General features: G+C 71.8%; 115 protein-coding genes (2 of these 115 running past the window's edge). 29 read left to right on the forward strand and 86 right to left on the reverse strand.

The genetic code is table 11. The features are described 5' to 3' along the window. On the forward strand, window positions 1-457 hold the 3' portion of the coding sequence (locus QOL15_RS15125; RefSeq protein ID WP_071246168.1) for a MalY/PatB family protein. Its footprint begins 713 nt before the window's first position; 457 of the gene's 1,170 nt are visible here — the last part of the coding sequence; the start codon falls outside the window, past its left edge; it ends in the stop codon at window positions 455-457. A 68-nt stretch (window positions 458-525) separates the two neighbouring features. On the opposite strand, the gene nagB is transcribed toward QOL15_RS15125, so the two are convergent. After that, the gene (gene nagB, locus QOL15_RS15130) at window positions 526-1,311 is read right to left on the reverse strand and encodes a glucosamine-6-phosphate deaminase (protein WP_065964483.1); all 786 of its coding nucleotides are present in this window, start codon (window positions 1,309-1,311) and stop codon (window positions 526-528) included. A 58-nt stretch (window positions 1,312-1,369) separates the two neighbouring features. Here nagB and QOL15_RS15135 point away from each other — a divergent pair, with 58 nt between their 5' ends. Further along, a complete protein-coding gene (locus QOL15_RS15135) occupies window positions 1,370-1,849 on the forward strand; it encodes an NUDIX domain-containing protein (RefSeq protein ID WP_065964484.1) in 480 nt (159 codons plus the stop codon). A 23-nt stretch (window positions 1,850-1,872) separates the two neighbouring features. Here the strand turns inward: QOL15_RS15135 and QOL15_RS15140 are convergent, their stop codons facing one another. From QOL15_RS15140 to QOL15_RS15160, 5 genes are all read right to left on the reverse strand, one after another. Further along, on the reverse strand, window positions 1,873-2,106 hold the full coding sequence (locus QOL15_RS15140; protein ID WP_139197358.1) for a hypothetical protein: 234 nt from the start codon (window positions 2,104-2,106) through the stop codon (window positions 1,873-1,875). Between the two features lie 252 nt (window positions 2,107-2,358). After that, window positions 2,359-3,429 (reverse strand): ABC transporter ATP-binding protein, encoded by a 1,071-nt coding sequence (locus QOL15_RS15145; protein ID WP_071246164.1) that lies wholly within the window; start codon window positions 3,427-3,429, stop codon window positions 2,359-2,361. After that, window positions 3,426-4,391 (reverse strand): ABC transporter permease, encoded by a 966-nt coding sequence (locus QOL15_RS15150; RefSeq protein WP_305404753.1) that lies wholly within the window; start codon window positions 4,389-4,391, stop codon window positions 3,426-3,428. The genes QOL15_RS15145 and QOL15_RS15150 overlap by 4 nt, the downstream gene beginning before the upstream one ends. Next, window positions 4,388-5,410, reverse strand: coding sequence for an ABC transporter permease subunit (locus QOL15_RS15155; RefSeq protein ID WP_083230386.1), 1,023 nt, complete (start codon window positions 5,408-5,410; stop codon window positions 4,388-4,390). The genes QOL15_RS15150 and QOL15_RS15155 overlap by 4 nt, the downstream gene beginning before the upstream one ends. 5 nt (window positions 5,411-5,415) lie before the next feature. Then, entirely contained in the window at window positions 5,416-6,558 is a 1,143-nt protein-coding gene (locus QOL15_RS15160) for an ABC transporter substrate-binding protein (protein ID WP_071246162.1), read from the reverse strand. A gap of 384 nt (window positions 6,559-6,942) precedes the next feature. Between QOL15_RS15160 and QOL15_RS15165 the strand changes: the two genes are divergently transcribed. Continuing rightward, window positions 6,943-7,380: a YdeI/OmpD-associated family protein gene (locus QOL15_RS15165; protein WP_065965138.1), complete on the forward strand. Its 438-nt coding sequence runs from the start codon at window positions 6,943-6,945 to the stop codon at window positions 7,378-7,380. 114 nt (window positions 7,381-7,494) lie between these two features. On the opposite strand, the gene QOL15_RS15170 is transcribed toward QOL15_RS15165, so the two are convergent. The 8 genes from QOL15_RS15170 to QOL15_RS15205 form a co-directional block, all read right to left on the reverse strand. Then, window positions 7,495-8,358, reverse strand: coding sequence for an NAD(P)H-hydrate dehydratase (locus QOL15_RS15170; RefSeq protein ID WP_071246160.1), 864 nt, complete (start codon window positions 8,356-8,358; stop codon window positions 7,495-7,497). Further along, window positions 8,348-9,088 carry a histidine phosphatase family protein gene (locus QOL15_RS15175; protein ID WP_071246158.1) on the reverse strand — a complete coding sequence of 247 codons (741 nt, stop codon included), beginning with the start codon at window positions 9,086-9,088 and terminating at the stop codon, window positions 8,348-8,350. Before QOL15_RS15175 ends, QOL15_RS15170 begins: the two co-directional genes overlap by 11 nt. Before the next feature lie 47 nt (window positions 9,089-9,135). Next, entirely contained in the window at window positions 9,136-10,101 is a 966-nt protein-coding gene (locus QOL15_RS15180) for a hypothetical protein (RefSeq protein ID WP_139197356.1), read from the reverse strand. A gap of 187 nt (window positions 10,102-10,288) precedes the next feature. Then, window positions 10,289-13,309: a glycoside hydrolase family 38 C-terminal domain-containing protein gene (locus tag QOL15_RS15185; RefSeq protein WP_071246154.1), complete on the reverse strand. Its 3,021-nt coding sequence runs from the start codon at window positions 13,307-13,309 to the stop codon at window positions 10,289-10,291. Window positions 13,310-13,341: 32 nt separating this feature from the next. Beyond that, window positions 13,342-14,172, reverse strand: a complete 831-nt coding sequence (locus tag QOL15_RS15190; protein ID WP_139197367.1) for a carbohydrate ABC transporter permease — start codon at window positions 14,170-14,172, stop codon at window positions 13,342-13,344. 71 nt (window positions 14,173-14,243) lie between these two features. Beyond that, entirely contained in the window at window positions 14,244-15,194 is a 951-nt protein-coding gene (locus tag QOL15_RS15195; protein ID WP_139197354.1) for a carbohydrate ABC transporter permease, read from the reverse strand. A 110-nt stretch (window positions 15,195-15,304) separates the two neighbouring features. Next, entirely contained in the window at window positions 15,305-16,666 is a 1,362-nt protein-coding gene (locus QOL15_RS15200; protein ID WP_071246152.1) for an extracellular solute-binding protein, read from the reverse strand. 406 nt (window positions 16,667-17,072) lie between these two features. After that, complete coding sequence (locus QOL15_RS15205; protein ID WP_071246150.1) at window positions 17,073-18,443, reverse strand: ROK family transcriptional regulator; 1,371 nt, start codon at window positions 18,441-18,443, stop codon at window positions 17,073-17,075. Window positions 18,444-18,641: 198 nt separating this feature from the next. Here QOL15_RS15205 and QOL15_RS15210 point away from each other — a divergent pair, with 198 nt between their 5' ends. Both QOL15_RS15210 and QOL15_RS15215 read left to right on the forward strand, forming a co-directional pair. After that, on the forward strand, window positions 18,642-19,097 hold the full coding sequence (locus QOL15_RS15210; RefSeq protein WP_065964415.1) for a GNAT family N-acetyltransferase: 456 nt from the start codon (window positions 18,642-18,644) through the stop codon (window positions 19,095-19,097). Beyond that, window positions 19,094-19,444 carry an MGMT family protein gene (locus tag QOL15_RS15215; protein ID WP_071246148.1) on the forward strand — a complete coding sequence of 117 codons (351 nt, stop codon included), beginning with the start codon at window positions 19,094-19,096 and terminating at the stop codon, window positions 19,442-19,444. The genes QOL15_RS15210 and QOL15_RS15215 overlap by 4 nt, the downstream gene beginning before the upstream one ends. 228 nt (window positions 19,445-19,672) lie before the next feature. On the opposite strand, the gene QOL15_RS15220 is transcribed toward QOL15_RS15215, so the two are convergent. The 9 genes from QOL15_RS15220 to sucC all read right to left on the reverse strand — a co-directional run bounded on the left by QOL15_RS15220 (window position 19,673) and on the right by sucC (window position 31,930). After that, window positions 19,673-20,395: a TerD family protein gene (locus QOL15_RS15220; protein WP_071246146.1), complete on the reverse strand. Its 723-nt coding sequence runs from the start codon at window positions 20,393-20,395 to the stop codon at window positions 19,673-19,675. Between the two features lie 62 nt (window positions 20,396-20,457). After that, on the reverse strand, window positions 20,458-20,880 hold the full coding sequence (locus QOL15_RS15225) for a DUF805 domain-containing protein (protein WP_065964423.1): 423 nt from the start codon (window positions 20,878-20,880) through the stop codon (window positions 20,458-20,460). A 37-nt stretch (window positions 20,881-20,917) separates the two neighbouring features. After that, window positions 20,918-22,840, reverse strand: coding sequence for an ABC transporter ATP-binding protein (locus QOL15_RS15230; RefSeq protein WP_254780235.1), 1,923 nt, complete (start codon window positions 22,838-22,840; stop codon window positions 20,918-20,920). Beyond that, the gene (locus QOL15_RS15235; protein ID WP_065964425.1) at window positions 22,837-24,675 is read right to left on the reverse strand and encodes an ABC transporter ATP-binding protein; all 1,839 of its coding nucleotides are present in this window, start codon (window positions 24,673-24,675) and stop codon (window positions 22,837-22,839) included. Before QOL15_RS15235 ends, QOL15_RS15230 begins: the two co-directional genes overlap by 4 nt. Before the next feature lie 629 nt (window positions 24,676-25,304). Then, window positions 25,305-26,939: a bifunctional phosphoribosylaminoimidazolecarboxamide formyltransferase/IMP cyclohydrolase gene (gene purH / locus QOL15_RS15240; RefSeq protein WP_071246144.1), complete on the reverse strand. Its 1,635-nt coding sequence runs from the start codon at window positions 26,937-26,939 to the stop codon at window positions 25,305-25,307. After that, the gene (gene purN / locus QOL15_RS15245; protein ID WP_065964445.1) at window positions 26,936-27,529 is read right to left on the reverse strand and encodes a phosphoribosylglycinamide formyltransferase; all 594 of its coding nucleotides are present in this window, start codon (window positions 27,527-27,529) and stop codon (window positions 26,936-26,938) included. Before purN ends, purH begins: the two co-directional genes overlap by 4 nt. A 42-nt stretch (window positions 27,530-27,571) precedes the next feature. After that, complete coding sequence (locus QOL15_RS15250) at window positions 27,572-29,719, reverse strand: DUF6350 family protein (RefSeq protein ID WP_305404765.1); 2,148 nt, start codon at window positions 29,717-29,719, stop codon at window positions 27,572-27,574. Window positions 29,720-29,861: 142 nt separating this feature from the next. Then, the gene (sucD, locus tag QOL15_RS15255; protein ID WP_065964433.1) at window positions 29,862-30,749 is read right to left on the reverse strand and encodes a succinate--CoA ligase subunit alpha; all 888 of its coding nucleotides are present in this window, start codon (window positions 30,747-30,749) and stop codon (window positions 29,862-29,864) included. Window positions 30,750-30,760: 11 nt separating this feature from the next. Further along, window positions 30,761-31,930 carry an ADP-forming succinate--CoA ligase subunit beta gene (sucC, locus tag QOL15_RS15260; RefSeq protein ID WP_071246138.1) on the reverse strand — a complete coding sequence of 390 codons (1,170 nt, stop codon included), beginning with the start codon at window positions 31,928-31,930 and terminating at the stop codon, window positions 30,761-30,763. 365 nt (window positions 31,931-32,295) lie between these two features. Between sucC and QOL15_RS15265 the strand changes: the two genes are divergently transcribed. From QOL15_RS15265 to QOL15_RS15300, 8 genes are all read left to right on the forward strand, one after another. Beyond that, window positions 32,296-33,927 (forward strand): RecQ family ATP-dependent DNA helicase, encoded by a 1,632-nt coding sequence (locus tag QOL15_RS15265; protein WP_071246136.1) that lies wholly within the window; start codon window positions 32,296-32,298, stop codon window positions 33,925-33,927. Between the two features lie 259 nt (window positions 33,928-34,186). Further along, window positions 34,187-34,480 carry a hypothetical protein gene (locus QOL15_RS15270; RefSeq protein WP_065964814.1) on the forward strand — a complete coding sequence of 98 codons (294 nt, stop codon included), beginning with the start codon at window positions 34,187-34,189 and terminating at the stop codon, window positions 34,478-34,480. Window positions 34,481-34,499: 19 nt separating this feature from the next. Next, a complete protein-coding gene (locus QOL15_RS15275) occupies window positions 34,500-35,357 on the forward strand; it encodes an oxygenase MpaB family protein (RefSeq protein WP_071246134.1) in 858 nt (285 codons plus the stop codon). 45 nt (window positions 35,358-35,402) lie between these two features. Continuing rightward, window positions 35,403-36,239, forward strand: coding sequence for a ribose-phosphate pyrophosphokinase-like domain-containing protein (locus QOL15_RS15280; RefSeq protein WP_071246132.1), 837 nt, complete (start codon window positions 35,403-35,405; stop codon window positions 36,237-36,239). Next, window positions 36,236-37,792 carry a nicotinate phosphoribosyltransferase gene (locus QOL15_RS15285; RefSeq protein WP_071246130.1) on the forward strand — a complete coding sequence of 519 codons (1,557 nt, stop codon included), beginning with the start codon at window positions 36,236-36,238 and terminating at the stop codon, window positions 37,790-37,792. The genes QOL15_RS15280 and QOL15_RS15285 overlap by 4 nt, the downstream gene beginning before the upstream one ends. Then, entirely contained in the window at window positions 37,789-38,547 is a 759-nt protein-coding gene (locus tag QOL15_RS15290) for an NUDIX domain-containing protein (protein ID WP_071246125.1), read from the forward strand. Before QOL15_RS15285 ends, QOL15_RS15290 begins: the two co-directional genes overlap by 4 nt. 18 nt (window positions 38,548-38,565) lie before the next feature. Continuing rightward, window positions 38,566-39,201 carry a pyridoxal 5'-phosphate synthase gene (locus QOL15_RS15295; protein WP_071246122.1) on the forward strand — a complete coding sequence of 212 codons (636 nt, stop codon included), beginning with the start codon at window positions 38,566-38,568 and terminating at the stop codon, window positions 39,199-39,201. 188 nt (window positions 39,202-39,389) lie between these two features. Beyond that, complete coding sequence (locus tag QOL15_RS15300) at window positions 39,390-39,884, forward strand: GNAT family N-acetyltransferase (RefSeq protein WP_071246120.1); 495 nt, start codon at window positions 39,390-39,392, stop codon at window positions 39,882-39,884. A gap of 25 nt (window positions 39,885-39,909) precedes the next feature. Here QOL15_RS15300 and QOL15_RS15305 read toward each other — a convergent pair whose 3' ends face one another. Continuing rightward, entirely contained in the window at window positions 39,910-42,381 is a 2,472-nt protein-coding gene (locus QOL15_RS15305) for an ATP-dependent helicase (protein WP_071246115.1), read from the reverse strand. 330 nt (window positions 42,382-42,711) lie between these two features. On the opposite strand from QOL15_RS15305, the gene QOL15_RS15310 reads away from it, so the two are divergent. Then, entirely contained in the window at window positions 42,712-43,188 is a 477-nt protein-coding gene (locus tag QOL15_RS15310) for a hypothetical protein (protein ID WP_071246113.1), read from the forward strand. Window positions 43,189-43,351: 163 nt separating this feature from the next. Here QOL15_RS15310 and QOL15_RS15315 read toward each other — a convergent pair whose 3' ends face one another. Continuing rightward, window positions 43,352-44,365: a glycerophosphodiester phosphodiesterase family protein gene (locus QOL15_RS15315; RefSeq protein WP_071246111.1), complete on the reverse strand. Its 1,014-nt coding sequence runs from the start codon at window positions 44,363-44,365 to the stop codon at window positions 43,352-43,354. 241 nt (window positions 44,366-44,606) lie between these two features. Here QOL15_RS15315 and QOL15_RS15320 point away from each other — a divergent pair, with 241 nt between their 5' ends. Next, window positions 44,607-45,509 carry a Bax inhibitor-1/YccA family protein gene (locus QOL15_RS15320; protein WP_071246109.1) on the forward strand — a complete coding sequence of 301 codons (903 nt, stop codon included), beginning with the start codon at window positions 44,607-44,609 and terminating at the stop codon, window positions 45,507-45,509. A 158-nt stretch (window positions 45,510-45,667) separates the two neighbouring features. Here the strand turns inward: QOL15_RS15320 and guaA are convergent, their stop codons facing one another. The 5 genes from guaA to QOL15_RS15345 are packed head-to-tail and all read right to left on the reverse strand — an operon-like array spanning window position 45,668 to window position 50,559. Continuing rightward, window positions 45,668-47,248 carry a glutamine-hydrolyzing GMP synthase gene (gene guaA, locus QOL15_RS15325; protein WP_071246107.1) on the reverse strand — a complete coding sequence of 527 codons (1,581 nt, stop codon included), beginning with the start codon at window positions 47,246-47,248 and terminating at the stop codon, window positions 45,668-45,670. Continuing rightward, window positions 47,245-47,691, reverse strand: a complete 447-nt coding sequence (locus tag QOL15_RS15330) for a DUF3817 domain-containing protein (RefSeq protein ID WP_065964398.1) — start codon at window positions 47,689-47,691, stop codon at window positions 47,245-47,247. Before QOL15_RS15330 ends, guaA begins: the two co-directional genes overlap by 4 nt. 10 nt (window positions 47,692-47,701) lie before the next feature. Then, on the reverse strand, window positions 47,702-48,535 hold the full coding sequence (locus QOL15_RS15335) for an SURF1 family protein (protein WP_071246105.1): 834 nt from the start codon (window positions 48,533-48,535) through the stop codon (window positions 47,702-47,704). Window positions 48,536-48,540: 5 nt separating this feature from the next. After that, on the reverse strand, window positions 48,541-50,025 hold the full coding sequence (locus QOL15_RS15340; RefSeq protein WP_071246103.1) for a cation:proton antiporter: 1,485 nt from the start codon (window positions 50,023-50,025) through the stop codon (window positions 48,541-48,543). Between the two features lie 3 nt (window positions 50,026-50,028). After that, complete coding sequence (locus QOL15_RS15345; RefSeq protein WP_071246101.1) at window positions 50,029-50,559, reverse strand: cation:proton antiporter regulatory subunit; 531 nt, start codon at window positions 50,557-50,559, stop codon at window positions 50,029-50,031. Between the two features lie 73 nt (window positions 50,560-50,632). Between QOL15_RS15345 and QOL15_RS15350 the strand changes: the two genes are divergently transcribed. Then, entirely contained in the window at window positions 50,633-51,124 is a 492-nt protein-coding gene (locus tag QOL15_RS15350) for a hypothetical protein (RefSeq protein WP_175473079.1), read from the forward strand. A gap of 64 nt (window positions 51,125-51,188) precedes the next feature. Here QOL15_RS15350 and QOL15_RS15355 read toward each other — a convergent pair whose 3' ends face one another. From QOL15_RS15355 to QOL15_RS15385, 7 genes are all read right to left on the reverse strand, one after another. Continuing rightward, window positions 51,189-53,138 carry a glycerol-3-phosphate dehydrogenase/oxidase gene (locus QOL15_RS15355; protein ID WP_254784083.1) on the reverse strand — a complete coding sequence of 650 codons (1,950 nt, stop codon included), beginning with the start codon at window positions 53,136-53,138 and terminating at the stop codon, window positions 51,189-51,191. A gap of 111 nt (window positions 53,139-53,249) precedes the next feature. Further along, complete coding sequence (locus tag QOL15_RS15360) at window positions 53,250-54,371, reverse strand: GuaB3 family IMP dehydrogenase-related protein (protein ID WP_065964410.1); 1,122 nt, start codon at window positions 54,369-54,371, stop codon at window positions 53,250-53,252. Between the two features lie 73 nt (window positions 54,372-54,444). After that, window positions 54,445-54,642, reverse strand: coding sequence for a hypothetical protein (locus QOL15_RS15365; protein WP_071246097.1), 198 nt, complete (start codon window positions 54,640-54,642; stop codon window positions 54,445-54,447). Window positions 54,643-54,912: 270 nt separating this feature from the next. Continuing rightward, a complete protein-coding gene (locus QOL15_RS15370; protein WP_253181541.1) occupies window positions 54,913-55,806 on the reverse strand; it encodes an ABC transporter ATP-binding protein in 894 nt (297 codons plus the stop codon). After that, window positions 55,803-56,717 carry an ABC transporter ATP-binding protein gene (locus tag QOL15_RS15375; protein WP_071246095.1) on the reverse strand — a complete coding sequence of 305 codons (915 nt, stop codon included), beginning with the start codon at window positions 56,715-56,717 and terminating at the stop codon, window positions 55,803-55,805. The genes QOL15_RS15370 and QOL15_RS15375 overlap by 4 nt, the downstream gene beginning before the upstream one ends. Continuing rightward, window positions 56,710-57,696: a branched-chain amino acid ABC transporter permease gene (locus QOL15_RS15380; RefSeq protein ID WP_065959955.1), complete on the reverse strand. Its 987-nt coding sequence runs from the start codon at window positions 57,694-57,696 to the stop codon at window positions 56,710-56,712. The genes QOL15_RS15375 and QOL15_RS15380 overlap by 8 nt, the downstream gene beginning before the upstream one ends. A 12-nt stretch (window positions 57,697-57,708) precedes the next feature. After that, a complete protein-coding gene (locus QOL15_RS15385; protein ID WP_253181542.1) occupies window positions 57,709-59,151 on the reverse strand; it encodes a branched-chain amino acid ABC transporter permease in 1,443 nt (480 codons plus the stop codon). 335 nt (window positions 59,152-59,486) lie between these two features. Between QOL15_RS15385 and guaB the strand changes: the two genes are divergently transcribed. Further along, complete coding sequence (gene guaB, locus QOL15_RS15390; RefSeq protein ID WP_071246094.1) at window positions 59,487-60,989, forward strand: IMP dehydrogenase; 1,503 nt, start codon at window positions 59,487-59,489, stop codon at window positions 60,987-60,989. Between the two features lie 356 nt (window positions 60,990-61,345). Further along, on the forward strand, window positions 61,346-62,680 hold the full coding sequence (locus QOL15_RS15395; RefSeq protein WP_065959959.1) for an ABC transporter substrate-binding protein: 1,335 nt from the start codon (window positions 61,346-61,348) through the stop codon (window positions 62,678-62,680). A gap of 178 nt (window positions 62,681-62,858) precedes the next feature. Here the strand turns inward: QOL15_RS15395 and rarD are convergent, their stop codons facing one another. Both rarD and groES read right to left on the reverse strand, forming a co-directional pair. Next, a complete protein-coding gene (gene rarD / locus QOL15_RS15400; protein ID WP_071246092.1) occupies window positions 62,859-63,821 on the reverse strand; it encodes an EamA family transporter RarD in 963 nt (320 codons plus the stop codon). Between the two features lie 216 nt (window positions 63,822-64,037). Then, window positions 64,038-64,334, reverse strand: a complete 297-nt coding sequence (gene groES, locus QOL15_RS15405) for a co-chaperone GroES (RefSeq protein WP_065959962.1) — start codon at window positions 64,332-64,334, stop codon at window positions 64,038-64,040. 160 nt (window positions 64,335-64,494) lie between these two features. Here groES and QOL15_RS15410 point away from each other — a divergent pair, with 160 nt between their 5' ends. After that, a complete protein-coding gene (locus QOL15_RS15410) occupies window positions 64,495-65,697 on the forward strand; it encodes a class I SAM-dependent methyltransferase (protein ID WP_065959964.1) in 1,203 nt (400 codons plus the stop codon). A 223-nt stretch (window positions 65,698-65,920) separates the two neighbouring features. On the opposite strand, the gene QOL15_RS15415 is transcribed toward QOL15_RS15410, so the two are convergent. The 4 genes from QOL15_RS15415 to tsaB form a co-directional block, all read right to left on the reverse strand. Beyond that, window positions 65,921-66,808: a DUF4190 domain-containing protein gene (locus tag QOL15_RS15415; protein ID WP_305404781.1), complete on the reverse strand. Its 888-nt coding sequence runs from the start codon at window positions 66,806-66,808 to the stop codon at window positions 65,921-65,923. Between the two features lie 89 nt (window positions 66,809-66,897). Next, on the reverse strand, window positions 66,898-67,953 hold the full coding sequence (gene tsaD, locus QOL15_RS15420; RefSeq protein ID WP_065959966.1) for a tRNA (adenosine(37)-N6)-threonylcarbamoyltransferase complex transferase subunit TsaD: 1,056 nt from the start codon (window positions 67,951-67,953) through the stop codon (window positions 66,898-66,900). After that, window positions 67,940-68,488 carry a ribosomal protein S18-alanine N-acetyltransferase gene (gene rimI / locus QOL15_RS15425; protein ID WP_370692407.1) on the reverse strand — a complete coding sequence of 183 codons (549 nt, stop codon included), beginning with the start codon at window positions 68,486-68,488 and terminating at the stop codon, window positions 67,940-67,942. The genes tsaD and rimI overlap by 14 nt, the downstream gene beginning before the upstream one ends. Continuing rightward, a complete protein-coding gene (gene tsaB, locus QOL15_RS15430; protein ID WP_071246088.1) occupies window positions 68,485-69,111 on the reverse strand; it encodes a tRNA (adenosine(37)-N6)-threonylcarbamoyltransferase complex dimerization subunit type 1 TsaB in 627 nt (208 codons plus the stop codon). The genes rimI and tsaB overlap by 4 nt, the downstream gene beginning before the upstream one ends. Before the next feature lie 103 nt (window positions 69,112-69,214). Here tsaB and QOL15_RS15435 point away from each other — a divergent pair, with 103 nt between their 5' ends. From QOL15_RS15435 to QOL15_RS15455, 5 genes are all read left to right on the forward strand, one after another. Beyond that, complete coding sequence (locus tag QOL15_RS15435) at window positions 69,215-69,544, forward strand: hypothetical protein (RefSeq protein ID WP_065959969.1); 330 nt, start codon at window positions 69,215-69,217, stop codon at window positions 69,542-69,544. A gap of 81 nt (window positions 69,545-69,625) precedes the next feature. Continuing rightward, window positions 69,626-70,192, forward strand: coding sequence for a DUF5819 family protein (locus tag QOL15_RS15440; protein WP_071246086.1), 567 nt, complete (start codon window positions 69,626-69,628; stop codon window positions 70,190-70,192). Beyond that, window positions 70,189-71,157 carry an HTTM domain-containing protein gene (locus QOL15_RS15445; protein WP_071246084.1) on the forward strand — a complete coding sequence of 323 codons (969 nt, stop codon included), beginning with the start codon at window positions 70,189-70,191 and terminating at the stop codon, window positions 71,155-71,157. Before QOL15_RS15440 ends, QOL15_RS15445 begins: the two co-directional genes overlap by 4 nt. Then, window positions 71,129-72,001, forward strand: coding sequence for a serine hydrolase (locus QOL15_RS15450; protein ID WP_139197348.1), 873 nt, complete (start codon window positions 71,129-71,131; stop codon window positions 71,999-72,001). The genes QOL15_RS15445 and QOL15_RS15450 overlap by 29 nt, the downstream gene beginning before the upstream one ends. A gap of 166 nt (window positions 72,002-72,167) precedes the next feature. Beyond that, window positions 72,168-72,923, forward strand: a complete 756-nt coding sequence (locus tag QOL15_RS15455) for a glycoside hydrolase family 16 protein (RefSeq protein ID WP_071246082.1) — start codon at window positions 72,168-72,170, stop codon at window positions 72,921-72,923. 63 nt (window positions 72,924-72,986) lie between these two features. Here the strand turns inward: QOL15_RS15455 and tsaE are convergent, their stop codons facing one another. From tsaE to glmS, 5 genes are read right to left on the reverse strand one after another with little or no spacing between them, the layout of a single operon-like run. After that, a complete protein-coding gene (gene tsaE / locus QOL15_RS15460) occupies window positions 72,987-73,493 on the reverse strand; it encodes a tRNA (adenosine(37)-N6)-threonylcarbamoyltransferase complex ATPase subunit type 1 TsaE (protein WP_071246242.1) in 507 nt (168 codons plus the stop codon). A gap of 59 nt (window positions 73,494-73,552) precedes the next feature. Continuing rightward, window positions 73,553-74,716 carry an alanine racemase gene (alr, locus tag QOL15_RS15465; protein WP_071246080.1) on the reverse strand — a complete coding sequence of 388 codons (1,164 nt, stop codon included), beginning with the start codon at window positions 74,714-74,716 and terminating at the stop codon, window positions 73,553-73,555. Continuing rightward, window positions 74,713-75,816 (reverse strand): alanine racemase, encoded by a 1,104-nt coding sequence (gene alr, locus QOL15_RS15470; RefSeq protein WP_071246078.1) that lies wholly within the window; start codon window positions 75,814-75,816, stop codon window positions 74,713-74,715. Before alr (QOL15_RS15470) ends, alr (QOL15_RS15465) begins: the two co-directional genes overlap by 4 nt. After that, window positions 75,813-76,187, reverse strand: coding sequence for a holo-ACP synthase (locus QOL15_RS15475; RefSeq protein ID WP_065959981.1), 375 nt, complete (start codon window positions 76,185-76,187; stop codon window positions 75,813-75,815). The genes alr (QOL15_RS15470) and QOL15_RS15475 overlap by 4 nt, the downstream gene beginning before the upstream one ends. 5 nt (window positions 76,188-76,192) lie before the next feature. Beyond that, window positions 76,193-78,040, reverse strand: a complete 1,848-nt coding sequence (glmS, locus tag QOL15_RS15480; RefSeq protein ID WP_065959984.1) for a glutamine--fructose-6-phosphate transaminase (isomerizing) — start codon at window positions 78,038-78,040, stop codon at window positions 76,193-76,195. 70 nt (window positions 78,041-78,110) lie between these two features. Between glmS and QOL15_RS15485 the strand changes: the two genes are divergently transcribed. Continuing rightward, window positions 78,111-78,596 carry a glutathione peroxidase gene (locus QOL15_RS15485; RefSeq protein WP_065959985.1) on the forward strand — a complete coding sequence of 162 codons (486 nt, stop codon included), beginning with the start codon at window positions 78,111-78,113 and terminating at the stop codon, window positions 78,594-78,596. A 196-nt stretch (window positions 78,597-78,792) separates the two neighbouring features. Then, the gene (gene coaA / locus QOL15_RS15490) at window positions 78,793-79,737 is read left to right on the forward strand and encodes a type I pantothenate kinase (RefSeq protein WP_071246076.1); all 945 of its coding nucleotides are present in this window, start codon (window positions 78,793-78,795) and stop codon (window positions 79,735-79,737) included. Between the two features lie 210 nt (window positions 79,738-79,947). On the opposite strand, the gene glmM is transcribed toward coaA, so the two are convergent. The 6 genes from glmM to truA form a co-directional block, all read right to left on the reverse strand. Then, window positions 79,948-81,324 (reverse strand): phosphoglucosamine mutase, encoded by a 1,377-nt coding sequence (gene glmM / locus QOL15_RS15495; protein WP_071246075.1) that lies wholly within the window; start codon window positions 81,322-81,324, stop codon window positions 79,948-79,950. Window positions 81,325-81,346: 22 nt separating this feature from the next. Continuing rightward, the gene (rpsI, locus tag QOL15_RS15500) at window positions 81,347-81,832 is read right to left on the reverse strand and encodes a 30S ribosomal protein S9 (protein ID WP_065959990.1); all 486 of its coding nucleotides are present in this window, start codon (window positions 81,830-81,832) and stop codon (window positions 81,347-81,349) included. 36 nt (window positions 81,833-81,868) lie between these two features. Then, window positions 81,869-82,315: a 50S ribosomal protein L13 gene (gene rplM / locus QOL15_RS15505; RefSeq protein ID WP_065959992.1), complete on the reverse strand. Its 447-nt coding sequence runs from the start codon at window positions 82,313-82,315 to the stop codon at window positions 81,869-81,871. 238 nt (window positions 82,316-82,553) lie between these two features. Then, window positions 82,554-85,625 carry an ExeM/NucH family extracellular endonuclease gene (locus QOL15_RS15510; RefSeq protein WP_071246074.1) on the reverse strand — a complete coding sequence of 1,024 codons (3,072 nt, stop codon included), beginning with the start codon at window positions 85,623-85,625 and terminating at the stop codon, window positions 82,554-82,556. A gap of 135 nt (window positions 85,626-85,760) precedes the next feature. Beyond that, on the reverse strand, window positions 85,761-86,507 hold the full coding sequence (locus QOL15_RS15515) for an MBL fold metallo-hydrolase (protein ID WP_071246073.1): 747 nt from the start codon (window positions 86,505-86,507) through the stop codon (window positions 85,761-85,763). After that, a complete protein-coding gene (truA, locus tag QOL15_RS15520) occupies window positions 86,504-87,424 on the reverse strand; it encodes a tRNA pseudouridine(38-40) synthase TruA (protein ID WP_254780326.1) in 921 nt (306 codons plus the stop codon). The genes QOL15_RS15515 and truA overlap by 4 nt, the downstream gene beginning before the upstream one ends. A gap of 153 nt (window positions 87,425-87,577) precedes the next feature. Between truA and QOL15_RS15525 the strand changes: the two genes are divergently transcribed. Next, window positions 87,578-88,585, forward strand: coding sequence for an ATP-binding cassette domain-containing protein (locus QOL15_RS15525; RefSeq protein WP_065959997.1), 1,008 nt, complete (start codon window positions 87,578-87,580; stop codon window positions 88,583-88,585). Continuing rightward, complete coding sequence (locus QOL15_RS15530) at window positions 88,582-89,412, forward strand: ABC transporter permease (RefSeq protein ID WP_083393877.1); 831 nt, start codon at window positions 88,582-88,584, stop codon at window positions 89,410-89,412. The genes QOL15_RS15525 and QOL15_RS15530 overlap by 4 nt, the downstream gene beginning before the upstream one ends. Before the next feature lie 94 nt (window positions 89,413-89,506). On the opposite strand, the gene QOL15_RS15535 is transcribed toward QOL15_RS15530, so the two are convergent. The 8 genes from QOL15_RS15535 to infA form a co-directional block, all read right to left on the reverse strand. After that, entirely contained in the window at window positions 89,507-92,770 is a 3,264-nt protein-coding gene (locus QOL15_RS15535; RefSeq protein WP_071246072.1) for a BTAD domain-containing putative transcriptional regulator, read from the reverse strand. Between the two features lie 53 nt (window positions 92,771-92,823). Next, the gene (locus tag QOL15_RS15540) at window positions 92,824-93,936 is read right to left on the reverse strand and encodes an aromatic acid exporter family protein (RefSeq protein ID WP_071246071.1); all 1,113 of its coding nucleotides are present in this window, start codon (window positions 93,934-93,936) and stop codon (window positions 92,824-92,826) included. 220 nt (window positions 93,937-94,156) lie between these two features. Further along, a complete protein-coding gene (rplQ, locus tag QOL15_RS15545) occupies window positions 94,157-94,699 on the reverse strand; it encodes a 50S ribosomal protein L17 (protein ID WP_071246070.1) in 543 nt (180 codons plus the stop codon). 66 nt (window positions 94,700-94,765) lie between these two features. Then, the gene (locus tag QOL15_RS15550) at window positions 94,766-95,761 is read right to left on the reverse strand and encodes a DNA-directed RNA polymerase subunit alpha (RefSeq protein ID WP_065960011.1); all 996 of its coding nucleotides are present in this window, start codon (window positions 95,759-95,761) and stop codon (window positions 94,766-94,768) included. Window positions 95,762-95,984: 223 nt separating this feature from the next. After that, window positions 95,985-96,383: a 30S ribosomal protein S11 gene (gene rpsK / locus QOL15_RS15555; protein WP_017885507.1), complete on the reverse strand. Its 399-nt coding sequence runs from the start codon at window positions 96,381-96,383 to the stop codon at window positions 95,985-95,987. Between the two features lie 9 nt (window positions 96,384-96,392). Further along, the gene (gene rpsM / locus QOL15_RS15560; RefSeq protein ID WP_058728274.1) at window positions 96,393-96,767 is read right to left on the reverse strand and encodes a 30S ribosomal protein S13; all 375 of its coding nucleotides are present in this window, start codon (window positions 96,765-96,767) and stop codon (window positions 96,393-96,395) included. A 148-nt stretch (window positions 96,768-96,915) separates the two neighbouring features. Beyond that, window positions 96,916-97,032 (reverse strand): 50S ribosomal protein L36, encoded by a 117-nt coding sequence (gene rpmJ, locus QOL15_RS15565; protein WP_022903266.1) that lies wholly within the window; start codon window positions 97,030-97,032, stop codon window positions 96,916-96,918. Window positions 97,033-97,102: 70 nt separating this feature from the next. Then, a complete protein-coding gene (infA, locus tag QOL15_RS15570) occupies window positions 97,103-97,324 on the reverse strand; it encodes a translation initiation factor IF-1 (protein ID WP_017885509.1) in 222 nt (73 codons plus the stop codon). A 288-nt stretch (window positions 97,325-97,612) separates the two neighbouring features. Here infA and QOL15_RS15575 point away from each other — a divergent pair, with 288 nt between their 5' ends. Beyond that, entirely contained in the window at window positions 97,613-98,908 is a 1,296-nt protein-coding gene (locus QOL15_RS15575; protein WP_254784082.1) for an LCP family protein, read from the forward strand. A gap of 444 nt (window positions 98,909-99,352) precedes the next feature. Here QOL15_RS15575 and map read toward each other — a convergent pair whose 3' ends face one another. The 24 genes from map to QOL15_RS15695 form a co-directional block, all read right to left on the reverse strand. Beyond that, entirely contained in the window at window positions 99,353-100,132 is a 780-nt protein-coding gene (map, locus tag QOL15_RS15580) for a type I methionyl aminopeptidase (protein ID WP_065960095.1), read from the reverse strand. Window positions 100,133-100,191: 59 nt separating this feature from the next. Next, window positions 100,192-100,782 carry an adenylate kinase gene (locus tag QOL15_RS15585; RefSeq protein ID WP_071246068.1) on the reverse strand — a complete coding sequence of 197 codons (591 nt, stop codon included), beginning with the start codon at window positions 100,780-100,782 and terminating at the stop codon, window positions 100,192-100,194. Further along, the gene (gene secY / locus QOL15_RS15590; protein ID WP_065960014.1) at window positions 100,779-102,101 is read right to left on the reverse strand and encodes a preprotein translocase subunit SecY; all 1,323 of its coding nucleotides are present in this window, start codon (window positions 102,099-102,101) and stop codon (window positions 100,779-100,781) included. Before secY ends, QOL15_RS15585 begins: the two co-directional genes overlap by 4 nt. Window positions 102,102-102,244: 143 nt before the next feature. Beyond that, complete coding sequence (gene rplO, locus QOL15_RS15595) at window positions 102,245-102,709, reverse strand: 50S ribosomal protein L15 (RefSeq protein ID WP_065960017.1); 465 nt, start codon at window positions 102,707-102,709, stop codon at window positions 102,245-102,247. Beyond that, window positions 102,706-102,891: a 50S ribosomal protein L30 gene (gene rpmD / locus QOL15_RS15600; protein ID WP_022906355.1), complete on the reverse strand. Its 186-nt coding sequence runs from the start codon at window positions 102,889-102,891 to the stop codon at window positions 102,706-102,708. Before rpmD ends, rplO begins: the two co-directional genes overlap by 4 nt. Then, on the reverse strand, window positions 102,891-103,703 hold the full coding sequence (gene rpsE / locus QOL15_RS15605; protein WP_065960098.1) for a 30S ribosomal protein S5: 813 nt from the start codon (window positions 103,701-103,703) through the stop codon (window positions 102,891-102,893). The genes rpmD and rpsE overlap by 1 nt, the downstream gene beginning before the upstream one ends. A gap of 5 nt (window positions 103,704-103,708) precedes the next feature. Next, complete coding sequence (gene rplR, locus QOL15_RS15610) at window positions 103,709-104,080, reverse strand: 50S ribosomal protein L18 (RefSeq protein WP_058742351.1); 372 nt, start codon at window positions 104,078-104,080, stop codon at window positions 103,709-103,711. Window positions 104,081-104,082: 2 nt separating this feature from the next. Beyond that, the gene (rplF, locus tag QOL15_RS15615) at window positions 104,083-104,619 is read right to left on the reverse strand and encodes a 50S ribosomal protein L6 (RefSeq protein ID WP_071246067.1); all 537 of its coding nucleotides are present in this window, start codon (window positions 104,617-104,619) and stop codon (window positions 104,083-104,085) included. Window positions 104,620-104,625: 6 nt separating this feature from the next. Further along, on the reverse strand, window positions 104,626-105,024 hold the full coding sequence (rpsH, locus tag QOL15_RS15620) for a 30S ribosomal protein S8 (protein WP_065960021.1): 399 nt from the start codon (window positions 105,022-105,024) through the stop codon (window positions 104,626-104,628). Between the two features lie 154 nt (window positions 105,025-105,178). Then, window positions 105,179-105,769 carry a 50S ribosomal protein L5 gene (rplE, locus tag QOL15_RS15625; protein ID WP_065960023.1) on the reverse strand — a complete coding sequence of 197 codons (591 nt, stop codon included), beginning with the start codon at window positions 105,767-105,769 and terminating at the stop codon, window positions 105,179-105,181. Beyond that, a complete protein-coding gene (gene rplX, locus QOL15_RS15630) occupies window positions 105,769-106,128 on the reverse strand; it encodes a 50S ribosomal protein L24 (RefSeq protein WP_065960025.1) in 360 nt (119 codons plus the stop codon). Before rplX ends, rplE begins: the two co-directional genes overlap by 1 nt. Window positions 106,129-106,131: 3 nt before the next feature. Beyond that, window positions 106,132-106,500: a 50S ribosomal protein L14 gene (rplN, locus tag QOL15_RS15635; protein WP_017885523.1), complete on the reverse strand. Its 369-nt coding sequence runs from the start codon at window positions 106,498-106,500 to the stop codon at window positions 106,132-106,134. Window positions 106,501-106,531: 31 nt separating this feature from the next. Continuing rightward, a complete protein-coding gene (gene rpsQ / locus QOL15_RS15640; protein WP_065960027.1) occupies window positions 106,532-106,816 on the reverse strand; it encodes a 30S ribosomal protein S17 in 285 nt (94 codons plus the stop codon). Continuing rightward, window positions 106,816-107,136 (reverse strand): 50S ribosomal protein L29, encoded by a 321-nt coding sequence (rpmC, locus tag QOL15_RS15645; RefSeq protein WP_065960029.1) that lies wholly within the window; start codon window positions 107,134-107,136, stop codon window positions 106,816-106,818. Before rpmC ends, rpsQ begins: the two co-directional genes overlap by 1 nt. Then, window positions 107,136-107,555: a 50S ribosomal protein L16 gene (gene rplP / locus QOL15_RS15650; RefSeq protein ID WP_065960031.1), complete on the reverse strand. Its 420-nt coding sequence runs from the start codon at window positions 107,553-107,555 to the stop codon at window positions 107,136-107,138. The genes rpmC and rplP overlap by 1 nt, the downstream gene beginning before the upstream one ends. Before the next feature lie 2 nt (window positions 107,556-107,557). Continuing rightward, window positions 107,558-108,364 carry a 30S ribosomal protein S3 gene (rpsC, locus tag QOL15_RS15655; protein ID WP_065960033.1) on the reverse strand — a complete coding sequence of 269 codons (807 nt, stop codon included), beginning with the start codon at window positions 108,362-108,364 and terminating at the stop codon, window positions 107,558-107,560. Continuing rightward, window positions 108,364-108,756, reverse strand: a complete 393-nt coding sequence (gene rplV, locus QOL15_RS15660) for a 50S ribosomal protein L22 (RefSeq protein WP_017885528.1) — start codon at window positions 108,754-108,756, stop codon at window positions 108,364-108,366. Before rplV ends, rpsC begins: the two co-directional genes overlap by 1 nt. 25 nt (window positions 108,757-108,781) lie before the next feature. Beyond that, window positions 108,782-109,063 carry a 30S ribosomal protein S19 gene (gene rpsS / locus QOL15_RS15665; protein ID WP_017885529.1) on the reverse strand — a complete coding sequence of 94 codons (282 nt, stop codon included), beginning with the start codon at window positions 109,061-109,063 and terminating at the stop codon, window positions 108,782-108,784. An 11-nt stretch (window positions 109,064-109,074) separates the two neighbouring features. Then, on the reverse strand, window positions 109,075-109,914 hold the full coding sequence (gene rplB / locus QOL15_RS15670; protein WP_065960035.1) for a 50S ribosomal protein L2: 840 nt from the start codon (window positions 109,912-109,914) through the stop codon (window positions 109,075-109,077). Between the two features lie 18 nt (window positions 109,915-109,932). Next, window positions 109,933-110,232, reverse strand: coding sequence for a 50S ribosomal protein L23 (gene rplW, locus QOL15_RS15675; protein WP_065960036.1), 300 nt, complete (start codon window positions 110,230-110,232; stop codon window positions 109,933-109,935). Beyond that, window positions 110,229-110,888 carry a 50S ribosomal protein L4 gene (rplD, locus tag QOL15_RS15680; protein ID WP_065960037.1) on the reverse strand — a complete coding sequence of 220 codons (660 nt, stop codon included), beginning with the start codon at window positions 110,886-110,888 and terminating at the stop codon, window positions 110,229-110,231. Before rplD ends, rplW begins: the two co-directional genes overlap by 4 nt. 2 nt (window positions 110,889-110,890) lie before the next feature. Then, entirely contained in the window at window positions 110,891-111,544 is a 654-nt protein-coding gene (rplC, locus tag QOL15_RS15685; RefSeq protein WP_022903285.1) for a 50S ribosomal protein L3, read from the reverse strand. A 12-nt stretch (window positions 111,545-111,556) separates the two neighbouring features. Next, window positions 111,557-111,865 (reverse strand): 30S ribosomal protein S10, encoded by a 309-nt coding sequence (rpsJ, locus tag QOL15_RS15690; protein ID WP_022903286.1) that lies wholly within the window; start codon window positions 111,863-111,865, stop codon window positions 111,557-111,559. An 831-nt stretch (window positions 111,866-112,696) separates the two neighbouring features. Continuing rightward, window positions 112,697-112,818: the final stretch of a DarT ssDNA thymidine ADP-ribosyltransferase family protein gene (locus QOL15_RS15695; RefSeq protein ID WP_071246065.1), read on the reverse strand. The gene runs 694 nt beyond the window's last position; 122 of the gene's 816 nt are visible here — the last part of the coding sequence; its start codon lies beyond the right edge, outside the window; the stop codon is at window positions 112,697-112,699.

A 112,818-nucleotide genomic window follows, 5' to 3' on the forward strand; every position in this document is an offset into this window, starting at 1 on the left:
CAAGGCGTGGAACCTGGCCGGGACGAAGTGCGCGCTCATGGTGGGCGCGTCCGACCGTGCCCGGGGCTGGTTCGACGGCCTGCCCGTCGAGGTCGTCGAGCGGACGGGCATCCTCGGCTACACCGCGAGCGTGGCGGCGTTCCGCGACGGCGAGCCATGGCTGGCGTCAGTCCTGGCGGAGCTCGCGGCGAACCGACGGGTGCTCGCCGAGGAGCTCGGCACACTGCTGCCCGGCGCGGGGTACCGGCAGCCGCAGGCGTCGTACCTGGCCTGGCTCGACCTGCGGGCCCTGCCGTGGGGCGACGACCCCGCGCTGCTCCTGGTCGAGCGGGCGAAGGTCGCGCTGACGAACGGGCGGGACTTCGGGCGGCAGGGGGTCGGGCACGCCCGGCTCAACTTCGGGTGCTCCGAGGAGACCCTGCGTGAGGGGCTCGCCCGCCTGGCCGCCGCCCGCTGACACCCGACGCGCACCGCACCCTCACACGACGTCCGCAGCCCGGCCAGCACCCGCGCCGCAGCGCCCCGTCACTCGAACCGCTGCCACTCGGGCTTGTTCGCGTACGTGTACCGGTAGTAGTCGGCGAGGCGCAAGCCGGCCGCGGCCTCCTCGTCGACGACGACCGTCGCGTGCTCGTGCAGCTGCAGCGCCGACCCGGGGACGAACGACGACAGCGGCCCCTCGACCGCGGCGGCGACGGCGTCGGCCTTCGCGGATCCCTGGGCGACGAGCACGAGCTCGCGGGCCTCGAGGATCGTCCCGAGCCCCTGCGTCATGCAGTGCGTCGGCACCTGGTCGAGCGAGTCGAAGAAGCGGGCGTTGGCCTCGCGCGTCGAGGGTGCGAGCGTCTTGATGCGGGTGCGCGAGGCGAACGACGACGTCGGCTCGTTGAACCCGATGTGCCCGTTCGCCCCGATGCCGAGGATCTGCACGTCGACCCCACCAGCGGCGCGGATCGCGGCGTCGTACTCCTTGGCCGCGAACGCCAGGTCGGCGGCCCGGCCGTCCGGCACGCGGACCCGAGCGGGGTCGAACCCGAGCGGCTCCACGACGTCCCGGGCGATGACGCTCGCGTAGGACTCCGGGTGCTCGAGCGGGATGCCGACGTACTCGTCGAGCGCGAACCCGCGGGCGGCGCCGAACGACACCTCCCCCGCCTCGACCCGGCGTCGCAGGTCGGCGTAGATCCCCTGCGGACTCGACCCCGTCGCCAGGCCCACGACGGCGGACGGCTTCTCGGTCACGACGGACGCGATCTTCGCTGCGGCCACACGCCCGACCTCGGCCGGCGTCGGCAGGATGATGATCTCCACGCCGCCAGCGTACTGGTCATGACCACTTCGCGACAGGGGTGGGCGGTAGCGTGAGGGCATGCCCACCCCCGACTTCGTCCTGTCCCTCCGCGCGAAGATCGGCACGGACCTGCTCTGGCTGACCGGTGTGACCGCCGTCGTGACCCGCGGCGAGGGCGACGCCCGCGAGCTGCTCGTCGTCCGTCGCGCTGACACGGGCGCGTACACGCCGGTGACGGGCATCGTCGACCCGGGCGAGGAGCCCGCGGTCGCCGCCGAACGCGAGGTCCTCGAGGAGGCCGACGTCGTCGCGGTCGCCGAACGTCTGGCGTGGGTGCAGGTCCTGCCCGAGATGACGTACCCGAACGGGGACCGCGCGCAGTACCTCGACCTGGTGTTCGCGTGCCGCTGGGTCTCCGGCACGCCCGCGCCCGCCGACGGCGAGAACACCGAGGCGTTCTGGGCACCGCTCGACGCGCTCCCCGAGATGTCCGCGGACATGCGGGCCCGCGTCGCCGCCGCACTGGCCGACGAGCGGGAGGCGCGCTTCGAGCGCTGACCCGGCCCCGGCGGGTCACCAGCTCAGCGACGACCCCGTCGCCGGGGCCCGTCCCGCCGTCGCCGAGGGCCACGCTCCCGCAGCCGTACGAGCGCGAGGCCGGCGAGCACGGACACCACACCGATGCCGACCCTGCTCGCGATCACGACCCAGCGCACGTCCGAGCCCGTCTGGACGCCCGTGAGCACGGCGACCGCGCCGAAGCCGGCGAGCAGGACGGCGACGGCCGCCGCCGACGTCCCGGTCCTGCGATCCACCAGCACTCCCTCGGTTCCGTGCGGCGAGCCTACCGGACTGATGTTCCACATGCAGCGCGAGCGCAGGTCCGCCGAGTCGGTCGCGGTGGTGAGGAGACGCCGGACGGGAGGCACGGTGCCAGGCCGCCACGCGCCTCCCGTCCGCGGCGCGGAGCCGACGTCACGGCCGCAGCGACAGCCCACGGGCAGCGTGCCCCGCGAGGTGTCGCCCAGCGCGTGGGTCGCAGCGCAACGCGCCCGACCACGTGCGCGCTACACGAGCCGCGCGACCGCGACCGGGGCGCCGAGCAGGCGCAGCGCGACCGGGTCGCCCGGGGTGCGGCGATCACCGACCTCGTGCTGGACGGTCACGACGGTGTCGTCGTCGAGCCGGACCGTGGTGCGCCGGATCGAGCCGAGGAAGCTCGAGGCCACGACCGTGCCGGTGACGCCCTCTGCGGCGAAGGCGACGTCCTCGGGCCGGACGTGTGCGATCACCGGACCGTCGGGTGCCGAGCCGTCGAGCGCGGGCACCCGGAAGCCGTACACGAACACGTCCCCGCCGCGCAGGTCGCCCCGGAGCCGGTTCGACTGCCCGACGAAGTCCGCCGTGAACGCCGACGACGGGGTGCGGTAGAGCTCCTCGGGCGTCCCGACCTGCTCGATGCCGCCGTCGTGCATCACCGCGATCCGGTCGGAGACGGCGAGCGCCTCCTCCTGGTCGTGGGTGACGAACACGGTGGTGATGCCGAGGTCGCTCTGGATGCGTCGGATCTCGTCGCGGAGGGACACGCGCACCTTGGCGTCGAGCGCCGACAGCGGCTCGTCGAGCAGCAGGACCCGGGGGCGGGTGACGAGCGCGCGGGCGAGGGCGACGCGCTGCTGCTGGCCGCCCGAGAGCTGGTGCGGGTAGCGGTCGGCGAAGTCCCCGAGGTGCACCATGTCGAGCGCGTCGACGACCCGGGAGCGGCGCTCGACGGGCGGGACCCGTCGCATCTCGAGCCCGAACGACACGTTCTGGCGCACCGTCATGTGCGGGAACAGCGAGTACTGCTGGAACACCATGCCGATGTCCCGCCGCTCCACCGGGGTGTGCGCGACGTCGGCACCGTCGATGCGGATCGCGCCGGCGTCGATCGCCTCGAGCCCGGCGAGCGCCCGGAGCGCGGTGGTCTTGCCGCAGCCCGACGGTCCGAGCAGCGAGACGAACTCCCCCGGCTCGATGCGGAGCGACAGCCCGGCCAGGGCGCGGTGCGTGCCGTAGTGCTTCTCGACGGCCTCGAGCTCGACGGCCGCGCCCTCGGCGGCGAGGGACGCCGGTGCGGCTGGGGCGGTGACGGTCATGCGGACTCCTTGGTGCGGGACCTGCGGGACACCCCGACGCGGCCGATGAGGACGAGCAGCACGAAGCCGAACAGCAGTGCGGCGAGCGAGAACACCGCCGCGACGTACGGGTCGGTCGACTGCACGAGCAGCAGCGCGGTCTGGAACGTGGTCCGGGACAGGAACGAGGCGAGGGTGTACTCGCCGAGGACGACGGTGATGGTGAGGAAGCACGCGGCGGTGATCCCGCGGCGGAGGTTCGGCAGCAGGATGCGCCACGTCACGGTCCACCACGAGGCCCCGAGCGTGCGGGCGGCCTCGGACAGGGTCGTGACGTCGACGGCGGTCAGCGCGGTCGCGATCGGACGGAACGCGAACGGCAGCGCCACGATCCCGACGGCGAACGAGAGCGTCCACGCGTCCGACCCGAGGACCTGCGCCACCACCTGGTACACGGGGACGAACCCGACGACGAGCACGACGACCGGCACGGTGATCGGCACGAGGCAGACGAACTCGAGCACGCGCCGGAGCCGCGGGTACCGCATCGCGGTGATGACCTGCGCGGGCAGCAGCACGAGCAGCACGATCCCGACCGTGATGAGGGCGATGAGCAGGGACGCCCCGAGCCCGTCGAACACCGGCTGGTAGGTGGCCGCGTTCGCCGGGTCGACGATCGCGGCGTAGTGGTCGAGGGTCAGGCCGCCGTCGGTCCCCTGGCGGAAGGTGAACTGCACGAGGGCGACGAACGGGACGGCACTCACGAGGCCGACGACGACCAGCACGATCGCCGCGGTGACCCGTGACGGGGCGACGCCGAAGCGGCGGGGGCGGGGCGCGCCTCCAGACCGGCCCGCCCGTTCACGCGGCGGACGCGGGCCGGCGGTGCCCACCGCGCCGCCCGTCGGACGCGTGCCGACGGCGGCTGCCGTCCGACGCGGGCCGCCGGGCCCACCCGTCGGACGCGTGCCGACGGCGCTCACCGCTGCCACCGTGCTGCCCGGCGCTGCAGCAGCGCGTAGGCACCCATCACGACCGCCATCACCACGACCATGCCGAGCGCGAGCACCCCGGCGACGTTCTGCAGGCCGAGGACGGTCTCGCTCGTGAGCTGCGCGCGGATCGTCAGCGGGACGATGCCGCCCTGCGAGATGAGCGCGGCGGCCGTCGCGAAGGACGAGAACGCGTTCGCGAACAGGAGCAGGAGCGATCCCCAGAACGCCGGGGCGAGGACCGGCAGCGCGACCCGGCGCCAGTAGGTCCCGCGCGGGGCGCCGAGGGTGGCCGCAGCCTCGCCCCACTGGGTCTTCACGCCCTCGAGCGCGGGCATGAACGTGAGGACCATCAGCGGGACCTGGAACGAGACGTAGGGCAGGACGAGCCCGGGGACCGTGTACAGGAACGTGCCGTTCGCGTTGATGTCGACACCGAGGGTGGACACGAGCCACGTCGTCACGAGGCCCTGCGCGCCGATCGTCGCGATGAAGGCGAAGGCGAGCATGACGCCGCCGAACTGCGCGAGCACGCTCGCCGCGGCGTCGATCAGGGACCGGACGAGCCCGTCCGGGTCGAGCGCGGCGAGCGCCCAGCAGACGACGGCCCCGACGACGGCACCGATCACGGCCGAGACCGCCGAGAGGCCGAACGAGCCGCCGAACGCACGGAGGACGGACGGGTCGGAGAACGCGGCGAGGTTGGCGAGGGTGAACGCGCCGTCGCCCGTGGTGAACCCGCTGCCGACCGCGATCGCGGCGGGGACGGCGAGGAACAGCAGGACGTACGCGGCGAAGGGGGTGAGCCCGAGCCAGGCGAGGCCGGGGCGACGCCGGACACGGGGGGCCGCGTCGCGGCGAGCGGTCGCGGCCGGTCCGGACGTGCCGGGGCTGCCGTGCCCGGCGGTCGTGCCGGGCTGGCCGGCACCGGCGGCGGGGTCGGACGTGGGTGCGGTGCTCGTGGCGGCCGGACCCGCGGTCCGTGGCCCCGCCGCTGGTGCCGTCGTCATGCGCCTCAGGACCCCATCGTGGTGGACCACTTCGCAGCGAGGACCTTCGCGGCCTCGGTGACCTGCGCGTCGGTCAGCTCGACGGTGTCCTTCGGCATGCCACCGGCGGCCTTGAGGGCGTCGGCGTCGACCTTGCCGGACTGCTCCATCGCGGCGAGGGTCGACGGGAAGGCGCCCGCCTGCAGGTACAGGTTCTGCGCCTCCGGGCTGGCGATGTACTCCTGCCAGAGCCGCGCGGCCGCCGGGTGCGGGGCGTCCTTGTTGATGGCCTGCGAGTAGTACGAGCCGAGGGCCTTCCCCTCCGGGATGACCGTCTTCCAGTTCTTGTTCCCGCTCGCACCGGCGGCCGGACCCCACGCGAGGTTGTTGTACGACCACTGCACGACGACCGGGGTCTCGCCCGAGGCCACCGTCGCCTGCGTCGGCAGGACGTTCTGGAAGTTGCCGGCCTGCTTGAGCTTGCCGAAGTAGTCGACGCCCTTCGTGATGTCGTCGGCCGAACCGCCGTTCTCGAGCGCGGCGAGGTACACGGCGCTCGCGGCCTGGTTCGCCTGCGTCGGGTCGCCCGCGATCGAGACCTTGCCCTTGTACTCGCTGCCGAGCAGGTCGTTCAGGTCCTTCGGCGCCTTGGTGATCTTCGAGGAGTCGTAGCCGATCGACATGAGGCCCGTGTAGTCACGGGTCCACTTGCCGTCCGCGTCCTTCAGGTCCTCCGGGATGTCCGACCAGTTCGCCACCTTGTAGTCGGTGAGCAGCCCGAGGTTCTGCTGCATCACGGCGTTGCCGAGGTCGAGCACGTCGGGGGCGGTGGACTGGCCCTTCTGCGACTTCACCGCGGCGACCTCGTCGGCGCTCGACCCGTTGGGGTTCGCCGAGGTGATCGTGATGCCGGGGTACTTCTTCTCGAAGCCGGCGATGATCTTGCCGTAGTTCGCCCAGGTGGGCGGGAGGGCGATGACGTTGAGCTTGCCCTCGGCCTTCGCGGCCTGCACGAGGGCGTCCATGCCGCCGCCTGCCTGGGCGCTGGTGGCGGTCTTCCAGTCGGTGTCGCTCGACGTCGCCGCGCTGCTCGTCGCCGAGCAGCCGGCGAGGGTGACGACGGCCGCGGCGGCGAGGGCGATGCCGGCGAGGGTACGGGTGTGCTGCACGGGGTGCGCCTTTCGGGTGCGGGGGTGCCCGGATCGGGGGGCCGGGGCGGGGTCCTGGTTGCGGTTCGGTGCTGGTCGGTGCGGTCCGGGTCCGGTGGGGCCGGGTCCGGGTCTCCGGGGCCGGTGGGCCGGGTCCCGGCATCCCGGGCCCGGTGGTCCGGGTCCCGGCATCCGGGTCTTGTCGTCCGGAGCCGCGTCCGGGACGATCGTGGACGCGGCCGGTTTCCGCGTCCTGCCGCGGCGGTGAACGATGGCGGAACAGCGGGTGCGGCTGTACGGTTTCGCTTGTCCGGCGGGACGGTCCGCTGGTCCGGTGGCCCGGTCCACCTGTTCGCTCGCTCGCTGGTCCGCGCCGATGGCGCGTTCTGCGGTCTGGAGGCACGGATGCGGTTCACGACGACGGTTCTGCAGGCACGGGGGACGGCCACCGGACCGCCCGTGCCGCCGGAGGTCGTCGAGGCGCTCGGCGCCGGGGGTCGCCCGGCCGTGGTCGTCACGATCGACGGCGGCTACACCTACCGGTCCACGATCGGGGTGATGGGCGGACAGTCGCTCGTCCCGCTGTCGGCCGAGCACCGCCGCGCTGCGGGCATCGCGGCCGGGGACACCGTCGACGTCACGCTCGAGGTCGACACCCTGCCGCGGACCGTCGACGTGCCGGAGGACCTGGCGCACGCGTTCGAGGCGGCCGGGGTGCGGGCGGCGTTCGAGACGCTGTCGAACTCACGGCAGCGCGCGCTCGTCGACCCGGTGGTGCAGGCTAAGGCGCCGGAGACCCGGCAGCGGCGCATCGACAAGGCCGTGGAGGCTCTGCAGGGCTGAGCGGGGACAGCGCGCCTGGATGGCGTCGCCTGGATGGCGTGGTCGGTCGTTCCGGGCGTCCCTGGTGGTCCAGGACGACCGGGTACGCCCGTTCCGGCCGGGTGTCCGGTGCGGTCAGCCGCCGAGCTCCACCAGCACGCGCGGGATCTCGGCGAGCAGTTCGCTCGCCAGGTAGCCGAGCGGGCCGACCTGCACGGCGAGACGGTCGCCCGCCGCGGCGTGCACGGAGGACGCCCACGCCGCCGCCTGTGCCGGGTCGGCCCCACGTGCGAGCAGCCCGACGACGACACCGGAGAGGACGTCGCCGCTCCCGCTGGTCCCCAGGCCTCCGGCACCGGTGCCCTTCACCCAGACCCGGCCGTCCGGTGCGGCGACGACGTCCGACAGTGCGACGACCGCGCCGAACCGCTCGGCGATCTCCCGGGCGTCGGCGACGTCGTCCTCGCCGCAGTCCCGTCCGAGCAGCCGTTCGGCCTCGCCGCTGTTCGGGGTCATCACGAGGCGTCCGCGCAGGGGTTCGAGGCGGTCGGCCACGTCCGCCGCGACGCCGAGCGCGAAGGCGTCGAGCACGACCTTCGTCTCCGGTCCGACGACGTCCGCGATCCGTGCCACGAGGTCACGAGCACCGTCGGGATGGTCGAGTCCGGGGCCGATCAGGACCGCGTCCGCGCTGCCGGCGTCGTCCGCGGCCGCGTCGATCGCGCCGACCGCGATGTGGCCGGCGTCGTCCTCGTCGAGGGGCTGGACGCCGGACTCCGGGACGGCGACGGACACCTCCGCTGCGACGCTCGCCGCGACGGCGAGGGTGAGCCGCCCCGCGCCGACCCGGAGTGCGGCGAGCGCCGAGAGCATCGCCGCACCCGGTGTCCGTGCCGCTCCCCCGATGACGAGCACCTGCCCACGGCCGTACTTGCCCGCGCCGGGCTCCGGGAGCGGCCACTGCCGCAGGGCGTTCGGGGTGATCGGCTCAGGCGACACGGGTGTCGTCCTTCCGCCCGCTGTGCTCGGTGACCTCGTCGTCGTCGAGGTGGCCGACGGCCGAGAACTCCTCGAGCGACCACGGTGCGCCGACGGTGTCCCGTCGGAGTCGCGTGAGCGAGGCGTTCGCCACGGTGTGCTCGGCCGCGAAGGCCATCAGCTCCGGTTCGTCCAGGTCGAGGCACACGGCCACGGTGAGCATCACGACGGCGTCGTGCGCCGCGACGAGCAGCCGCTCCGGTCCGTCGAGCCGGTCGACGTCGTGCAGCAGCGACCGGAGGCGCAGCATCACGTCCGCCCAGGACTCCCCGCCCGCCGGCCGGTGGTAGTACTTGCCGAGCCACTGCCGCCGGCGTTCCTCGTCCGGGTACCGGTGCTGCACGCCCTGTCGGGTGAGCAGGTCGAGCACGCCGAGCTCACGGTCCCGGAGCCGTTCGTCCACGCGCCGGGTGGGCTCGTCGATGCCGCCCGCCTCGAGCGCGGTGCGGATCGTCTGCTGCGCCCGCAGGTACGGCGACACCCAGAGCTGCACCGGCACGTCGTCGACGCCGCGGTCCGCGAGCTCACGGCCGAGCGCCCGCGACTGCTCCCGACCCAGCGGGCTCAGCGGGACGTCGGCGTCCCGGTGTCCCGCGTCGATCACGTCTGCTCCGTCGGCCTCGGCGCGGGCAGCGGCGACGTTCGCCTCCGACTCCCCGTGGCGCACGAGCCAGATCTCCCTGACAGCCATGGCGCCACGGTAACCAGGCCCCGCTGTGCCCCTTCACCGCCTCGGGCTCACCACGTCGGTCGGCTCGGACGAGCGCTGCGCACCGGGCGGACCGGGCACGGCAGACCGGCGGCACGGAACCGACGGACGAGGAGGTCCGGGTCGAACAGGTCTCGCCACTCGAGGCGGACGATCGCTCGGACGACCGGGACGGTGAGCAGTCGCTCGTGCCGTCGTTTCTCGGCCACGAAGACCTCGGTCGGGGAACGGCCGTCGCGGTAGCGCTCCTGCGAGTACTTCGCCCGTCCGTCGATCTCGATCACGACCCCGTGGTCCGGGAACCAGAAGTCGACCGAGTACCGGTGACCGTCCACGACGAAGTCCTGCTGGAGCACCGGTGTCGGGAGTCCGAGTTCGAGGAAGACCACCCGCGCGAACGACTCCGCCGGCGAACCCGAGCGGCCGTCCGACAGCTCGAGCACCCGCTCCACGGTCCGGCGGCTCCGAGCACGCGGGTCGACCGCCGCTCGGAGCGTCGCTCGCGTCGTCCCGGTCGCGAGAACCCGGTCGGTGACGACCACGGCGGTCCGCAGGTCGGCGGCCGAGGCGATGTCCACCACGGTCCGCGGGACGGAGGTGACCGAGATGCCGTGCGCCTGCTCGCGTTCGTCGTCATCGAGCGGCCGGGTGTGGAGCACGAGATCGGCGGTCCGTCGGCGGTACATCGACTCGGGCACGGTGGCGTGCACGGGGACGCCCCACCCCTTCAGGACGGGGAGGCCGTGGATCGCTGCCGCTGACACGTGCGACGCGGAGGCCCGGGTGCCGAGCCGACCGAGCCGTCCGTGGACGCGCGTGACGTACCGCTGCCGGGGCCCGGCGGCGTCCCACAGCGCACCCTCGACGAAGGCGTTCGGCCCGACGCGGACCAGGCGGTCGGGCCCGGCGATCCTGGTCCGCCGTCGCAGGGTCGTCGCGTCGCAGGAGGTCTCCCGCGCCGGACCCGCGCGGAGGATCGGAAGAGGTCGTTGCATGCCTCGACGGTGCCCGATCGCCACGGCCGGACGGAGGCCGACGTCGAGAACTGTGGACGAGCCTCCAGGCCGTCGCCCCTGTGGAGGAGGCGACCGACCGCCGTACCGAGCACGATCGGGCGTACCTGGTCGGTCGATGCGACCAGGTACGCCCGGAACAGCCAGGTATGCCCGGAACCACCCCGCCTCAGCCCCGCCGCACCCGCAGCGTGACGATCTCGAACGGCCGCATCGTCAGCACGACCCGTTCCCCGGCGCCCCACGACCCCGACCCCAGCGGCCGCTCGAGCAGGTCCACCCGCTCGACCGCCGCGACGTCGAACCCGAGGTCCACGCCCACGTCCGCCGCACGGCCGCCGGTCGCCTCGTACAGCCGCACGACGACGTCGCCCGAGCGGTCCTCGGCGAGCTTGACCGCCTCGACGAACACCTGCGGCGACGACACCGTCACGAGCGGCTCGACCGTGGCCGAGCCCGGCACGGCGCGCACCGGCAGGTTGAGCCGGTAGCCGGAGTCCGCCGCGTCGAGCACCGAGTCGCCGACGCGCAGCACCGTGCGGAACACGTGGTGCCCCTGGTCGGCGTGCGGGTCCGGGAAGGTCGGCGCGCGCAGGAGCGACTCGCGCACGAGCGTCGTGGTCCCGCCGTCCGGACGGGTCGAGCGGGTGATGTCGTGCCCGTAGGTCGAGTCGTTCGCGACCGCGACACCGAACCCCGGCTCGGCGACGTGCACCCAGCGGTGCGCGGACGTCTCGAATCGGGCCATGTCCCACGAGGTGTTCTGGTGCGTCGGCCGGTCGATGTGCCCGAACTGGATCTCGCTCGACGCCGCGGCCGCCCGCACGTCGAGCGGGAACGCGAGCTTGAGGAGCTTCTGCCGCTCGTGCCACTCGACCTCGGTCTCGACGAGCAGCTCCGGCTGCCCGACGACCGCCGAGTACCGCGTGGTGATCGACGAGGACCCGAACGGCCGCTCGACGACGACGGTGTCGCCCTCGACCGTGACCGACGCGGCCGCGAGCACGGTCCCGTTCCGCTGGTAGGCGCGGTCGATGTCCCACGCCTCCCACTGGTTCGGGGTGTCGCGGAACACCGTGTACTGCGCGGCGACGGCCCCGGGGGCGACCGCGTCCCGACCGGACCGGTGCTCGACGAGGGAGACGACGTGGCCGTCCGCGTCGATGGTCGCGGTGACGACGCCGGTGTCGAACACCAGGTGGTCGCCGTGTCGGACGGGAGGCACGGGTCGCGCCGCGTCGGCGGGCGCACCTCCCAGCGCGGTCACCCCGTCCGCCGCCACCGGCGCGGCGTTGAAGCGCACCACCCGACCGCCGTCGGCGGTGCCGCCGCCGGTCGCGAGCACGCTCGTCGCGCTGCCGATGAGCTCCTCGAGCACGGCGGCGACCCGGGCGTACTCGGCCTCGGCGTTCTCGTAGACCCACGCGATCGACGACCCCGGCAGGATGTCGTGGAACTGCTGGAGCAGGACCGTGTGCCACACCGACTCGAGTGCGTCGTACGGGTACTCGGTGCCGTGCCGGACCGCGGCGGTCGCGGCCCAGGTCTCGGCCTCGCGGAGCAGGTGCTCGGAGCGGCGGTTGCCCTGCTTCGTGCGGATCTGCGACGTGTAGGTCCCGCGGTGGAACTCGAGGTACATCTCCCCGGACCACACCGCGGGGGTCGGCAGCGCGCGCTCGAGCTCCTCGAACACCTGCGCCGGGGTCCCGAGGTCGACCCGGGGCGACCCGTCCAGGTCGTGCTGCCGGCGGGCCGCGGCGACCATCTCACGCGTGGGGCCACCACCGCCGTCGCCGAAGCCGTACAGCAGCATCGAGGTGTTCGCGACGCCGCGCTCCTTGTTCTGCCGTTCACCGCGGTGCAGGTCGGCCGCCGAGACGTCCGAGTTGTACGTGTCGGCCGGGGGCAGGTGGGTCAGGACGCGCGAGCCGTCGATGCCCTCCCAGTGGAACGAGGTGTGCGGGATGACGTTCGTCTCGTTCCACGAGGGCTTCTGCGTCACGAACCACTTCGAGCCGGCGGCACGGACGATCTGGGGCAGGGCGCCGGTGTAGCCGAACGAGTCGGGTAGCCACGCCTCGGGGGTGTCGACGCCGAACTCCTCGAGGAAGAACCGCTTGCCCGCGACGAACTGGCGGGCAAGGGCCTCGCCGCCGGGCAGGTTCGTGTCCGACTCCACCCACATGCCGCCGACCGGGATCCAGCGTCCCTCGGCGACGCGCTGCGTGATCCGTGCCCAGATCGACGGGTAGCCGTCCCGGATCCAGGCGTACTGCTGCGCCGACGAGCACGCGAAGGTGAAGTCGGGGTCGCGGTCCATCAGGTCGAGGACGTTCGAGAACGTGCGCGCGCACTTCCGCACCGTCTCGCGCACCGGCCAGAGCCAGGCGGAGTCGATGTGGGCGTGCCCGACGGCGATCGCCCGGTGCGCGGCGGCGCTGGCGGGCACGGCGAGGGCGGGCGCGAGGACCTCCCGCGCCGCCGCGGCGGTGCCGGCGACGTCGTCGGGGTCCAGGGCGTCGGCGACCCGTTCGAGCACGCGGAGCAGGTCGGCCCCGCGGGTGCCGTCGGTCGGCAGCTCGGCCATCAGACCCCGGAGCACCCGGACGTCCTGCTGCAACTCCCACACCGTGTCGTCGCGCTCGACGAGCTCCAGGGCACGGAGCCGGTAGATCGGCTCCGTGCCGGCGGTGGCCCGCGACCCGAGCGGCGTCGCACCCTGGAAGTGGTCGCCGCCGATGTCCGGGTTCGCGGCCGCCTCGACGTAGAGCTCGAACGTGCCGCCCGCCCCGACCTCGAGCGGCACGGTGTCGTTGAGCGGCTCGATGCCCTTCACGGTCGTGCCGTCCGGACGCCAGGCGAGGCCCTCCGCCTGGAACCCGGGCTGGCGCCCCGAGAACCCGAGGTCGACCCGCAGCTCGGCGGTCGTGCCGGGGTCGGTGCCGAAGTCGGCGGGCACCGTCCCGCGCACCCGGAACCAGGTCGTCCCCCACGGTCGTCCACCCCAGGCGTCGCCGACCCGGAACGGCGTGTACTCGGCCGCGACGGCCTCGGCGAACGGGACGGGTTCGCCGGGGACCTGCCACGCGTCGATCGTGACCGGGGCCGACCGCCGCAGGACGGCGGGGTCGATCCGGTCGCGGACGAGTCGGGCGATCCGGGCTTCGACGAGCGGTTCGTCGTGGTGCATGGAGTGGTTCCTTTCCAGCAGGGAGGCGGGTGTCAGCCCTTGATGCCGCCGGCGAGGGCGTTCGCCCCGCCGAGGCCGCGCGAGACGAGGACGTAGAGGGCGATGACGGGCACGGAGTAGACGATCGAGAACGCGGCGAGCTGCCCGTACGCGACGGCTCCGTTCTGCCCGAAGAAGTTGAAGATGCTCACGGCGGCGGGCACCTTGTCGGGCGAGAGCAGCAGGACGAAGGGGACGAAGAAGTTCCCCCACGCCTGGATGAACACGAAGATGAACACGACCGCGATGCCCGGGCGCATGAGCGGGATGACGATCCGCCACAGCGTGGTGAACATCGAGGCGCCGTCGGTCCACGCGGCCTCCTCGAGCGAGATCGGCACCGAGTCCATGAAGTTCTTCGCCATCCAGATCGCCATCGGCAGGCTCGTGGCGGCGAGGAAGAAGATGCAGCCCCACACGTTGTCGATCAGGTTGAGCGACACGAACAGTGCGTACACGGGCACCATCATCGCGGTGACCGGCAGACCGGTGCCGAACAGGATGCTGTACAGGAACGGCTTGTTGACGCGCATCTTGTAGCGGGACAGCGGGTACGCGGCGAGGATCGCGACGACGACCGTGACGACCGCGGTGCCGCCGGAGAGCAGCAGGCTGTTGCCGAGCGGGATGAACGACAGTTCGGGCGTGAGCACCTTCGTGAAGTTGTCGAGCGTGAACTGCGTCGGGAGCTTCACGGACAGCGACGCCTGCGTGTCGAACGAGGCGAGCACGAGCCAGAGCAGCGGCACCGCGAAGCACACCGCGATGACGAGCAGCACGACGTTCGACACCCAGCGCATGGTGCGGCCGCGCGGCGACGTCATGTGCAGCGAGCCCGGGGCGGTGACCGAGCGCGTGACGTTCGACACGGGGCGGTCGGGGACGGTGACGGCCATCAGTCGACCTCCGGCTTCAGGGCCTTGATGTAGATGATCGAGAACACGGCACCGACCACGAGCAGGATCGTCGCGATCGCGGTCCCGAAGCCGAGCTGCGAGAACTTGAACGCCTCCTGGTACGCCAGGATCGGCAGCGTCGACGAGTTCGTGCCCGGGCCGCCGCCGGTCATCACGAAGATGAGCGTGAACACCGACAGGGTCTGCAGCGTCGTGAGCATGAGGTTCGTCGAGATGGACCGCCGGATCACCGGCAGCGTGATGTAGACGAGCCGTTGCCACCCGGCCGCACCGTCCATCTCGGCCGACTCGGTGATCTCCTCGGGGACCTCCTGCACGGCGGCGGAGTACACGAGCATCGAGAACGCGGTGCCGCGCCAGATGTTCGCCAGGACGACGGCGACCATCGGGTACGTGTACAACCAGTTCGCCCCGGTGATCCCGATCGACGACAGGACCGTGTTGAGCGTGCCGGTGTCGTTGAAGAACGCGTACGCCGCGAACGACGCCACGATCTCCGGCAGCACCCAGGCCGCGACGACGAACGTGCCGACGACCGCGCGGACGACCCGGTTCGCGCTGCGCATGAGGAGCGCCAGCCCGAGTCCGAGGACGTTCTGGCCGACGACCGCCGAGGCGAGCAGGAACACGATCGTGAGGACGACGGACTTCGGGAAGTCCGGGTCCTGGAACAGTTCGACGTAGTTCTGCAGGCCGACGAACTGCTGGTTCGCGGCGCTCGCGCCGGTCAGCGCCGAGTTGGTGAAGGACCCGTAGAAGGACGAGACGACGGGGCCGAGCAGGAAGACGACGAGCAGGACGACGGCCGGCAGCAGCGGGACCGCTCGGCTCGCCTGCCGCAGGGTGCGCCGCCGACGCGGCGTCGGCGGATCGGTGCGCTTCGGCGCACCGGGCGCCGACAGCGTCGGCGCGAGGGGGGTGGTTGACACGGTGGTTGCCTTCCGGGTGCGCCAGGGGGTCTGCGAAGGTGGGGAGGGACGGACTGGAGGCGCGGTGCACGTGGTGAGCCGCGCCTCCAGTCCGTCGACGGGTCGCGCCGCTACCCGGCGTCGACGGTGTTCTTCTCGCCGACCACCTGTTGGACCGACCGGTCGTAGGCCTTCGCGGCCTGGGCGGGTGTCTGCTGCCCGGTCATCACGGACTCCATGGCGACCTGGATCGCGTTCGAGACCTGCGAGTAGTCGCTCGTCGCGGGACGGAAGTTGGTGTGCTGCACCAGCCCCGAGAAGAACGAGAACGTCGGGTTCGCACCCGTGTACGTCGGGTCCTCGGCGACGTCCTTCCGGACCGCGATCTGGCTGTTCTCGGTGTCGTACTTCAGGGAACCGTCCTTGCTCAGGAAGGTCGAGATGAAGTCGAACGCCGCCTTCGGGTTCTTCGAGTTCTTGCCCACCGCGAGCGTCCAGCCGCCGGACATCGAGTTGTAGCCCGGCTCCTGGCCGTTCTGCGTCGGGAAGGGCGCCTGCCCCATCACGTCGTTCCACTGCTTCCACGGAGCGGTGCCGGACTCGAGCCACGAGCCCGACTGCCACGAGCCGTCGAGGTCGATCGCGAGCTTGCCCTGCGGCAGCCACGTCTGCGTGATGGTCGTGCCGACGTTCGTGTCGAGCGCCTGCTGCGGGGTCGGGCCGAGGCCGCCCTGGTAGACGTCCTCGACGAACTGCAGCGAGTCCTGGAACTGCTTCGAGCCGACGACCCACTTCTTGTCCTTGTACAGCGTGTTGCCGTCGCCCTCCGCGCCGTACAGGAGCATCTCGAATCCCTGCATGGTGGACGCTTCGCCCTGCGCCTTGCCGGAGTAGATGTTGAACGGGATGACGCCCGCGTCCTTCTCCTTGATGGTCTTCGCGGCGGCGAGCACGTCGTCCCAGGTCTTGGGCTCCCACGGGACGGGCAGGCCGACCTTGGCGAAGATGTCCTTGTTGTACCAGAGCGCCCGGGTGTCGGTGCCCATCGAGACGCCGTAGATCTTGCCGTCGTCACCCTGTCCGGCCTGCTTGGCGTTGTCGTAGAACTGGTCCCAGTCCTTCCACTTCGCCACGTAGTCGTCGAGGGGCAGCAGGTAGCCGGCCTCGGCGTCGGACTTGATGAGGAAGGTGTCCTCGTACATGACGTCCGGAGCGGTCGCGGGCGCCTTGTTCATGAGCGCGAGCTTCGTGTAGTAGTCGTTGCCCTGGGCCTGGATCGGGACGAGCGTGACCGTCTTGCCGGGGTTGGCCTTCTCGTACTCGGTCTTGACCTCCTTCATCTGGGCGTCGAGCTGCTGGAAGGCGCCGTACTTCTGGTAGGCGATCTTGATCGTGTCGCTCGAGGCGGACCCCGAGCTGGAACAGCCAGCCAGCCCGACCGCGGCGACTGCCACGGCTGCGAGGCCGGCGATGATGCGGGTGCGGCGTTTCATCGGTGCTCCTTTGCACGGGATGTCCGCGGGCTCCGTCACCCGCGCGCAGGATTAGTACAGCGTGTGGACTTAATCCGTGTCAAGGGGTGCGGGTCACGGATCGGCGTCGGATCGGTGGTCGTGCGGGGTGGGTTCGGTCGTGCGGGGTCGCGGGGTCGCACGGTCGCGGGGTCGCGGGGTTGCGGGGTTGCGGGGTTGCGCGGTTGCGGGGTTGCGCGGTTGCGAGCGACACCGCCGCTGTCGTCCGACGTCCGCGATGTCGCACGGGGCCGGCGGGTCGGCGCCGTGCGCTGGCGGGACGCATCCACGCGCTGGCGAGCGACAGCGCCGCTGTCGTCCGACGTCCGCGATGTCGCGCGGCGCTGCCGGGTCGACCCGGCGCCCGATCACCCCGCGGCGAGCGGGGTCAGTGCCGGATGAGCAGCGCGCTCGCCCGCGGGGACAGTGCGGCGTCGAGCACGAGGCACGCCGCTCCGACCGCCGCGACGTCCGCACCCCGACCACTGTCCTGCACCGCGATCGGGTGCTTCGGGACGAGGTTCCGGGAACCGATCACGGCCTCGCGGGCGGCGGGCAGCGCGACCGGGGCGATGTCGGACCAGAACGGACCCCCGAACACGACCCGGTCGACGTCGAGCAGGTTGACGATGAGCACGACCGCGTTGCCCATCACGGTGCCGGCATCGGCCGCGAGCGACACCGCCGCCGGGTCGCCCGCGCGGATCGCCTCGCCGAGGGCGGCCCAGGAGCGCTGTACCGCGGCGACGTCCTCGACACCGACGTCGAGCACACCGACGTCGAGCACACCGGCACCGGCACCGGCACCGGCACCGGGTTCGCCAGCCCCGCCGCCGAGCCCGCCGCCGTCGGCCACCGCACCGCCGTGACCACCGCGCGTCCCGTCCACCCCGAGCCGCAGCCCCCGCGCCGCCCCCACCCGCAGCAGCCGACCGGGTGCCACGGTCGCCCCGACCTCCCCGCGGGAGCCGGACCCCTCGGGCGTCCCGGCGAGGGCACCCTGCTCGACCATGATGTGCCCGGCGTCCCCGGCGTTCGACCCCACCCCGCGGACGGGCTCGTGGTCGATCGCGAGCCCCACGCCGAAGCCGGTGCCGAAGTACACGAAGGCGAAGTTCCGCGCCGAGGACTCCCCCGCCAGGAACATCTCGCCGACCACCGCCGCGGTGACGTCCTTCTCGAGCAGCACCGGGAAGCCCGTGGCCTCGGCGATCGCGTCGCGCAGCGGCACGTCGCGCCACCGGGGCAGGAACGGCGGGTCGAGCACCACGCCGGCGTCGACGTCGATCGGTCCGGGGCTCGCGATGCCGACCCCGAGCACCGCCTCGACGTCGACGCCCGCCCCGCCGACGAGCCGTCCGACCGCCGAGGCGATCGTGCGCACGACCTCGGTCGGGTCCTCGGCGGACGGGGTCGAGGTCGTGGACTCCGCGACGACGGACCCGGCCAGGTCGAGGAGCACGTACGTCACGACCGCGGGGTCGACGTGCACGCCGACCGCGAACCGGCTCGAGGCCTCGAGCCGCAGGATCGTCCGGGGCTTGCCGCGTCCGGCGACGACCGTGCCCGACTCGACGATCATCCCGGCGTCGATGAGGAAGCGGGTCACGTTCGACACGGTCTGCGCGCTGAGGCCCGTCCGTGCGGCGAGCTCCACCCGACTCAGTCCGTCGGGCGAGCGGCGGACGGCGTCGAGCACGACGGTGCGGTTGAAGCCGCCGATCGACGGCATGTTCGCGCCGCGTCGGTGCTCCGCCATGTCCGCGACCCTACCGCGACGGATCAGCCCCTCCAGGACGGACGACGCGCGCGCAGCGGCGCCGCCGCCGACACCACCCGCAGCAGCGACGGCCGAGGCGCCGGATCACCGGCCACCACGACTCTGACACCGCAACGGTGCTGCAACGGTGGCGTCACCGTCCTGGCCCCCGACCGGGTGCACCGATACCCTGACCCCATGTCCGACCTGCGCCTCGTAGAACTCTCCGCGACCACGGCAGCCGCGGCCAACTCCCTGACGCTCAAGCCGGGGCAGGAGGAGTTCGTCCAGCCGACGACCTACGGCGTCGCCGAGTCCGACGTCAAGCCGAGCTCGGCCTGGACCCGTGTCGTCCTCGACGGTGACGAGGTGGTCGGCATGATCATCGGCACCTTCGACGAGGACAACGCCGCCGAGGAGCTCCGCAGCGCGATCTGGCGCGTCAACGTCGCCGCGTCGGCACAGGGTCGTGGCGTCGGTCGCTTCGCAGTGCACGGCCTGGCGGACGAGGCCCGCAGCCGCGGCTTCGAACGGTTGACGGTCGTCTACGAGCCCGGCGGTGAGGTCGGCCCCGAGGCCTTCTTCCGCGCACTCGGCTTCTCGGTGGTCCGCGAGACCCAGTACGGCGACCACTTCGCCTCGCTGACGCTCTGACCGACGACGCGGCCGGCACGCCCGACCCCGAGGACTTCGGCGCCGCCGTCGCCGAGGTCGTCCGGTGCATCCCGGCGGGCCGGGTGATGACCTACGGCGACGTCGCGGCGGCGCTCGGCTCGCGCGCGTCCCGCGCGGTCGGCAAGGTGATGGCGCACGAGGGCTCCGACCTGCCGTGGTGGCGCGTGGTCCGGTCCGGCGGGCTGCCGCCGGTGCGGCACGAGGCCCGCGCGCTCGAGCACTACCGCGTCGAGGGGACGCCGCTCGTGCAGGGCCGGTCGGCCTGGAGGGTCGACATGCCCCGTGCGCGCTGGTCACCCACCACGGACGCCGACGACCGGTCCTGACCCGCCTCGGCGGTCCGGCCGCCGGCCCGGCGCGGTCCGGCCACGGTCGCCGCGTCCCGCGCGGCGCGACGTGCTCCCGCGCAACCAAGAGCACGTCGCACCACGGCGATCCGTGGTGCGACGTGCCTCCGGTTGTGCGCAGCGCGCGACGGCCGACCGCGTCGGACCCGCCCGCCGGGCCCGGCCCGGCCCGGCCCGGCCCGGCCCGGCCCGGCCCGGCCCGGCGCGTCACTTGTAGGCGTTCACCGACCCGGCGTCCATGCGGACGGTGCCGTCGGCCTCGACGACCGGGCGACGCTCGGACCCCGGCTTCGAGTACGCCTCGAGCTTCTCGATCCGGACGTGGTCGCCGTTCGTGATGACGGCGGGCACGCACGTGTAGACCTTGTCGTTCGCGTCGGCGTCGCGCGCGGCGATCTCGACGACGTCACCGGCACCGTTGTCGACGGCCGTGCTCACCTGGTACCGGCGGAACGACCCGGTGCCGTTCGACTGCGCGGAGTACACGACCGGCACGATCCGCGCGATCGAGGGGTTCAGCGTGATGTCGATCACCTCGTCCGCCATGGTCGTCCGACCGGCCCCGCGACGCTCGTCCCCGCGGTGCACGACGGTGCCGTCGGCGGTGCGCGGCGAGGACTTCCGGTCGTCCTTCGTCCCGAACTGCGCCACGGTCTCGACGTGTCCGTCCTGGTACTGCACGAGCGCGAACACGTCGTAGTCGGTGGCGTTCGGCCACGAGATCGTGACGGTGATCGTCGGTGTCTTCGTCAGGCTGACGACCTGCCGCTTCTCGAGGCTGATCCGCCCCTTCGCGAGCCCCAGGTCCGACGCCGGGGCCGAGGCGGCCGCCGCGGTCGTGGCCCCCGCAGCGGTCGCGTCGGGCGCTGCCACGCCGGGTGCTGCCCCCTCGGGCGTCGTCGTGGTCTTCTTCTTGCCGATGCCGAACATCTGGTCCCCCCGGGTCCGTGGTGTGGTCGACGTCCATCCTGCCCGACGACCACGCTCCGGCGTCAGTCGAACCGCACGCCCTTCGGGTTCGTGGGCAGCAGGAAGAGCACGAACAGCACGATCGAGCCGACGACCGGCAGCACGTGCAGGAACTGCCAGAAGCCGGACAGGTTCGCGTCGTGCAGCCGCCGGGCGCCGAGGGCGAGCGAGCCGACCAGCGTCGCGAGCCCCCACAGCACGAACAGGTACGAGCCGACGGGGTTCTCGAGCATCGGCGCGTCGGGGGTGAACGCCTGCGGTGCGAGCTGCAGCACGAGGCCGATCGCGAACCAGGTGATCCACCACCACCAGAACTCGGAGCGCGAGGCCCGTCCGGTGAAGACGGTGTACTTCCGCCAGAAGCGGCGCAGGGCCTCGGTGAACGGTGCCCCGTAGAAGGGGTCGCGCAGGGCGACGCCGCCGGGCTGCACGCTGTCGTTGCTCATCCCCCAAGACAACCACGTGCGCGCAGCCCGGCGCCGCTCACACGAGCGAGTCCCGCCACGCCGCGTGCAGCTGGGCGAACCGCCCGGTGCCCGCGATGAGGTCGTCGGGCGTGCCGTCCTCGACGATCCGGCCGTACTCCATCACGAGCACCCGGTGGGCGATCGCCACGGTCGACAGCCGGTGCGCGATGATCACCGCGGTGCGGTCGGCGAGCAGCGTCTCGAGGCCCTCCTGCACGAGCCGCTCGGACGGGATGTCGAGCGACGCGGTCGCCTCGTCGAGGATGAGCACCTTCGGGTCGGCGATGAACGCCCGGGCGAACGACAGGAGCTGCCGCTGCCCGGCCGACACCCGGCCACCGCGCTTGTTCACGTCGGTGTCGTACCCGTCCGGGAGCGCCGTGATGAACTCGTGCGCTCCAACGGCCCGGGCCGCCGCCTCGATCTCGGCACGGGTCGCCCCGGGCTTGCCGAGCGCGATGTTGTCCGCCACCGAGCCCGAGAACAGGTACGCCTCCTGCGTCACCATGACGATCGCACGGCGCATGTCCTTCGGGTCGAGGTCCCGCAGGTCGACGCCGTCGAGCTGCACGGAGCCCGTCGTCGGGTCGTAGAAGCGCGCCATCAGCTTGGCGAGCGTCGACTTCCCGGCACCGGTCGACCCGACGAGCGCGATGGTCTGCCCCGCCGGGATGTGGAGGTCGAACTCCGGCAGCACGACCTTGCCCGCGTTGTACGCGAACTCGACCCGCTCGAAGTCCATCTTCCCGGTGGCGTCGGGCAGGCGGACCGGCTTCACCGGATCCGGCACGCTCGGCCGTTCCTCGAGGACGCCGGAGATCTTCTCCATCGCCGCCGACGCGGACTGGTACCCGTTGTAGAACATCGCGAGTTCCTGCGCGGGGTCGAAGAACCGCTTGGCGTACAGCGCGACCGCGAGCAGCGCGCCGACCTCGAGCGAACCGCCGACGATCCGGAAGCCGCCGACGATGACGACCGCGGCGAGCGTCGCGTTGCCGATGAGCACGAGCACCGGGTCGAACGTCCCGAACAGGTTGAACACCTTCGTGTTCGCCACCCGGTACTGCTCGACGTACCCGCCGTACTCGTCACGGTTGCGGGACTCCTTGCGGAACGCCTGCACCGCCCGGATGCCCGTCATCGTCTCGACGAAGTGCACGATCACCCTCGCCGAGGTGGTGCGGGTGGCGCGGAACAGCGTCTGCGACCGGGTCTGGAACCAGCGGACCAGGAACCACAGCGGCACGAGCGACACCGCGAGCACGAGTCCGGACGTCGGGTCGAGCAGCACCAGGGCGATCGCCGTGAACACCATGTACAGCACGCCCTGGATGAGCTGGTTCAGCCCGGAGTCGAGCAGCTCGCGGATCGAGTCGAGGTCGCTCGTCTGGCGCGAGATGATCCGGCCGGACGTGTACGTCTCGTGGAACTCGAGCGAGAGCCGCTGCGTGTGCAGGAACACGCGCTTCCGCAGGTCGAACAGGATCGCCTGGCTGATCCGGGCCGCGAGCACGGTGTACCAGGCCGTGAGCACGGCGCCGAGGATCGCGACCACGACGTACGTCGCGACGACGCCGAACGCCGGCGTCCAGTCGTCGCGGTCGAGCACCGCGGGCAGGGCGTTGTCGATGCCCCACGCGATGAGCGCGGGGCCGGCGACGGTGCCGGCGGTGGAGACGACCACGACCACGCCGAGCCAGACCAGGCGCAGCTTCAGCGGTGCCGTCAGCGAGCCGAGCAGGGCGAGCGAGCGGCGCCGCAGGCGCTTGCTCTCCGCCTTCGTGTAGTCCTGCCGCTCCTCGCCGCGCACGCCGAGGGTGGTGACGGACGCGGTGATCGGTGCGGCAGTCTGCGTGTCCGCAGCCTCGGCACCGACGGGATCCGTGCCTCCCGGCCCGGCTGCCGTGTCGACGGGCGGGAACTGGTCCTGCTGGGTCATGCCATCGCCTCCTCTCGGGCGGGTGCGTCGTCCTCGTCGAGCGAGGAGATGACGTAGCGGTAGTGCTCGTTGGTGGCCATCAGCTCCGAGTGGGTGCCGACGGCGGTGATCCGGCCGCCCTCCATGAGCGCCACCCGGTCGGCGAGCGTCACGGTGGACGGGCGGTGCGCGACGATGAGCGACGTGGTGTCGGCGAGGACCCGGCGGAGCCCGGCCTCGACCCGCGCCTCGGTGTCGACGTCGAGCGCGGACAGCGGGTCGTCGAGCACGAGGACCGACGGCCGCGCGGCGATCGCGCGCGCGAGCGCCAGGCGCTGCCGCTGCCCACCGGAGAGGGACAGCCCCTCCTCGCCGACGCGGGTGTCGACGCCCTCGGGCAGGTCGTCGACGAAGGACGCCTGCGCGATGTCGAGGGCCTCGCGCATGATCCGCTCGGCCTCGTCCCCGCTGAGGTCCGGACGCCCGAGCAGCACGTTGTCACGCACGCTCGTCGAGAAGAGCGTGGCGTCCTCGAACGCGACGCCGACGTGCCGACGGAGCTCGGCGCGGGTGAGGTCACGGACGTCGACGCCGTCGATCGTGATCGAGCCGCCGGTGACGTCGTAGAGCCGCGGGACGAGCGACAGCAGCGTGGTCTTGCCGCTACCGGTCAGGCCGACGAGCGCCATGGTCTCGCCGGGCTGCAGCTGCAGCTCGACGCCGTCGACCAGGTCCGGGTACTCGTCGGTCGCGTCCTGGTACCGGAAGTGCACGTCGTTGAACGACAGCGCACCGTGCGGTTCCGCGATGGTCTTCGGCTCCGCGGGGTCCTGGATCGTGTTCTCGGAGTCCATCACCTCGAAGAACCGGTCGATCGCGGTGCGGGTGTCGAAGGTCATCGACAGGAAGAACCCGATCGACTCGATCGGGAACCGCAGCACGGTCGCGGTCGCGAAGAACGCGAAGAGCTGCCCGACCGTCATCTCGCCCTGGGACGCGAGCCAGATGCCGGCGAGCAGGCACAGCGCGAACGCGACGTCGGGGACGAGCAGCAGCCAGAGCCAGATGCCGGCGATGGCCTTCGCCTTCTCGATCTCGGTGCCGCGGAGCGCCTCGGCCTGCTCGCTGAACTCCTCGAGCTTGCTGCGGCCGCGACCGAACGCCTTGAGCACGCGGATGCCGTGCACCGACTGCTCGACGCTCGTCGCGAGGTCACCGACCTGGTCCTGGCTGCGGCGCGCGACGATCGAGTAGCGGCGCTCGAACAGCAGCGCGGTCACCCAGATCGGGATGCACGCCACCAGGAAGATCACCCCGAGCAGCCACCCGAAGGTGAACAGCACGACGAAGCCGACCGCGATGGTCACGATGTTCACCACGAGCAGGACGACGCCGAACGCCAGCCAGCGACGGATGAGCGACAGGTCGGACACCGAGCGGGACAGCAGCTGCCCGGACTCCCAGCGGTCGTGGAACGACACCGGCAGGTCCTGCAGCTTCGCGTACAGCGCGTTGCGCATGTTCGACTCGATGCGGGTCGAGGGCCGCATCACCAGTCGGCGGCGCGAGGCGATGAAGAACGCCTCGAGGGCGCCGAGTGCGAGCACGGCCAGGCCGGCCGGCCAGATCTGCCCGGCGTCGCCGGTCGACAGCGGGCCGTCGACGAGCCACTGCAGCACGTAGGGGATGGCGAGCGCGACGAGCGAGGCGCCCATCGCGGCGGCCACGCCGCCGATCAGGCGCCCGCGGTACGGGCGCACGTAGGGCATGATGCGCGCGATCGCGCGCAGCGTGGAGGGTCGGTCGGTGGAGGGTCGGACGGTGGACGGGCGCGCCTGGTCGGGCGTCTGGGACATGGGTTGCGTCCTCGTGCATCTGCCGTCCCACCCGGTCGGGTCGTCGGTCCGCCGACGGGTCGCGTCGGTGGGCGTCGGGCCGGCCGGGAGGCACGGTGGGCGTTGCGTGGTGGGCTCCGGCCGGGCGCGTGGTCGCGCCGGCACCGTCACGTGGTGTGACGGCACACGGGCCGGTCGTGCCGGGGGACGTCGGTCCCCCGGGCGTCGAGCGGGCGGTGCGCGCCCGACGACGGGGTCGTCGTGCGCGCGGGGCGTCGGGGGCGCCTGGCTAGACGGCGGCCACGGCCGGGGTCGAGCGCGGCTGGGCCGTGCGGGACCTGGGTCGCGGATCCGGGGTGTTCCCCACGAGGGACACGATCCCCGTCCGGGCAGCCGATGCCACTGTGCCGGTCGTCGTGTCCATCGTCACTCCAGTCGTCGTCTTCGTCACCGTTGTGTCCACGGGACGGCCGATCCACAGGGGATCGTCGGCGTCGGTCGCGGAGCCTTACAGACTATTGACAGTCGCTCGTGCCGCGCAACGGGTCCGGACGAAGTCGTGGTTGATCGACGCGGTGGAAGAACCTGCCGGCGCCCGGTGCCGTCGCCGGGCACAGGCACCGACGCCGCTGCCGGTGCCTGCGTCGGCGTCAGTGGAAGAAGTGCCGCTCGCCCGTGAAGTACATCGTCACGCCGGCCGCCTGCGCCGCCGCGATCACCTCGGCGTCACGCACGCTCCCGCCCGGCTGGGCGACCGCGCGGACCCCGGCGTCGAGCAGCACCTGCAAGCCGTCGGCGAACGGGAAGAACGCGTCGGAGGCGGCGACGCTCCCGGCGGCACGGTCGCCCGCGCGGGTGACGGCCAGGTGGCAGGAGTCCACCCGGTTCACCTGGCCCATGCCGACGCCGACGCTCGCGCCCCGGTCGGCGAGCAGGATCGCGTTCGACTTCACCGCACGGCTGGCCTTCCACGCGAACGCGAGGTCGGCCAGGGTGGCGTCGTCAGCGGGTGCACCGGCGACGAGGTCCCACGTGGACTGGTCGAAGGTCGTGAAGCGGTCGGCGTCCTGCACGAGGAAGCCGCCGGAGACCTGCTTGACCTCGCGGGTCGCGAGGGCGAAGTCGGCCGGCAGGGTGAGCAGCCGGATGTTCTTCTTCCGGGACAGGAGCTCGAGCGCCTCGGGGTCGAACGCCGGAGCGATGACGACCTCGGTGAAGATGTCCGCGACCGTCTCGGCCATCTGCAGCGTGACCGGGCGGTTCGCCGCGATGACGCCACCGAACGCCGAGAGCGGGTCGCACGCGTGGGCGGCGGCGTGGGCCGAGGCGATCGGGTCGACCGCGTCGGCGGGGGCGGTCGCGATGCCGCACGGGTTCGCGTGCTTGATGATCGCGACCGCGGGGGTGTCGAAGTCGTACGCGGCACGGACGGCGGCGTCGGCGTCGACGTAGTTGTTGTACGACATCTCCTTGCCGTGCAGCTGCGTCGCCTGGGCGATGCCCGCTCCCCCGACGGTCGTGTACAGCGCCGCCGCCTGGTGCGCGTTCTCGCCGTAGCGGAGGGTCGCAGCCAGGTCGGCGTCGATCCGCAGGTGCGCGTCGAACGACCCGGGCGTCGCGAGGTCACCGGCGGTCGTCGGGGCCGCGGCCTGCTCGACGACGTCGCTGGCGAAGTACGACGCGACCGCGGCGTCGTACGAGGCGGTGTGCGCGAACGCCTGCGCGGCGAGGCGCTTCCGGAGCGCGAGGCTCGTGCCACCGGCCCGCACGGCCTCGACGACCTCGGCGTAGGAGGACGGCGACACGACGATCGCGACGTTCGGGTGGTTCTTCGCCGATGCCCGGACCATCGCGGGGCCGCCGATGTCGACGTTCTCGACCACGGTCGCGGCGTCGGCACCGGAGGCCACGGTCTCGACGAAGGGGTAGAGGTTCACCACGACGAGCTCGAACGGCGCGATGCCGAGCTCGGCGAGCTGCTGCTCGTGCGACGCCAGCCGCAGGTCGGCGAGCAGCCCGGCGTGCACGGCGGGGTGCAGGGTCTTGACACGGCCGTCGAGCGACTCCGGGAACCCGGTCACGCTCGACACGTCGGTCACGGCGTACCCGGCGTCGCGGATCGTCTGCGCGGTGCTGCCCGTCGACACGAGCTCGACCCCGGCGTCGGCCAGGGCACCGGCGAGCTCCAGTAGCCCGCTCTTGTCGCTGACCGAGACGAGGGCGCGACGCACGGGGACGACGTCGCGGTGGCGGTAGAGGCTGGGGTCGGCGGCGTGCACGCTCATGCGCTCGGGGGGCCCTTCAGGTCGGTGGTGCCGGTGGCGATGTCGAGGACGGTCTGGATGAGCAGGCGACGCTCGACCGGCTTGATGCGGTCGTGCAGCGTCGACTCGGTGTCGCCCGGCAGCACCGGGACGCGTTCCTGGGCCAGGATCGGGCCGGTGTCCACACCGTCGTCGACCTGGATGACGCTCGCGCCGGTCTGCTCGACCCCGGCGGCGAGGGCGTCCCGGACGCCGTGCGCGCCGGGGAACTCGGGCAGGTACGCGGGGTGCGTGTTGATGATCGCCGGGGCGAACTCGGACACCACGGCGTGGGGCAGCAGGCGCATGAGGCCGGAGAGCACGAGCAGGTCGGGCGACCACGGGCGGATCTGGGCGGCGAGCTCGGCGCCCCACTCCTCGCGCGAGGCGTAGCGCGAGAACGGGACCGTGAAGGTCGGGATGCCGAACTCCTCGCCGAGCCCGAGGCCCTCGGCGTCGCGGTCGGCCCCGATCGCGACGACGCGGGCGGGGTACTCGGCAGCGGTGGTCGCCTGGAGCAGGGCCCGCAGGTTCGACCCGGTACCGGAGATCAGGACGACCAGTTCGAGCACGGACACCAGCCTAGCGGCGCAGGACGACGCGGCGTGGCGCGGCTACGCGTCGTGCTTCGGACGACGCCACCAGGGCAGTTCGTCCTCGGCGATCTGGTCGGTCGCGTCCCAGTTCGAGCGGCCACCGGTCGGAGCCGGACGTGCGGGGTCGCCGTGGTCGCGTCGGCCGCCCGTCTCGTCCTGCCCGTCCTGCCCACGCTGCTCGTCCGGGACGTCGACGCCGGTGTCGTCCCGCCCTCCGACGAACTCCTCGGTGCTCCACGGGAACGCGGGCTGGGGCTCGGTGCCCGGGGCGTGCGGCAGCGGCTCGGCGTCCTGCTCGGGGAGTGCGGCCCGGTCGGGTGCGCCCGCTCCGGGCACGCGGTCGCGCAGGCCACGCAGGTCGGCGGCGCGCGATCGGACCCCGTCGGCCGCACCACGGAGGCGGTCGCGCAGGTTGCTCACGGCTCCGCGCGGCGAGTGCGAGGCGCGGTCGATCGGGGCAGCGACCGGGGCGACGCGCTCGGCGGCGACCACGTCGGTGCGGGCCCAGTCCGGCAGCGGGACGTCGTCGGGCTCCGCCACGGGCGTGGACGAGGACGGCGGCGCGGGGGCGGACGCGGACGGCGACGCGGGGCGCGCTGCCACGGGCTCGTGCGGGACGGGCTCGTGCGGGACGGGCTCGTGCGGGACGGGCTCGGCGGCGACGGGCGGGGCGGTGACGGGCTCGTCGGTGATGGGCTCGGTCACCTGCCCGGCCAGGACCGGGTCGACGGCCCCGGGGTCGTCGACGGGCGCATCGGGGTGGTCGACGTGCGTGGACGAGTCGTGCGCCTCCCGGACGACGAAGCGGTGCGGCTCGCCGGCGCGACCGGCCCCGGCCTCGTCGAGGGCGGCGACGAGCGACCCGGCACGGGCGTCCTCGGCGGCCGCGTCGGCATCGGCGCCGTCCGACGCCTCGTGCCAGCGCTCCCGCCCCCAGCCGCCCTCGGGCGTCCGGAGCAGGTCGCTGCCGATCGCGAGTGCGACGACCGCGGGGACGCCGACCTCGAGCGCCGCGAACAGCCCGACGAGCAGCCCGTCCGGACCGGCCTGGGCGAGTCGCCCCGGGCCGACCGACCCCGACGCGATGCCGGTCAGGACGCCGGTGAGCACGCCCGCGACGACGCCCGTGGCGACACCGGCGAGGGCCCGCTGCACCGCCGAGTCCCGGTCGCCGAGCGCCTGCACGAGCCGGGGACGCAGGAGTCCGCCGACGACGAAGCCGGCCACCACGGGCACGAGGACCCAGAGCAGGCCGAAGGTGTGCCCGGACGCCGGCAGGGCACCGAACACGGGGATGCCCGGGATCGGGCCGAGCACGGTGCCGACCGGCGAGACGCTCGACCCGGAGCCGATCGCGAAGCCGGGGCCGACCAGCCACGCGGTGGCCCACGCGACCAGGTCGGGCAGGAACGCGAGCTGGCCGACGGTCATCGCGATGCCGCCGACGACACCCGCGTGCGAGCGCTCGTACAGGGCGATCACGTCGGCGAACGAGGTGAGCAGCAGCAGGGCGACGACGACCCCGGCGGCCGCGACCACGACGGCCGTCACGATCGTGCCGGCGCGGAGCGCGAAGGCCGCGGTGGTGCGCCATACCCCGGGGATCCGGTCGGTCAGGTCGAGCACGCGCTGCGTCAGCGGGTCGGCCGGCAGGGCGCGACGACGACGGCACACCTCGGAGGTGACGAGCGCCGGGACCGCGAACCAGAGCGCGGGCAGCACGACGGACTGCCACACCACGGGGTGGATCGCGGCGGACGAGGCCGACAGCGCGACGCCGGTGCCGAGCAGGGCGACGCCGACGGTCCCGACGAGCAGGCCGGTGGTCCGGTGGTCGGTCTCGGCGAACCGCCGTCCGGCGCGTCCACCGAGCCAGGCGGTGACGACGGCGAACCCGAGCGCCGCGAGCGTGACGTGCACGTCCCCGGCCGCGCCCTCGACCCCGGCGGCCCCGGCGGCGTCCGCACCGAGCCGGAACGTGACGTCCACACCGTGCCCGACGAGCCAGACGCTGCCCGCGGCCTTCCAGAAGACGTCCCAGTCGACCTGGAGCCCGTACTCGAAGCCCCAGAGCAGGGTCAGCGGCACGAGTGCGATGCCGAGGCCCACGCCGACCGTCACGATCGCCTCGACGGCGGCCAGCAGTGCGGTTCCCAGGCGGTTCATCCGGGCCAGGGTACGTGCCGCCCGTGGTGACGCGGGCGAGCCGCGCGGCACCGGTGGAGACTCACGACCGTCCACAGGCAGACGGGAGGCGCGGTACCGACCGGCACCGCGCCTCCCGTCCGTCCGTGTCGGACGTGCGCCGCTAGCGCGCGGCGACCACCTCGCGCAGCAGCGCGGCCGTCTCGGACGGCGTCTTGCCGACCTTGACGCCCGCGGCCTCGAGCGCCTGCTTCTTCGCCTCGGCGGTGCCGGCGGACCCGGACACGATCGCGCCCGCGTGGCCCATCGTCTTGCCCTCGGGGGCCGTGAAGCCCGCGACGTAGCCGACGACCGGCTTCGTGACGTGCGCCTTGATGTAGTCGGCGGCACGCTCCTCGGCGTCGCCGCCGATCTCGCCGATCATCACGATGGCCTCGGTCTCCGGGTCGGCCTCGAACGCGGCGAGCGCGTCGATGTGCGTCGTCCCGACGACCGGGTCGCCGCCGATGCCGATGGCGGTCGAGAAGCCCAGGTCACGCAGCTCGTACATCATCTGGTAGGTCAGGGTGCCCGACTTCGACACGAGACCGATCGGACCCTTGCCGGTGATCGTCGCCGGGGTGATGCCGACGAGCGACTCCCCCGGGGTGATGATGCCGGGGCAGTTCGGCCCGATGATGCGGGTCTTCCCGCCGAGCGCCTTCGCGTGCGCCCAGAACGCCGCGGAGTCCTGCACGGGGATGCCCTCGGTGATGACGACGACGAGGGGGACCTCGGCGTCGATGGCCTCCATCACGGCGTCCTTCGCGAACGCCGGCGGGACGAAGACGATCGAGACGTCGGCACCGGTGGTGTCGACGGCCTCGCGCACCGAGCCGAACACGGGCAGCTCGACGTCGCCGTGGGTCACGGTGGTGCCGGCCTTGCGGGCGTTGACGCCACCGACCACCTGCGTGCCCGCCCCGAGCATGAGCGCGGTGTGCTTCGTGCCCTCGCCGCCGGTGATGCCCTGGACGATGACCTTGGAGTCCTTGGTGAGGAAGATCGACATGGTCAGTCCCTTCAGGCCGCTGCAGCGGCGAGTTCGGCGGCCTTCTCGGCCGCGTCGTCCATGGTCGCGGCGACGGTGACGAGCGGGTGCGCCGCCTCCGCCAGGATCCGACGACCCTCGTCCACGTTGTTGCCGTCCAGGCGGACGACGAGCGGCTTGGTGGCCGCGTCGCCGAGGATGCCGAGCGCGGCGACGATGCCGTTCGCGACGGCGTCGCAGGCGGTGATGCCGCCGAAGACGTTCACGAACACGCTCTTCACCTGCGGGTCGCCGAGGATGACGTCGAGGCCGTTCGCCATGACCTCGGCCGACGCACCGCCGCCGATGTCGAGGAAGTTGGCGGGCTTCACGCCGCCGTGGCGCTCACCGGCGTAGGCGACGACGTCGAGCGTCGACATGACGAGCCCGGCGCCGTTGCCGATCACGCCGACCTGGCCGTCGAGCTTGACGTAGTTGAGGCCGTGCTGCTTCGCCTTGGCCTCGAGCGGGTCCTCGCTCGCGGTGTCCTCGAGCTCGGCGTGGCCCTCGTGGCGGAAGTCGGCGTTCTCGTCGAGCGAGACCTTGCCGTCGAGCGCCAGGATCTGGCCGTCACCGGTGCGGACGAGGGGGTTGACCTCGACGAGGGTGGCGTCCTCACCCGCGAAGACGTCGTAGAGCTTCACGAAGACGCCGGCCACCTGGTCGACGAGCTCGTCCGGGAACCCGGCCTGGCGCGCGATGTCCTTCGCCGCTTCCTCGTTGATCCCGGTCAGCGGGTTCACCTCGACACGGGCGAGCGCCTCGGGCTTCTCGACCGCGAGCTGCTCGATCTCCATGCCGCCCTCGACGCTGACGAGCGACAGGTAGGAGCGGTTCGCCCGGTCCAGCAGCACCGAGAAGTAGAACTCCTCGGCGATGTCGGCGCCCTGGGCGACCATCACGCGCTGCACGGTGTGGCCCTTGATGTCGAGGCCGAGGATCGCCTGCGCGTGCTCGAACGCCTCGTCGGGCGTCTTGGCGACCTTGACGCCGCCCGCCTTGCCGCGGCCGCCGACCTTCACCTGCGCCTTGACGACGACGACACCGCCGATCTGCTCGGCCGCCGCCTTCGCCTCCTCGGGGGTGTCGGCGATGATGCCCTGCAGCACAGGGACGCCGTAGGACTCGAAGAGGTCCCTGGCCTGGTACTCGAAAAGATCCACGCTGTTCTTCTTCCCGCACGGTTCGTGCGATCGGCATCGGTCGTCCGGTCGCGCTCTCAACGTCGAGGGTCGCTCGATGTCGAGACAACGGCCGCGCCCACCATACCGCCGCCGGGTGGACGGCCCGCGTCCCGCGGGTGTCGGCCGGGAGGCGCGCCCCGCCCCCGACGGCCGGCCCACGTCGTCCGGACCACCGGACAGGAGGCCCGCCCCGCCCCCGACGGCCGGCCCGCGTCGTCCGGACCGCCGGCCGGGAGGCCCGCCCCGCCCTCGACGGCCGGCCCGCATCGTGCCCGGCGCGGCCACGATGGCCGCAGCGCGCAGCGCGGGGAGGCCCTCCAGCAAGCAACGAGCACGGTCGACGGGTGGACAAGCACCTCCGTACCCGCGCCGCCGACGTCTTCGGCTGGGAACTCCGCCCCGAGCAGGAGACCGTCGTCGACGCCGTGCTCGCCGGGCGCGACGCCGTCGCCCTGATGCCGACCGGCTCCGGCAAGTCCGCGATCTACCAGGTCGCCGCCCTCGGCCTCGAGGGCGCCGTCGTGGTCGTCTCGCCGCTGGTCGCCCTGCAGGAGGACCAGGTCGTCGGCATCGAGAACCACCCGGACGCCCCGCGCGCGGTCACGATCAACGCCACGCACGGGCACCGCGAGCTCGACGAGGCCTGGGACGCGATCGACTCCGGCGAGGCCCGCTACGTGTTCCTCGCCCCCGAGCAGCTCGCGAAGGACGAGGTCGTCGACCGGCTCCGCGAGGTCGGCGTGGCGCTCGTCGCCGTCGACGAGGCGCACTGCGTCTCGAGCTGGGGCCACGACTTCCGACCCGACTACCTGGTGCTCGGCGAGGTGGTCGAGCGGCTGGGGCGGCCCCCGGTGCTCGCGATGACCGCCACGGGCTCCTCCCCGGTCCGGGCCGAGATCGTCGAGCGGCTCGGGATGCGCGACCCGCTCGTCGTCGCCACCGGCTTCGACCGGCCGAACCTGCGCTTCGAGGTCGTCCGGCACGCCGCCGACGCCGACAAGCGCGAGGCCGTCGTCGCGCAGGTCGCCGAGCTCGAGGGCGCCGGCATCGTCTACGTCGCGACCCGCGCCGACACGCTCGTGTACGCGGACGAGCTCGTCGAGAGCGGGCGCCGGGCCAAGCCGTACCACGCCGGTCTCCGCGTGCGGGACCGCGAGCGGGTGCACCACGAGTTCCTCGACGGCGAGCTCGACGTCGTCGTCGCGACGAGCGCCTTCGGCATGGGCATCGACAAGCCGGACGTCCGGTTCGTCGTGCACGCCGACGTGCCGGAGTCCGTGGACGCGTACTACCAGGAGGTCGGGCGGGCCGGTCGGGACGGCGACGTCGGCAGCACGACGCTGCACTACCGCGCCGAGGACCTGGGCCTGCGCCGGTTCTTCGCCTCGGGGTCCCCGCGGCCGGCGTCGCTGCGCGCGGTGTTCGACGCGGTCCCCGCCGACGGGTCGATCGCCCGGTCCGAGCTGGCCGAGCGGTCCGGACTCGCCGCCCGCACGGCCGGTCGGTCCGCGAACGCCCTGGTCGAGGCGGGTGCCCTCGAGGACGGCGAGGACGGACTGCGGCGCGTCGCGGGCGGGCCGACCGACGCCGCGGCCGCCGCGCGTCTCGCCAAGGGCCACGCACAGGAGCGGGCCGAGGTGGAGGAGTCCCGCATCGCGATGATGCGCCGGTACGCGGAGACCTCGGGCTGCCGCCGGCAGTTCCTGCTCGGCTACTTCGGCGACGAGCTCGCCGTGCCCTGCGGCAACTGCGACACGTGCACCTCGGGCAGCGCGACCGGTCTCGACGCCCATGGCGCGGACGGATCGCACGACGCCGAGTGGCCGCCGGACGCCCCGGTCGAGCACGGGCAGTGGGGCCGCGGCACGGTGATGAGCACCGAGGACGACCGCATCACGGTGTTCTTCGAGTCGGCGGGCTACAAGACCCTCGGCCTCGCGGACGTCGACTCGCGGCACCTGCTCGAACGCGTCTGACGACGGCCCTGGGTTCCCGAGCAGCCTGCCCGGGACAGCGGAGGAAGGCGCGGTCGCTCGACCACCCGTCGGCGACCGCGCTCCACTCCCCCGAGCACGGTGAGTGTGCCCCGCGCCCGTGTCCCGCAGGTGTCCGCCGGGTGAACGGCACGGGAAGCCGTGCGGCTCCGACCGCACGCCGGACCGTGGCTGCGCATCCCGGACGGCCCGTCAGGCGTCCGGCGTACACAGGAGTCCCCCGGAACGAGAAGGAGCACCCATGAGCGACCCCGGCATCAGCCCCGTGGACGACCTCGACGCGCAGGAGCGCCGGAACGACGACCTCGACCGCGAGCACGTCGGCCCGTACGAGGTCGACGAGTCCGAGGAGTCCCTCGAGACCGTCACGAACGACGCCGTCGCGGGCGAGACCGTCGAGCCGCAGCCCGGCGACGGCTCGGACGACGGCCCCACCGGCGGTGCACCGCGCGAGGGCTCGCCCGACCTGTGGGAGCACGACGCGGACGAGGACCGCCCCGACCTCGGTGGCGACCTCGGCACGAAGCCGCTCTGACCTGACGAGCGGTCACGACGTGAGCGACGGTCGGACGGGAGGCGCGGCGCACCACCGGCACCGCGCCTCCCGTCCGACGCACGCACACGTCGTCGACCGCGACCTGCGTCGCTGGCTCACCGACAGCACGCCCGTGGCCGCGGCCGGCCGCGCCATCCTGCTGCAGATCGCCGACCCGGTGGTCGCGGCGGGGGTCCGGCGGCACTCCGACTTCGCGCGACGACCGCAGCAGCGGCTCGCGCACACCCTGATGTTCGTGTCCGCGGTCCTGGTCGGTTCCGAGGCGGACGCCGCCCTCGCCGCGGCGTTCGTCGACCGGGCGCACCGGCCGGTTGCGGGCGCGGACGACGTCGAGCGGCAGCGGTGGGTCGCCGCGACCCTGTTCGACTCGGCCCGGCTCGCACACGACCTGTTCGGCGACCCGATCGACGCCGCCCGCGCCGAGGACGTCCTCGCGGCGTACGCACCGATCGCGACGTCGCTGCGCGTGCCCCCGGACCGGTGGTTCGACTCGGTGGCCGACTTCGACCGCTCCTGGTCGGACACCCTGGCGACCCTGCGCGTCACCGACGACGCACGCGGTGTCGTCCGCGACCTGCTCCACCCGCGGGCCGCCCCGGCGTGGGTGCGCGCGGCGATGCCGGTCGTCCGGGTCGTGACCGTCGGCATGCTGCCCGCACCGCTGCGCGGCGCGTACGGCTTCCCGTGGGGCGCGCACGAGGAACGGCGCTTCCGGCGCACCGTCGCCGGCCTCCGTCGGGTCCGCGCGGTCGTCCCGCGGTGGGTGCTGCGGCTGCCGGCGCCCCTGCTCATCCGGGCGATGCGCCGGACGGCCGCCCGGCACCGCGCTGCCCGCCCCGCCTCCGCGACGGACTGACACCAGTTCTTGTCATTCCGACAAGTACCGTGGTACGGTCGGGTCATGGCAGTCGAACTCAGCACCTGGGACGCCCAGGGCACACCGACGACCACGACGTTCTCCACCATGCGGTTCCCCGCCGGTGAAGCCCACGTCAAGGTCCAGGACGACGCCGACGCGGGGGCGACCACCGAGATCGCGACCCTGCGCGGCACCAGCGGCGACGACCTCGTCCTGCTCGGCATGTGGGCGGACGCGGTCCGCCAGCGCGGGGCACGGTCGGTCGCACTCGTCCCCTACCTCCCCGGCGCCCGACAGGACCGGGGCCTCCCCTTCGGCGCGAAGGTCTACGCTGACGTCCTCAACGGGTTCGGGATCGACCAGGTGATCGCCTTCGACCCGCACTCCCCCGTCATCGTCGGGCTGGTCGAGCGTCTCACGGTCGTCACGAGCGAGCAGGTCGTCCGCGACGCCGTGCTCGACGTCGAGGGGGACGCCTACACGGGGATCATCGCGCCGGACAAGGGCGCGGTCGCGCGGGCCACGGCGGTCGCCGAGTCGTGCGGCCTGCCCCTGTACCGGGCCGAGAAGCACCGCAACCCCGACACCGGCAAGCTCGACGGCTTCACGTGCGAGCCGCTCCCCGCGGACGGCCGGTTCCTGGTCGTCGACGACATCTGCGACGGTGGCGGCACGTTCGCGGGCCTCGCCAGCGCGACCGGCCTGCCGCGGGAGCGCCTGGGCCTCTGGGTCTCGCACGGGGTGTTCTCCGGTCGGGCCCCGCAGCTCGCCGAGCACTTCGCCGAGATCGTCACGACCGACAGCTACCCGGCACAGCAGGACGTGCCGGGCCTCCGCACCGTCCCGCTCAGCCCGTACCTCACGAAGGAGATCCGATGACCACCACGACGACGGGCCTCGAGCCCCGCACCACCGCCCCGAGCCCGATCGCGCCGCTCCTCGCGGTGGACGGCTACAAGCACTCGCACCGCCAGGTGTACCCGGCGGGCACGACCCGCATCCTCATCAACTGGACCAACCGGTCGAACGCGCACATGCCCGAGTCGACGCACGCCGTGGTGTTCGGGCTGCAGGCGTTCGTCCAGCGCCACCTGGTCGAGGCGTGGGCGCCGTTCTTCGCCGCCGACGAGGACACCGTCGCCGAGCTGTTCGAGCAGGCGCTCCAGGGCTACTTCGGCCCGAACCACATCGGCGTCGACCACGTCCGCGCCCTGCACCGCCTCGGCTACCTGCCGCTCGAGATCCGCGCGCTCCCCGAGGGCACCCTCGCCCCGATCGGCGTCGCGACCCTGACCGTCGAGAACACCGTCGACGAGTTCTTCTGGCTGCCGAACTACATCGAGACCGCGCTGTCGGCGTCGATCTGGCACCCCTCGACCGTCGCGACGAAGGCCCTCGCCTACCGCGACCTCATGGAGGAGTGGGCCGAGCGCACCGGCGCGGACCCGGCGAGCATCGACTTCGCCGCGCACGACTTCTCGTTCCGCGGGCAGTCGAGCATCGAGTCGGCGGCCGCCGGCGGCGCGGGGCACCTGCTGTCGTTCCTCGGCACCGACTCGATGCCCTCGCTCGACTTCATCGACCGCTACTACCCGGGCGACAACGGCTGGGTCGCCGCGAGCGTCCCCGCCACCGAGCACAGCGTGATGTGCGTCCGCGGTGCCGACGGCGAGCTCGAGACCTTCGAGCAGATCCTCGACGTCTACCCGACCGGCATCGTCTCGGCGGTGAGCGACGGCTTCGACCTGTTCAAGGTGCTCACCGAGACGCTCCCGCAGCTCAAGGACCGGATCACGGCGCGCGACGGCAAGCTCGTGATCCGTCCGGACTCGGGCGACCCGGTCGACATCGTCACGGGGACCGTGCACGGCGTCCCGCAGGACGAGCTGTTCCGCGAGGGCCGCAGCCACGAGGAGAAGGGCGTCGTCGAGCTCCTCGACGAGCTGTTCGGCCACACCGTGAACGCGAAGGGCTACAAGGTCCTCGACCAGCACATCGGCGTCATCTACGGCGACAGCATCACCCTCGACCGTGCCCGCCGGATCTACGAGCGCCTCGCCGCCAAGGGCTACGCGAGCGACAACATCGTGCTCGGCATCGGGTCGTACACGTACCAGTACATGACGCGCGACAACCTCGGCAGCGCCGTGAAGGCCACCTGGGCCCTCGTCGACGGCGAGCCCGTGGACATCCAGAAGGACCCGAAGACCGGCAGCGGCAAGAAGAGCGCGAAGGGCCGCATCGCCCTGCACCGCGACGCCGACGGCGAGATCCGGCAGACCGACCAGGCGACCCCCGAGGACGAGGCGACGAGCCTCCTCCAGCCCGTCTGGGTCGACGGTCGCTTCCAGGTCCACCAGTCGTTCGCCGACGTCCGCGAGACGCTCCGCACCGAGCGTGCGGCCCGCGCGGCCCGTCGGGCGGCGGCGTGACCGACGCCGCCACGGCAGCCCGCGACCAGCCCCTCATCGCGATCGACGTCGTTCCGGTGTCGTTCACGACGGGGGGCGGGTTGCGGGTCGCCACCGCGCGTCGGGCGAACGCCCCGTACGCCGGACGGGAGGCGCTGCCCGGCGTGCTCCTGGACGCTGCGGAACGCCTCGCCGACGGTGCGCGGCGCGCACTGCGGACCAAGACCGGGATCGACGCGGCTGCGGTCCGGCACCTCGCCCAGGTCGGGGCGTTCGACGGGCCCGAGCGGGACCCGCGGGACGCCGCGGTGAGCATCGCGTTCCTCGCGGTCGTGGCACCGGAGCCCGGCGGGGCGTCGGACGGACCCCTGCGTGACGGAGGCGACCCGCGCATCCCGGGCGACACACCGATGGACCGACACTCGTCCGACGGGGGCGACCCGCGCCTCCCGGCCGATGCCCGGGCCGTCTGGCACCCGCTCGACGGAGGTGACCACGGCCTCCCGTTCGACCACGACGCCATCGTGCGCGCCGCGCGCGACCAGGTGCGGACCCGGCTGTGGCGGGACACCGCGCTGACCCGCGCCCTGCTCGGCGAGGTCTTCACCACCAGCGACGCGGCGCAGCTGCACGCGGCCCTGCACGGCGCCCCTCCGGACGCCGGCAACCTCAACCGCGCGCTCCGGACGAACCCCGCGCTCGTGCGCACGACGGTCCCCGCACGGACCGGCGGGCGCGGCGGGCGTCCCCCGGCGACCTGGACGTGGACGGACTAGGCGCGGTTGGCTGGGGCCATGTCCGCTTCGCTGTCCGGTGACGACTCCCTGCACCTGCCCGAGTTCGACGCCCCGCCCGCATCGCCGATCGACCTCGCCCGGCAGTGGCTCGACGCCGCGTCCGAGCGCGAGGTGTCCGAGCCGATGTCGATGACCCTCGCGACCGCCGGTGCCGACGGCCGGGTGAGCGCCCGCACCGTGGACGTGAAGCGCCTCGAGGACCGCGGGCTCGTCTTCGGCACCTCGACCCTCAGCCCGAAGGGACGGCAGCTCGCCGAGAACCCGCACGCGGCGCTCCAGGTGTACTGGCGCGAGACCATGCAGCAGCTCCGGTTCGAGGGTCGGGCGGTGCAGCTCTCCGACGAGGAGTCCGACGCCCTGTTCGCCGACCGCTCGCCGAAGTCCCGCGCCGCCACCGCGATCGCCGACCAGTCCGACGTGCTCGAGCCGCGGACGCTGCAGGACCTCATCGACGACGCGAACCTGCTGCTGTCCGACACCGACGACGAGGTGCCCCGCCCGGAGGGGTGGGTCGCGTGGCGGCTGGAGCCCGAGATCGTGGAGTTCTGGCACGGCAGCCGCGACCGGATGCACCGGCGGTTGCAGTACGTCCGCGCGGGCGAGGGCTGGGACGCGGCGCGGCTGCAGCCGTAGCGGGCGCGGGACGCCCGCGCTGCCGGGCGCGCACGGGTTCGCCGGGCGCGGGGCGCCCGCGCACGCGCACGCGTCGGTTCGTCCGGCGAGGTTCGCACAACGGGAAGCACGTCGCACCACGTGATCGCGTGGTGCGACGTGCTCCCCGTTGTTCGTGGGCACCCGACACCGCGCGGTAGCGTCGGCGGATGGGGAACGACGCCGCACCGACCGTCCGCCGAGCCGAGCCGCGGGACGCCCGCAGCATCGCCGAGGTGCACGTCCGGGCCTGGCGGGAGGCGTACGCGCACCTGCTCCCGGCCGCGTTCCTCGCCGCGCTCGACGTCGACGCCCGCGAGGACCGGTGGCGCGGACTCGTCGCCGACCCCGACCTGACCGTCCTGGTCGCCGAGCGGGACGGCAGGGTCGTCGGGTGGGCCTCGGCCGGGCCCGGACGGGACGACGAGCCCGTGCGGGACCGCGAACTCGAGGGCATCTACGTGCTCGCCGGGCACCACGGTTCCGGTACGGGCCAGGTGCTGCTCGACGCCGCGGTCGGCACCGAACCCGCGTTCCTCTGGGTCGCCGACCGCAACCCGCGCGCCGAGGCGTTCTACCGCCGCAACGGGTTCGAACGGGACGGGGCCACGAAGCACGTCCCGATCGGTCCCGCCGGGCTCGACGCCGTCCGCATGGTCCGGTAGTCGGCGCGGCCGCGGGACCTGCCCGCTAGAGCTTCTCGATCGGCGCGATCTTGATGAGCAGCTTCTTGCGCCCCGCAGCGTCGAACGCGATCTCGGCGATGCGCTTGGCGCCCTGCCCGGTCACCGCGGAGACCGTGCCCTCGCCGAAGTCCACGTGCGTGATCCGGTCGCCGGCCACGAGCTCCATGTCCCCGTTGTCGCGGACCTGCCCGGACACCCGGTTCGCCCACTCGGTCTTCGGGCGGGTCTTCGCCGCCGCGGCCGCACGGTCGTACGACCCGCCGCCCCAGCCGCCACCGCCCCGGTAGCCGCCGCCACCCGAGCCGCCCGCTCCGCCGAAGCCCCCGGCACTGCCGCCGTCACGCCGGGCGTTGAGCGCGCGCGGCTGCGTCCCACCGCGGCTGTTCGCCATGCCCGGCGACTGCTTCCACTCGATGAGCCCCTCGGGGATCTCCTGCAGGAACCGGGAGGGCATCGCCACGTTGACGTCGCCGAACTGCGCGCGGGTCATCGCGAGCGACAGGAAGAGCGACTTCTTGGCGCGGGTGATCCCGACGTAGAACAGGCGGCGTTCCTCGGCGGGGCCGCCCGGCTCGTTCGCGGACATCCGGTGCGGGAGCAGGTCTTCCTCGACACCGGTCAGGAAGACCGCGTCGTACTCCAGGCCCTTCGCGGTGTGCAGCGTCATGAGCGACACCGTGCCCGAGGAGTCGTCGAGCTCGTCCGCAGCCGCGACGAGCGAGACCTCGGTGAGGAAGTCGGAGAGCGTGCCCTCGGGGTTGTTCTTCTGGAACTCGCGGGTCACGGCCACGAGCTCGTCGATGTTGTCGGCCCGGGCGGAGTCCTGGGCGTCGGGCGACTTCCGCAGGTTCTCGAGCAGCCCCGAGCCGTCGAGCAGCTGCGTCAGCGTGTCGACGACCGGCTGTGTCGCCGCGCGCGTCGAGACGTCGTCGAGCAGCGCCGCGAAGGACGTGATGGCCGTCCGTACCTTGGGCCCGAAGCCGAGCTCGTCGGCGTGCCGCAGGGCCTCGCGCATCGAGGTCTCGTGCTCGTCGGCGTACCGCTGCAGCGCGGTCTCGGTGACCGCCCCGATGCCGCGCTTCGGCACGTTGAGGATGCGGCGCAGGGCGAGCGGGTCGGCCGGGTTGGCGACCGTGATCAGGTACGCCATGGCGTCCTTGATCTCGGCGCGCTCGTAGAACTTCGTGCCGCCGAGCACCCGGTACGGGATCGCCGCCCGGATGAAGATCTCCTCGAGCGCACGGGTCTGCGAGTTCGTCCGGTAGAACACGGCCATGTCCCGGTAGGACATGCCGTCCTCGTGCAGCCGCTGGATCTCGTCGGCGACGAACTGGGCCTCGTCGTGGCCGGTGTACCCGGTGAAGCCGATGATCTTGTCGCCGGCCCCGACGTCCGTGAACAGGTTCTTCGCCTGCCGGTCGAAGTTGTTCGCGATGACGGCGTTCGCGGCGTCGAGGATGGTCTGCGTCGACCGGTAGTTCTGCTCGAGCAGGATGACCTTCGAGTTCGGGAAGTCCCGCTCGAACTCGACGATGTTGCGGATGTCCGCCCCGCGGAAGGCGTAGATCGACTGGTCGGAGTCACCGACGACCGTCAGGGACGCCGGCGCGATCGACCCGTCGGCCTCGCGCATGCGTTCCACGTGCTGCCCGGCGTCCTCGAGCTTGTCGACCTGCTCCACGGGCACCGGCCGGGTGAGTTCGCGGATCAGGGCGTACTGCGCGTGGTTGGTGTCCTGGTACTCGTCGACCAGGACGAACCGGAACCGTCGCTGGTAGAGCGCGGCGACCTCGGGGAACGCCCGGAACAGAAACACCGTCTGCCCGATGAGGTCGTCGAAGTCGAAGGCGTTCGCCCGACGCAGCTCGTTCGTGTAGCGGCGGAACACCTCCGTGAACATGACCTCCTGCGGGTCGTTCGCGTTGATGTTCCTGGCGTACGTGTCGACGTCCTGCAGCTCGTTCTTGAGCTTCGAGATCTTCGACGAGGCCGCGCCGACCGTCAGCCCGAGCGAGTCGGCCTCGAGCTCCTTGATGATCCGCTTGAGCAGCGCCCGCGAGTCGGCGGAGTCGTAGATCGTGAACGACTGCGGGAACCCGAAGCGCTCGGCCTCGCGCCGGAGGATCCGCACGCACGCGGAGTGGAACGTCGAGATCCACATGCCCTCGGACGCCTGGCCGACCAGGGCGTGCACGCGCTCGCGCATCTCGGCGGCGGCCTTGTTCGTGAACGTGATCGCGAGGATCTGCGACGGCCAGGCTTCGCGGTTCGCGAGCAGCAGGGCGATCCGTCGGGTCAGCACGCTCGTCTTGCCGGAGCCCGCGCCCGCCACGATGAGCAGGGACTCACCGCGGTACTCGACGGCTTCCTTCTGCTGGGGGTTCAGACCCGCGGTGAACGGGTCGTCGTACCCGCCGGCGCGGTTGCCCGCGCCCGGCTCGGGCGACTGGTCGAAGGGGTCGAGCACGATCGTCATGGCCGGGCCAGTCTAGGCGCGGCCCCCGACACCGGCACGCCCGGTCCGACCGCGACGGCACGGCCCACCTCCGACACCTGGCCGCGGCACCCCGTGCCCGGACCGGGAGGCGCGACACCTGCCCGGCACGTCGACCACCCACCGTCGCGGCCGGCCAGGAGGCGCGACCCGCCCCCGGCACGTCGGTCGCCTCGACGTCGGGACCGGGACGCGCGGCTCCCGCCCGACCCGCTGGCCGCGGTCGGCGGCGTGGTGCAGGCTGGCCCCGTGGGGACGTGGACGGCAGGGGACACCGTGGGACCGTGGAGAGCAGGCGACACCGTGGGGCTGGTGGCACGCAGTTGGCTGTGGATGTCCTTCGTCACCACCCCGGTGACGATCGTGCTCGCCGGCGCGTGGCTCGCCCTCCTCCAGGACCCGGGCGACTGGACCGCCGTCGTGGTGTGGTTCTTCATCATCGCGATCGGTGTCGGGCTGGTCGGGCTCGGCGGCGCCGTCGTCGCCGCGCCGTTCACCCACGGGCTCGGACGCCTGCTCACGCGACGGCCGCTCCGACGGGGCGTGCACGTCGTCGCGCACGCCCTGCTCGCCGGCACGCTCGCGGCGCTGGGCACGGCCCTGCTCGGCGCGTGGTGGTCCGGCGGCGTGCCGGCACCCGTCTTCCCGCTGCTCGTGTCGGCCCCAGCCGGGGCAGCCGCCGCGATCGCGACGTGGCGCGCGACCGCGCCGGTCCGCGCCGATCCCGATCCCGATCCCGGGCTCGACACCGAGGCGAGCGGGAGTCCGCACCCCGACGGGGTCGCCTGACCCTCGAGCGCCCGACACGACTCCGACGTGACCGGCGCGACGCCGACGTGACCGGCGCGACTCCGACGTGACCGGCGCGACCCCGACGTGCCCGACGGGACGCGGAAGCGGCCGACGCGGCGGCGACGGCACTCGTCGATCGGTCCGGCCCGTGGGCGGCTCGTCAGCCGGCCTGCCCCGCGACGAGCGACCGCGCCCGCACAGCGAGGTCCGGGTGGTCCGCGAAGACGCCGTCGACCCCGGTCCGCACGACCGAGGTGAACCAGCGCTCCCAGTCGCCGTGCGCCGCCACGTCGCCCCCGCGCCGCAGCGGAGCCGGGAGGAACCGGTTCTCCGGTCGGAGCGTCCACGTGTAGACCGCGAGGCCGGCCGCGTGGGCCCGGTCGACGATCGCGCTCCGCACCGGTCGCGGGTCGTCCACGGCGACGGTGTCCGTCCCGGCCATCAGCGTCTTGAGGTCGACGCTGATCCCGTGGAACTCCGACGCGAAGCCCGCCAGGGCCTCGTCGGTGCGCTCGGTCGCCCACGTGGGAGCCGCGGACCCGTGGGACGCGACCTCGTCGGCGGCGCTGCCACGGGCCTCCTGGAGGTACACGAGCCGGCCACCCGTGTCCCGTGAGCCGAGCTGCCGGAGCACGCGCTTCTCGAACGACTCGATCGTGAGCCGCTCGTCGTGCCGCCACCCGGCAGCACCGAGCGCGTCGTCGAGCAGCTCGGCCATCGGGAACCCGGCCTGCTCGAAGAACGTGGCGTGCTTGACCTCGGCGACGAGGCCGACCGGGCGCGGAGCCGCGTCGAGGACGCCGAGCAGGTCATCGAGGCGCAGGACGTGCCCCTCGCCGTCGTGCGCGGCCGAGGCGGGGCGCAGCGCGGGCAGCCGCTCGCGGACCGTGAGGGTGCGCACCTCGCCCCACGTCATGTCCTCGGTGAACCAGCCCGTCACCGTCTGCCCGTCGATCGTCTTCGTCGTCCGCAGGTGGGCGAACTCGGGGCGCTCGGCGACGTCGGTCGTGCCGGAGACCTCGTTCTCGTGGCGCAGCACGAGCACGCCGTCCTTCGTCGGGACGAGGTCCGGTTCGATCGCGTCGGCGCCGAGCTCGACCGCGAGCTCGTACGCGGCGCGGGAGTGCTCGGGGCGGTGTCCGGACGCGCCACGGTGGGCGATCACCTGGGTCATGCGCCGTACCGTACTGCCGCGTCGTGACCGGCCGGTGACGTGCTGCCGGTCCGCTGCTGCGAGACGTCGCAGACAGTGGGCGACTGCTCGGCCCGCTCGGGGCGTGCACGCAGACCGCGACCGTAGGCTCCGGAGGTGTCGGGACCGTCAGGACCCGCTTCCGCTCGCCGCGAATCCTCAGCCTTCCGCGGTGCAGCGACCCTAGGCTGAGAGGACTCGAATCTCCAAGGAAGAGGACACCATGGCCTTCAAGCCCGGTTTCGACCAGTCCCCCGCCTTCAACGACCAGGGCCGTGGCGCCTGGGGCGCCGGCGCTGGTCAGCAGCAGGCGGGCTGGGGACAGACCCCGAACCAGTACCCGCAGCAGCAGTACCCCCAGCAGGGTCAGTACCCGCAGCAGGGACTGTCGCCCGAGCAGCTGCAGTACATGTACGACCGCCCGACCGCCGACAAGGTCGACACCGGCCGCATGTCCTACGAGGACACCATCGTCAAGACGCTCCTGGCGTTCGGCGTGCTCCTCGTCGGTGCGGTCGCCGGGTGGAACCTGCCCCCGGTCGTCTGGATCGTCGGCGCCCTGGTCGGCTTCGTGCTCGCGCTCGTCAACACCTTCAAGAAGAAGCCGTCGCCGGCACTCGTGCTGCTATACGCCTTCTTCGAAGGAATATTTGTTGGTGGCATCTCGGCCACTTTCAACGAAGTCTCCGACGGTATCGTCACCCAGGCGATTTTTGGCACTCTTGGGGTCTTCGCTGTCACACTGCTACTCTTCACGTCCGGCAAGGTGCGCGCGACGCCCAAAGCTACCCGTTTCTTCCTCGTCGCGATGGTCGGATACCTGATCTTTTCGATTGTCAGTATCGTCCTGCAAGCCACTGGCGTCACCGCGGGCTCGTTCGGTTTACGGAGTGAGCCGAGCTTCCTGTTCGGCATCCCATGGGGCGTCCTGATCGGCATCTTCGTCGTGGTCATGGCGGCCTACTCGCTGATCCTCGACTTCGACCAGATCAAGACCGGTGTGCAGCGCGGCGCTCCCCGCATCTACGCGTGGACGGCGGCGTTCGGCCTCATCGTCACCCTGGTGTGGCTGTACCTCGAGATCCTGCGCATCCTCGCGATCATCGCGAGCAGCCAGCGCAACTAGTCGACCCCGTTCGACACGGAGGGCCCCGGCGCACGCCGGGGCCCTCCGTCGTTCCCGGGGCCCCGTCGTTCCCGGGGCGAACGGCACGCCCGCTCCCCGCGCACGCACGAGGGCCCGGCACGCAGTGCGTGCCGGGCCCTCGGAGCGTCAGGGAGCGCCTACTCCCACTCGATCGTCCCCGGCGGCTTCGACGTGACGTCGAGCACGACCCGGTTGACGTCGGGCACCTCGTTCGTGATGCGGTTCGAGATCTTCGCCAGGGTGTCGTACGGCAGGCGCGTCCAGTCGGCCGTCATGGCGTCCTCGGAGGACACCGGACGGAGCACGATCGGGTGGCCGTAGGTGCGGCCGTCGCCCTGCACGCCCACCGAGCGGACGTCGGCGAGCAGCACGACCGGGCACTGCCAGATCTCCTGGTCGAGGCCGGCCGCGGTGAGTTCCTCGCGGGCGATCTTGTCCGCCGCACGGAGCAGCTCGAGTCGGTCCCGCGTGACCTCGCCGACGATCCGGATGCCGAGACCCGGGCCGGGGAACGGCTGGCGGCCGACGATGACCTCGGGCAGCCCGAGCTCGCGACCGACCGCGCGGACCTCGTCCTTGAACAGGGTGCGCAGCGGCTCGACGAGCTCGAACGTCATGTCCTCGGGCAGGCCACCCACGTTGTGGTGCGACTTGATGTTCGCCGTGCCCGAGCCACCGCCGGACTCGACGACGTCGGGGTAGAGGGTGCCCTGGACGAGGAACTTGACCTCGCCGGAACCCTCGTCGCCGCGCGCCTCGAGGACGAGTGCCTCGGCCGCGGCCTCGAACGTGCGGATGAACTCGCGCCCGATGATCTTGCGCTTCTGCTCGGGGTCGCTGACACCGGCGAGGGCGTCGAGGAACTGCTGCTCGGCGTCGACCGTGACCAGGCGGACACCGGTCGAGGCGACGTAGTCCTCCTCCACCTGCTTGCGCTCGTCGGCGCGGAGGAGCCCGTGGTCGACGAACACGCAGGTGAGCTGGTCGCCGACGGCCTCGTGCACGAGCGCTGCGGCGACGGCGGAGTCGACACCACCGGAGAGCCCGGCGATGACCCGCGCGGAACCGACCTGCTCGCGGATGCGGGCGACCTGCTCCTCGATGACGTTGTTCGCGTTCCAGTCGCCCGGGAGCCCGGCCGCACGGTGCAGGAAGTTCTCGAGCACGGCCTGGCCGAACGCGGAGTGCTTGACCTCGGGGTGCCACTGCACGCCGTAGAGCTTGCGCTCGTCGGACGCGAACGCCGCGACGGGCGTCGACGCGCTCGACGCGAGGACCTCGAAGCCCTCGGGCGCCTTGGCCACGGAGTCGCCGTGCGACATCCACGTGACCTGCGACGCCGGCTGGTCGCCGAGCAGCACGCTGTCGGTCCCCGTGACGGTGACGTCGGTCGCGCCGTACTCGCGCTGGCCGGTCTGGGCGACCTCGCCGCCGAGCGACTTCGCCATGGCCTGGAAGCCGTAGCAGATGCCGAGCACCGGGACGCCGAGGTCGAGGATGCCGCCGTCGAGTGCGGGGGCACCCTCCTCGTAGACGGACGACGGGCCGCCGGACAGCACGATGGCCGCCGGGTCCTTCGCCTTGACCTCTTCCGCGGTGATGGAGTGCGGGACGATCTCGCTGTAGACGTTCGCCTCGCGCACGCGACGTGCGATCAGCTGCGCGTACTGGGCGCCGAAGTCGACGACGAGGACTGGACGCTGGTCGGTCTCGCTCACCGAGCGGCCTCCTTCTCACGCTGCTGGGCAGCGGTCAGCTCGTGGTAGGTGTCCATGGCCTTCTTCTGCATGCGGTGCTCGACCACGAAGGACATGAAGGGGATGATGCCCCCGAGGGCGATGAGCAGGAAGCGGGACGGCCTCCAGCGCATGATGCTCCACAGACGGAAGTCCGTGAAGAGGTAGAGGACGTACAGCCAGCCGTGGGCGATGAGGATCGCGATCGACAGGTTGAACGTGCCGGGCGCCTCACCCGCGGTGCCGTTCGGGACGAAGAACGGCCCGTTGCCGAGCTGCATCTCGCGCTGCAACGGCGTGTACTTGATGATCACCTCGACGACCAGGGCGAGCAGCAGCACGCCCGTGATGTACGCCGAGACGCGGTACCACTTGACGGCCCCGGGGATCTTCGGGACGTCGCGGGGGCGGACGGTCAGAGCCATGCCGACGATCCTACCGTCGGACCGTGTCGGCACCCGAGCCGGCGGTGGCCCCGTCGTCCGCGGGACCGCCGGCAGGAGCGACGGACGACGCGGAGCCAGCCGCGGCCTCGAGGCCCTCCTCCTGTTCACGTTCGAAGGCGTCCTTCACGAACCGGTACCAGAGGAAGACGGCGAACCCGGCGAAGACGACCCACTCGACCGCGTAGAACAGGTTGAGCCAGTCGAACTGGACCTCGCGCGTCGGGGCACGGTCGGCGATGGTGCCGAGGCCTGCGGCCTTCGCGGTGGTGCCGTCGGCGACGACGTACCCGATGTACATCCGGTCGTCGAACGCCTTCCAGGTGTTCACGAACCGGGCGGGGGCGACGGCGGAGAACTCGCCCTGCTGGTACTTGTCCTGGTCGGGCGACTCGGCGGGGTAGTACCGCCCCTCGACGGTGACGCGGTCGCCGTGCGCGATCCGCTCCCCGCCGGCGAGGGCCTCGCGACGCTGGTCGGACCACCCGATGACGACGGGCAGGCTCGCACCGCTGCCCGCGTCGACCAGGTGCCCGACCGCCTGGTAGGTGCCGCCGCCGGAGCGTCCGGTGAGCAGGGTCGTGTCCCCGGCGACGAACGTGCCCGTGACGGTCACCAGCTGCCCCGCGAGCTGTTCCGGGGCGCCCCGCTCGGGCTCGGTGACGTCGTCGAGCGCCTTGCGCGTCTCGGTCGTGGCGGGCAGGGGCTTGCCGTTCGCGATGCTCCGCTCCAGCTGCCACTTGCCCAGTCCGGCGAACACCGCCGCGAGCACGAGCGCCAGCAGGAGCAGCGCGATCCACCTCGGTCGTCGGGCTACGGCCCACATCTGTATCAGTACTCCGGATCGCGCTGGCGGACCGGACGCGTTCGGCGTTCGGCGGGGACCTCGACCGGCGACGTCACGGGTTCGACGGTCTCCGGGTCGGCGGTCTCATTGTCGCGCGCTTCCCTGCCCGCCGCCTCCACGAGGGCGAACTCCTCCGCGAACTGCCGGTCGCGCTCGGCACGCCGGGCTGCGGCCGCAGCGTCCTGGTCGGCGACCCCGGCCTCGGCCGCGGCGTCCGCCGCCTGGTCGAGCGCGGGACCGGCCGGGACCGCGCCGGCGCCGCGGCCGAGCCGCGAGCGCAGGCGCGTGCGCAGCCGCGCGACGCGCGCCGGCCGCACCACGAGGCGGCCGATCCGGTCCGAGTTCACCGCGAGCAGCGGCCCGAGGACGGCCATGACGAGGACGTAGAGGCCCGCGAACGCGGTGATCCGCGCCTCCAGGCCGGCGGCGGCCGACAGCGTCGCGAGGATGAGCGCGAACTCGCCGCGGTTCACGAGGATCACCGCGGTGTTGATGCCCTGCTGGACGCTGAACCCGTTCATCCGGGCGACGAGCTGCCCGGCCACGGCGTTGAGCGCGACGGTCATGCCGATCGCGCCCAGGACGGGCCAGAGCACCTCGCCGAAGGTCGACAGGTCGAGGCCGAGCCCGAAGTTCACGAAGAAGAACGCCGCGAAGACGTCGCGCATCGGCAGGGCCAGCTGCTCGATGCGGTCCCGGTAGCGGGTCGCGCCGCAGAGCAGGCCGATCACGAACGCCCCGATCGCGTCGGTGACGCCGAGCAGGTCGCCGATGCCGCCGAACATCACCGCGAGGCCGAAGAACAGCACCGTGAACAGTTCGTCGTCGCGGGTCGCGAAGATCTTCGACACCCACTTGCCGGCGAACCGGGCGAGGGTGAACATCACGACGAGGAACCCGAACGCCAGGCCGAGCTTGCCGACCACGCCCCAGACGTTCGTGTCGCCGGACAGCACGACCGAGACGATCGCCAGGTAGATGGCGATGAAGACGTCCTCGATCACGGTGACGCCGAGGATCATCGGGGTCTCGTCGTTCGCCAGGCGCCGCAGCTCGATGAGCAGCTTCGTGACGATCGCACTCGACGACGTCGCCGTCATGCCCGCGATGATCAGGGCTTCACGGGTGCCCCAGCCGAGCGAGAACCCGAAGGCGAACCCGATGCCCATGTTGATCGCGACGTACGTGCCGCCGGACACCAGGAGCTTGCCGGCGTTGCCGTAGAACTCCTCCTGGTCGAACTCCAACCCGAGGTTGAACAGCAGCAGGATCAGACCGAAGGTCGCGATGAGCTCGATCGTGTGCGACTCGACGTTGAGCCCGATCCACGGGGTGTGCGGGCTCGCGATGAGCCCGACCACCATGTAGATCGGGATGGCGGGCAGACCGATGGTCTTGCCCAGTCGCCCGAGCACGTAGGCGATGACGAAGAGCACACCGATGGTGAGCAGTTCGCCGCCGAGGTGCACGGGTCAGCTCCCGGGCGGCGCCTCGGCGGCGGCCGCCGCCAGCTGTCCGCTGCGGTAGAAGGAGAACGCCTTGGCGACCTTCTCGGGAGCGCCCGCGACGACGATGGTGTCACCGGGGAACACGACGAAGTCGGGCGAGGGCGCGGGGTTCGCGCTGTCGCCGCGGACGACCGCGACGACGGTGAGGCCGATGAAGCCCGAGTCGTGCAGGTCACCGAGGGGCTTGCCCGCGATGGCGTCGTCGTAGTCGACGCTGAACCAGTCGATCGACAGTCCGGGGATCTCGTCGAGCTTGTCGAGGCCCTCGGTGATGCGGGTGCCGCCGAGGAGCTCGGCGAGCGTGTGCGCCTCGTCCTCGCTCAGGCGGAGCGAGACCTTCTCGGACTTGTCCGCGCCGTCGGAGACGTCGGCGAACGAGATGAGGTCGGAGTGCCCCGACCGGTGCGTGATGACACCGCACTTGCCACCGTCGTCGGTGTAGAAGCTGTGCAGCACGCCGACTCCGGGGAGTTTGACGCGATGGACGTCGACCATGATGGCTCCCTTGGTGAGTACCCCGATGATAACCACCGGCTCGTTCCGGGCATTCCGGCCGTAGGGTCTCCGCATGGGGTGGACACGTGTGACGGCCGTCGGTGGGATGGTGCTCGTGATCGGGTACGCGGCACTGCTCGCGGTGCACGCACTGGTCCTCGATCCGCTCGCGGCCGTACCGGGGACGTCGCTCCGGGCGATCTACGCCGGCGTCGACGCGATCGGGCTCAGCACGACCCAGGACATCGCGGGGGTCCTGGTGAGCGCGGGCACCGGTGTCGCCCTCGCGGTGGGGACGGCGGTGCTCGGCGTGCGACAGCGCATGCCGCTCCCCGTCATCGCGGTCTGCCACCTCGCGCTGCTCGCGGCCGGGGCTGCGGCGGTGTTCCAGTCCGGCTTCTTCCTCGGTATGGACGTCGCCGACGCCTTCGGCGTCTCCGGCGGCGTGCACGCCTGGTCCGGGACGGCACTCTTCACCGTGAGCGCGGTCGCGCTCGTCGGCATCCCGGTGGTGTTCGCCGCGACGATGGTGCGGACCGCCCGCCGGTCGCGCACCGCGGGCTGACGACGGACGGGAGGCGCGTGGCGGGCCCGCCACGCGCCTCCCGTCCGTCACCGGGCCGGCACCGCTACTCCGGCTCGGACGTCTTCTCGCCGATGACCTGCTCGTCCGAGGCCTTCGCGCCCTCGGCACCGCTCGACCGGCCGCCGCCGACGACCACGTCGTCCTCGTCGAACCCGAACGCGATGTCCGGTGCCTCGAGCCGCACGCGGTCCGCGGACTCGTCGTCGGGCTGCAGCTGCGACTCCCGCTCGGCGGCGACCCGCTTGAGGTAGTTCGCGACCTCGTGCTCGGTCGTCTCCTGGTCCCAGCCGAGAACGTCCGCCATGAGCTTCGCCGCGACCGGGGCCGCCGACTCGCCGCGGTCCCAGGCCTCGATCGAGATGCGGGTGCGGCGGGCGAGGACGTCCTCCAGGTGCAGGGCGCCCTCGTGCGAGGCCGCGTACACGACCTCCGCGCCGATGTAGTCGTCGGCCTGCGGCAGCGGCTCACCGAGCGACGGGTCCGCGTCGACGAGCGCGAGCACCTCGGTCGCGAGCGTGCCGTACCGGTTCAGCAGGTGCTCGATCCGCACCTTGTGCAGCCCCGCCGCGCGGGCCGTGCGGCCGCGGCGGTTCCACGCGGCCGGGTACCCCTCGGCACCGAGCAGCGGGATGTCCTCGGTCGTCGACTCCGGGATCTTGCCGTCCATCGCGGCGACGGCCTCGTCGATCGCGTCCTTGCCCATCACGCGGTAGGTCGTCCACTTGCCGCCGGCGACGACCACCAGCCCGGGGACGGTGTGCGCGACGACGTGCTCGCGGCTGAGCTGCGAGGTCTGGTCCGACTCCCCCGCGAGCAGTGGACGGAGGCCGGCGTACACGCCCTCGACGTCCTCGCGGGTGAGCGGGACCGCGAGCACCTTGTTCACGTGCTCGAGGATGTAGTCGATGTCCGCCGCGGTCGCCGCCGGGTGCGCCTTGTCGAGCTCCCAGTCGGTGTCGGTGGTCCCGACGAGCCAGTGCCGGCCCCACGGGATGACGAAGAGCACGCTCTTCTCCGTGCGGAGGATCATCCCGGTGTTCGACTGGAACCGGTCGCGCGGGACGACGAGGTGCACGCCCTTGGACGCCCGCACCTTGAACTGGCCGCGCGTGCCGATCATCGCCTGGGTGTCGTCCGTCCAGACGCCGGTCGCGTTGACGACCTGCTTCGCCCGGATGTCGAACTTCTCGCCCGTCTGGATGTCGTGCGCGTGGGCTCCGACGACGCGCTCGCCGACCTTGATGAAGCCCTCGATGCGGACCCGGCTGGCCGCGAGCGCACCGTACGACGCGGCGGTGCGGACGAGCGACGAGACGTAGCGGGCGTCGTCGACCTGCGCGTCGTAGTAGGTCATGCCGCCGACGAAGGCGTCCTTCTTCAGGCCCGGCATGTTCTTGAGGACCTGCTTGCGGCTGAGGTGCCGGTGGTGCGGGACGCCGGGCGGGCGGCCGCCGGACCAGCTGAAGACGTCGTACATCGCCATGCCGATGCCGATGTAGAACCGCTCCCAGACGGGGTGGGTGAGCGGGTAGAGGAAGCGGACCGGCTTCACGAGGTGCGGCGCGATGCGCTGGAGCAGCAGTCCGCGTTCGATGAGGGCCTCGCGCACGAGCGAGAAGTTGAGCTGCTCGAGGTAGCGGATGCCGCCGTGCACGAGCTTCGACGACCGGCTCGACGTGCCCGATCCCCAGTCGCGCGCCTCGACGATGCCGACGCTCAGGCCACGGGTGACGGCGTCGAGCGCACTGCCGCCGCCGACGATGCCGCCGCCGACCACCAGGACGTCGAGCTCCTTGGTCTTCAGGGCCTCGATCGCCGCGGCGCGCTCCTCGGGGCCGAGCTTGGCCGTCGGGTCGAAGCCGACGCCCTGCGACCGGCCGGTGGCGGCTGAACCGCTCGTGCTGCCGTCGCGGCCGGTCGCTGCCTTGTCGGTCGTGCTGCCGTCGCGGCCGGTCGCTGCCTTGTCGGTCGTGCTGGTGGGTGCCTTCGCCATCGTCGCCTCCGAGCGTCCACGCCCGGAGCCGGCCCCCGAGCACGTTCCGAACCGGGTCCGCCCCGGCACGGTCGGCGCCGGGATGTCACCCGTGCGGGAGCACGGGACGCGTCACTGCTGGTGGTACGGCGCCACGACCACTTCTACTCGCTGGAACTCCTTGACGTCGGAGTACCCGGTCGTGGCCATCGACCGTCGGAGTGCGCCGACCAGGTTGGCCCGGCCGTCCCACGACGGGGTGGGGCCGTTGAGGATGTTCTCGAGCGGGGCGATCTGCCCGACCTCGACGCGGCGGCCGCGGGGCAGCTCGAGGTGGTGCGCCTCGGCACCCCAGTGGAAGCCACCACCCGGAGCCTCGGTCGCGCGGGCGAGGGCGGTGCCGAGCATGACCGCGTCGGCGCCGACCGCGATCGCCTTGACGATGTCGCCCGCGGTGTCGAGACCGCCGTCGGCGATGACGTGCACGTAGCGGCCGCCGGACTCGTCCAGGTAGTCACGACGGGCACCCGCGACGTCGGCCACCGCTGTCGCCATCGGCGCGTGGATGCCGAGCGCGGCACGCGTGGTCGAGGCCGCGCCGCCGCCGAAGCCGACGAGCACGCCCGCGGCACCGGTGCGCATGAGGTGCAGCGCCGACGTGTACGTCGAGGCACCGCCGACGATCACCGGCACGTCGAGCTCGTAGATGAACTTCTTGAGGTTGAGCGGCTCCTGGTTCTGGGAGACGTGCTCCGCCGAGACCGTGGTGCCGCGGATGACGAACAGGTCGACACCGGCGTCGACGACCGTCTGCGAGAACTCCTGCGTGCGCTGCGGGCTGAGCGACCCGGCGACCGGGACCCCGGCGGCACGGATCTCGGCCAGGCGTGCGGTGATCAGCTCGGCCTTGACGGGCTCCGAGTAGATCTCCTGCATGCGCTTGGTGACGTTGCCGTCGGTGAGGGTCTTGATCTCCTCGTAGTACGGCGTCGGGTCCTCGTAGCGGGTCCACAGGCCCTCGAGGTCGAGCACGCCGAGGATCCCGAGCTTGCCCATCTGGATCACCGTGGCCGGCGAGGACACGGAGTCCATCGGCGCGGAGAGGATCGGCGACGCGAAGGTGAAGGCGTCGATCGACCACTGCACGCTCACGTCGTGCGGGTCGCGGGTGCGCCGCGAGGGGACCACCGCGATGTCGTCGAACGCGTACGCCCGACTGCCGCGCTTGCCAGCACCGATCTCGACTTCAGTCACCGGGCAAGCCTAGCGGGCGGGGTGTCGCGGTGGCACGGGTGGACGGTGCAGGACGGCCGCTCGCGGGGACCGGTCAGCGCCGGGGACGACCGCTCGGCCGACCGCGGTGGCGACGGAGCACCCGGAGCACGAGGCCGAGCAGCACCGCGAGCACCACGAGGACGACCAGGAGCACGGCCGCGACCTTGACGAGCAGGGCCGCCCCGACGAAGAGCGCCGCGAACACCACCCACACCAGGGCGTCGAGCACGAGGGGGCCGGGGCTGCGCACCCGCGTCACGCTAGCCGACGGGCGGGGGGTAGGTCGGGCCTCACGGCCGCGACGAGGCACGACGCGGGTCGACGTGGCGGGGGTGGGTAGCGCCTCCAGACCGGTCGACCGGCCACGGGGCGGCGGCGACCCGCAGTCGCACCGGGCCCGGGCCCGGCCGAACGGACACGGACCGGGTACAGGACGGGGCCGCGCGGCGCATCAGCAGCCAGCGCGGCCCCGTCGGTGCGGATCCCGCCCCCACAGCGGTACCCGCGGGTCGACCGGGTGCTAGCGCGCCCCGTCGACGTCCTTGGCGAGCGTCCCCAGGTAGAGCTCGATGACCTTCGGGTCGTCGGCGAGCTCCCGCCCGGTGCCCGAGTACGCGTTCTTCCCCTGGTCGAGCACGTACCCACGATCGCAGATCTGCAGACAGCGCCGGGCGTTCTGCTCGACCATGATGATCGAGACGCCGGCCTTGTTGATGCGCCGCGTCCGGATGAAGGTCTCGTCCTGCCGCACCGGCGACAGGCCGGCGCTCGGCTCGTCGAGGAGCAGCACCTTCGGGTCCATCATCAGCGCACGCGCCATCGCGACCGACTGCCGCTCACCACCGGAGAGCGAACCGGCGCGCTGGTTGCGCCGCTGACCGAGGACCGGGAACAGGTCGTAGATGACCTCGAGCCGCTCGGCGAACTTCTTCGGGCGCAGGTACAGGCCCATCTGCAGGTTCTCCTCGATGGACAGCGAGGGGAAGACGTTGTTCGTCTGCGGGACGAAGCCGACGCCGGCCTGCACGAGCTTGTTCGCCTTGAGGTTCGTGATGTCCTCGCCCTGCAGCGTGACGGCGCCCTCGCGGACGTTCACCAGGCCGAACAGCGCCTTGAGGAGCGTCGACTTGCCGGCACCGTTCGGGCCGATGATGCCGATGAGCTCGCCCGGGTAGCAGTCGAGGTCGCAGCCGTTGAGGATGTTCACGCCCGGCAGGTAGCCGGCGACGAGGTTCTTGGCGCTGAGGACCGGTTCGCGGTCCAGGGTCGCCGTGCCGGTCGCGGTCGTCGCGCCGGTCGCGGTCGTCGCGCCGGTCGCGGTCGTCGCGCCGGTCGCGGTCGTCGCGCCGGTCGCGGTCGTCGGGTCCGGACTGGAGGCGCGGCTCGCGTCCGCTGCGTTCGGTGCGTCGGTCATCGGGTCGCCTCCTGCTCGTCCTGCTCGCGGTGGTCGGCCGCCGCGTCTTCTTCTGCGACCTCTTCGGCGAGTTCCTCGTAGGTCTCCTCGGTGAGGAGCGAGTCGTCGCCCAGGTCGGTGTCGTGGTGGGCGCCGAGGTACGCGTCGATGACGGCCTGGTCGTCCATCACCGTGTCGGCCGGCCCCTCGGCGACGACCTTGCCCTCGGCCATCACGACGACCCAGTCCGAGATGTGCCGGACCATGTGCATGTCGTGCTCGACGAAGAGCACCGTCATGCCGTCGTCGCGCAGGGACTTGATGTGCCCGAGCAGCGACTGGGTCAGTGCCGGGTTCACGCCGGCCATCGGCTCGTCGAGCATGATCATGCGCGGGTCGGACATGAGCGCCCGGGCCATCTCGAGGAGCTTCCGCTGACCGCCCGAGAGCGAACCGGCGTAGTCGTCCTTCTTCTCGAGGAGCTTGAAGCGGGCGAGGAGTTCCTCGGCCTTGGCCGTGATCTCCTGCTCGCGCTTCGACCAGAGCGGCTTCACGAGGGCGGCGAAGAAGTTCTCGCCCGGCTGGTCCCGCGCGCCGAGGAGCATGTTCTGCATCACGGTCAGGCGACTGAGCGCCTTCGTGAGCTGGAACGTGCGGACCATGCCCTTGTTCGCGATGTGCGTGGCGCTCGTCTTCTGCAGGGTCGCCCCGTCGAAGGTGGTCCGCGCGCCGGGGGTCGGCTTGTCGAACCCGGTGAGCAGGTTGAAGAACGTGGTCTTGCCGGCACCGTTCGGACCGATCAGGGCGGTGATGGAGCCGCGCTGGACCTCGAGGTGGTCGACGTCGACCGCGGTCATGCCGCCGAAGTGCCGGGTGACCCCGTCCACCGTCAGGATCGGGTCGGTCTTGCTGTGGGCGTACGTCTCAGACACTGAACGTCAGCTCCTTCTTGTTGCCGAGGAGTCCCTGTGGACGGAACACGATGAGGAGCATGAGCGCGACGCCGACGAGCACGTACGAGAACTGCTCGGCCTGCTGGGCGTTCATGATCGAGTCCGGGATGAAGTCACCCGCGAGGGTGCGGATGAACAGGCGGACGACGAAGAACAGCACGGAGCCGAGCACCGGACCGAACACCGTCGCGGCACCGCCGAGGATGAGCGCCGTCCAGATGAAGAACGTCATCGAGCGGCCCATCGCGTCCGGCTGCACCGAGCTCGGCAGGACGTAGATCACCCCGGCGAGCGCACCGAGCGCGCCACCGAACACGAGCGCCTGCATCTTGTACGAGTAGACGTTCTTGCCGAGGGAGCGCACGGCGTCCTCGTCCTCGCGGATGGCCTTCACCACGCGGCCCCACGGGCTGCGCATGAGCAGGAACAGCACGAGCGTGAACAGGGCGACGAGGCCCCACGCCGCGATGCGGATCCACCAGCCGTTGACGCCGTTGTTCGAGTACGTGAACCAGAGGATCGACGTGGTGCCGTCGGGCAGCGGGCTGAGCGCGTTGAACGGGTCGCGGTAGGCCGAGCCGGCGATGCCGTTCGAGCCACCGGTCGTCGTGGTGAGCAGGCTGGAGCGTCCGACCATGCGGATGATCTCGGCGCCGGAGATCGTCACGATCGCCAGGTAGTCACCGCGCAACCGCAGGGTCGGGACACCGAGGATCACCGCGAAGACGATCGCCACGGCGAGCGCGACGAGGACGGCCACCACGAAGGGCAGTCCGTTCGTGATCGAGATCGCGAACCCGTAGGCACCGAGCAGCAGGAACGCCGCCTGGCCCATGTTGATCAGGCCCGTGAGGCCGAAGTGCACGTTGAGGCCGATCGCCGCGAGGGCGAACGCCGCCGTGGTCGGCGCGAGGGCCTCCTGCGTCAGCGAGCTGAGCAGGTTCAGGATGTAGTCCATGTCGGTGCTCCCTTAGCCGATGCGCTCGGCGCGGCCGAAGATGCCCTGCGGCCGGAACAGCAGGATGAGGATGAGGATCACGAGGGCCGTGGCGTACTTGAAGTCGCCCGGCAGCACGAGGTTCGTGAGCTCGACGATGATGCCGATGATCATCGAGCCGACCAGGGCGCCGTACGCGGTGCCGAGGCCGCCGAGGGTGACGGACGCGAACATGAGCAGCAGCAGCTGGAGACCGGTCTGCCAGTTCACGCCGTTGAGCACGAGGCCGAGCATCACGCCGGACAGGCCGGCGAGGCCCGCCGCGAGCGTCCACACGAAGCGGATGACGCGGTCGACGTCGATGCCCGAGGCCGCGGCGAGCGCGGGGTTGTCCGACACCGCGCGCGTGGCACGACCGAAGCGGGTCTTCGCGAGGAAGAGCCCGGTGCCGACGAGCACGACGAGCGCGACCGCCATCGCGACGTAGGACTGCACCGTCAGGGTGAGCCCGGCGAACGTCACCGTCTCGGGGTTGCCCTGCTGGATGCGGACGGTCGAGGCGCCGAACAGGTACTGGAAGGCGTACTGCGCGGCGATCGACAGACCGATCGTCACGATCATGAGCTGCGTCAGGCTGATCCGCTTGCGCCGCAGGGGCTTCCAGATCGCGGCGTCCTGCAGGTACCCGGTCGCGGCGCAGAGCAGCGTCACCACGATGCCGGTCAGCCAGATGTTCCACCCGAGCTGGTTCGCGAAGACGTAGGCCAGGAGCCCGCCGAGGGTGACCTGCTCGCCGTGCGAGAAGCTCGACAGGCCGGTGGTGCCGTAGATGAGCGAGAGGCCGACCGACGCCAGCGCGATGAGGAGCCCGAGGCGGATACCGGACGCGAACTGCTGCCAGGCCCGCGCGGGCGTCACGCTCGACGTGTCGGTGTCGGTCGTCGCGCCCTTCTGGTCGGAGAGCTGGAAGATCTGCCCGACGTTGGCGTTCAGCGTGGCGTTCACCTTGCGCTCGGCGTCCGCGGCGTTCGTCAGGTACTGGCCCTTCGGCAGCGAGGACTGGTCGACGCTCACCGTGTACTGGCCGGCGGTCGTGACGCTCACCGACCACCGACCGGTGGCGTCGGTCGTCGCGGTCTGGTCGAAGGACGCGGGTCCGGCGACCTCGACGTCGATGCCCTTCGCCGGCTTGCGCTCGGAGTCCAGGATCGTGCCGCGGATGCAGCCGTTGGTGGGGCTGACCGTGCAGGGCCCGGTGGCCGCCGTCCCGCCGGCCGGGCTGGTGCCGGCCGGGCTGCTGCTGGCGGACGGACTGCTCGTCACCGCGTCGGCTGCGGGCGACAGTGCCCAGTCGACCGCGAAGGTGGCGAGGAAGGCGAGGAAGAGCACGGCGGCGAGGACCAGGCGGCTGCGGCCTGGTGCCCCGCGGCGGAATCGGCGCATGAGCGCAGACCCCGGCGGAGTGATGGAACCCACGGATGAGCCTCTCGTTCGGATAGTCGAGGACCCTAGGGATTTTTTGTGTCCCCCGTGTTTCCGTCACGTCTCCTGCACAAATCGTGCTGCATTCGTGACCGATCCCCTGTCGATCCGCATGAATCCGCCCGTCCGGCCGGTACAGCGGTCGGCGCGAGGGCCGCCGAGTGCCCTCCGGGAGGGGTCACGACGCACCATCCCAGCGGTCCCCCAGCGTGGATCTGCTCAGGCGCAGGAATGGCGCCTCGCCCGGGCGCGTTACCATTGCCCATCGGGAACCCGACGGTGCGTTGCCGGTGCAGCAGACCACTTCACCTCGCCCACGAAGGGGACCCATGGACCAGCCGGATCCGTTCGGATTCATCGGACTCACGTACGACGACGTCATGCTCCTCCCCGGGCACACCGACGTCATCCCGAGCGAGGCGTCCACCACGTCCCGGCTCACCAAGCGCATCTCGGTCGCCGTCCCGCTGCTGTCCGCGGCGATGGACACCGTGACCGAGGCCCGCATGGCCATCGCCATGGCGCGCCAGGGCGGCATCGGCATCCTGCACCGCAACATGTCGATCGAGGACCAGGCGGCCTACGTCGACAAGGTCAAGCGGTCCGAGTCGGGCATGATCACGAACCCCGTGACGACCCGTCCCGACGCGACCGTCGCCGAGGTCGACGCCGTGTGCGGGCAGTTCCGCGTCTCCGGCCTGCCGGTCGTCGAGGAGGACGGCACGCTCGTCGGCATCATCACCAACCGCGACATGCGGTTCGTCGCCCCGTTCGAGATGGGCACCACGCTCGTCCGCGACGTCATGACGAAGGCCCCGCTCATCACGGCGTCCGAGGGCATCGACCCCGAGGACGCGGTCGCGATCTTCGCGCAGCACAAGATCGAGAAGCTGCCCCTCGTCGACGAGTCCGGCCGCCTGACCGGGCTCATCACGGTCAAGGACTTCGACAAGAGCGAGAAGTACCCGGACTCCACCAAGGACGACGAGGGCCGACTGCGCGTCGGTGCCGCGATCGGCTTCTTCGGTGACGCCTGGCAGCGCGCCGAGGCCCTGCGCGACGCGGGTGTCGACGTGCTCGTGGTGGACACCGCGAACGGCGAGAGCGAGGGCGTGCTCGACATGGTCCGTCGCCTGAAGGCGGACCAGTCGTTCGCCGGCATCGACGTGATCGGCGGCAACGTCGCGACCCGTCAGGGCGCCCAGGCGCTCATCGACGCGGGCGTCGACGCGGTCAAGGTCGGCGTCGGCCCCGGCTCGATCTGCACGACCCGCGTGGTCGCCGGCGTCGGCGTCCCGCAGGTCACCGCGGTCTACGAGGCGTCGCTCGCGGCCCGCGAGGCCGGCGTCCCGGTCATCGCCGACGGCGGCCTGCAGTACTCGGGTGACATCGCCAAGGCGCTCGTCGCCGGCGCGGACACCGTGATGCTCGGCTCGCTCCTCGCCGGCACCGACGAGTCCCCGGGCGACCTGGTGTTCGTCGGCGGCAAGCAGTACAAGGCGTACCGCGGCATGGGCTCCCTGGGCGCCCTGCAGACCCGCGGCGAGAAGACCTCGTACTCGAAGGACCGCTACTTCCAGGCCGACGTCCCCTCGGACGAGAAGCTCATCCCCGAGGGCATCGAGGGCCAGGTGCCCTACCGCGGCTCGGTGGCGAACGCCGTCTACCAGCTCGTCGGCGGGCTGCGGCAGTCGATGTTCTACGTCGGCGGCCGGACCGTGCCCGAGCTCAAGGCCCGCGGCAAGTTCGTCCGCATCACGGCCGCGGGGCTCAAGGAGTCGCACCCGCACGACATCAAGATGGTCGTCGAGGCCCCGAACTACCGCGGCTGACCGACCCTCCCGCTCGTCCCCACGTCGGCGGTTCCCCGCAGCGCCACCCCGCTGCGAGGAGCCGCCGACGTGCTGTTCCCGGGGACGTTCCGGCACGGCCGTCGAGGTCCGCGTCCACCGGACAGGACCGGTCCTCCCCGGCCAGCGGCGGGCCCGAGACCGTCCGGACGGACTCCTCATCAGGGGTTCCCGGGCGGCCGCTCAGATGAGTCACGGGTCTGTAACGAAACGTCCAGGGGAGGATCTCGGACACACACGCGAAACACATCGGCCCTAGTTTTCTCGGCAACCCACGCAGAGGACACTGCGCTCGACCCGATGCGGTCAGGCCTCCGCGCAGAGAAAGGGCTCCACGGATGATCAGAACCACCCGTGCCACCACGGCACTGGCAGTGGCGGGAGCGGCAGCGCTCCTCCTCGCCGCGTGTTCCACCAGCGGCAGCGCCGAGTCCACGTCCTCGGCCTCGGCCGGCGGGGCGAAGAAGGACCCGGCGGCGAGCTGCAAGGCTCCCGCCACCCCGGGTACCGACGCGCTCAAGATCGGCACGATCCTGCCGCTCACGGGGACGCTCTCGTACCTCAACCCGCCCGCGGAGTCCGGGGTCGGCCTGGCCGTCGAGGACATCAACGCCGCCGGCGGCGTGCTCGACAAGGACGTCAGCATCGACCCGGCGACCGACTCGGGCGACAGCAACGACATGACCGTGTCGAGCTCGGCCGCGACGAAGCTCGTCAACGCCAAGGTCCCGGTCGTCATCGGTGCGGAGTCGTCCAGCGTCACGCTGAACGTCATCGACCAGCTGACGAGCAGCTGCATCGTGCAGATCTCCCCGGCGAACACCGCGACCTCGCTGTCCGGCTACTCGTCGCACTACTTCCGGACCGCTCCGCCGGACTCGGTGCAGGGTTCGGCGCTCGGCCAGCTCATCACGGGTGACGGCAACGCCAAGGTCGCGTTCCTGGTCTTCAACGACACGTACGGCACCGGCCTGCGCGACACCGTCCAGAAGGCCATCGAGTCCTCGGGCGGCCAGGTCGTCTACGGCGGCAAGGGCAAGGGCCAGGAGTTCCCGCCGGGCCAGACGACGTTCTCGTCCGAGGTCACCGCGGCGCTCGCCACGAAGCCCGACGCGATCGTGGTCCTCGCCTTCGACGAGACGAAGTCGATCGTCCCCGAGCTCAAGTCGCAGAACGCCGACATGGCGAAGATCTACATGTCGGACGGCAACACGGCCGACTACTCGAAGGACTTCGACAAGGGCACGCTGGCGGGCGCGCAGGGCACCATCCCCGGCGCGAGCCCGAAGGACGAGCTGAAGCAGCGTCTGTCGGACTTCTACCAGAAGACCGCCGGCAAGCCGCTCGCCGACTACTCGTACGCCGCTGAGTCCTACGACGCCACCACCCTCGCCGCGCTGGCCGCGGTCGCGGGCAAGGGCACCGACTCCGGCACCATCCAGGCCAACATGGCCAAGGTGTCCGGTGCGGACGGCGGCACCGAGTGCTCGACCTTCGCGGACTGCAAGAAGCTGCTCGACTCCGGTCAGCAGATCCACTACACCGGCCCGTCCGGCATCGGTCCGTTCGACAAGAAGAACGACCCGTCGAGCGCCTACATCGGCATCTACAAGTTCGACGGCGACAACAAGCCCGTGTACCAGAGCGCCATCCAGGGCTCGGTCTCGAAGTAACCACTGCACGGCAGCGAGCACGACGGTCCCCCGCGGAACTCCCGCGGGGGACCGTCGCGTTCCCGGGGGTCGTCGCGTGCGCCGGGAGCGCTGTCACGCGCACGGGGCCGGGCCGCGTGCACCGAGCACCGTCGCGGGAAGACCCGGATGACCGGCCGGGAGGCGCGCCCCGCCCCCGTCAGACCGCCTCGACCACCGCGGGTGCGAGCGCCCGGCGCCGCGCTGCCCGAGCGGCCACGAAGCCGTCGACGGTGAGCACCACGAGCGCGACCCACACGATCCCGAAGCCGATCCACCGTGCGGGCGGCATCGCCTCGTGCTGCACGACCACGCCGACCAGGAGCTGCATCACGGGCGCCAGGTACTGCGTCAACCCGAGTGTGGACAGGCTCACCCGCCGGGCCGAGGACGCGAAGAGCAGCAGGGGCACCGCGGTCGCCGGGCCGGTCAGCACCGTGACGACGGTGTGCCCCCAGCCCGCGCTCGCGACGGTCAGCCCGCCGCCGAGCCCGGTCACCCCGAGCACCACGAGCGTCCCGACGGCGATCGGCAGCAGCCAGACGGTCTCGAGGGTCAGCCCGCTCAGCGCGTCCACCCTCCCGCCGACACGCTTCTTCACCAGGCCGTACAGCCCGAACGAGAACGCGAGCACGAGCGAGATCCAGGGCACGTGCCCGTACCCGATCGCGATGACGACGACCGCGACGACGCTGATGCCGACCGCGGTCCACTGCGCCGCACGCAGGCGTTCCCGCAGCACGACGACGCCGAGGGCGATCGTGACGAGCGGGTTGATGAAGTAGCCGAGCGCGGCCTCGACCGTGTGCCCGGTCGTCGTGGCCGCGACGTACACCGTCCAGTTCACCAGGATGAGCACCGCGGCGAGCCCCATCACGAGCATCACGCGACGCCGGGCGAGCAGGGAGCGGGTGCGCAGCCACGAGCGGGTGACCGCGATGGCGACGACGCAGAACAGCAGCCCGAAGACGATCCGCCACGCGACGATCTCGAACGCGCCGGCCGGGGCCATCGCCGCGAACAGCAGCGGCATGAGCCCCCAGAGCCCGTACGCGACGATCGCCTGCACGACCCCGACGGTCGCCTCGCTGCGGGCCGGTCGGGGGGACGTCGGTTCACTCACGGAACCATCCTAGGAAGCCGGACCGACGCGGCGGACGGACACCGCGCCTCCCGGCCGACGAGCCCCGGGACGCGACGCGACACGGCGGACCGGCGCCGCGCCTCCCGGCCGACCAGCGCCCGCGCCGCGACCGGCACTCTACCTGCGTGCGCCCCCGGGAACGCGAGAACGCCCCGCCGGCCGGAGCCGAGCGGGGCGTTCGTCAGGTGCTGGGTGTCAGCGCTCGATGACCGCGAGCACGTCGCGAGCCGAGAGGACCAGCAGGTCCTCGCCCGAGTACTTGACCTCGGTGCCGCCGTACTTCGAGTAGATGACCTTGTCGCCGACGGCGACGTCGAGCGGGATGCGGTTGCCGTTGTCGTCGATGCGACCCGGTCCGACGGCGACGACCTCGCCCTCCTGGGGCTTCTCCTTCGCGGTGTCCGGGATGACCAGACCGGAAGCGGTGGTCTGCTCCGCCTCGACCTGGCGGATGACGATGCGATCCTCGAGCGGCTTGATGGTGACGGCCACGGTGACCTCTTCTTTCTCGGTACTGACTCGGTACAGATGGGAACCGGGTTGGCACTACGCACAGGAGAGTGCCAACGCCAACTCTAGGGGCTGCCTGGCACTCGGTCAATCCGAGTGCCAGCACGTGTCGGGCCGTCCGGCGACCTGCGAGGATCGTCGGGTGGACGCCGCCGAACTCGCACAGCTGCTGACCCCCGCGGGGATGGCCCTGCTCGACCGTACCCCGAGCGTCTCCGACGGGGGCGAGATCGTCCGGGTGGTCTCACGGCTGCGCGCCGAGGGCCACGACCCGGCCCTCGTCGCCGGGGTGCTCACGCAGGCGAAGCTCCGGCAGAAGGCCCGCGGCAAGTTCGGCGACTTCGCCGCGCGCATGCTCTTCACCGAGGCCGGCCTCGAGCAGGCGACCCGGCTGCAGGTCGCCGCGCAGCACGCCGGCCGGTTCGCCGCCGCGGGACTGACCCGCGTGGCCGACCTCGGCTGCGGGATCGGCGGCGACGCCATGGCGATGGCGGCGCTCGACCTCGACGTCACCGCGGTCGACCGCGACGAGGTCACCGCGGCCGTCGCGACGCACAACCTCGCGCCGTGGCCGAACGCCCGGGTCGAGCTCGGCGACGCCGCGGCGTTCGACACCGCGCGCGTCGACGGTGTCTGGATGGACCCCGCCCGGCGGACGGCCGGTCACGCGAACACGAAGCGCCTGGCCGACCCGGACGACTGGTCGCCCTCGCTCGACACCGTGTTCGCGACCGCGACGACCACCCCGACGGGCGTCAAGCTCGGACCGGGCATCGACCGCGACCTCGTGCCGGACACCGCCGAGGCGCAGTGGGTGTCGGTCGACCGCGAGGTCGTCGAGCTCGTCCTGTGGTTCGGCCCCCTCGCGCGCCCGGGCGTCCGCCGGGCCGCGACGGTCATCGGCGCGCACGGCGTCGCCGAGCTGACCGGGGCGGCGGACGCCGAGGACGAGCCCGTCGGGCCGATCGGCGACTACCTGTACGAGCCGGACGGCGCCGTCATCCGCGCACGGCTCATCGGGGACCTGGCGCGCTCGATCGACGGCCGGATGCTGTCCGACGGCATCGCGTACGTCACGTCCGACCGGGCCGTGTCGACGCCCTTCGCGCAGGGGTTCCGGGTCCTCGACACGATGCCGCTCGACGTCAAGAAGCTGTCCGCGCGGCTCGCCGCCGACGACGTCGGCACGGTCGAGGTGAAGAAGCGCGGGGTCGACGTCGACCCGGCGCAGTTCCGGAAGCGGTTGCGGCTGCGCGGCCGGCGGTCGGTCACGCTCGTGCTCACCCGTCTGGAGGGACGGCACACCGCGGTCCTGTGCGAGCGCCTGGGCGACGTGGCGGCCTGAGCGCGGGGCGCCGTCGGCCCCCGGGGCGAGCCGGGCCGGACGGGTGCGTGGTCGCGCTGGGCTGCGCGCTGCGCGCCAGTGCCGTGCGCCGGGGGCCGTGCGCCAGCGCCGGGGGCCATTCGCCGTGCGCTGTGCGCCGTGCGCGGGCGGACGCGGCGCCCCCGACGACGAGAGCACCCCGCGGGTCCCGCGGTGTGCTCTCGTCGTGGCTGCTGTGGTCGGCTCAGCCGATGAAGGCGCCCGAGTCGTAGTCGTAGCCGTACGGGTCGGAGTTCCCCGCCGTGATCCCGACGATGATGACGATCCCCACGATGAGCACGTACAGGCCGGTGAGGACCCAGCCACCGATGATGCCGGCGAGCGCGAGCCCCCGGCCAGCCTCACCGGTCTGCTTGATCTTGCCGAGGGCGATGTGCCCCATGATCGCGCCGGCCGGGCTGGTCAGGATGACGAGCGGCCAGATGATGATGCCGGCGTAGGCGAACACGATCGACAGGATCGCGAGCGTGTTCGTCTTCGGACGCTGGGCGTACGGCTGGTAGCCCGTCGAGGCGTACGGCGCCGCGTACGGGTTCGCCGACTGCTGCGCGTACGGGTTCTGCCCGTACGCGTTCGACGGCTGCTGCCCGTACGGGTTCGACGGCTGCTGGCCGGAGAGGTTCTGGGACGCGTACGGGGACTGGCCCGCCGCGGGCGCCTGGCCCGGCTGCTGCGACGGCGCGGCGTAGGGGTTCTGCCCCTGCGGCGCGCCGTACGGGTTCTGCTGCTGGCCGGGCGCCTGGTGCCCTGCCCCCGGGTACTGCTGCTGCGAGGGCGCGGCGTACGGGTTCTGCTGCTGGCCGGGCTGGCCCTGGTGCTGGCCGGCGGCCTGCTGACCGGTGCCCGGGTACTGCTGCTGCTGCTGCTGCTGCTGCTGCTGCTGCTGCTGGGCACCGTACGGCTCGTGCGACGACTGCTGCCCCCCGGCACCCTGTGCCGACGATCCCTGGCCGGACTCCGCCCACGGGTCCGCGCTGCCGGGCGTCGTCGCACCGTGTGACTGCGCGCCCTGCTGTGCGTCGTCGGAGCCCCGCTGCTCGCCCGGCTTCGGCCACTGGTTCTGATCGGACACCGTTCCACCCCTCTCGACGCCCCGGTCGGTCGGCGCCTCACTGGATCCTCCCACAGACGGCCCCGCCCGGTGCTGGAGGGGCGGCCCGGTCAGACCTGGACGGTCGTCACCGGCAGGGTCGAGTCGGCCGCGAGCCCGAGGTCGCTCGGCGCGTGCCCCTCGGCGACCAGGCGTGCGCCCACCGCGGCGATCATCGCGCCGTTGTCGGTGCACAGGTCGAACGGCGGGATCCGCAGCGCGACCCCGGCGGCGGCGCAGCGTTCCTCGGCCACGGCCCGGAGCCGCGCGTTCGCGACCACGCCGCCGCCGAGCAGCAGCCGGTCCACGCCGGTGTCCCGGCACGCGGCGAGCGCCTTCGTCAGGAGCACGTCGACCACGGCCTCGCGGAAGCTCGCGGCGACGTCGGCGACCGGGACCTCGCGGCCCTCGTCGCGGCACTTCTCCACCCAGCGCGCCACGGCCGTCTTGAGCCCCGAGAACGAGAAGTCGTAGCGGTGCGCGGCCATGTCCTTCGGCAGGGTCAGCCCGCGGGGGAACCGGATCGCCGTCGGGTCGCCCTCGGCCGCCGCACGGTCGATCTGCGGGCCGCCGGGGTACGGCAGGCCGAGGAGCCGCGCGACCTTGTCGAACGCCTCGCCCGCGGCGTCGTCGATCGTCTCGCCGAGGAGCTCGACGTCGCCGACCAGGTCGCGCACGAGCAGCAGCGAGGTGTGCCCGCCGGACACGAGGAGCGCCACCGTCGGCAGCTCGATCGCGGAACCGTCGGCGCGCAGGACGTCCGCACCCACGTGCCCGACGAGGTGGTTCACGCCGTACAGCGGCTTCCCCGTCGCGACCGCGAGGGCCTTCGCCGCTCCGACGCCGACCATGAGGGCGCCCGCGAGGCCCGGGCCCGCGGTGACCGCGACCGCGTCGAGTTCGTCGAGCGTCACGCCCGCGCGGTCGAGCGCCTCGTGCAGGGTGGGCGTCATCGCCTCGAGGTGCGCCCTGGCGGCGACCTCGGGCACGACACCGCCGTACCGGGCGTGCTCGTCCATGCTCGACGCGATGACGTTGGCGAGCAGCGTGGTCCCGCGGACGATCCCCACGCCGGTCTCGTCACAGCTCGTCTCGATGCCCAGCACCAGGGGTTCAGCCGCGCTCATCGAGGGTCTCCTGTCCGACGGGTCCGACGGTCGACGTGGTGGGAGCGGCGGCGGGCAGTTCCGCGCGCATCACCCAGGCGTCGACGCCGTCGGGTTGGTAGTAGCGGGGGCGCACGGCGATCCGTTCGAAGCCGGCCGCCGTGTACATGGCCTGGGCCACGGGGTTGTCGGCGCGGACCTCGAGGAACACCTCGTGCACGCCGCGACGCCGTGCCTCGTCGAGCATCTCCGTGAAGAGCGCCTTCCCGACGCCCCTCCCCCGCTGCTCGGCCGCGACGGCGATGGTCTGCACGTCGGCGACGGGGTTCCCCGCGAGCGAGGACAGGCCGCCGTACCCGACGATCGACGGAGCCCCGTCGTCGGTGGTCTCCACCACGACGTAGTACCCGTGCGGGGACCACAGCTCGCCGGACATCTGCGACGCCGACCACGCGTCCGTCGGGAACGAGACCCGCTCGAGCCACATCACGTCGTCGAGGTCCTGCGGCACCGCCCGGCGCATCCGCAGCCCGTCGGGCAGGGACGGTGCGCTCACCGGACCACCCGCTTCGGGGCCCCCGGCACCGTCACGTCGGGGTCGCGCAGGTACAGCGGGCTGTCGTCGGCGAAGGGCGCGCCGGAGGCGAGCCGGTCCGCGGCGAGCGCCCCGAGCCTCCAGGCCGGGATGGTCGCGACGGTCACGCGGTCCCAGCCCACCGCCTCCGGACGGGAGGCGCGGATCGCCTCGTCCAGGTCGGCGGGCCTGGCGAGTCCCGGCCCCGCGACGCGCGTGCCGGTGCGGTCGTAGGCGCTCCAGTAGACCTCGCGCCGGCGCGCGTCCGTCAGGACGACGAACGGCCCGTCCTGCTCCTGGTCGGCCGCGACCGCGTCGTGGCTGACGAGCGGGAGGACGGGGACGCCGCGTGCCGCGGCGAAGGTGCGCGCGGCGGCGATGCCGACGCGCAGGCCGGTGAAGGGCCCCGGCCCCATGCCGGCGACCACGCCGGTGACGTCGGCACCGGTGATGCCGGCCTCGGCGAGGACCTCGGCGAGGAACGGGCCGACGACCTCGGCGTGCCGGCGGGAGTCGTCGGTGCTGCGCTCGGCGACCGCGCGGCCGGAGGCGGGGTCGACGACGGCGACCGAGGTGCCGGCGGACGTGTCGATGGCGAGGAGCACGCGTCCATCGTAGGCGCGTCGGAACGCGCGGGATCTTTCCCCCTTGCCCCGTGAACTGATGTTCAGTACGTTGCACATCAGACACCTCGATGGAAGGAGACTCATGAAGAACGTGAAGCCTGCCACCGCAGCGACACTCACCGCGATCATCGCCGCGACGGTCCTCGTGCCGACAGCGGGTGCTTCCGCTCAGACCGGACCCTCGACTCCGGCGATGCAGCATGCCGCGACGAGCCCGACCCTGAACGGCACTGGCGAAGGACAGGATCCCCGTGGCGTCGGCGGAGTGGCGAAGGCCCTCTACGCGGGTTTCAAGGCGGCAACTTCCCCACGCGACGCGGCGAAGGTCCTCTCGTGGGCGAGCGTCGTGGGGAGGTCATCGTTGCCGAACGGCGAGACGGCCGACCTCGAAGCCGACTACTTCGACCGCTGACCCGGGGTGGCGCTCTGTGTGCGGAGCGCCACCCCCGCCGGAGGAATCATGAAGAGACGGATGCTCTGTGCAGCCTCTGCCGTGGTCGTCAGCAGCTACACGCTGCTCGCCCTCGTCCTCGCGGGCCCGGTCACTCCGATCAGTTTCGCGCTCGCGCCCATCGCACATCGCATCGAACCCTGGTTCTCGCAGAGCTGGCAGCTCTTCGCCCCCGATCCGATCAGCGAGGAGCGAGGAGTCCTCGCCCGGCTCGCCTGCCGACGCGGAACCACCGAGTTCACCGACATCACGACCCCGGCGATCGTCAGGTCCAACTCGAGAAGGGTCTTCCCGTCGAGGGAGAGCCGGATCGTGAGCAACCTCCTCGTCCAACGGTTCATGCAAGACCCCGTCAGCCAACGCCTCGCGGAGAAGGACATCGATCGCCCGCGCGAGCTCACCGAGGTGGCCCGCAAGGCGGAACGGGACGCCGAACAGACATCGGCCCGCTACGCCGCACACCGGGTGGGTTGCGCCGACGGTTCGCAGGCCTCGGCGGCCCAGTTCCGGTACGTGTTCCACCGGTTCCCTGGCTGGTCCAGACGGACTGCGGAGGACGACCAGGAGAACACGCGCGTGGAGGAATCCGGATGGGTCGTGCTGCAGTGACCGCGATCGTCGATCGCATCATCCGTTGGTTGAGTGACCGACCGCATTCGCCCACTGCGGTTTGTCTCCTCAGGGCCACGGTCGGCCTCGTCTCCGTGGCGTTCTACGTCACGGGATACGCTGAGCGGCGCTTCTTGTTCGGACCGGACGGCCTGTACGGCGCGGACATGACACGTGCCCTCCTCGCCGAACGCGGCGCAGTCAGCCTGTACATGGTGAGCGATTCCCCAGCCTGGTTCGAGGCCGTCTTCCACACAGGTCTTGCGCTCGCCGTCCTGGTCACGGTCGGCGTCGGTGGTCGCGTCTTGCTCGGATTGCACGGCGCCTTCATCTGGTCGTTGTACATGACGAATCCCACGCTCATGGACGGCGGAGACAACCTCGTCGTCCTGGTGATCCCCTTCCTCCTGCTCACCAGGTGCTACGACCGGATCGCGGTGCCATCGAAGCCGAGGCGCGGCGCGCCCACGATCGGGACATCCGTCGCCCACAACACCGGGCTGCTCCTCATCGCCGCGCAGGTCTGCATCGTCTACCTCCTCGCCGGTCTCTACAAGGTCCAGGGCCAGCTGTGGCAAGACGGCACAGCGCTCTACTACATCCTCCGAGTACCAGAGTTCTTCTGGCCGGAGGTCACTCCGCTCCTCTTCCACTTCGGTTGGGCCCTCGTCGTTGCCGCTTACGCGACCGTGCTGGTGTCCGTCTTCTTCCCCGCTTTCGTACTGTTCCGGGCCGGGCGGCCGATCGCCGTCTCCGCGATGGTCGTGTTCCATGCCGGGATAGCGCTGCTCATGAACCTCACGTCGTTCGCACTCGTGATGATCGCCCTCGACCTCGTCTTCGTCGATGCACATGCCGAGCGGATGACCCGCCGGGCCGTGCTGGTGGTTCGAACAGCCACGCGCGCGGTCACGCGGACGATCAGGAAGGTGCACCGTGAACCTGTTCCGTCGTTCGAGGAATGACACAGGGGCCTGGATCGCCGGCAAGGTGGACGCGACCGGTCATCTGGAGATGCTGCGCGACCACGTCGAGCCGTACGCTCCCGAGCGCCTGGTCGAGTGGGGCAGCATCACGAAGGCGGTCACGGCGACCGCCGTGCGGATCGCTGTCGACCGGGGTCTGATCGAGGACGGCCACGAGGTCGCTCGGGTGGTCCCCCGACTGACGGGAGCGCACTTCTCCGTCGACGAGGTTCTCCGTCATCGTTCGGGCCTGCCTCGCATGGCCCACCCGATCAGAGCGTTCTTCCAGCGCGACCCGTACGCCGACGTGGTCGGACGCCGCCTCGACCCGGCGGTCGTGACGCCGTTGCTCCGCCGAGGCGACCTCCTCTACTCCAACCTCGGGTACGCCGTCCTCGGCGAGGTCCTCGACGAGGTGACCGGCGACTGGTGGGCGTGGGCCACCGACGAAGTCCTCCGTCCAGCGGGAGTCAAGACCGCGGTACTCCACCCTCCGCCGAGGGATCGCGTGCTGCCGCGGGACCGCGGCGGCCGCGCACTCACGCCATGGTCCGTCGGTGCGGGACCGTACGCCGCAGCCGGCGGTGTCTGGTCGACGTTCGACGACCTGTGCTCGTTCCTCAGCACCGCGTTGCTGACCTCGGGGACGCCGCCCGGCTGGCAACGAGCGCCGGGAGCCGACGTGATCAACGGCGCGACCCGCCACAGCCGAGCGTGCGCGATCAGACCGCTCGACGGGACTCAAGTCGTGGTCGCTCATGGCCTCGGTCTCGGCACGCGGCTGGAGCGGATGACGGTGGAACTCCTGAAGGAGATGCGCTCCGGAGGCACGCACCGTCCCTGAACCGCGGGCGTCCTCGTGGCGATGACGAGCGGACGTCCCCCGGAGTGGGGTACGTCACGGTGCTGTCGAGAACGGCGTGTCGACCGACAAGCCACCCTGCGGGCCGTCGGGTCGGCCCGCAGGGTGCGGTGATCCACGGAAGGCCCGCACCCAGGAAGGGTCCGTCATGCGCAACCGTACCGTCCGGGTGGTCCTCACCACCGCCCTCCTCGCCTCGGCGCTCGTCGCCGCTCCCCTCGCCCAGGCGCCCGACCACGCGGAGGCGGCCACCCCGCCGAAGCGCGCCGGCACGTTCGTCCAGACGTTCCGCGAGGACTTCACCACCCCGGCGGCGGCGAACGGCCGGTTCGCTGCGCGGTACCAGGACTCCTGGCAGCCCTACCCCGACGGCATGGGCGACGGGAAGTACTGGTCCGGCTCGCAGGTGAGCGCGCACGACGGCGTGCTCGACGTCACGCTGAGCGGGTCGCGCGGTGCTGCCGGCACGTTCGGCACGAAGCGCGGAGCCTGGTCGAACGTCGGCGGCTCGTTCAGCGTGCGGGCGAAGGCGGTCGGCGCGGACGGGAACGGCGCGGCGTTCATCCTGTGGCCGACGTCGAACGTCTGGTCCGAGGGCGAGCTCGACTTCCCCGAGGGCGACTTCGACGCGGAGCCGTGGGCCCACCACCACTCGATGACCCCGGGCAACGAGGTCCAGGCCGTCAGCGCCGGCACCGGCGTCTCGTGGCGGCAGTGGCACACCTACACGATCCAGTGGATCCCGGGGAAGAGCGTCACGTACCTCGTCGACGGTCGGGTGCTGCAGACCGTGACCCGCGACGTGCCGACGACGCCGCACCGCTTCATGTTCCAGACCGGGAACTGGGGCAAGGCGGGGCACCTCACCATCGACTGGGTGTCGATGTCGGCCTACCGCCCCTAGGCGCCGACGCGGCACCGGTCCCCGGCGCCCGGGGTCATGCCCCGGGCGCCGGGGGCACGGCGGTCAGAGCGTGGTGTCCGCCCACCGGGCACCGGTCGCGGTGACGACCACGCGACGCGGCTCGTCGGGCACGTCGTCCGGGTCGGTGGCCTCGGCCTCGGGTCCGTCGTGGCCGGCCGGGGCCGCTCCGCCGGTGGCCCGGGTGATCTCGATTTCGAGCACCGCGTCCGAGACGCCGTCGACGAAGCCGCGCCCCCACTCGACCACGACGATCGAGCCGTCCCAGTCGAGGTCGAGGTCGTCGAGCTCGAGCGGGTCGGACAGTCGGTAGGCGTCCACGTGCACCAGGTCCGGGCCGGCCGTCGTCGGGTGGGTCCGGGCGAGCACGAACGTCGGGCTCGACACCTGGCCACGAGCGCCGAGTGCGGCGCCGAGGCCGCGCGTGAGGGTGGTCTTGCCCGCCCCGAGCGGTCCGGTCAGGACGACCAGGTCGCCGGCCCGGAGCACCGCGGCGAGCCGGGCACCGAGCGCGGTCGTCTCGTCGGTCGTCGAGACCGTGGTGTCGAGCAGGACGCGGGCAGCACCGTCGAGGGCGGCGTCCTGCACGCCGTCGTCCGCGCGCTCGTCGGTCACGGCTGCTCCCCCCGCAGCCACGAGCCGACCCGGCCCTCGACCTCGTGCCCCTCGTACTCGCGCGGCACCCGGGCACCGATGCGGCAGGTGATCTCCTCACCGATGGTGCCGAGCGCCTCGCCCCACTCGATGACGGTCATCTCGTCGTGCTCCCCCGTGCCGAAGAGCACGACGGTGTCCCCGACGCGCACGTCGTCGTCGCCGACGTCGACGAGGAACTGGTCCATCGCGACGCGACCGGCGACCGGGTACCGGCGTCCGGCGATCGTCACCTCGACCCGCCCCTGCGCGCGACGCGGCACCCCGTCGGCGTACCCGACCGGGACGAGCGCCAGCGTGGTCTCCCGCGCGGTGCGGTAGGTGTAGTCGTAGGAGACGCCGGTGTCGACCGGGACGCGCTTGGTCTTCGCGACCGAGGCCGTCAGGGTCATCACCGGCTCGAGCCCGAGGTCGGCCGCCGAGACGCCGTCCGCACCGGGGATGCCGAACAGGTTCGCCCCCATCCGGACCATGTCCTTGCGGAACTCCTTGCGCTCGAGCCCGGCCAGGGACGCGGCGACGTGCTCCAACGGCACGTCGAGCCCGAGGTCCTCGGCCTGTGCGACCGCGGCGTCGAAGACCGCGACGGCCGCGCTGTCGTCGTCGTCCGACGACTCGGCGAGGTGCGTGTACGCGGCGACGACCTCGATGCGACCGGCACGCTGCGCGTCGACGGCGAGCGCGACGAGCGCGGGCCAGGCGTCCGGGGTCGCACCGTCGCGGTGCAGGCCGGAGTCGACCCCGAGGTGGACCCGGGCCGGACGCTGGTCGACGGCGTCGACGACCCGCTGGAGCTCGGCCGCGTTCGAGACGCCGAGGTCCACCGCGGAGTCGATCGCGTCGCGGAAGTCGAGTGCGGGGTCGTGCTGCCACGTGAACAGGTGGACGTCCTCGCCGACGCCGATCGCGCGCAGGCGCAGCGCGTCGGGGACCGTGAGCACGCCGATCCACCGGACACCGGCGTCGACGGCCGCGAGGGCGATCGGTTCGAGGCCGTGTCCGTAGGCGTCGGCCTTCATGATCGCCATCACCTCGACCGGCTCCATCCAGCCCCGGACCAGGTCGAGGTTCGAGCGGTAGGCGTCGAGGTCGATCCGGGCCCGTCGCAGCGGCGCGTTCACGTCGTCCTCCGTTCGACGCTGCGGCCGACCCGGGCGACCACCTCGTAGTTGATGGTGCCGATCGCGGTGGCCCACTCCTCGACCGCGGGGTCGCCGTCGGCCGGGTCGCCCCAGAGCACGACCTCGTCGCCGACCTGCACGTCCGCGTCGCCGATGTCGATGTGCACGGCGTTCATGGCCACGCGGCCCACGACCGGGAACCGACGGTCACCGATGCGCACCGAGACGTGGTTGCCGAAGTCGCGGTCGAACCCGTCCGAGTAGCCGAGGCCGATCACCGCGAGCCGGGTGTCGGTCGCCGCCCGCCAGGTGTAGCCGTAGCTCACCCCGTCGCCCGCCGGCACCTGGACCGTCCGGAGCACCGCGGCGGTCACGCGCATGGCGGGGCGCAGGCCGAGGTCGGCCGAGGTCCGGTCGGCGAAGGGGCTCAGGCCGTACAGCGCGAGACCGACCCGGGCGGCGTCGTGCCGGGTCTCGGGGACGGCGATGCCCGCGGCACTCGCGGCCAGGTGCACCACGTCCGGGACGACACCGTTGGCCGCGAGTCCGTCGAGCGCGCGCCGCAGGGCGGCGTCCTGGTCGAGGTCGTCGGCGCGTGACGCGTTCGACAGGTGCGACATGAGTCCCTCGACCCGTGTCCGCCCGCCCTGCTGCCGGATCCGTCCCGCCACCGCGAAGAGCTCGGCCCACTCGGACTCGACCGCACCGTTCCGGCTCAGCCCGGTGTCGACGCACAGGTGCACGGCGGGGACCTCGGAGTCGGCTGCGGCGGCGAGCTGCTCGACGCTCGACACCGCGGGGGTGACGTCGTACTGTGCCGCGCGCCGGAAGTCCTCGTCGGGGGCGTGCAACCACGCGAGGATCCGCACGTGCCGGTCGACCCCGGCCTGGCGGAGCGCGATGCCCTCGTCGAGGTCGGCGACGCCGAGCCACTCCGCGCCCGCGTCGACGAAGGCCCGCGCGGCGTCGAGGGCCCCGTGGCCGTAGCCGTTCGCCTTGACGACCGCGATGACCCCCGCCGGTGCGACCCGGTCGGCGACGGTCGCGTAGTTGGCGATGAGCGCCTCGCGGGAGACCGTGATGCCCGTGTACGCGCTCATGCGCCCTTCCCTTCGATGACGACGAACGCCGTCGCGATCCCGCCGTCGTGCGAGAGCGACAGGTGCACCGATGCGACGCCCCGGTCGTCCGCGACGCGCTGGGCGCCCTCGTGCAGGGTGAGCGACGGGTTCCGCTGGTCGTCCGCGACGACCTCGAGCTCCTGCCAGCTCAGCCCCGCGCTCGACCCGAAGGCCTTGATGAGCGCTTCCTTGGCGGCGAACCGCGCGGCCAGCGAGGTCACCGACCGGGGTTCACCGTCGCGCAGCAGTTCGGCCGGGGTGAACAGCCGCGCCCGGAGCGCGGGGGTGCGGTCGAGCACGCTCCGGAACCGCTCCGTGTCGACGACGTCGACCCCGATGCCGATGATCACCGCGACTACTCGACGGTGACCGACTTCGCGAGGTTCCGCGGCTGGTCGACGTCGAGTCCCTTGGCCGCGGCGAGCTCCATGCCGAACATGTGCAGCGGCGCCACGGCGAGCAGCGGCTCGAACAGCGGCGTCGCGAGCGGGATGCGCAGGACCTCGTCGGCGAAGGGCAGCACCGCGGCGTCGCCTTCCTCGGCGATCGCGATCACCCGGGCACCGCGGGCGCGGATCTCCTGGATGTTCGAGACGACCTTGGGGTGCAGCGAGCGCGGGTCGCGCGGCGACGGCACGATGACGAAGACGATCTGGCCGGGCTCGATCAGGGCGATCGGCCCGTGCTTGAGCTCGCCCGCAGCGAAGCCCTCGGCGTGGATGTACGCGAGCTCCTTGAGCTTGAGCGCACCCTCGAGCGCGATCGGGTAGCCGACGTGGCGACCGAGGAACAGCACGCTGCGGGTGTCCGCCATCCACTTCGCCAGCTCGGCGACCCCGGACGCGTCGTCGATGGTCTGCTGGAGCTTCGGCGCGAGGCCCTCGAGCTCGGCGACCTGCTCGGCGATCTCCTCGGTGGTGAGCGTCCCGCGCAGGGTCGCGAGGTGCAGCCCGAGCAGGTACAGCGCGACGCCCTGGGCGATGAAGGCCTTGGTCGACGCGACCGCGACCTCGGGACCGGCGTGCGTGTAGATCACGGCGTCGGACTCGCGCGGGATGGTCGCGCCCTGGGTGTTGCAGATCGAGAGCACCTGGGCGCCCTGCTCGCGGGCGTACTTGACGGCCATGAGCGTGTCCATGGTCTCGCCGGACTGGCTGATCGAGACCACGAGCGTGCGCCCGTCGAGCACGGGGCTGCGGTACCGGAACTCGTGCGCGAGCTCGACCTCGACCGGGATGCGGGCCCACTGCTCGATCGCGTACTTGCCGAGGATGCCGGCGTAGGCCGCGGTCCCGCAGGCGATGACGATGACGCGGTCCACCTGCTGCAGGCGGTCGGCGATCGGGTCGAGGTCGGTGAGGGTCACGGCGCCGTCGTGGACGCGGCCGAGGACGGTCTTGGCGACGGCCTCGGGCTCCTCGCTGATCTCCTTCGCCATGAACGAGCTCCAGCCGCCCTTGTCGGCGGCGCTGGCGTCCCAGGTGACCTCGAACTCGACGGGCGTCGCCGGGGAGCCGTCGAAGCCGATGACCTCGACCCCACCGGGCCGGATCGTGGCGATCTCGTCCTGGCCGATCGCGAGCGCGCGCTGCGTGTACGCGACGAACGCGGCCACGTCGGAGCCCATGAAGTTCTCGCCGTCGCCGAGGCCGACCACGAGCGGGGAGTTGCGGCGGGCACCGACGACGACGCCCGGCTGCTCGGCGTGCACGACGAGGAGCGTGAAGGCGCCCTCGAGTCGCTGCACGACCTGCTGCATCGCGGTGGTCAGGTCGCCGGTCTCGCGGAACGCCCGGCCGACCAGGTGTGCCGCGACCTCGGTGTCGGTCTCGCTGCTGAAGGTCACGCCCTCGGCGAGGAGTTCGTCCTTCAGCGGCGCGAAGTTCTCGATGATGCCGTTGTGGATGAGGGCGAGCTTGCCGCCGTCGGCCAGGTGCGGGTGCGCGTTGCCGTCGGTGGGGCCGCCGTGCGTCGCCCAGCGGGTGTGGCCGATGCCCGTTCCGCCGTCGGCGATCGGGTGCTCGGCCAGGTCGTCGACCAGGGCCTGGAGCTTGCCGGCCTTCTTCGCCGAGGCGAGCTCGTGCCCGCCGTCGACGACGGCGATGCCCGCCGAGTCGTAGCCCCGGTACTCGAGCCGCCGCAGCCCACCGAGGAGGACCTCCTGGCTGCTCTTGTCACCGACGTAACCCACGATTCCACACATGCCGACGATCCTACGGTGTGTCCGGCCGCCCACCCTGCGGAGCACGGGTACCGGGGATAACGTTTGGACCATGGGCCGCTTCGACGACATCGCGATCACCACACTGCAGGGCGAGCAGACCACCTTCGGACAGTTCTCCGACCGGGCGGTGCTCGTCGTGAACGTCGCCTCGCGCTGCGGGCTGGCACCCCAGTACGAGCAGCTCGAGGCGCTCCAGGAGACCTACGGCCCGCGGGGCTTCACGGTGCTCGGCTTCCCGAGCAACCAGTTCCTGCAGGAGCTCGGCTCGTCCGAGGCGATCGAGGAGTACTGCTCCACCACGTGGGGCGTGACCTTCCCGATGTCCGAGAAGGTCAAGGTCAACGGCAAGGGTGCCCACCCGCTCTACCAGGCCCTCAAGGAGACCCCGGACGCCTCCGGCAAGGCCGGCCGCGTTGCGTGGAACTTCGAGAAGTTCCTCGTCGCCCCCGACGGCACCGTCACCCGCTTCCGTCCGACGACGAAGCCCGACGCCCCCGAGGTCGTCGCCGCCATCGAGGCGGCGCTCCCCGCCTGAGCCGACCGGGCCGGTCCGGCACGCGCCGGTGCCGGCAGCACCGGTCCGGCACGCGCCGGTCCGTGCAGCACCGGTCCGTGCAGCGCCGGTCCGTCGGATGGCGCGCGGACGCGCGCGCGGCACCGGACGGGAGGCGCGGGGCACGTGAGCCGGTCGGCGCACGTGCCCCGCGCCTCCCGTCTGTACGCTCGTGCCCATGCCGATCACGGAAGCCACCGTCGCGCACCCGACCCCGTTCGTGGAGATCCCGCGCGCGGAGTGGTCGCAGCTCGCGCCGAGGGAGCACCTGTCGCTCACCGAGACCGAGGTCGTGCAGCTGCGCGGCCTGGGCGACCGGCTCGACATGCAGGAGGTGCAGGAGGTCTACCTCCCGCTGTCCCGCCTGCTGACGCTGTACGCCGCCGGTGCCCGCGACCTGCACGCCGAGACGAGCCGGTTCCTCGGCGAACGCGCCGGGCGCACGCCGTTCGTCATCGGCGTCGCCGGGTCCGTGGCGGTCGGCAAGTCCACCGTCGCCCGCCTCCTCCGCGAGCTGACGAAGCGCTGGCCGGACACCCCGCGCGTCGAGCTCGTGACCACCGACGGCTTCCTGTACCCGAACGCCGAGCTCGAGCGTCGCGGGATCATGGACCGCAAGGGCTTCCCGGAGTCCTACGACCGACGGGCGCTGCTGCGGTTCGTCAGCCAGGTGAAGAGCGGCGCGACCGAGGTGCGGGCGCCGTACTACTCGCACCTGGTCTACGACATCGTCCCGGACGCCGAGATCGTGGTGCGGCAGCCCGACGTGCTCATCGTCGAGGGGCTCAACGTGCTCGCGCCGCCGGTGCACGGTCGTCTGGCGCTGTCCGACCTGTTCGACTTCACGATCTACGTCGACGCGAAGACGAAGGACATCGAGTCCTGGTACGTCGACCGCTTCCTGGCCCTGCAGCAGGAGGCGTTCGCGAGCCCGGACTCCTTCTTCCACCGGTTCGCGTCGTTGTCCCGCGAGGACGCGGTCGACACCGCGACGAAGGTGTGGCGGGCGATCAACGAGCCGAACCTGCTCGAGAACGTGCTGCCCACGCGCTCCCGGGCGACCCTCGTGCTCAAGAAGGGCGCGAACCACAAGGTGCACTCGGTGCTGCTCCGCAAGATCTAGCGGGGCGCGGGGCGCCGGGCGGCGCGGGGCGCGGGTCCGCGGCATGGCGCCGCCCAGCGCGACGTGCTCCCGCACAACGGAAAGCAGCTCGCACCACGTGATCACGTGGTGCGAGCTGCTTTCCGTCGTGCGAAGTTCGGCCCGGACGTCCGGGCCGGCAGCCAGCCGGGCCGGACGAGCCCGCCTGGCAGCGCCGCGCCGGCCCGCGCCCTACGCCGCCGCGTCGAGCGTGAGCCGCGAACGCACGACCGCCGCGAGCTCCTCGGCGACGCGCTGGGCCTCGTCCTGCGAAGCCGCCTCGACCATCACGCGCACGACGGGCTCCGTGCCCGACGGCCGGAGCAGCACACGCCCGGCGTCCCCGAGCGCAGCGGTGGCCGCGGCGACCGCGTCCTGCACGCCCTGGTCGTCGAGCCCGTGCCGGTCGACGCCCTTCACGTTGAGCAGCACCTGCGGGAACACGGTCATGCACGACGCGAGCTCCTGCAGGGTCTTGCCCGTGCGTGCCATCTCGGCCACCAGGTGCAGGCCCGTGAGGACGCCGTCACCCGTGGTCGCGTAGTCGCTGAAGATGATGTGACCGGACTGCTCGCCACCGAGCGAGTAGCCGCCCTCGGTCATCCGCTCGAGCACGTAGCGGTCGCCGACACCGGTCTCGAGCACCGTGATGCCCGCGTCCGCCATGGCGCGCTTGAGCCCGAGGTTCGACATCACGGTCGCGACGAGCGTGTCGTCGACGAGCATGCCGCGCTCCTGCATCGACAGCGCGAGGATCGCCATGATCTGGTCGCCGTCGATCGCGTTGCCGGCGGCGTCCACCGCGAGGCACCGGTCAGCGTCGCCGTCGTGCGCGATGCCGACGTCCGCACCGGCCGCGAGCACCGCGGCGGCGAGGTTGTCGATGTGCGTCGACCCGACACCGTCGTTGATGTTCATGCCGTCCGGGTCGGCACCGATCAGGGTGACCCGGGCCCCGGCGTTGACGAACACCTCGGGCGAGACGCCGGCCGCGGCACCGTTCGCGCAGTCGAGCACGACGTGGATGCCGTCGAGCCGGTGCGGGAGCGTGCCGAGCAGGTGCACGACGTAGCGGTCCTCGGCGTCGGCGAACCGGGTGATCCGGCCGACGTCGGCGCCGGTGGGCGTCGGAGCGGACTGGTCGTGCATGGCCGCTTCGATGCGGTCCTCGACCTCGTCCGGCAGCTTGCGGCCGCCCGTGGCGAAGAACTTGATCCCGTTGTCGGGCGCCGGGTTGTGCGACGCGGAGATCATCACGCCGAAGTCGGCGTCGATGTCCGCGACGAGGAACGCGGCAGCGGGGGTGGGGATGACCCCGGCGTCGAGCACGTCGACGCCGGCGGAGGCGAGCCCGGCCGCGACCGCGGCACCGAGGAACTCGCCGGAGACGCGCGGGTCGCGCGCCAGGACCGCGCGGGGACGCGGTCGACCGGACGCCCGACGGGCGTCCGCATGGTGTCCGTGCGTGAGCACGGCCGCGCTGGCCTGGGCGAGACCCAGAGCCAGCGCGGCCGTCAGCTCGCCGTTGGCGAGTCCACGAACACCGTCGGTACCGAACAGACGCGGCATTGCGATCGGGTCCGTCGCGCGACTAGCGCTTCGAGAACTGCGACGCCTTGCGGGCCTTCTTGAGACCGGCCTTCTTGCGCTCGATGACGCGGGCGTCACGGGTGAGGAAGCCGGCCTTCTTGAGGGTGGCGCGGTTGTTCTCGCGGTCGATCTCGTTCAGCGCACGCGCGATGGCGAGGCGGAGCGCACCGGCCTGACCCGAGGGGCCACCACCCGTGATGCGGGCGACGACGTCGTAGGCACCGAGGAGCTCGAGCACCTTGAACGGGTCGTTGATCAGCTGCTGGTGCAGCTTGTTCGGGAAGTAGTCCTCGAGCGTGCGGCCGTTCACCACGAAGGTGCCGGAGCCCGGGACGAGGCGCACGCGGGCGATGGCCTCCTTGCGGCGCCCGACGGCACCGCCCGAGACGTTGAGGATCTGGCGGGGAGCGGCCTCCGAGGACGCCGGGGCGCTCTCGGTGGTGAAGCTCTCCGGGGTCTGGTCGAGGGAGTCAGCGATCTGAGCCATGAGTGTTGTCAGTCCTTGATGTCGTCGTGGCCGGAACTACTGTGCGACCTGGTCGAAGGTGTACGCCTTGGGCTGCTGCGCGGCGTGCGGGTGCTCGGGGCCGGCGTAGACCTTGAGCTTCTTGAGCTGCTCACGGCCGAGCGTGTTCTTCGGCAGCATGCCGCGGATCGCCTTCTCGACGGCGCGGGTGGGGTGCTTCTCGAGCATCTCCGGGTAGGAGGTCGCCGTGAGGCCGCCCGGGTAGCCCGAGTGACGGTAGTAGACCTTCTTGGCGAGCTTGGAGCCGGTGAGGGCGACCTTGTCCGCGTTCACGATGATGACGAAGTCACCCATGTCCATGTGCTGGGCGAAGGTGGCCTTGTGCTTGCCGCGCAGGAGCGCCGCGGCGTGGGTGGCGAGACGGCCGAGGACGACGTCGGCTGCGTCGATGACGATCCAGTCGTGCTGGACGTCTGCCGGCTTCGGGGAGAACGTACGAGTCACAGGAGTGCTGCTTTCGTGTCGAGGTGAGGAGTCCGTGAATCCCGCTCCGGTGGGTGTTCCGTGGACGACGTCCGCGGAACCGCCCGGTGGAGGGCTCATCTGACTGTCCGGCGCACGGGGCGCACAGACCAAGGTGAGAGCCTACCCGACGCGGCCCACCTTGTCGAACGCTCGCCACGACGGACGGGAGGCGCGGTGCCGGCCGGCACCGCGCCTCCCGTCCGTGGGACCCACCGGATCAGGCGGTGCGCACCTGCCGACGACGTCGTGCGACGAGCACCCCGGCCCCTGCGGTCAGCAGGAGCAGGGCCGCCGCGAGGCCGCCGCCGAGCTCGGCGCCGGTGAAGGCGAGCGTGCCCGTCGCGGGGTCGACGACCCGGATCGGCGTCCAGCCGACCAGCGAGCCGTCCGCCGCGGTCACGGCGAGGCGGTGCGCCCCGGCGGTGGTGCCGGCCGGGATCGTGACCCGGACGGTGCCGTCCGCACGGACCGTGGCGGTCGCGAGGAGCACCGGCTCGGAGTACAGCCAGACCGCGATCCGCTCGCCGGCGCGGGCGGTGCCGACGCCGACCGTGATCGTCTCCCCGGCACGCACGGTCGCCGGGGCGGTCACGCCGCCGCGGACCGCGTCGGTCAGCGCCGATGCGGACGGAGCGACCGGTGACGGTCCGGTGCCGGGACCGCTGCCTGCGCCCGTGCCCGTGCCGTTGCCGCCGGTTCCGGTTCCGGTTCCGGGCGTGCCGCCGGCGCCGGGCGTCCCGCTGCCGGAGGCCACGTCGAACCCGACGAGGATCGGGTCGTGGTCGCTCGCACGGTAGACGTCGTCGCGGTACAGGTCGGTGACGTTGTAGTCGTAGCGGCTGTACTCCAGACCGACCGACTCCACCGAGTTGATGTTCCAGATGTCCACGCCGGTGACGTCCGCGAGTGCCGCGGGTGAAGCGAGCACGTGGTCGAGCGACCCGCTCAGGCCGCCGAAGACGTACGACCACTCCGAGGCGTCGAGCGCCGGGCCGAGGTCGGTGTAGCCGGCCTCACGGAGGACGACCATCGGGTCCTCCTGGCTGTAGGCGTTGAAGTCACCGAGCATGAACACCCGGTCGGTGCCGTACTTCGCCTGCTCCGTGGTCGAGAACCCGGCGAGCGCCTTCGCCTGCGCCACGCGCGACGCGTTCGACGCACCCTGTCCGTCGCCGGTGTCGGCGTCCGCACCCGAGCCGGACCCCTTCGACTTGAAGTGGTTCGCGATCACCAGGAAGTCGTCGTCCGCGGTGCCGCCGACCGGACGGAAGGCGTCGGCGACGGGCTGGCGGGCGTTCACGAAGGCGGGGTCGTCGAGGATCGTCGACTCCCCGACCGGCGCGACGCGGTCCTGCTTGTAGATCAGTGCGAGGCGGATGACGTCCTCGCTCGCGGGCAGCTTCGCGGGCGACTTCACGTACGCCCAGGTGTCCTGCCCGGTGGCGGCGTTGAGGGCGGCGACGAGCGTGCCCACCGCGGCGTCGCGGTCACGGCCGAAGCGGGCCGAGTTCTCGATCTCCTCGAGCGAGACGACGTCGGCGCCGAGGCCGTTGATCGCCCCGACGATCTTGACCTGCTGGCGGGCCAGGTCGTCGGCGTTCGCGGCACCGCGGGCGTCGCAGCCGCCGCGGACGGTCACGGGGTCGCCGTCACGGTCCGTGTAGTACGTGCAGCCGGTGAGCTGGTCGCCCGTGGTCGGGAAGTAGTTGAGCACGTTGAAGCCGGCGAGCTCGAGGTCGCCTCCGACCTGCGCGGGCGCCGCGGTGCGCACGTTCGAGAACGACGCCGGCAGGGTCGCCACCGGGGTCGCTCCCGTGATCGGCGACGTCGGCTGGAACTTCCACGTGTCGTTGCGGTAGTCGAGGACGACCGGCTTCGAGAAGGTCGCGGCGGCGCCGACCGTGACCGGGCCCTGGGTGAGCCAGGACACCGGGATCGACTGGTTCGCCGCACTGAGGAAGTTCGTGCTCGCGCCGTCGTCGAGCACCACCTTCCGTGCGGCGTTGTCCGCTGCGACCGCGGCGGCCTCGGCGCTGCCCGGTCGGGCGACCTCCGTCGGCTGGATCAGCCGCTTCGTCCCCGCGGCGAGCACGACCTCGCCGTACTGGTTCGTCGTGAAGGTGTCGGCGACCGTGTAGCTGCCCTGCGGTGCGAGGAGCATGCTCTCGAGCGACTCGCGCTGTGCGTCGGTGCGCGGGAACGCGAGCGTGGCCGGCACCGGCTGCGCGACGCCGGTCGCGGGGAGCCGCACCAGGTCGGCGGTCGACGCGACCGTGAGCTCGGTGAGGCCGTTGAACTCGGACACCTCGCCGGTCAGCCGGACGGCGTCGCCGATCGCGACGCTGCCGACCGTCGCGGCCGAGAACACGAACACGGCGTCGGACGCGGTGTGCGTGGTCAGGTCGAGCGCGCCGCCCGTGCCGGCCGTCTGGATCGTGTAGCCGTTCAGCCCGCCGGTCGGGTACACCGCCGTGACGACGCCCTCGGTGGTCACCCGCTTGCCCGCGTACGGCGACGCCGCCCCGGTGCCCTGCAGCTGCGCGACGGTGACCTGCTCGGCCGGTGTCGTCGGCGTACCGGGGTCCGGTGTGCCGGTGCCGGGCGTCCCGGTACCCGGCGTTCCGCCGCCGCTCGTCTGGCCCGCACTGTTCCGCGGCGTCGGCGTGGTCGTCTCGACGAAGTCCGCGCCGTTGTCGTCGGTGTCGGTCGTCCCCGTCCGGGTGAGGGCGTTCGGCACCGCGTTGGTACCGGTGACCGGGCGCACCGTGCGCTCGAAGGTGTTGGACGCGCCGTACCCGAGCAGGTCCACGACACCCGGGGTGCCGGTCGCGACGGCGCCGGCCGGCAGCGTCAGCGGTGCGGTGCGGTCGGAGAGGGCGAGCGTCCCCGTGGTGCCGGACACGTTCAGCGAGACGGTGTCGTCGGGCGTCGGCAGGTCGGCGCCGACGGGCGTCGCACCACCGTTGCCCGGCATCGCGACGAGGAACGTCCCACCGGCGGGCACGGTCCCCTCGAGCGCGCTCGCGGTGAAGCTCCCGGTGCCGGCCGCGGGGCGGTACTGCAGCGACCACCCGGCCAGGGACACCGGTGACGCCGTGGGGTTCGCGATCTCGACGAACTTGCCGTTGTACGGGGCGTTCGCGCTGCCGCCCTTCAGGTACGCCTCGCCGATCACCAGACCGGTGCCGGCGGGATCCGCCAGCGCGGACGAGACGGACACGAGCGGTGCCGCGACGAGCGTCGCTGCGACGGTGGCGCACGACACGGTGCGCCGGAGGGTCTTGGGCATGCTGACCTTCGGGAAGAGGAGGGGGACTCCAGCACGCTAGCCACCTGCGGGGGCGTTCAGGTTTCCGGCAGGTGAACGATCCGGTCCACCCCCGTGCAGGGCACGCCGGTCCGGTCCGCCCGGGCGCCCTCGGCGTCAGTGCGCGACCGGCACCCACTCCGAGCCGACCCGGTGCACCGCGGGCCCGTGCCCGGGCAGCACGATCTCCGGGATCGGCAGCGCCCGCGCCGACTCGAGCGCCGTCGCCCCGTCGGCGGTGAAGAACGGCGTGATCATCCGGGGCCGCGGCTGCCACGACGCCGGCTGCGTGTCGTGGTGGGTGACGACGGCGTCGCCCGTGACGATCGCACCCGCCGCGGGCAGCAGGTACGCCGTCGACCCGGCGGTGTGCCCGACCGCGGGGAACGGCGTGATCGCACGCCCCGCGAACGTGGCCGCGGTGAAGGCCGAGGCGCTCGGGACGGTGGTCGGACGGAGGGCGTCGGACCGGATCGCCCGGACCAGCCACCGCAGCACCCGCGGCGAGGCCAGGCGGCCACCGATCTCGGCGGGCGTCACCTGCTGCCGCTCGGGTCCGCGCACGTTGTCGAGCTCGTCCGCGTGCGCGAGGACCTGCACGTGCGGGTGTCGCTCGAGGATCCCCGGGATGCCGCCGACGTGGTCGACGTGCCCGTGGGTGACGTACACCCGGCGCAGGTCGGCGACGTCGTGGCCGGCCCAGCGGATCGTGTCGAGCACGAGCTCGCTGTCGGCGGGGTAGCCGGCGTCGACGAGCGCGACGCCGTCCTCCTCGGCGAGGACGACCCAGTTCGACACCGGCCCCTCGACGAAGACCACCCCGGGGGCGACGGAGACGACGGACCGGGGTTCGCGGGAGGTCATCCCCCGACGCTACCGCCGGCGGGCTCGTGCTCGGACCGGCGCGCGCGGGTCTGCGATGCCCGGGCGGCGAGGGCGTCGTCGTCGGGGTACCCGACCTCGGTGAGGGTGAGACCCTTCGCGGGCGCGATCGTGAAGGCGCTGGTCCGCTCCTGCGCGACGCGCAGCTCCTCGAGGCGGTCCGGGCCGAACCGACCCTGGCCGACCGCGATGGTCGCGCCGACCATCGCGCGCACCATGGAGTGGCAGAAGGCGTCGGCCTGGAGGCGCGCCACCAGCACGCCGTCCGGCTCGCGGTCCCAGCGGAACTCCTGGAGCGTCCGGATGGTCGTCGCGCCCTCGCGCGGCTTGCAGAACGTCGCGAAGTCGTGCAGCCCCAACAGCGTCAGCGCACCGCGCTCCATCGCCGCCGGGTCCAGACGCGCCGGGTGCCAGAGCGTGTGCCCACGACGACGGGGATCGCGGGGGGCGTCGGCGTCCGCGACCCGGTACTCGTAGCGCCGCCAGAGCGGGGAGAACCGGGCGTCGAACCCGTCCGGCGCGACCGAGGCCCGCGTGACGACGACGTCACCGTCCGGCCCTGCGATGCCGTTGATCCGCTTGACGAGTCCGTCCAGGCTGGTCCGCGGCGGGCCGTCGGGGGCCGACCGGCGCGGCCGGCTGAGCGCGCCCCACTGCTCCGCGGTGAGGTCGAGGTGCGCGACCTGTCCGGTGGCGTGCACGCCGGCGTCGGTGCGTCCGGCGACGGTGAGCAGCGGCGGTTCCCCCCAGCGGGTGAACACCGTGGCGAGCGCCGACTCGAGCGCTCCCTGCACGGTCCGCAGCCCGGGCTGCCGGGCCCAGCCCGAGAACGCCGCTCCGTCGTAGGCGACGTCCAGACGGAGCCGCACACCGCCCTGGTCGCCGGCCGTCTCGTCCACACGAGCGAGCGTACCGGGGCCGTGCCGCGCCTCCCGGCCGTCCCCGAGCAGCGCCGGACGGCCGCGCCGTGTCAGCGCGTGTCAGGACCGCGTCAGTGGCGCGTGAGCGCCCCTCGGCACGATCGACACCGACATCGACGAAAGGACCCAGCGATGACCAGCTCACCCCTCGCGGTCGAGGCGACCGGCCTCGTGAAGACCTTCGGGTCGAACCGTGCCGTCGACGGCGTCGACCTCCGTGTGGAGGCCGGGACCGTCTACGGCGTGCTCGGGCCGAACGGCGCCGGCAAGACGACCACCATCTCCATGCTCGCGACGCTGCTGCAGCCCGACGGCGGCGAGGCCCGCGTCTTCGGGCACGACGTCCGCCGCGAGCCGCAGACCGTGCGCTCCCTGATCGGCGTGACCGGGCAGTACGCCAGCGTCGACGAGACCCTCAGCGCGACCGAGAACCTCGTCATCTTCGCGCGGTTGCTCGGCCTGTCCCGCGGCGACGCGCGGCGCAAGGCGACCGAGCTGCTCGAGCGCTTCAGCCTGACCGAGGCCGCGTCCCGTCCGCTCAAGGCGTTCTCCGGCGGCATGCGTCGTCGGCTCGACCTGGCCGCGAGCCTCATCGCGCAGCCGCCGCTGATCTTCCTCGACGAGCCGACCACGGGTCTCGACCCGCGGACCCGCGCACAGATGTGGGACACGATCCGGGAGCTCGTCGCGACCGGCTCGACGGTCCTGCTCACCACGCAGTACCTCGACGAGGCCGACCAGCTCGCCGACCGCATCGCCGTGATCGACCACGGCCGCGTGGTCGCCGAGGGCACCGCCGACGAGCTGAAGTCCTCGGTCGGCACGTCCTCGCTGCAGCTCCGTCTGGCGGACGCCGACGCGGACGTCCTCGCGACGGCGGCGTCGCTCGTGGAGCGCGTGCTCGGCACCCCGGCGGTCGTCAGCCCCGAGGGAGCGCGACTGACCGCCCCGATGACGGCGCCGGACCGCGTCACCGACCTGCTCGTGTCGTTCCGCGACGCGGGCGTCTCCCTCGCCGAGATGAGCGTGCAGAAGCCGACGCTCGACGAGGTTTTCCTCACCATCACCGGCTCGCCGACGCCCGCGGACACTGCCGCGGACGACACCGCCGAGCGCACGCTCGAAGGGAGCCTCGCATGACCACGCTCACCCCCACCACGACCACCGCACCCCGGGCCACCCCGCGCCCCGGCGTCGGCTCGACCGGTCTGGGCGCGACCGTCCGCCAGTCGTTCACGATGGCGTACCGCGGGCTCGTGAAGATCCGCAGGACGCCCGAGCAGCTGTTCGACGTGACGCTCATGCCGATCGTCTTCACGGTGATGTTCACGTACATCTTCGGCGGCGCGATCTCCGGCGACGTCGGCAGCTACCTGCCCGTGATCATCCCCGGCATCCTCGTGCAGACCGCGATCACGTCGTCGGTCGTCACCGGCGTCCAGCTCCGCGAGGACATGGACAAGGGCGTGTTCGACCGCTTCCGGTCCCTGCCGATCGCGCGGATCGCCCCGCTCGCCGGGGCCCTGCTCGCCGACACCGTGCGGTACGCCATCGCGACGACGATCACCTTCGTGGTCGGCATCGTGATGGGGCTGCGGCCCGCCGGTGGCCTCGGCGCGGTCCTGCTCGCGGCGCTCCTGGTGATCGTGGTCGCGTGGGCGATCAGCTGGGTGTTCGCGTACTTCGGCGTGATCGCCCGCACCGCGTCGAGCGTCTCCGGCATCGCGAACCTCGTGCTGTTCCCGCTGACGTTCCTGTCGAACGCGTTCGTCCCGACGGACACGCTCCCCGCCTGGCTGCGCTGGTTCACCGAGGTCAACCCGGTCTCGCACCTCATCACGGCGGTGCGGGAGCTCGTGAACCACGGCACCGTCGGCGGCGACCTGTGGCTCAGCCTGCTCGGTGCCGCGGTGGTCGTCGCGGTGTTCGCTCCGCTGACGGTGCGGGCGTACATGCGGAAGGCCTGAGCGCCGGAAGGACCGGGCGGGCTCGGGCGGCGTCGGCCGCTCGAGCCCGCCCGTCCGTCCCGACCGCGGCCGACGGCCTGGGCACACCGCGTGCTCAGGCCGTCGGCGCGATGCGGACGCCCTCGAGGAGCGCACGGGTCCTGGTGACGACCCGTGCGCGCCCCCAGTCGTGCGCGAGCGGGTCGTGGTCGGCAGCCGAGGCGTCCGCCGCCTCGGCCTCGGCCGCGGCGAGCGCCCGCTCCCCCGCGGCCGCCGCGAGGAGCGGACGGATCCGCGCGTGCGCGAGCACCGCGTAGTCCTGGCGCGTGCCGACCCGGGTCGCGAGGGCCCAGCAGCGGACGGCCGCGTCGGGCTGGCCGTCGCGGACGAGCGCGACGGCCAGCCCGAGCAGCGCCGTCCCGACGACCGGCAGGTCCAGCCAGGTCGACCCGAGCCGCAGCTGCACGAGTGCTCCGGTGCGCAGGCGTCGTGCGACGTCGCGCTCGGCGGCCGGGAGGCGCACCCCGCCTCCGCCGGGTCCCTCCACCTGGTCGGTGGTCGCGCCCAGGGCCTCGTCCACGGCCGCGATCCGCGCTGCGCCCGCCATGAGGCGCCAGTGCACCGCGCGGGTGCGCGGGTCCCGCAGCAGGTCCCACGCCGCGGTGTACTCGGCGGCCGCGCGCTCGGGGCGTCCCTCGTACCGGGCGCACTCGGCACCGATCGCGCGGGCGAGCACGCCCACCTGGACCGTGCCGTCGGCCGGACCGCCGCGCATCGTCACCGGGCGGAGGCGCAGGTCCTCGGCGATGGCGCGCGCCCGGACGAGGTCGCCCGTCGCCGCCGCGGCCAGGCCGACCGTCCAGCTGATCTCGTACAGGTCGTCGTCGGCGCCGAACCGTTCGAGCAGCTCCTGCGCCGACGCGGCCGTCTCGAGTGCCTCGCGGTACCGGCCGCCCTGCGCGTGCAGCTGGGTCAGGGTGACGGCGACGGAACCGGCCGTCCAGGCGTCGCCGGAGACCGCGGCGAGGTCCCGCGCGCGCTGGGCGTACCGGAGCGCGGCCGCGGGGTCGCCGGCGTTCTCGGCGAGCGGCGCGCTGAGCATCGCCCCGAAGCAGGCGACGCCCGGGTCCGGGTCGGCCCGCATCCGTCCGAGCAGCGCCGCTCCGGCCCGTTCCCCGCCGAGCACGAGCAGCAGGTCGCACTGCGCGTCGACCACGGGGTGCCCGGTGCCGCCGTCCCGTCGCATGCGCCGCAGCACCGAGCGGGCGCGGGCGGTGGTCCGGATGTCGGTGAAGGCCGCCGACGCCCCGCACAGCACGAGCGACACGACCGTCGCGGTGCGGTCGTCGGGGGCGACCGGCGCGGACCGGAGGGCGGCGATCACGTCGTGGGCGACGGCCACGACCTCGCCGTGGGTGCCGCGCAGGGTCCAGTAGCCGCCGAGTGCGGCGAAGACGTGCGCGACGGTCGGCCCGTCCTCGTCGCGCACCGCCCAGCGCAGCAGGGTGACGAGCGTCTCGGCCTCCCGGCGCACCACGCCGAACGCCGCGAGCTGCGCGGGCCCGGTGAGGGCGAACAGGTTGCACGTGGCCGACAGCTCCCGGCCCCACGTGGTCATCGCCGCCCGCACCTGCCCGGTCGTGCCGCGCTCGTCGAGGCGGTCCGCCCCGAACTCGCGCACGGTCTCGAGCAGTCGGTAGCGCACCGGTTCGCCCGGCGTCTCGACGAGCTGCACGAGGGACTGCTCGACGAGCTCCGCGAGGTCGTCCGACGCGTCGGCCCGACGGTCGGGTACCGCGACGGCCTCGACCGCACCGTCGGGGACGCCGTCGGGGAACAGCGCGAGCCGCGTGAGGAGGTCCTGCGCCCCGGCGTCGAGCAGCCGCCAGCTCCACTCGATCACCGCGAGCAGCGTCCGGTGCCGCTCCGGGGCGCTCCGGTCCCCGCTGCGGAGCAGGGCGAACCGGTCGTCCAGGCGCCGCTCCACCTCGTCGACGCTCATCCCGCGGACCCGCGCGGCGGCGAGCTCGATCGCGAGCGGCGACCCGTCGAGCCGGGTGCAGATGCGGCGGACCGTGTCGACCGGCAGCACCGCGCCGGGGCGGGCCGCTCGTGCACGGTCGGTGAACAGCCGGACCGCGGCACCGTCCGCCTCGACCGGCAGGGGCGCGAGCGGTGCCACGACCTCGCCGCCGATCGCGAGCGGCGCCCGCGAGGTCGCGAGCACCCGCAGCCCGGGCACCGCGGCGAGCAGGTCGGCGGTGAACGGCGCGACCCGGTCGAGCAGGTGTTCGCAGTTGTCCAGCACGAGCACGGTCGGGGCCTCGTCGAGCACCCGGGTGACGCGGCCCCACAGGTCCGTGACCACGGCGTCGCGGAGGGACCGCGCCGACCGCACCTCGGCGACCCCGAGGAGTGCCGCGAGTGCCGGCAGCAGGTCGTCGGCGTCGGTGAGCGGTGCGAGCTCGCACACCACGACCGCCGTGGTCTCCGGCAGGCCGGCGGCGACCGCCTGCGCGAGCCGGGTCTTGCCGAGCCCGCCCGGCCCGAGCACGGTGACGAGTCGCCCCCGACCGAGCTCGGCGGTCACGGTCGCGACGTCGTGTGCGCGGCCGACGAGCTCGTTCGGCGCCGCACGCAGCCCGATGCGTCGGACGGTGCCGGTCGGGGCGGCGGGACCGCGCAGGAGTGCGGCGTGCAGGGCGACGAGCTCCGCGGACGGGTCGGCACCGAGCGCGTCGGCGAGCCGCCCACGGTGCGCCGCGAACACCGCGAGCGCCTCGGCCGGACGACCGTCCGCCGCGAGGGCGCCCATCGCACCGGCCGCGGCCACGTCGTCGTAGGGCGCCGCGGCGGACTCGTCGGTCCAGACCGCGGCGGCGGCCGTCGTGTCGCCGGACTCGAGCAGCAGGACACCCAGGCGTCGACGGAGGGCGTGCCGAGCCGCAGCCGCGCGGGCCGCCAACGCCGTGCCGAGCTCGCCCTCGACGTCGTCGCCCGGTGCCCCGGTCCACCGGTCGAGCGCGGCCCGGACGGTCTCGAGGTCGGTCGCGTCCACGGCGCGCTCGGCAGCGTCGAGGTCGACGGTGTCCTGGCCGGGTGCGAGCGCGTAGCCGGTGGTGGTGGAGACGACGAGCCCCTCGGCCGTGCTCCGTCGCAGGCGGGACACCATGGTCTGCAGGGCCGCTCGCGCTCCCCGGGGGCGGTCGTCACCCCAGAGCGCGTCGATCAGCGAGTCGGTCCCGACCGCGTGGCCCTCGGCGAGCACGAGCGCGACGAGGAACGACCGGGCGAGGGCACCCGTGACGGGCACGCTCCCGCCGTCCGGCCCCGCGACGGTCACCGGTCCGAGGACGGCGACACGGGACGCGACGGGCACGCGCCGATCCTACCGACGCCGTGCGACGGCCCCGGGCGGCGACGCGTCCGGGGTCAGCGCTTCTCGCCGAACGGCCCCGTCTTCGTGTCGACGTCCTGGGTCGCCCGCTTCTCCGACTCCAGGATCCCCCGCAGGGCGACGATCGCGCTCGCGGTGACGGCCACGCTCGACGGGTTCTCCCGGCTGGCGTCGAGGGCGCGCTCGAGCGTCGCGAGTGCCTCGTCGCCCGCGTCCTCCGCGCAGTCCCCGCGCACCACGCACGCGACCTGGCGCAGGGCTGCGGCGAGCGGCTCCGCGAACGACGGGTCCGGACGGCCGATGTTGTCCGCGACCGGGCCGGACCGGGCGACGAGCTCGGTGAGGTCCGTCGTGTACCAGGCGGCCCGCTCGAGGGCACGGAACCGCGCCCCGTCGGTCGCCAGGCGCGCCCGCGACCCGCGGAGCACCCCACGGGGGTTCCACCGACGGCTCTCCTGCGCCACCGACACCCGTTCGCGCACGTCCTCGATCGCCGCGTCGAGCCGCGACTGCTGCCGGTCCCACGCGCGGGTGTCGGGCTCGCCCCGGTCGAGCACGGCCGCGAGGTCGTCGAGGTGCTCCGCGAGCACCGCGTTGACCTGGTCGATGCGCCGCTCGGCGTCCCAGAAGTGCAGCGGCGGCACGATCAGCGAGTTCACCAGCAGCCCGATGCCGATCCCGATGCCCATCTGCACGACGTACGCGAACGAGTACCCCTCGGCGTTGCCCCCACCGACGAGCAGGACGAACAGCGCCGCCATCGGGACCCACGAGTACCCCTCGCCGAGCACCCGGAACCCGCTGACCAGCACGCCGAGGCCCACCGCGAGGGCCACCGCGACCACGCCCGGGTCGCCGATGAGCATCGTGAACCCGGCGATGAGGATGCCGAGCGTGATCCCGACGAGCGTCTGCAGACCGGCCCGGACGCCCGCGAACACGGTGGTCCGCATCGCCACGATCGCCCCGAGGGGTGCGTAGTACGGGTAGTCGGCCGCGACCCCGGGGGCGTGCTTCGCGAGCGTCCACGCGATCGTCGCCGCGAGCGCGGCCTTCGCCGCGAGCAGCAGCCGCGGCTGGGTGCCCGAGTCGCGGCTCCACTGCCAGAGGCGGCGCCCGGCGCCCGTGATGCGTTCTGCTCGTGCCATGTCGGCGGCCAAGCTAGCCGCGGACCGCTGTGAGCGTTGACGGCGAGCGGGGCGGGACGGGAGGCACGTGGCGGCCGTGCTGTGCGCCTCCGTCCGTCGGACGATCAGACGGGAGGCGCGTGGCGGCGGTGCACCGCGCCTCCCGTCCGGCATGCGGTCGCCGACGCGGAGAAGCCCCCGCGACGTACGTCGCGGGGGCTTCTCCGATGTGGTGCTGGACCTACTTGGCGTCGTCCGCCTTGGCGGCGGCGTCGGCCTCGACCTCGGCAGCTGCGTCGGTCTCGGTCTCGGCCTCGACCGGGGTCGACTCCTCGGTGGTCTCGGTCTCGTCGACCGGGGCCTCCTCGACCGGCGCGGCGGCGGCCGGGGCCGCCTTGCGCTGCACCGGGGCGGGCGAGCTCGAGACCGGCTCGAGCACGAGCTCGATCGACGCGAGCGGCGCGTTGTCACCCTTGCGGAAGCCGAGCTTCGTGATGCGGGTGTACCCGCCCTGGCGGTCCTCGACCTGGGGCGCGATCTCCGTGAACAGCGTGTGCACGACGGACTTGTCACGCAGCTGCGCGATGACGCGACGGCGCGCGTGCAGGTCGCCACGCTTCGCGAACGTGATGAGACGCTCGGCGACGGGACGGAGGCGCTTGGCCTTCGTCTCGGTGGTGGTGATGCGACCGTGCGTGAACAGGGCGTTGGCGAGGTTGCTCAGGAGCAGGCGCTCGTGGGCGGGGCCGCCACCGAGGCGGGGGCCCTTGGTGGGCTTCGGCATGTCAGTTCTCCAGTGGTGATGGTGGTGCGCGCTGCGTCAGCGGCGCGCGTGCGCGTCAGCGCGAGGTCAGTTGCTGGACTCGTCCTCGTCGTACCCGCTGTAGAAGTGGGCGCCGTCGAATCCGGGGACGGTGTCCTTGAGGGACAGGCCGAGCTCGGTGAGCTTGTCCTTGACCTCGTCCACCGACTTCTGACCGAAGTTGCGGATGTTCATGAGCTGCGTCTCCGACAGGGCGACGAGCTCGGACACCGTGTTGATGCCCTCCCGCTTCAGGCAGTTGTAGCTGCGCACCGACAGGTCGAGGTCCTCGATCGGGGTCTGCAGCTCGTTCGAGAGCACGGCGTCGACCGGCGCGGGGCCGATCTCGATGCCCTCGGCCGCGGTGTTCAGCTCGCGGGCGAGACCGAACAGCTCGACCAGCGTGCGACCGGCCGACGCGATGGCGTCGCGCGGCGTGATCGCGGGCTTCGACTCGACGTCGACCACCAGGCGGTCGAAGTCCGTGCGCTCACCGGCACGCGTCGCCTCGACGCGGTAGGTGACCTTGAGGACCGGCGAGTAGATCGAGTCGATCGGGATCTGACCGGCCTCGCTGAACTCCGAGCGGTTCTGGGTCGCCGAGACGTAGCCGCGGCCACGCTCGATCGTCAGCTCGAGCTCGAAGCGCGCGGTGTCGTTCAGGGTCGCGATGACGAGGTCCGGGTTGTGGATCTCGACGCCGGCCGGAGCGGAGATGTCCGCTGCGGTGACCTGACCGGCACCCTGCTTGCGCAGGTACGCGGTGATCGGCTCGTCGTGCTCGCTGGAGACGACGAGGCTCTTGATGTTGAGGATGATCTCGGTGACGTCTTCCTTGACACCGGGGACGGTGCTGAACTCGTGGAGGACGCCGTCGATGCGGATGCTGGTGACAGCCGCGCCGGGGATCGAGGAGAGGAGCGTGCGGCGCAGCGAGTTGCCGAGGGTGTAACCGAAGCCCGGCTCGAGCGGCTCGATGACGAAGCGCGAGCGGAACTCGGAGATCGACTCCTCGGTCAGGGTGGGGCGCTGTGCAATGAGCACTGTGGGATTCCTTTCGGCGGAGTGTCCGCTATATGACACTCGGCGGTACGACGGGGCCGACCGGGCCCCGACGGGTCTGTTGAGTTGTGATCACGCGCACCGACCGGCCACGGGGAACGGCGGTGTGCGATCGAACGACCAGGAATGGCCGCGGGCCCCGCCCGCCCCGGACCGGGATGACCCGGTCAGGGGACGAGCAGGGCGCGGCCGGTTGCTCCTCGCGTCAGACGCGGCGGCGCTTCGGCGGGCGGCAGCCGTTGTGCGCCTGCGGGGTGACGTCGTTGATCGAGCCGACCTCGAGGCCAGCGGCCTGGAGGGAGCGGATCGCGGTCTCGCGACCCGAGCCCGGGCCCTTGACGAAGACGTCGACCTTCTTGACACCGTGCTCCTGCGCCTGACGGGCGGCGGACTCGGCGGCGAGCTGCGCCGCGAACGGCGTCGACTTGCGCGAACCCTTGAAGCCCACGGCACCCGAGGACGCCCAGCTGAGGACGGCGCCCGACGGGTCGGTGATGCTGACGATGGTGTTGTTGAACGTGCTCTTGATGTGGGCCTGGCCCACGGCGACGTTCTTCTTCTCCTTGCGGCGCGGCTTGCGCGCGGCAGTCTTGGGGGTAGCCATGATGATCTCCTATCGGGCCTTCTTCTTGCCTGCCACGGTGCGCTTCGGTCCCTTGCGGGTACGCGCGTTGGTCTTGGTGCGCTGACCACGCACCGGGAGACCACGACGGTGGCGGAGACCCTCGTAGCTACCGATCTCGACCTTGCGGCGGATGTCGGCGGCGACCTCACGGCGGAGGTCACCCTCCACCTTGAAGTTGCCCTCGATGAAGTCACGGAGGGCGACGAGCTGGTCGTCGGTCAGGTCCTTGACGCGGATGTCACCGGAGATACCGGTCTCGGCGAGTGCCTGGACCGCGCGGGTCCGGCCGACGCCGTAGATGTACGTGAGTGCGATCTCCACGCGCTTCTCGCGCGGGATGTCGACGCCTGCTAGACGTGCCATGTGCTGGCTGCTCCTGTTGTCGATGGAGGTGTGGCGCAGTACCGGTGCCCGGGCCTCCGCCCCGAGGTGTCCCCCCGCCGTCGACCTGGGTCACGACGGGGTTCTGGTACTGCGTGTTCGGTGTTGAGTTGTGGGTCCTGCTGGGAGCTCAGCCCTGGCGCTGCTTGTGACGCGGGTTGCTCTTGCAGATCACCATGACGCGGCCCTTGCGGCGGATGACACGGCAGTGCTCGCAGATGGGCTTGACGCTGGGGTTGACCTTCATGGTTGTTTCCTCGTGCTCGCTGGCTTCGTGCTCGGCGGGTTCGCCGGGCCGTTCCTTTCCAGCTCGCGGATCACTTGTAGCGGTAGACGATCCGGCCGCGGGTCAGGTCGTACGGGCTCAGCTCCACGATCACGCGGTCCTCGGGGAGGATGCGGATGTAGTGCTGGCGCATCTTCCCGGAGATGTGCGCGAGGACCTTGTGTCCGTTGGTCAGCTCAACGCGGAACATCGCGTTGGGCAGAGCTTCGAGCACCGAGCCTTCGATCTCGATGACGCCGTCTTTCTTGGCCATAGCCTCACTGTCGCTTGATTGGATTACCGGTGTGATCCCCGAGCCGGTCTGCGGGTCGGGCGCCACGCCAGAAGGCATGGCACACCAAGGGTTGATCCTAGGCGACAGCGGGCCGATTGCCAAGTGCGGGCCGGTCCGACCCCTCGTCTGGGGCTTCCGCAAGGGTTCCTGAGCGTTCCACAGTGGGTTGTCGGGCTGCTCCGGGCCGCGGAGCAGCGGTGCGCCCGTAGCCTGGCCGACGCACCGACCGGGTCCCGGTCGGCGACCGGACCCCCGATCGGAGACCCCGTGCCGCACGATCCCCGCCGCCCCATCGCCCGACACGGCCGACTCCCCCGCCGTCGGGCGTGGACCACGGCCGCCACGGTGGTCGCCGCCGCGCTCGCGGTCGTCCTCGTCAGCGGCACCAGCGTCGCCGGCATCGCGGCGGTCCAGCTCGCGACCGCGCCGCACACCGTGCAGCTGAGCACCGACGACCAGAACACCGCGAAGGTCGCCGACATCACGGCGATCAAGGGCGGAGCGAACATCCTCCTCGTCGGCAGCGACACCCGCATCGGCCAGTTCGACTCGGACGAGAACGTCGAGGGCGCGCGCAACGACGTCACGATCCTCGTGCACGTCTCCCAGGACCACCAGCAGCTCACGGCGGTCAGCTTCCCGCGCGACCTCAAGGTCCCGATCCCGGCGTGCACCAACCCCCAGACCGGCACCACCTACCCGGCCGCGAGCAAGGAGCTGCTCAACGAGGCGCTCGGGCACGGCGGCCTGTCGTGCGTCGTCGACACCGTCGAGAACCTCACCGGCCTGACCGTCCCGTACGCCGGCCTCATCACCTTCGACGGCGTCATCGAGATGTCGAACGCCCTCGGCGGCGTCGACGTCTGCGTCGCGAAGCCGATCCACGACTCGTACACCGGGCTGCAGCTCACCGCGGGCGACCACACGCTCGAGGGGCAGGACGCCCTCGCCTTCCTCCGCAGCCGCCACGGCGTCGGCGACGGCAGCGACCTCGCCCGGATCAGCTCGCAGCAGGTCTTCCTGTCCGCCCTGCTCCGCAAGGTCGCCTCGGACGGCACCCTGTCGAACCCCGTGACGCTCTACAAGCTCGCGGGTGCCGCACTGTCGAACATGACCCTGTCCGACGGCCTCGCCCAGACCCGCACACTCGTCGGCCTCGCCTCGACGCTGCGCGGCATGAGCACGTCCAACATGCTCTTCGTGCAGTACCCCGTGGTCGACGACCCGACGGACACGTCGCACGTGCTCGTCGCGCAGGAGCCCGCGCACGCCCTCAACGTCGCGCTGCAGCAGGACGTGAAGACCTCGCTGACCGACTCGAGCACGGGCCGGGCGTCGACGCTGTCACCGGACGCGCAGGCCTCCGCGCCCGCGCAGGCACCGGCCTCCGGGACGGGTGGCGGGACCGGCACCGGGACGGGCGGCGGCACGGACACGGGGGCCGGCACCTCGGGCACCGGGGACGCCACGGCCGGTTCGACCCCGAGTCCGAGCGCCACCCCGCTGCCGTCGAGCATCACCGGGCAGAGCGCCTCCGAGCAGACCTGCTCGCGCGGCAACTGACGCGGTAGCGGGGCTGCTGCGGGCTGCCGGCCATGGCCCGCTGACGCGGTCGCGGGGCTGCGGGCTGCGGGCCGGGGGCCCCGGAGCCGGGCGTGGGGTCGCAGTCACGGGCGTCCGGACCGCTGGCTCAGCCCTGCGGGTCGCTGTCGCGATCCGCGGGACCGCTGACCCGGGCGCGAGCGCGGGGCGGCCCACCCGGCGGGATGTCGGCGCGGAGCCCGCCGGACGGCCCGCCGTCGGACGGGAGCCGGACCGAGGGACCCGGCAGACCGACGGACGGGAACCGACACGACCGAACCGCCCCGCGCCTCCCGAGCTGCCATGCCTGCGGACGGGAACCGTCGCGGCCGAGCCGCGCGGTGCCTCCCGAACCGACCCACGGACGGGCTGGACCCGACACGGCGGAACCCACCCGCGCCTCCCGGCCCGAGCGACCGACGCTGCCTAGGCGATCGGGACGGGCGTCACGCCGAGCGCTGCGAGGCCTGAGGCGCCCCCGTCGGAGGCCGTCGTGACCCAGATGCCGTCCGCGTGCACGGCAACCGTGTGCTCCCAGTGCGCGGCGTCCGAGCCGTCGAGCGTCCGGATGGTCCAGTCGTCGTCGTCCGTCGAGCTGTCGATCGTGCCGGCGGTGACCATCGGCTCGATGGCGACCACGAGTCCGGGCCGGACCGCGGGCCCGGCACCGCGGACGCGGTAGTTGAAGACGGGCGGATCCTCGTGCATCGAACGGCCGATGCCGTGCCCGGTGAAGTCCTCGACGATGCCCCAGGCGCCGGTCTCGTCGATCGCGTCCTCGATCACCGCGCCGACCTCGTTGAGGTTGCGGGCGTGCGCGAGTGCCGCGACGCCGTGCCACAGCGCACGCTCCGTGGTGTCGCACAGCGTCTGCCGCGCCGCGGTCAGCGGTGCGTCCCCACCCGGGAGCACCGTCGTGAACGCACTGTCGCCGTTCCACCCGTCGACCTCCGCGCCGGCGTCGACCGACACGATGTCGCCGGGCTGCAGGACACGGTCACCGGGGATGCCGTGCACGACCTCGTCGTTGACCGAGACGCACAGCGTGTGGCGGTAGCCCGGCACGAGCTGGAAGTTCGGGATGCCGCCGCCGTCACGGATGGTGCGTTCTGCGACCGCGTCGAGCTCGCCGGTGGTGACACCGGGTCGGATCGCCTGCCGCACCGCCGTGAGGGCTGCCTCGGTCAGCAGCCCGGGACGGACCATCGCCCGGAGTTCCTCGGGGCTCTTGTAGATCGACGGCTTGCGACGTCGCACGAGCGGGCTCAGACGCCGGCGGTGAGGCCGCGCGAGACCAGGGCCGCCTGGATGCGGTCGCCGACCTCGTCGATGGTGCCGAGGCCGTCGACCTCGACCACGAGTCCACGCTCGGCGTAGGACGCGACGATCGGTGCGGTCTCCTGCGTGTAGACCTCCTGGCGACGACGGATGGTCTCCTCGTTGTCGTCGCTCCGACCCTGCTTGGCGGCACGGTCGAGCAGACGGCTGACGAGCGCGTCCTGGTCGGCCACGAGCTGCACCACGGCGTCGATCCCGGCGCCCTGCTCGGCGAGCAGTGCGTCGAGGTAGGCCACCTGGCCGACGGTGCGGGGGTACCCGTCGAGCAGGAACCCGTCGACCGCGTCGGCCTCGGCGAGACGGGACTTCACGAGCTCGTTCGTCAGTTCGTCGGGCACGTAGTCCCCGGCGTCCATGATCGCCTTCGCCTGGACCCCGAGCGGGGTGCCCTCGGACACGTTCTTGCGGAAGATGTCACCGGTCGAGATCGCGGGGACCCCGAACGACTCGGCGATGCGGCCCGCCTGGGTGCCCTTCCCGGCTCCGGGAGGTCCGACGATGATGAGACGTGCGCTCAACGGAGAAGCCCTTCGTAGTGACGTTGCTGCAGCTGCGAGTCGATCTGCTTCACGGTCTCGAGACCGACACCCACGATGATGAGGATGCTCGCGCCACCGAACGGGAAGTTCTGGTTCGCGCCGAACAGCGCCAGTGCTGCCAGCGGGATGAGCGCGATGAGACCGAGGTAGAGCGCACCGGGCAGCGTCACCCGGGTCAGGACGTAGTCGAGGTACTCCGCCGTCGGACGGCCGGCCCGGATGCCCGGGATGAAGCCGCCGTACTTCTTCATGTTGTCGGCGACCTCTTCGGGGTTGAAGGTGATCGCGACGTAGAAGTACGTGAAGCCGACGATGAGCAGGAAGTACAGGACCATGTAGAACCAGTTGTCACCCGAGGTCAGGTTCGCCTGGATCCAGGTCACCCACGCGGCCGGCGCGGAGCCGTCCGAGGGCTGGTTGAACTGCGCGACCAGGGCCGGCAGGTACAGCAGCGACGAGGCGAAGATGACGGGCACGACGCCGGCCATGTTCACCTTGATCGGGATGTAGGTGTTGTTGCCCCCGTAGGTGCGACGGCCGACCATGCGCTTGGCGTACTGCACGGGGATCCGCCGCTGCGACTGCTCGACGAACACCACGGCCATCATGATGACCAGGCCGACCAGGATGACGAACAGGAAGAGCTCGAACGACTGCGACTGCTCGATCGCCCAGAGCGCGGACGGGAACTGCGCTGCGATGGACGTGAAGATGAGCAGGGACATTCCGTTGCCGATGCCGCGCTCGGTGACGAGCTCGCCCATCCACATGATGAGGCCGGTGCCGGCGGTCAGCGTGACGACCATGAGCATGATCGCGTACCAGCTGTCGTTCGAGATGATCGACGAGCAGGAAGCCGAGGCGTTGGTGCCGAACAGGGCGCCGGAGCGGGCGACGGTGATCAGGGTGGTGGACTGCAGCACGCCCAGCGCGATGGTGAGGTAGCGCGTGTACTGCGTCAGCTTCGCCTGACCGGACTGTCCCTCCTTGTAGAGGGCGTCGAAGTGCGGGATGACCACGCGCAGGAGCTGCACGATGATCGACGACGTGATGTACGGCATGATGCCGAGCGCGAAGACCGAGAGCTTCAGCAGCGCGCCGCCGGAGAAGAGGTTGATCAGGTCGTAGAGGCCGCCGGAGGACGACGCGCTGGCGAGACAGCTCTGCACGGCGGCGTAGTCGACGAACGGTGCGGGGATGTACGACCCCAGACGGAACAGCGCGATGATCGCGAGGGTGAAGCCGATCTTCTTGCGAAGATCGGGGGTGCGCATGATGCGCGCGACCGCTCTGAACACGAGGACTCCGAACTGCTGGGACCGGCGACCTGGTCGAGGTCGGCACGGTGTCGATCGGCAGGGCCGACCCGGCCGACGGACGGCCACTGTCAAGGAAACCGTAACGGCGGCCCGTGCGCAAACGCACGGGCCGCCGACGGGGATTACTGGGAGACGGAGCCGCCAGCAGCTGCGATCTTCTCGGCGGCGGACGCCGAGACCTTGTCGACCGCGACCGTGAGCTTCACGCTGATGTCACCCTGACCGAGAACCTTGACCTTCTCGTTCTTGCGGACGGCGCCCTTGGCCACCAGGTCCGCGACGGTGACGTCGCCACCGTTCGGGTAGAGCTCCGCGAGCTTGTCCAGGTTCACGACCTGGTACTCGACGCGGAACGGGTTCTTGAACCCGCGGAGCTTCGGGGTGCGCATGTGCAGCGGCATCTGCCCACCCTCGAAGCCGACCTTGACCTGGTAACGAGCCTTCTGGCCCTTGGTACCACGGCCGGCGGTCTTGCCCTTCGAGCCCTCACCGCGACCCACGCGGGTGCGGTCCTTCTTGGCGCCCGCGGCGGGGCGGAGGTGGTGCAGCTTCAGCACCTGCACGCGCTCGTTCTTCTCGTCGCTCATGCGTCGACCTCCTCGACCTTCACGAGGTGCGCGACCGTCGCGACGTACCCGCGGTTCTGGGCGTTGTCCTCACGCAGGACCGTACGGCCGATGCGCTTGAGACCCAGGCTGCGGAGCGTGTCGCGCTGGTACTGCTTCTCGCTGATAACGGACTTCGTCTGCGTGATCTTCAGCATCGCCATCACGCACCTGCCTTCTCGGTCGCGGCACGCAGGGCTGCGGCCTCGGCGCGGAGCAGGCGGGCCGGGACGACCCGGTCGACGTCGAGGCCACGACGGCTGGCGACGGCGCGGGGCTCCTCGAGCTGCTGCAGCGCCTCGACGGTCGCGTGCACGATGTTGATGGTGTTCGACGAGCCGAGCGACTTGCTCAGGACGTCGTGGATGCCGGCGCACTCGAGCACGGCGCGGACCGGACCACCGGCGATGACACCGGTACCGGCAGCAGCCGGACGCAGCAGGACGACACCGGCAGCGGCCTCACCCTGGACGGGGTGCGGGATCGTGTTGCCGACGCGCGGGACGCGGAAGAAGTTCTTCTTCGCCTCCTCGACGCCCTTGGAGATCGCGGTGGGGACTTCCTTCGCCTTGCCGTAACCGACACCGACGAGGCCGTTGCCGTCACCGACGACGACGAGCGCCGTGAAGCTGAAGCGACGACCACCCTTGACGACCTTCGAGACGCGGTTGATGGTCACCACGCGCTCGAGGAACTGGCTGTCGCCACCGCGGTTGTTGCGGTCGCGACCCTGCTGACGGTCACGGCCACCGCCACGACGGCCGCGCTGGTCGGCGTTGTCGCGGTTGTTGGACGCGGAGCCCGCAGCGGTCTCGACGGGGCGCTCGGCGACCGCAGGAGCGTCCGCCTCCTTGCCGGTCGTCGCCTTCGCAGCGGTCTCGGTCGCAGCAGCGGTGTCGGTCTCGACAGCGGTCTCGGTCTCGACAGCGGCCTCGGCCGGCGTCTCGGTCTCGGCCGCTTCGTTGTTGTTCGCGATGTCGCTCACAGGTTCAGCCCTCCTTCACGGGCACCATCGGCGATCGCGGCGACGCGACCGGCGTACTTGCTACCACCGCGGTCGAAGACCACGGCCTCGACGCCGGCAGCCTTCGCACGCTCGGCGAGGAGCTCGCCGACGCGACGGGCCTTGGCCGTCTTGTCGCCGTCGAACGACCGGAGGTCGGCCTCCATCGTCGACGCGCTGGCCAGGGTGTGACCCTGGGCGTCGTCGATGACCTGGACGAACACGTGGCGCGACGACCGGAAGACAGCGAGGCGCGGACGCGACTCGGTGCCGGTGATCTTCTTGCGGAGACGGTTGTGACGGCGCGCCTTGGCGGCCGACTTGCTCTTTCCTCGGATACCGAGAGCCATGATCACTTACCTGACTTTCCGGCCTTGCGGCGCACGATCTCGCCGGCGTAGCGGACACCCTTGCCCTTGTAGGGCTCGGGCTTGCGCAGCTTGCGGATGTTGGCAGCCACCTCGCCGACGGCCTGCTTGTCGATGCCCGAGACGGTGAGCTTGTTGTTGCCCTCGACGGCGAAGCTGATGCCCGCCGGCGGCTCGACCGTGATCGGGTGGGAGTAGCCGAGCGCGAACTCGACGTTGCTGCCCTTGGCCTGCACGCGGTAACCGGTGCCGACGACCTCGAGGCCCTTGGAGTAGCCCTGGGTCACGCCGACGATGTTGTTCGCGATCAGGGTGCGGGTGAGGCCGTGCAGGGCACGGGACTCACGCTCGTCGTCCGGGCGGGTGACGAGGACCTGGTTCTCCTCGACCTTGGCCTGGATGGGCTCGGCGACGACGAGCGCGAGCTCGCCCTTCGGGCCCTTGACCGCCACGGTCTGACCGTCAACGGAGACGGAGACCCCGGCGGGGATGTCGATGGGAAGACGTCCGATACGAGACATTGTCGATCACCACACGTAGGCGAGGACTTCCCCACCCACGCCCTTCTGCTCGGCTTCACGGTCGGTGAGCAGTCCCGAGGAGGTCGAGAGGATCGCCACGCCGAGGCCACCGAGGACCTGGGGGAGCTCCGTCGACTTCGCGTAGACCCGGAGACCGGGCTTCGAGACGCGCTTGATGCCGGCGATCGAACGCTCGCGCTCGGGGCCGTACTTCAGGTCGATCGTGAGGGTCTGCCCGACGCGGGCGTCCTCGATCTTCCACTCGCTGATGTAACCCTCGCGCTTGAGGATCTCGGCGATGTTCTTCTTCAGCTTGGAGCTGGGAAGCGAGACGGCGTCGTGGTGCGCCGAGTTCGCGTTCCGCAATCTGGTCAGCATGTCTGCGACCGGATCGGTCATCGTCATGATGGTCGTCCATTCTTCGCCTGGTTTCGACACCCGTTCCACGAATGCCGACCTGAGCGATCGGGGTGATCCCGGAGCGGTTCCCCGGGATCGGTGTGTTCAAGGGTGCGGGCCGGAGGACGTGAATCCTCCGGCCCGCACCGCCCGAAGTAGCTTAGACCGTCTGGTCGGCCGAACGGAACGGGAACCCGAGCTGGCGGAGCAGCGCGCGTCCCTCGTCGTCCGTCTTCGCGGTGGTCACGACGGTGATGTCGAAGCCACGCACGCGGTCGATGCGGTCCTGGTCGATCTCGTGGAACATCGACTGCTCCGTGAGACCGAACGTGTAGTTGCCGTTGCCGTCGAACTGCTTGTCGCTGAGACCGCGGAAGTCGCGGATGCGGGGCAGTGCGAGGGTGACGAGCCGGTCGACGAACTCCCACGCGCGATCACCGCGGAGGGTGACGTGCGCGCCGATGGCCTGACCCTCGCGCAGCTTGAACTGCGCGATGGACTTGCGGGCCTTCGTCACGATCGGCTTCTGACCCGTGATCGCCGTGAGGTCCTTGACGGCCCCGTCGATGATCTTCGAGTCGCGAGCGGCCTCGCCGACGCCGGTGTTCACGACGACCTTGACCAGGCCAGGGACCTGCATGACGTTCGCGTACCCGAACTGCTCGGTGAGGGCAGCCTTGATCTCGTTCTTGTACTTCTGCTTGAGGCGCGGTTCGACCTTGGTCGCCGGCGCTGCAGTCGTGTCGGTCATCAGAGCTTCTCACCCGACTTCTTGGCGTAGCGGACGCGGACGGTCTTCTTGACGCCGTCCTTCTCCACCTCTTCGATGCGGAAACCGACGCGGGTCGGCTTCTTGGTCTTCGGGTCGACGATCGCGACGTTCGAGACGTGGATCGGAGCCTCGTGCTGCTCGATGCCACCGGTCTTCGAACCGCGCTGCGTCTGGCCGACGCGGACGTGCTTCGTGACGAAGTTCACGCCCTCGACGACGACCCGGTTCTTGTCCTTGAGGACCTCGAGGACCTTGCCCTGCTTGCCCCGGTCACCGCCGCGCTCCTGCTTGGCGCCCGTGATGACCTGGACGAGGTCGCCCTTCTTGATGTTCGCCATGGCTTACAGCACCTCCGGCGCGAGCGAGATGATCTTCATGAACTTCTTGTCCCGGAGCTCGCGACCGACCGGACCGAAGATGCGCGTTCCGCGCGGGTCGCCGTCGGCCTTGAGGATCACTGCCGCGTTCTCGTCGAACTTGATGTAGGAGCCGTCCTGACGACGGGTCTCCTTCTTGGTGCGAACGATGACCGCCTTGACGACGTCACCCTTCTTCACGTTGCCGCCGGGGATGGCGTCCTTCACCGTGGCGACGATGACGTCACCGAGGCCGGCGTAGCGACGACCCGAGCCACCGAGCACGCGGATGGTCAAGATCTCCTTGGCACCCGTGTTGTCGGCGACCTTCAGGCGGGATTCCTGCTGAATCACTGCTGTCTCCTATTCCGAAGCAGGCCGGGGCCTACTTGGCCTTCTCGAGGATCTCGACCAGGCGCCAGCGCTTCGAGGCGCTGAGGGGACGGGTCTCGCTGATCACGACGAGGTCGCCGACACCGGCGGTGCCGAGCTCGTCGTGGGCCTTCACCTTGGACGTGCGGCGGATGATCTTGCCGTAGAGCGCGTGCTTCACGCGGTCCTCGACCTCGACCACGATGGTCTTGTCCATCTTGTCGCTCGTCACGTAGCCGCGACGCGTCTTGCGGTAGCCGCGGGTGGAGGCGGCGGAGTTGAGCTCTTCGTTCGCCATCAGTTCTCCTCGGCGGTAGCGGCCTCGGTCGACTCGGCGGGCTTGTCAGCCTTCTTCGTCGTCTTCTTGGCCTTGGTGGCGGTCTCGACGGGCGCGGGAGTGGCACGGATGCCGAGCTCGCGCTCGCGGAGGACGGTGTAGATGCGTGCGATGTCGCGCTTGACGGCACGGAGACGACCGTGGCTCTCCAGCTGGCCGGTGGCCGACTGGAAGCGGAGGTTGAAGAGTTCCTCCTTGGCCTTCTTCAGCTCGTCAGCGAGACGCTCGTTCTCGAACGTGTCGAGCTCCGTCGGACGGAGCTCCTTGGAACCGATCGCCATTATGCGTCGCCCTCCTCGCGCTTGATGATGCGTGCCTTGAGGGGCAGCTTGTGGATTGCACGGGTCAGCGCCTCACGGGCGATGTCCTCGCTGACGCCGGAGAGCTCGAAGAGCACACGACCCGGCTTGACGTTGGCGACCCACCACTCGGGCGAGCCCTTACCGGAACCCATGCGGGTCTCAGCCGGCTTCTTGGTGAGCGGGCGGTCCGGGTAGATGTTGATCCAGACCTTGCCGCCACGCTTGATGTGACGCGTCATGGCGATACGAGCGGACTCGATCTGACGGTTGGTCACGTAGGCGGGGGTCAGCGCCTGGATGCCGTAGTCACCGAACGACACCTTGGTGCCACCGGTCGCCTGGCCCGAGCGCTTCGGGTGGTGCTGCTTGCGGTGCTTGACTCGACGGGGGATAAGCATGGTTACGCCTCAACTCCTGCGCCGGCCGGCGCGTCCTGCGGGGCCTGCTGCTGGCGGCCGCCGCGGTCGCCGCCACGGCGGTCCCCACGGTCGCTGCGCTCGCCACGCGGGCCGCCACGACGCTCGGGGCGCGACGAACGCTGGTTCGCCTGCTCGCGAGCGAGCTCCTTGTTCGTGATGTCGCCCTTGTAGATCCAGACCTTCACGCCGATGCGGCCGAACGTGGTCCGGGCCTCGTAGAAGCCGTAGTCGATGTTCGCGCGGAGCGTGTGCAGGGGCACACGGCCCTCGCGGTAGAACTCCGAGCGCGACATCTCGGCGCCGCCGAGACGACCGGACACCTGGATGCGGACACCCTTGGCACCGGCGCGCTGTGCACCCTGCAGGCCCTTGCGCATGGCGCGACGGAACGCGACACGAGCGGAGAGCTGCTCGGCGATGCCCTGCGCGACGAGCTGGGCCTCGGTCTCGGGGTTCTTCACCTCGAGGATGTTGAGCTGGATCTGCTTCTTGGTGAGCTTCTCGAGCTCGCCACGGACGCGCTCCGCCTCGGCGCCACGGCGACCGATGACGATGCCCGGACGCGCGGTGTGGATGTCCACGCGGACGCGGTCACGGGTGCGCTCGAGCTCGATGCGGGCAACGCCTGCGCGGTCGAGGGTCTTCTTCAGGTACTCGCGCACCTTGATGTCCTCGGCCACGTAGTCGGCGTAGCGCTGGCCGGCCTTCGTGCTGTCGGTGAACCAGTGCGAGACGTGGTCCGTCGTGATCCCGAGACGGAAGCCGTACGGGTTGACCTTCTGGCCCATTAGTTGCTCGCCTTCTTGCTCGTCGCGGCAGCCTCGACCTCGTCCGGCGTCGCGAGGACGACCGTGATGTGGCTGGTGCGCTTGTTGATGCGGAAGGCGCGGCCCTGGGCGCGCGGCTGGAACCGCTTCAGGGTCGTGCCCTCGTCGACGAAGACGCGGCTCACGTAGAGGTCGCGCTCGTCGAGGAAGCTGTTCGTCGAGTCAGCCTTGACCCGTGCGTTGGCGATCGCCGAGGCGACCAGCTTGTACACGGGCTCCGAAGCGCCCTGGGGGGCGAACTTCAGGATGGCGAGCGCCTCGTGGGCCTGCTTGCCGCGGATCAGCTCGATGACGCGACGGGCCTTCTGAGGCGTGACGCGGATGTGTCGCACACGTGCGATCGACTCCACCATTTCGTTCCTCCTCTGCGTCGCCGCCTCAGCGGCGACGGCCCTTCTTGTCGTCCTTCACGTGACCACGGAAGGTGCGGGTCGGCGCGAACTCGCCGAGCTTGTGACCGACCATCGACTCGGTGACGAACACCGGGATGTGCTTCCGACCGTCGTGCACGGCGATCGTGTGACCGAGCATGTTCGGCACGATCATCGAGCGACGCGACCAGGTGCGGATCACGTTCTTGGTGTTGGCCTCGTTCTGCGTGACGACCTTGCGGAGCAGGTGCTCGTCGACGAAGGGGCCCTTCTTCAGACTGCGTGGCATCTTCTGAACTCCTACTTGCGCTTCTTGCCGGCGTTACGGCGACGGACGATGAGCTTGTCGCTCGGCTTGTTCGACTTGCGCGTGCGACCCTCGGCCTGACCCCACGGGCTGACCGGGTGACGACCACCGGACGTCTTGCCCTCGCCACCACCGTGCGGGTGGTCGACCGGGTTCATCGCGACACCACGCACGGTCGGGCGGACGCCCTTCCAGCGCATGCGGCCGGCCTTGCCCCAGTTGATGTTCGACTGCTCGGCGTTGCCGACCTCGCCGATCGTTGCGCGGCAGCGGGCGTCGACGTTGCGGACCTCGCCCGACGGCAGACGGAGCTGCGCGTAGGGGCCGTCCTTGGCGACGAGACGCACCGAGGCGCCGGCCGAGCGGGCCATCTTCGCGCCGCCACCGGGGCGGAGCTCGATCGCGTGGATCACGGTACCGACCGGGATGTTGCGCAGCGGCAGGTTGTTGCCGGGCTTGATGTCCGCGCCCGGGCCCTGCTCGATGACGTCGCCCTGCTTGAGCTTGTTCGGCGCGATGATGTAGCGCTTCGTGCCGTCCACGTAGTGCAGGAGCGCGATGCGCGCCGTGCGGTTCGGGTCGTACTCGATGTGCGCGACCTTGGCGTCGACGCCGTCCTTGTCGTGACGACGGAAGTCGATCACGCGGTACTGGCGCTTGTGGCCACCACCGATGTGGCGGGTCGTGATGCGACCCGAGCTGTTGCGGCCACCGGTCTTCGGCAGCGGACGAAGCAGCGACTTCTCCGGCGTCGAACGGGTGATCTCGGCGAAGTCGGCGACCGACGATCCGCGACGACCCGGGGTGGTCGGCTTGTAGTTACGAATAGCCATGATTTATCCCTCTGGTCCTCAGCCGACAGCCGTGAAGATGTCGATCGAACCGGACTTGAGCGTCACGATGGCGCGCTTGGTGTCCTTGCGCTTGCCCATGCCGAACTTCGTGCGGCGGGTCTTGCCCGGACGGTTCAGGGTGTTGATGCTCGCGACCTTGACGTCGAAGATCTTCTCGATGGCGAGCTTGATCTCGGTCTTGTTCGACCGGGGGTCCACGATGAACGTGTACTTGCCCTGGTCGATCAGGCCGTAGCTCTTCTCCGAGACGACCGGCGAGATGATGATGTCGCGCGGGTCCTTGTTGAAGCCGCTCATGCGGAGATCTCCTTCGCGGTCTTCGACGCGATGAAGGCGTCGAGTGCGCTCTTGCTGAAGACGAGGGCGTCGGACTTGAGCACGTCGTAGGCGTTGAGCTGGCCGTACGAGAGCGCGTGGACACCCGGCAGGTTGCGGATCGACTTGAGCGTCAGCTCGTCGTCCGACTCGAGCACGACGAGCACGTTCTTGACGGGCGCGACCTTCTCGATGAGCGTGCGGGCGGTCTTGGTCGACGGCACGTCGGCCGAGACGAAGCCCTCAACCGCGGAGATGCGGCCACCGCGGGCGCGGTCCGAGAGCGAGCCGAGCAGAGCAGCGGCGATCATCTTCTTCGGGGTGCGCTGCGAGTAGTCGCGCGGGGTCGGTCCGTGGACGACGCCACCGCCGGTGTGCTCCGGTGCGCGGACCGAACCCTGACGGGCGCGGCCGGTGCCCTTCTGCTTGAACGGCTTGCGACCAGCACCGCGGACCTCGCCGCGGTTCTTGGTCTTGTGGGTGCCCTGACGCGCGGCGGCGAGCTGCGCGGTGACGACCTGGTGGATCAGCGGGACGTTGGTCTCGACGTCGAAGAGCTCAGCGGGCAGCTCGATGCTGCCGGCGACGGCCCCGGTCGCGTCGAGGACGTCGATCGTGGTTGCGGTCTCGGTGGCCATGATCACTTACCCTTCACGGCGGTGCGGACGAAGACGGAGCGGCCACGAGCACCGGGGACGGCGCCCTTGACGAGCAGCAGACCCTTCTCGGCGTCGACGGCGTGCACCGTGAGGTTGAGGACGGTCACGCGCTCGCCGCCCATGCGACCAGCCATGCGCATGCCCTTGAAGACACGCGACGGGGTCGACGAGGCGCCGATCGAACCGGGCTTGCGGTGGTTGCGGTGCGCACCGTGCGATGCGGAGACGCCGGCGAAGCCGTGGCGCTTCATGACACCGGCGAAGCCCTTGCCCTTGGAGGTGCCGACGACGTCGACCTTCTGGCCCGCCTCGAACGTGTCGACGGTGAGCTCCTGGCCGAGCGTGTACTCAGCGGAGTCGTTGGTGCGGATCTCCGTGAGGGTGCGACGCGGGGTCACGCCAGCGGCCTCGAAGTGGCCAGCGGCCGGCTTGTTGACCTTGCGCGGGTCGATGGCGCCGGCGGCGATCTGGATCGCCTCGTAGCCGTCGCGCTCGACGTTGCGGATCTGGGTGACCACGTTCGGGCCGACCTCGATCACGGTGACGGGGATGAACTTGTTGTTCTCGTCCCACACCTGGGTCATCCCGAGCTTCTTGCCGAGGAGGCCCTTGACGGTCTTGGTTGAGTTCGCCATTGGTCAGCCCCCTTACAGCTTGATCTCGATGTTGACGTCAGCCGGGAGGTCGAGTCGCATGAGCGAGTCGACGGCCTTCGGCGTCGGGTCGACGATGTCGATGACCCGCTTGTGCGTGCGCTTCTCGAAGTGCTCGCGCGAGTCCTTGTACTTGTGAGGGGAACGGATCACGGTGACCACGTTCTTCTCGGTGGGGAGCGGCACCGGGCCGACCACGGTCGCACCGGCACGGGTCACCGTGTCGACGATCTTCCGGGCCGACGTGTCGATGACCTCGTGGTCGTACGACTTGAGCCGGATGCGGATCTTCTGTCCCGCCATGTGTCTCTTTGTCCTCTCTGCGCCGCGCACCCTTCCGGGCCGCCTGACGCCGCCGCCACCGTGCATTCCTGCAGGGCTTGGCTGTTTTCCTGAACCAACCGGCCGCATCCCGGGGGATGACCGCTGTTCTCCTGTCAACCGCGCGGAGCGACCTTGGCCGTCCAGCGTGGGCATGTCGCGTCCCTCGCACTCCGGGCACAGCTGCGCCCGAGGTGGTGTTGGGGACTCGATCGTGTTCTGCTGCCTGCGGCCCAACCCAGCTCCGCTGAACGGAGGGGTTGTGCACTGCCAGAGCAGTGATCCTGCGGGCGCGAGCACCCGCGGAGTTCGGAACCGGACAAGTCTCTCACGGGTGTGGCATCCCTGCAACCCGGGCGTGTCGCTTTTTTCCGGAGGCCGACTCCCCCGGGAACACGGGGATCGGACGGGTACCCGGGCAGGGTGTCCGGTCGCCGCGGAGACCGCGCCGGACACCGTCGTGGAGGGCCCGGTAGTGAGGGGCGCGCGCGCGTCACACAGCTTCGCGACGGGTCCCCCGATGGTCGGCAGGCGCGTCAGCCCTGGGCAGAGCAGCCCGCCTCCGCCATCGGTCACCGACGGCCGGGAGGCGCGGCGCGACGCCGCCACGGACCTCGCCTTGCGCCTCGGTCGCCGACTGCCCGGAGGCGCGGCGCGGCTCCGCCGAGGTCCGCGCCTGCGCCTCGGTTCGCCGACGGGCCGGAGGCGCGGTGCGGCTCCGCGGAGGAGCCGCCTCCGGCACCCTCAGACGTCGAACGCACGAGGCCCGCCCGACATCGGTCGGGCGGGCCTCGTGACGGGCTCCGGGCAGTCCTACTCGGCGACCACCGGGGGCACGAACCACGGCGGGAAGACCGCGACGCGCGGCCCGGTGACGCGGTGCTCGGCCAGGAGCGTCTTCACCTGCTGGCGCACGCGGTCGTTCGGGACGCCGA

The sequence above is a fragment of the Curtobacterium sp. MCBA15_012 genome, assembly GCF_001864935.2.
Taxonomy (GTDB): Bacteria; Actinomycetota; Actinomycetes; order Actinomycetales; family Microbacteriaceae; genus Curtobacterium.

Excerpts from the sequence above, each read along its gene's own strand:
- QOL15_RS15135 (WP_065964484.1), top strand. The coding sequence starts at position 1,370 with ATGCCCACCCCCGACTTCGTCCTGTCCCTCCGCGCGAAGATCGGCACG.
- QOL15_RS15145 (WP_071246164.1), bottom strand. The coding sequence starts at position 3,429 with ATGACCGTCACCGCCCCAGCCGCACCGGCGTCCCTCGCCGCCGAGGGC.
- QOL15_RS15155 (WP_083230386.1), bottom strand. The coding sequence starts at position 5,410 with ATGACGACGGCACCAGCGGCGGGGCCACGGACCGCGGGTCCGGCCGCC.
- QOL15_RS15165 (WP_065965138.1), top strand. The coding sequence starts at position 6,943 with ATGCGGTTCACGACGACGGTTCTGCAGGCACGGGGGACGGCCACCGGA.
- QOL15_RS15175 (WP_071246158.1), bottom strand. The coding sequence starts at position 9,088 with ATGGCTGTCAGGGAGATCTGGCTCGTGCGCCACGGGGAGTCGGAGGCG.
- QOL15_RS15180 (WP_139197356.1), bottom strand. The coding sequence starts at position 10,101 with ATGCAACGACCTCTTCCGATCCTCCGCGCGGGTCCGGCGCGGGAGACC.
- QOL15_RS15185 (WP_071246154.1), bottom strand. The coding sequence starts at position 13,309 with ATGCACCACGACGAACCGCTCGTCGAAGCCCGGATCGCCCGACTCGTC.
- QOL15_RS15190 (WP_139197367.1), bottom strand. The coding sequence starts at position 14,172 with ATGACGTCGCCGCGCGGCCGCACCATGCGCTGGGTGTCGAACGTCGTG.
- QOL15_RS15200 (WP_071246152.1), bottom strand. The coding sequence starts at position 16,666 with ATGAAACGCCGCACCCGCATCATCGCCGGCCTCGCAGCCGTGGCAGTC.
- QOL15_RS15205 (WP_071246150.1), bottom strand. The coding sequence starts at position 18,443 with ATGGCGGAGCACCGACGCGGCGCGAACATGCCGTCGATCGGCGGCTTC.
- QOL15_RS15210 (WP_065964415.1), top strand. The coding sequence starts at position 18,642 with ATGTCCGACCTGCGCCTCGTAGAACTCTCCGCGACCACGGCAGCCGCG.
- QOL15_RS15220 (WP_071246146.1), bottom strand. The coding sequence starts at position 20,395 with ATGTTCGGCATCGGCAAGAAGAAGACCACGACGACGCCCGAGGGGGCA.
- QOL15_RS15225 (WP_065964423.1), bottom strand. The coding sequence starts at position 20,880 with ATGAGCAACGACAGCGTGCAGCCCGGCGGCGTCGCCCTGCGCGACCCC.
- QOL15_RS15230 (WP_254780235.1), bottom strand. The coding sequence starts at position 22,840 with ATGACCCAGCAGGACCAGTTCCCGCCCGTCGACACGGCAGCCGGGCCG.
- QOL15_RS15235 (WP_065964425.1), bottom strand. The coding sequence starts at position 24,675 with ATGTCCCAGACGCCCGACCAGGCGCGCCCGTCCACCGTCCGACCCTCC.
- purH (WP_071246144.1), bottom strand. The coding sequence starts at position 26,939 with ATGAGCGTGCACGCCGCCGACCCCAGCCTCTACCGCCACCGCGACGTC.
- QOL15_RS15250 (WP_305404765.1), bottom strand. The coding sequence starts at position 29,719 with ATGAACCGCCTGGGAACCGCACTGCTGGCCGCCGTCGAGGCGATCGTG.
- sucD (WP_065964433.1), bottom strand. The coding sequence starts at position 30,749 with ATGTCGATCTTCCTCACCAAGGACTCCAAGGTCATCGTCCAGGGCATC.
- QOL15_RS15270 (WP_065964814.1), top strand. The coding sequence starts at position 34,187 with ATGAGCGACCCCGGCATCAGCCCCGTGGACGACCTCGACGCGCAGGAG.
- QOL15_RS15280 (WP_071246132.1), top strand. The coding sequence starts at position 35,403 with ATGGCAGTCGAACTCAGCACCTGGGACGCCCAGGGCACACCGACGACC.
- QOL15_RS15285 (WP_071246130.1), top strand. The coding sequence starts at position 36,236 with ATGACCACCACGACGACGGGCCTCGAGCCCCGCACCACCGCCCCGAGC.
- QOL15_RS15295 (WP_071246122.1), top strand. The coding sequence starts at position 38,566 with ATGTCCGCTTCGCTGTCCGGTGACGACTCCCTGCACCTGCCCGAGTTC.
- QOL15_RS15300 (WP_071246120.1), top strand. The coding sequence starts at position 39,390 with ATGGGGAACGACGCCGCACCGACCGTCCGCCGAGCCGAGCCGCGGGAC.
- QOL15_RS15305 (WP_071246115.1), bottom strand. The coding sequence starts at position 42,381 with ATGACGATCGTGCTCGACCCCTTCGACCAGTCGCCCGAGCCGGGCGCG.
- QOL15_RS15315 (WP_071246111.1), bottom strand. The coding sequence starts at position 44,365 with ATGACCCAGGTGATCGCCCACCGTGGCGCGTCCGGACACCGCCCCGAG.
- QOL15_RS15320 (WP_071246109.1), top strand. The coding sequence starts at position 44,607 with ATGGCCTTCAAGCCCGGTTTCGACCAGTCCCCCGCCTTCAACGACCAG.
- QOL15_RS15330 (WP_065964398.1), bottom strand. The coding sequence starts at position 47,691 with ATGGCTCTGACCGTCCGCCCCCGCGACGTCCCGAAGATCCCCGGGGCC.
- QOL15_RS15335 (WP_071246105.1), bottom strand. The coding sequence starts at position 48,535 with ATGTGGGCCGTAGCCCGACGACCGAGGTGGATCGCGCTGCTCCTGCTG.
- QOL15_RS15345 (WP_071246101.1), bottom strand. The coding sequence starts at position 50,559 with ATGGTCGACGTCCATCGCGTCAAACTCCCCGGAGTCGGCGTGCTGCAC.
- QOL15_RS15350 (WP_175473079.1), top strand. The coding sequence starts at position 50,633 with ATGGGGTGGACACGTGTGACGGCCGTCGGTGGGATGGTGCTCGTGATC.
- QOL15_RS15355 (WP_254784083.1), bottom strand. The coding sequence starts at position 53,138 with ATGGCGAAGGCACCCACCAGCACGACCGACAAGGCAGCGACCGGCCGC.
- QOL15_RS15370 (WP_253181541.1), bottom strand. The coding sequence starts at position 55,806 with ATGACCGACGCACCGAACGCAGCGGACGCGAGCCGCGCCTCCAGTCCG.
- QOL15_RS15380 (WP_065959955.1), bottom strand. The coding sequence starts at position 57,696 with ATGGACTACATCCTGAACCTGCTCAGCTCGCTGACGCAGGAGGCCCTC.
- guaB (WP_071246094.1), top strand. The coding sequence starts at position 59,487 with ATGGACCAGCCGGATCCGTTCGGATTCATCGGACTCACGTACGACGAC.
- QOL15_RS15395 (WP_065959959.1), top strand. The coding sequence starts at position 61,346 with ATGATCAGAACCACCCGTGCCACCACGGCACTGGCAGTGGCGGGAGCG.
- tsaD (WP_065959966.1), bottom strand. The coding sequence starts at position 67,953 with ATGAGCGCGGCTGAACCCCTGGTGCTGGGCATCGAGACGAGCTGTGAC.
- QOL15_RS15435 (WP_065959969.1), top strand. The coding sequence starts at position 69,215 with ATGAAGAACGTGAAGCCTGCCACCGCAGCGACACTCACCGCGATCATC.
- QOL15_RS15455 (WP_071246082.1), top strand. The coding sequence starts at position 72,168 with ATGCGCAACCGTACCGTCCGGGTGGTCCTCACCACCGCCCTCCTCGCC.
- alr (WP_071246078.1), bottom strand. The coding sequence starts at position 75,816 with ATGAGCGCGTACACGGGCATCACGGTCTCCCGCGAGGCGCTCATCGCC.
- glmS (WP_065959984.1), bottom strand. The coding sequence starts at position 78,040 with ATGTGTGGAATCGTGGGTTACGTCGGTGACAAGAGCAGCCAGGAGGTC.
- QOL15_RS15485 (WP_065959985.1), top strand. The coding sequence starts at position 78,111 with ATGGGCCGCTTCGACGACATCGCGATCACCACACTGCAGGGCGAGCAG.
- coaA (WP_071246076.1), top strand. The coding sequence starts at position 78,793 with ATGCCGATCACGGAAGCCACCGTCGCGCACCCGACCCCGTTCGTGGAG.
- glmM (WP_071246075.1), bottom strand. The coding sequence starts at position 81,324 with ATGCCGCGTCTGTTCGGTACCGACGGTGTTCGTGGACTCGCCAACGGC.
- rpsI (WP_065959990.1), bottom strand. The coding sequence starts at position 81,832 with ATGGCTCAGATCGCTGACTCCCTCGACCAGACCCCGGAGAGCTTCACC.
- QOL15_RS15510 (WP_071246074.1), bottom strand. The coding sequence starts at position 85,625 with ATGCCCAAGACCCTCCGGCGCACCGTGTCGTGCGCCACCGTCGCAGCG.
- QOL15_RS15515 (WP_071246073.1), bottom strand. The coding sequence starts at position 86,507 with ATGACCTCCCGCGAACCCCGGTCCGTCGTCTCCGTCGCCCCCGGGGTG.
- QOL15_RS15525 (WP_065959997.1), top strand. The coding sequence starts at position 87,578 with ATGACCAGCTCACCCCTCGCGGTCGAGGCGACCGGCCTCGTGAAGACC.
- QOL15_RS15530 (WP_083393877.1), top strand. The coding sequence starts at position 88,582 with ATGACCACGCTCACCCCCACCACGACCACCGCACCCCGGGCCACCCCG.
- QOL15_RS15540 (WP_071246071.1), bottom strand. The coding sequence starts at position 93,936 with ATGGCACGAGCAGAACGCATCACGGGCGCCGGGCGCCGCCTCTGGCAG.
- rplQ (WP_071246070.1), bottom strand. The coding sequence starts at position 94,699 with ATGCCGAAGCCCACCAAGGGCCCCCGCCTCGGTGGCGGCCCCGCCCAC.
- rpsK (WP_017885507.1), bottom strand. The coding sequence starts at position 96,383 with ATGGCTACCCCCAAGACTGCCGCGCGCAAGCCGCGCCGCAAGGAGAAG.
- rpsM (WP_058728274.1), bottom strand. The coding sequence starts at position 96,767 with ATGGCACGTCTAGCAGGCGTCGACATCCCGCGCGAGAAGCGCGTGGAG.
- rpmJ (WP_022903266.1), bottom strand. The coding sequence starts at position 97,032 with ATGAAGGTCAACCCCAGCGTCAAGCCCATCTGCGAGCACTGCCGTGTC.
- infA (WP_017885509.1), bottom strand. The coding sequence starts at position 97,324 with ATGGCCAAGAAAGACGGCGTCATCGAGATCGAAGGCTCGGTGCTCGAA.
- map (WP_065960095.1), bottom strand. The coding sequence starts at position 100,132 with ATGGTCCGTCCCGGGCTGCTGACCGAGGCAGCCCTCACGGCGGTGCGG.
- rplO (WP_065960017.1), bottom strand. The coding sequence starts at position 102,709 with ATGAGCGACGAGAAGAACGAGCGCGTGCAGGTGCTGAAGCTGCACCAC.
- rpmD (WP_022906355.1), bottom strand. The coding sequence starts at position 102,891 with ATGGCGATGCTGAAGATCACGCAGACGAAGTCCGTTATCAGCGAGAAG.
- rplR (WP_058742351.1), bottom strand. The coding sequence starts at position 104,080 with ATGGCTCTCGGTATCCGAGGAAAGAGCAAGTCGGCCGCCAAGGCGCGC.
- rplF (WP_071246067.1), bottom strand. The coding sequence starts at position 104,619 with ATGTCTCGTATCGGACGTCTTCCCATCGACATCCCCGCCGGGGTCTCC.
- rpsH (WP_065960021.1), bottom strand. The coding sequence starts at position 105,024 with ATGACGATGACCGATCCGGTCGCAGACATGCTGACCAGATTGCGGAAC.
- rplE (WP_065960023.1), bottom strand. The coding sequence starts at position 105,769 with ATGACCGACACGACTGCAGCGCCGGCGACCAAGGTCGAACCGCGCCTC.
- rplX (WP_065960025.1), bottom strand. The coding sequence starts at position 106,128 with ATGGCGAACATCAAGAAGGGCGACCTCGTCCAGGTCATCACGGGCGCC.
- rpsQ (WP_065960027.1), bottom strand. The coding sequence starts at position 106,816 with ATGGCGAACGAAGAGCTCAACTCCGCCGCCTCCACCCGCGGCTACCGC.
- rpmC (WP_065960029.1), bottom strand. The coding sequence starts at position 107,136 with ATGGCGATCGGTTCCAAGGAGCTCCGTCCGACGGAGCTCGACACGTTC.
- rplP (WP_065960031.1), bottom strand. The coding sequence starts at position 107,555 with ATGCTTATCCCCCGTCGAGTCAAGCACCGCAAGCAGCACCACCCGAAG.
- rpsC (WP_065960033.1), bottom strand. The coding sequence starts at position 108,364 with ATGGGCCAGAAGGTCAACCCGTACGGCTTCCGTCTCGGGATCACGACG.
- rplV (WP_017885528.1), bottom strand. The coding sequence starts at position 108,756 with ATGGTGGAGTCGATCGCACGTGTGCGACACATCCGCGTCACGCCTCAG.
- rpsS (WP_017885529.1), bottom strand. The coding sequence starts at position 109,063 with ATGCCACGCAGTCTGAAGAAGGGCCCCTTCGTCGACGAGCACCTGCTC.
- rplB (WP_065960035.1), bottom strand. The coding sequence starts at position 109,914 with ATGGCTATTCGTAACTACAAGCCGACCACCCCGGGTCGTCGCGGATCG.
- rplW (WP_065960036.1), bottom strand. The coding sequence starts at position 110,232 with ATGAGCGGCTTCAACAAGGACCCGCGCGACATCATCATCTCGCCGGTC.
- rplD (WP_065960037.1), bottom strand. The coding sequence starts at position 110,888 with ATGGCCACCGAGACCGCAACCACGATCGACGTCCTCGACGCGACCGGG.
- rplC (WP_022903285.1), bottom strand. The coding sequence starts at position 111,544 with ATGGCGAACTCAACCAAGACCGTCAAGGGCCTCCTCGGCAAGAAGCTC.
- rpsJ (WP_022903286.1), bottom strand. The coding sequence starts at position 111,865 with ATGGCGGGACAGAAGATCCGCATCCGGCTCAAGTCGTACGACCACGAG.